General features: G+C 70.2%; 110 protein-coding genes and 2 tRNA genes (2 of these 112 only partly in view). 54 read left to right on the top strand and 58 right to left on the bottom strand.

Going from position 1 to position 112,633, the window contains the following annotated elements:
* The 6 genes in view from MIAR_RS11700 to MIAR_RS11725 are tightly spaced (at most 59 nt apart) and all read right to left on the bottom strand, a layout consistent with a single transcriptional unit that may run on beyond the window.
* A protein-coding gene (locus MIAR_RS11700; protein WP_285635948.1) for a TadE family protein crosses the window boundary here: on the bottom strand, positions 1 to 166 show its beginning. The gene continues 347 nt to the left of window position 1, outside the view; only the first 166 of its 513 coding nucleotides appear in the window; its start codon is at positions 164 to 166; the stop codon falls past the left edge of the window.
* Positions 135 to 536 (bottom strand): TadE/TadG family type IV pilus assembly protein, encoded by a 402-nt coding sequence (locus MIAR_RS11705; RefSeq protein ID WP_285635955.1) that lies wholly within the window; start codon positions 534 to 536, stop codon positions 135 to 137. The genes MIAR_RS11700 and MIAR_RS11705 overlap by 32 nt, the downstream gene beginning before the upstream one ends.
* 3 nt (positions 537 to 539) lie before the next feature.
* Complete coding sequence (locus tag MIAR_RS11710) at positions 540 to 725, bottom strand: hypothetical protein (protein ID WP_285635958.1); 186 nt, start codon at positions 723 to 725, stop codon at positions 540 to 542.
* A 59-nt stretch (positions 726 to 784) separates the two neighbouring features.
* Positions 785 to 1,723 (bottom strand): type II secretion system F family protein, encoded by a 939-nt coding sequence (locus MIAR_RS11715; RefSeq protein WP_285635961.1) that lies wholly within the window; start codon positions 1,721 to 1,723, stop codon positions 785 to 787.
* Entirely contained in the window at positions 1,720 to 2,577 is an 858-nt protein-coding gene (locus MIAR_RS11720) for a type II secretion system F family protein (protein WP_285635964.1), read from the bottom strand. The genes MIAR_RS11715 and MIAR_RS11720 overlap by 4 nt, the downstream gene beginning before the upstream one ends.
* Complete coding sequence (locus MIAR_RS11725; RefSeq protein WP_285635967.1) at positions 2,574 to 3,716, bottom strand: TadA family conjugal transfer-associated ATPase; 1,143 nt, start codon at positions 3,714 to 3,716, stop codon at positions 2,574 to 2,576. The genes MIAR_RS11720 and MIAR_RS11725 overlap by 4 nt, the downstream gene beginning before the upstream one ends.
* A gap of 109 nt (positions 3,717 to 3,825) precedes the next feature.
* Here MIAR_RS11725 and MIAR_RS11730 point away from each other — a divergent pair.
* Both MIAR_RS11730 and MIAR_RS11735 read left to right on the top strand, forming a co-directional pair.
* Positions 3,826 to 3,907, top strand: a tRNA-Leu gene (locus tag MIAR_RS11730).
* Positions 3,908 to 3,968: 61 nt separating this feature from the next.
* Positions 3,969 to 4,751 (top strand): DedA family protein, encoded by a 783-nt coding sequence (locus MIAR_RS11735; RefSeq protein ID WP_285635970.1) that lies wholly within the window; start codon positions 3,969 to 3,971, stop codon positions 4,749 to 4,751.
* Between the two features lie 33 nt (positions 4,752 to 4,784).
* Here MIAR_RS11735 and ku read toward each other — a convergent pair whose 3' ends face one another.
* Entirely contained in the window at positions 4,785 to 5,657 is an 873-nt protein-coding gene (gene ku / locus MIAR_RS11740) for a non-homologous end joining protein Ku (protein ID WP_285635973.1), read from the bottom strand.
* 66 nt (positions 5,658 to 5,723) lie between these two features.
* Between ku and MIAR_RS11745 the strand changes: the two genes are divergently transcribed.
* Positions 5,724 to 8,198: an ATP-dependent DNA ligase gene (locus MIAR_RS11745; RefSeq protein WP_285635976.1), complete on the top strand. Its 2,475-nt coding sequence runs from the start codon at positions 5,724 to 5,726 to the stop codon at positions 8,196 to 8,198.
* Here MIAR_RS11745 and MIAR_RS11750 read toward each other — a convergent pair whose 3' ends face one another.
* The 6 genes from MIAR_RS11750 to MIAR_RS11775 form a co-directional block, all read right to left on the bottom strand.
* A complete protein-coding gene (locus tag MIAR_RS11750; protein WP_285635979.1) occupies positions 8,199 to 9,119 on the bottom strand; it encodes a cation diffusion facilitator family transporter in 921 nt (306 codons plus the stop codon).
* Positions 9,120 to 9,197: 78 nt separating this feature from the next.
* Positions 9,198 to 9,791, bottom strand: coding sequence for an RdgB/HAM1 family non-canonical purine NTP pyrophosphatase (gene rdgB, locus MIAR_RS11755; protein WP_285635982.1), 594 nt, complete (start codon positions 9,789 to 9,791; stop codon positions 9,198 to 9,200).
* Entirely contained in the window at positions 9,788 to 10,528 is a 741-nt protein-coding gene (gene rph / locus MIAR_RS11760; RefSeq protein WP_285635985.1) for a ribonuclease PH, read from the bottom strand. Before rph ends, rdgB begins: the two co-directional genes overlap by 4 nt.
* A 28-nt stretch (positions 10,529 to 10,556) precedes the next feature.
* Complete coding sequence (gene murI / locus MIAR_RS11765; RefSeq protein ID WP_285635987.1) at positions 10,557 to 11,411, bottom strand: glutamate racemase; 855 nt, start codon at positions 11,409 to 11,411, stop codon at positions 10,557 to 10,559.
* Between the two features lie 11 nt (positions 11,412 to 11,422).
* On the bottom strand, positions 11,423 to 12,346 hold the full coding sequence (gene murQ / locus MIAR_RS11770; RefSeq protein WP_285635990.1) for an N-acetylmuramic acid 6-phosphate etherase: 924 nt from the start codon (positions 12,344 to 12,346) through the stop codon (positions 11,423 to 11,425).
* 44 nt (positions 12,347 to 12,390) lie between these two features.
* Positions 12,391 to 13,869, bottom strand: a complete 1,479-nt coding sequence (locus MIAR_RS11775) for a glycoside hydrolase family 3 protein (protein WP_285635993.1) — start codon at positions 13,867 to 13,869, stop codon at positions 12,391 to 12,393.
* A 66-nt stretch (positions 13,870 to 13,935) separates the two neighbouring features.
* Between MIAR_RS11775 and MIAR_RS11780 the strand changes: the two genes are divergently transcribed.
* Positions 13,936 to 15,300 carry a nicotinate phosphoribosyltransferase gene (locus tag MIAR_RS11780; protein WP_285635996.1) on the top strand — a complete coding sequence of 455 codons (1,365 nt, stop codon included), beginning with the start codon at positions 13,936 to 13,938 and terminating at the stop codon, positions 15,298 to 15,300.
* Positions 15,301 to 15,397: 97 nt separating this feature from the next.
* On the opposite strand, the gene MIAR_RS11785 is transcribed toward MIAR_RS11780, so the two are convergent.
* The 4 genes from MIAR_RS11785 to MIAR_RS11800 are packed head-to-tail and all read right to left on the bottom strand — an operon-like array spanning position 15,398 to position 20,103.
* Positions 15,398 to 15,958 (bottom strand): GNAT family N-acetyltransferase, encoded by a 561-nt coding sequence (locus MIAR_RS11785; protein WP_285635998.1) that lies wholly within the window; start codon positions 15,956 to 15,958, stop codon positions 15,398 to 15,400.
* Positions 15,955 to 16,221, bottom strand: coding sequence for a DUF3039 domain-containing protein (locus tag MIAR_RS11790; protein ID WP_285636001.1), 267 nt, complete (start codon positions 16,219 to 16,221; stop codon positions 15,955 to 15,957). Before MIAR_RS11790 ends, MIAR_RS11785 begins: the two co-directional genes overlap by 4 nt.
* A gap of 49 nt (positions 16,222 to 16,270) precedes the next feature.
* Positions 16,271 to 17,839, bottom strand: coding sequence for a hypothetical protein (locus tag MIAR_RS11795; protein ID WP_285636002.1), 1,569 nt, complete (start codon positions 17,837 to 17,839; stop codon positions 16,271 to 16,273).
* Complete coding sequence (locus MIAR_RS11800; RefSeq protein WP_285636004.1) at positions 17,815 to 20,103, bottom strand: ABC transporter ATP-binding protein; 2,289 nt, start codon at positions 20,101 to 20,103, stop codon at positions 17,815 to 17,817. The genes MIAR_RS11795 and MIAR_RS11800 overlap by 25 nt, the downstream gene beginning before the upstream one ends.
* A 234-nt stretch (positions 20,104 to 20,337) precedes the next feature.
* On the opposite strand from MIAR_RS11800, the gene MIAR_RS11805 reads away from it, so the two are divergent.
* The 9 genes from MIAR_RS11805 to MIAR_RS11845 all read left to right on the top strand — a co-directional run bounded on the left by MIAR_RS11805 (position 20,338) and on the right by MIAR_RS11845 (position 29,122).
* A complete protein-coding gene (locus MIAR_RS11805) occupies positions 20,338 to 21,030 on the top strand; it encodes a phosphocholine cytidylyltransferase family protein (protein WP_285636007.1) in 693 nt (230 codons plus the stop codon).
* Between the two features lie 99 nt (positions 21,031 to 21,129).
* Positions 21,130 to 22,122 carry a hypothetical protein gene (locus tag MIAR_RS11810; protein ID WP_285636010.1) on the top strand — a complete coding sequence of 331 codons (993 nt, stop codon included), beginning with the start codon at positions 21,130 to 21,132 and terminating at the stop codon, positions 22,120 to 22,122.
* Positions 22,123 to 22,200: 78 nt separating this feature from the next.
* Positions 22,201 to 22,506, top strand: a complete 306-nt coding sequence (locus MIAR_RS11815) for a hypothetical protein (RefSeq protein ID WP_285636013.1) — start codon at positions 22,201 to 22,203, stop codon at positions 22,504 to 22,506.
* Between the two features lie 183 nt (positions 22,507 to 22,689).
* A complete protein-coding gene (locus tag MIAR_RS11820; protein ID WP_285636016.1) occupies positions 22,690 to 24,210 on the top strand; it encodes an HNH endonuclease in 1,521 nt (506 codons plus the stop codon).
* Positions 24,211 to 24,290: 80 nt separating this feature from the next.
* Positions 24,291 to 24,845, top strand: coding sequence for a hypothetical protein (locus MIAR_RS11825; protein ID WP_285636019.1), 555 nt, complete (start codon positions 24,291 to 24,293; stop codon positions 24,843 to 24,845).
* A 296-nt stretch (positions 24,846 to 25,141) separates the two neighbouring features.
* Complete coding sequence (locus MIAR_RS11830) at positions 25,142 to 25,705, top strand: hypothetical protein (protein ID WP_285636022.1); 564 nt, start codon at positions 25,142 to 25,144, stop codon at positions 25,703 to 25,705.
* Between the two features lie 110 nt (positions 25,706 to 25,815).
* A complete protein-coding gene (locus MIAR_RS11835) occupies positions 25,816 to 27,201 on the top strand; it encodes a sugar porter family MFS transporter (RefSeq protein ID WP_285636024.1) in 1,386 nt (461 codons plus the stop codon).
* 99 nt (positions 27,202 to 27,300) lie between these two features.
* The gene (locus tag MIAR_RS11840; RefSeq protein ID WP_425561597.1) at positions 27,301 to 28,890 is read left to right on the top strand and encodes an acyl-CoA carboxylase subunit beta; all 1,590 of its coding nucleotides are present in this window, start codon (positions 27,301 to 27,303) and stop codon (positions 28,888 to 28,890) included.
* 13 nt (positions 28,891 to 28,903) lie between these two features.
* The gene (locus MIAR_RS11845) at positions 28,904 to 29,122 is read left to right on the top strand and encodes an acyl-CoA carboxylase subunit epsilon (protein WP_285636028.1); all 219 of its coding nucleotides are present in this window, start codon (positions 28,904 to 28,906) and stop codon (positions 29,120 to 29,122) included.
* A gap of 305 nt (positions 29,123 to 29,427) precedes the next feature.
* Here MIAR_RS11845 and MIAR_RS11850 read toward each other — a convergent pair whose 3' ends face one another.
* From MIAR_RS11850 to MIAR_RS11865, 4 genes are read right to left on the bottom strand one after another with little or no spacing between them, the layout of a single operon-like run.
* A complete protein-coding gene (locus tag MIAR_RS11850) occupies positions 29,428 to 30,429 on the bottom strand; it encodes a hypothetical protein (RefSeq protein ID WP_285636030.1) in 1,002 nt (333 codons plus the stop codon).
* Between the two features lie 30 nt (positions 30,430 to 30,459).
* A complete protein-coding gene (locus tag MIAR_RS11855) occupies positions 30,460 to 31,695 on the bottom strand; it encodes a sensor histidine kinase (RefSeq protein WP_285636032.1) in 1,236 nt (411 codons plus the stop codon).
* Positions 31,685 to 32,347, bottom strand: a complete 663-nt coding sequence (locus MIAR_RS11860) for a response regulator transcription factor (protein ID WP_285636035.1) — start codon at positions 32,345 to 32,347, stop codon at positions 31,685 to 31,687. The genes MIAR_RS11855 and MIAR_RS11860 overlap by 11 nt, the downstream gene beginning before the upstream one ends.
* A 30-nt stretch (positions 32,348 to 32,377) precedes the next feature.
* Positions 32,378 to 33,574 (bottom strand): class I SAM-dependent RNA methyltransferase, encoded by a 1,197-nt coding sequence (locus MIAR_RS11865; RefSeq protein ID WP_285636038.1) that lies wholly within the window; start codon positions 33,572 to 33,574, stop codon positions 32,378 to 32,380.
* 41 nt (positions 33,575 to 33,615) lie between these two features.
* On the opposite strand from MIAR_RS11865, the gene MIAR_RS11870 reads away from it, so the two are divergent.
* Both MIAR_RS11870 and MIAR_RS11875 read left to right on the top strand, forming a co-directional pair.
* On the top strand, positions 33,616 to 34,272 hold the full coding sequence (locus MIAR_RS11870) for a Maf family protein (RefSeq protein ID WP_285636041.1): 657 nt from the start codon (positions 33,616 to 33,618) through the stop codon (positions 34,270 to 34,272).
* A 70-nt stretch (positions 34,273 to 34,342) separates the two neighbouring features.
* On the top strand, positions 34,343 to 36,112 hold the full coding sequence (locus MIAR_RS11875) for an acetyl/propionyl/methylcrotonyl-CoA carboxylase subunit alpha (RefSeq protein ID WP_285636044.1): 1,770 nt from the start codon (positions 34,343 to 34,345) through the stop codon (positions 36,110 to 36,112).
* 8 nt (positions 36,113 to 36,120) lie between these two features.
* On the opposite strand, the gene MIAR_RS11880 is transcribed toward MIAR_RS11875, so the two are convergent.
* Positions 36,121 to 36,951 (bottom strand): SDR family NAD(P)-dependent oxidoreductase, encoded by an 831-nt coding sequence (locus MIAR_RS11880; RefSeq protein WP_285636047.1) that lies wholly within the window; start codon positions 36,949 to 36,951, stop codon positions 36,121 to 36,123.
* A gap of 69 nt (positions 36,952 to 37,020) precedes the next feature.
* Between MIAR_RS11880 and MIAR_RS11885 the strand changes: the two genes are divergently transcribed.
* A complete protein-coding gene (locus MIAR_RS11885) occupies positions 37,021 to 37,503 on the top strand; it encodes a MarR family winged helix-turn-helix transcriptional regulator (RefSeq protein ID WP_285636050.1) in 483 nt (160 codons plus the stop codon).
* Here the strand turns inward: MIAR_RS11885 and MIAR_RS11890 are convergent.
* Positions 37,500 to 38,939 (bottom strand): NAD(P)H-quinone dehydrogenase, encoded by a 1,440-nt coding sequence (locus MIAR_RS11890; RefSeq protein WP_285636053.1) that lies wholly within the window; start codon positions 38,937 to 38,939, stop codon positions 37,500 to 37,502. The genes MIAR_RS11885 and MIAR_RS11890 overlap by 4 nt on opposite strands.
* Positions 38,940 to 39,151: 212 nt before the next feature.
* On the opposite strand from MIAR_RS11890, the gene MIAR_RS11895 reads away from it, so the two are divergent.
* From MIAR_RS11895 to MIAR_RS11905, 3 genes are read left to right on the top strand one after another with little or no spacing between them, the layout of a single operon-like run.
* On the top strand, positions 39,152 to 39,985 hold the full coding sequence (locus MIAR_RS11895; RefSeq protein ID WP_285636057.1) for a purine-nucleoside phosphorylase: 834 nt from the start codon (positions 39,152 to 39,154) through the stop codon (positions 39,983 to 39,985).
* Complete coding sequence (locus MIAR_RS11900; protein ID WP_285636060.1) at positions 39,982 to 41,661, top strand: phospho-sugar mutase; 1,680 nt, start codon at positions 39,982 to 39,984, stop codon at positions 41,659 to 41,661. Before MIAR_RS11895 ends, MIAR_RS11900 begins: the two co-directional genes overlap by 4 nt.
* Positions 41,658 to 41,924 (top strand): HPr family phosphocarrier protein, encoded by a 267-nt coding sequence (locus MIAR_RS11905; protein WP_285636062.1) that lies wholly within the window; start codon positions 41,658 to 41,660, stop codon positions 41,922 to 41,924. The genes MIAR_RS11900 and MIAR_RS11905 overlap by 4 nt, the downstream gene beginning before the upstream one ends.
* Here the strand turns inward: MIAR_RS11905 and MIAR_RS11910 are convergent.
* Positions 41,911 to 43,821 carry a BglG family transcription antiterminator gene (locus MIAR_RS11910; RefSeq protein WP_285636064.1) on the bottom strand — a complete coding sequence of 637 codons (1,911 nt, stop codon included), beginning with the start codon at positions 43,819 to 43,821 and terminating at the stop codon, positions 41,911 to 41,913. The genes MIAR_RS11905 and MIAR_RS11910 overlap by 14 nt on opposite strands.
* A gap of 161 nt (positions 43,822 to 43,982) precedes the next feature.
* Between MIAR_RS11910 and MIAR_RS11915 the strand changes: the two genes are divergently transcribed.
* From MIAR_RS11915 to MIAR_RS11955, 9 genes are all read left to right on the top strand, one after another.
* Complete coding sequence (locus MIAR_RS11915) at positions 43,983 to 44,300, top strand: PTS sugar transporter subunit IIB (RefSeq protein ID WP_285636066.1); 318 nt, start codon at positions 43,983 to 43,985, stop codon at positions 44,298 to 44,300.
* Between the two features lie 2 nt (positions 44,301 to 44,302).
* Positions 44,303 to 44,581, top strand: a complete 279-nt coding sequence (locus MIAR_RS11920) for an HPr family phosphocarrier protein (protein WP_285636068.1) — start codon at positions 44,303 to 44,305, stop codon at positions 44,579 to 44,581.
* Positions 44,578 to 46,233, top strand: a complete 1,656-nt coding sequence (gene ptsP, locus MIAR_RS11925; protein WP_285636071.1) for a phosphoenolpyruvate--protein phosphotransferase — start codon at positions 44,578 to 44,580, stop codon at positions 46,231 to 46,233. Before MIAR_RS11920 ends, ptsP begins: the two co-directional genes overlap by 4 nt.
* Positions 46,234 to 46,268: 35 nt before the next feature.
* Positions 46,269 to 48,278, top strand: a complete 2,010-nt coding sequence (locus MIAR_RS11930; protein ID WP_285636074.1) for a PTS sugar transporter subunit IIA — start codon at positions 46,269 to 46,271, stop codon at positions 48,276 to 48,278.
* Positions 48,275 to 49,435: a mannitol-1-phosphate 5-dehydrogenase gene (locus tag MIAR_RS11935; RefSeq protein ID WP_285636077.1), complete on the top strand. Its 1,161-nt coding sequence runs from the start codon at positions 48,275 to 48,277 to the stop codon at positions 49,433 to 49,435. Before MIAR_RS11930 ends, MIAR_RS11935 begins: the two co-directional genes overlap by 4 nt.
* Before the next feature lie 41 nt (positions 49,436 to 49,476).
* Positions 49,477 to 50,196 carry a sulfite exporter TauE/SafE family protein gene (locus MIAR_RS11940; RefSeq protein ID WP_285636080.1) on the top strand — a complete coding sequence of 240 codons (720 nt, stop codon included), beginning with the start codon at positions 49,477 to 49,479 and terminating at the stop codon, positions 50,194 to 50,196.
* Between the two features lie 87 nt (positions 50,197 to 50,283).
* Complete coding sequence (locus MIAR_RS11945; RefSeq protein WP_285636083.1) at positions 50,284 to 51,555, top strand: flavin-containing monooxygenase; 1,272 nt, start codon at positions 50,284 to 50,286, stop codon at positions 51,553 to 51,555.
* Positions 51,555 to 52,523 (top strand): bile acid:sodium symporter family protein, encoded by a 969-nt coding sequence (locus MIAR_RS11950; RefSeq protein ID WP_285638496.1) that lies wholly within the window; start codon positions 51,555 to 51,557, stop codon positions 52,521 to 52,523. Before MIAR_RS11945 ends, MIAR_RS11950 begins: the two co-directional genes overlap by 1 nt.
* A complete protein-coding gene (locus tag MIAR_RS11955; protein ID WP_285636086.1) occupies positions 52,520 to 53,464 on the top strand; it encodes an SDR family oxidoreductase in 945 nt (314 codons plus the stop codon). Before MIAR_RS11950 ends, MIAR_RS11955 begins: the two co-directional genes overlap by 4 nt.
* Before the next feature lie 16 nt (positions 53,465 to 53,480).
* On the opposite strand, the gene MIAR_RS11960 is transcribed toward MIAR_RS11955, so the two are convergent.
* The 9 genes from MIAR_RS11960 to MIAR_RS12000 form a co-directional block, all read right to left on the bottom strand.
* On the bottom strand, positions 53,481 to 54,335 hold the full coding sequence (locus MIAR_RS11960; RefSeq protein WP_285636089.1) for a carbohydrate kinase family protein: 855 nt from the start codon (positions 54,333 to 54,335) through the stop codon (positions 53,481 to 53,483).
* Positions 54,336 to 54,342: 7 nt separating this feature from the next.
* Positions 54,343 to 55,458 (bottom strand): adenosine deaminase, encoded by a 1,116-nt coding sequence (locus MIAR_RS11965; protein ID WP_285636092.1) that lies wholly within the window; start codon positions 55,456 to 55,458, stop codon positions 54,343 to 54,345.
* A 19-nt stretch (positions 55,459 to 55,477) separates the two neighbouring features.
* Positions 55,478 to 56,770 carry a thymidine phosphorylase gene (locus MIAR_RS11970; RefSeq protein ID WP_285636095.1) on the bottom strand — a complete coding sequence of 431 codons (1,293 nt, stop codon included), beginning with the start codon at positions 56,768 to 56,770 and terminating at the stop codon, positions 55,478 to 55,480.
* Positions 56,767 to 57,186, bottom strand: coding sequence for a cytidine deaminase (locus MIAR_RS11975; RefSeq protein ID WP_285638499.1), 420 nt, complete (start codon positions 57,184 to 57,186; stop codon positions 56,767 to 56,769). Before MIAR_RS11975 ends, MIAR_RS11970 begins: the two co-directional genes overlap by 4 nt.
* A 57-nt stretch (positions 57,187 to 57,243) precedes the next feature.
* Positions 57,244 to 58,521, bottom strand: a complete 1,278-nt coding sequence (locus tag MIAR_RS11980; RefSeq protein WP_285636098.1) for an ABC transporter permease — start codon at positions 58,519 to 58,521, stop codon at positions 57,244 to 57,246.
* Positions 58,518 to 59,909: an ABC transporter permease gene (locus tag MIAR_RS11985; protein ID WP_285636101.1), complete on the bottom strand. Its 1,392-nt coding sequence runs from the start codon at positions 59,907 to 59,909 to the stop codon at positions 58,518 to 58,520. Before MIAR_RS11985 ends, MIAR_RS11980 begins: the two co-directional genes overlap by 4 nt.
* Complete coding sequence (locus MIAR_RS11990; RefSeq protein WP_285636104.1) at positions 59,906 to 61,432, bottom strand: ABC transporter ATP-binding protein; 1,527 nt, start codon at positions 61,430 to 61,432, stop codon at positions 59,906 to 59,908. The genes MIAR_RS11985 and MIAR_RS11990 overlap by 4 nt, the downstream gene beginning before the upstream one ends.
* An 82-nt stretch (positions 61,433 to 61,514) precedes the next feature.
* Complete coding sequence (locus MIAR_RS11995) at positions 61,515 to 62,630, bottom strand: BMP family lipoprotein (RefSeq protein WP_285636107.1); 1,116 nt, start codon at positions 62,628 to 62,630, stop codon at positions 61,515 to 61,517.
* 159 nt (positions 62,631 to 62,789) lie between these two features.
* On the bottom strand, positions 62,790 to 63,902 hold the full coding sequence (locus MIAR_RS12000; RefSeq protein WP_285636110.1) for a mannose-1-phosphate guanylyltransferase: 1,113 nt from the start codon (positions 63,900 to 63,902) through the stop codon (positions 62,790 to 62,792).
* Between the two features lie 155 nt (positions 63,903 to 64,057).
* Here MIAR_RS12000 and sdhC point away from each other — a divergent pair, with 155 nt between their 5' ends.
* The 8 genes from sdhC to MIAR_RS12040 are packed head-to-tail and all read left to right on the top strand — an operon-like array spanning position 64,058 to position 71,191.
* Positions 64,058 to 64,483: a succinate dehydrogenase, cytochrome b556 subunit gene (gene sdhC, locus MIAR_RS12005; protein WP_285636113.1), complete on the top strand. Its 426-nt coding sequence runs from the start codon at positions 64,058 to 64,060 to the stop codon at positions 64,481 to 64,483.
* Positions 64,483 to 64,935: a succinate dehydrogenase hydrophobic membrane anchor subunit gene (locus MIAR_RS12010; protein WP_285636116.1), complete on the top strand. Its 453-nt coding sequence runs from the start codon at positions 64,483 to 64,485 to the stop codon at positions 64,933 to 64,935. Before sdhC ends, MIAR_RS12010 begins: the two co-directional genes overlap by 1 nt.
* A 21-nt stretch (positions 64,936 to 64,956) precedes the next feature.
* The gene (gene sdhA, locus MIAR_RS12015) at positions 64,957 to 66,783 is read left to right on the top strand and encodes a succinate dehydrogenase flavoprotein subunit (protein WP_285636119.1); all 1,827 of its coding nucleotides are present in this window, start codon (positions 64,957 to 64,959) and stop codon (positions 66,781 to 66,783) included.
* 2 nt (positions 66,784 to 66,785) lie between these two features.
* Positions 66,786 to 67,544: a succinate dehydrogenase iron-sulfur subunit gene (locus tag MIAR_RS12020; protein WP_285636122.1), complete on the top strand. Its 759-nt coding sequence runs from the start codon at positions 66,786 to 66,788 to the stop codon at positions 67,542 to 67,544.
* Between the two features lie 17 nt (positions 67,545 to 67,561).
* Positions 67,562 to 68,722: a YihY/virulence factor BrkB family protein gene (locus MIAR_RS12025; RefSeq protein WP_285636126.1), complete on the top strand. Its 1,161-nt coding sequence runs from the start codon at positions 67,562 to 67,564 to the stop codon at positions 68,720 to 68,722.
* A 9-nt stretch (positions 68,723 to 68,731) separates the two neighbouring features.
* A complete protein-coding gene (locus MIAR_RS12030; protein ID WP_285636129.1) occupies positions 68,732 to 69,625 on the top strand; it encodes an exodeoxyribonuclease III in 894 nt (297 codons plus the stop codon).
* 16 nt (positions 69,626 to 69,641) lie between these two features.
* Positions 69,642 to 70,652, top strand: coding sequence for a tryptophan--tRNA ligase (trpS, locus tag MIAR_RS12035; RefSeq protein ID WP_285636132.1), 1,011 nt, complete (start codon positions 69,642 to 69,644; stop codon positions 70,650 to 70,652).
* Positions 70,649 to 71,191, top strand: coding sequence for a hypothetical protein (locus MIAR_RS12040; protein WP_285636135.1), 543 nt, complete (start codon positions 70,649 to 70,651; stop codon positions 71,189 to 71,191). The genes trpS and MIAR_RS12040 overlap by 4 nt, the downstream gene beginning before the upstream one ends.
* 22 nt (positions 71,192 to 71,213) lie before the next feature.
* Here MIAR_RS12040 and pth read toward each other — a convergent pair whose 3' ends face one another.
* Positions 71,214 to 71,795, bottom strand: a complete 582-nt coding sequence (pth, locus tag MIAR_RS12045) for an aminoacyl-tRNA hydrolase (RefSeq protein WP_285636138.1) — start codon at positions 71,793 to 71,795, stop codon at positions 71,214 to 71,216.
* Between the two features lie 69 nt (positions 71,796 to 71,864).
* Positions 71,865 to 72,479, bottom strand: coding sequence for a 50S ribosomal protein L25/general stress protein Ctc (locus tag MIAR_RS12050; RefSeq protein WP_285636141.1), 615 nt, complete (start codon positions 72,477 to 72,479; stop codon positions 71,865 to 71,867).
* 189 nt (positions 72,480 to 72,668) lie between these two features.
* Here MIAR_RS12050 and MIAR_RS12055 point away from each other — a divergent pair, with 189 nt between their 5' ends.
* Complete coding sequence (locus MIAR_RS12055) at positions 72,669 to 72,794, top strand: hypothetical protein (protein WP_285636144.1); 126 nt, start codon at positions 72,669 to 72,671, stop codon at positions 72,792 to 72,794.
* On the opposite strand, the gene MIAR_RS12060 is transcribed toward MIAR_RS12055, so the two are convergent.
* From MIAR_RS12060 to MIAR_RS12090, 7 genes are all read right to left on the bottom strand, one after another.
* On the bottom strand, positions 72,779 to 73,276 hold the full coding sequence (locus MIAR_RS12060; RefSeq protein WP_285636148.1) for a gluconokinase: 498 nt from the start codon (positions 73,274 to 73,276) through the stop codon (positions 72,779 to 72,781). The two genes, MIAR_RS12055 and MIAR_RS12060, sit on opposite strands and share 16 nt — an antisense overlap.
* Positions 73,276 to 74,304 (bottom strand): alcohol dehydrogenase catalytic domain-containing protein, encoded by a 1,029-nt coding sequence (locus MIAR_RS12065; RefSeq protein ID WP_285636150.1) that lies wholly within the window; start codon positions 74,302 to 74,304, stop codon positions 73,276 to 73,278. Before MIAR_RS12065 ends, MIAR_RS12060 begins: the two co-directional genes overlap by 1 nt.
* A gap of 30 nt (positions 74,305 to 74,334) precedes the next feature.
* Positions 74,335 to 75,066, bottom strand: coding sequence for a fumarylacetoacetate hydrolase family protein (locus MIAR_RS12070; RefSeq protein ID WP_285638501.1), 732 nt, complete (start codon positions 75,064 to 75,066; stop codon positions 74,335 to 74,337).
* The gene (locus MIAR_RS12075) at positions 75,066 to 75,845 is read right to left on the bottom strand and encodes an SDR family oxidoreductase (protein ID WP_285636152.1); all 780 of its coding nucleotides are present in this window, start codon (positions 75,843 to 75,845) and stop codon (positions 75,066 to 75,068) included. The genes MIAR_RS12070 and MIAR_RS12075 overlap by 1 nt, the downstream gene beginning before the upstream one ends.
* A complete protein-coding gene (locus tag MIAR_RS12080) occupies positions 75,842 to 77,260 on the bottom strand; it encodes an MFS transporter (protein WP_285636155.1) in 1,419 nt (472 codons plus the stop codon). The genes MIAR_RS12075 and MIAR_RS12080 overlap by 4 nt, the downstream gene beginning before the upstream one ends.
* Positions 77,261 to 77,390: 130 nt before the next feature.
* Positions 77,391 to 78,182 carry an IclR family transcriptional regulator gene (locus MIAR_RS12085; protein WP_285636158.1) on the bottom strand — a complete coding sequence of 264 codons (792 nt, stop codon included), beginning with the start codon at positions 78,180 to 78,182 and terminating at the stop codon, positions 77,391 to 77,393.
* Between the two features lie 37 nt (positions 78,183 to 78,219).
* Positions 78,220 to 79,278, bottom strand: coding sequence for a D-2-hydroxyacid dehydrogenase (locus MIAR_RS12090; RefSeq protein WP_285636161.1), 1,059 nt, complete (start codon positions 79,276 to 79,278; stop codon positions 78,220 to 78,222).
* Between the two features lie 98 nt (positions 79,279 to 79,376).
* On the opposite strand from MIAR_RS12090, the gene MIAR_RS12095 reads away from it, so the two are divergent.
* The 4 genes from MIAR_RS12095 to MIAR_RS12110 all read left to right on the top strand — a co-directional run bounded on the left by MIAR_RS12095 (position 79,377) and on the right by MIAR_RS12110 (position 84,186).
* Positions 79,377 to 80,285: an NAD(P)-dependent oxidoreductase gene (locus tag MIAR_RS12095; RefSeq protein ID WP_285636164.1), complete on the top strand. Its 909-nt coding sequence runs from the start codon at positions 79,377 to 79,379 to the stop codon at positions 80,283 to 80,285.
* 55 nt (positions 80,286 to 80,340) lie between these two features.
* Entirely contained in the window at positions 80,341 to 81,789 is a 1,449-nt protein-coding gene (gndA, locus tag MIAR_RS12100; RefSeq protein WP_285636167.1) for an NADP-dependent phosphogluconate dehydrogenase, read from the top strand.
* A gap of 116 nt (positions 81,790 to 81,905) precedes the next feature.
* A complete protein-coding gene (locus MIAR_RS12105; RefSeq protein WP_285636170.1) occupies positions 81,906 to 82,634 on the top strand; it encodes a response regulator transcription factor in 729 nt (242 codons plus the stop codon).
* 7 nt (positions 82,635 to 82,641) lie between these two features.
* Positions 82,642 to 84,186 (top strand): sensor histidine kinase, encoded by a 1,545-nt coding sequence (locus tag MIAR_RS12110; protein ID WP_285636173.1) that lies wholly within the window; start codon positions 82,642 to 82,644, stop codon positions 84,184 to 84,186.
* Here the strand turns inward: MIAR_RS12110 and MIAR_RS12115 are convergent.
* The 4 genes from MIAR_RS12115 to MIAR_RS12130 form a co-directional block, all read right to left on the bottom strand.
* Positions 84,180 to 85,730 carry an FAD-dependent oxidoreductase gene (locus MIAR_RS12115; RefSeq protein ID WP_285636176.1) on the bottom strand — a complete coding sequence of 517 codons (1,551 nt, stop codon included), beginning with the start codon at positions 85,728 to 85,730 and terminating at the stop codon, positions 84,180 to 84,182. The two genes, MIAR_RS12110 and MIAR_RS12115, sit on opposite strands and share 7 nt — an antisense overlap.
* A gap of 16 nt (positions 85,731 to 85,746) precedes the next feature.
* Positions 85,747 to 86,781, bottom strand: coding sequence for a ribose-phosphate diphosphokinase (locus MIAR_RS12120; RefSeq protein WP_285636179.1), 1,035 nt, complete (start codon positions 86,779 to 86,781; stop codon positions 85,747 to 85,749).
* Positions 86,782 to 86,790: 9 nt separating this feature from the next.
* Positions 86,791 to 88,221: a bifunctional UDP-N-acetylglucosamine diphosphorylase/glucosamine-1-phosphate N-acetyltransferase GlmU gene (glmU, locus tag MIAR_RS12125; protein WP_285636182.1), complete on the bottom strand. Its 1,431-nt coding sequence runs from the start codon at positions 88,219 to 88,221 to the stop codon at positions 86,791 to 86,793.
* 1 nt (position 88,222) lies between these two features.
* Positions 88,223 to 88,294, bottom strand: a tRNA-Gln gene (locus tag MIAR_RS12130).
* A 122-nt stretch (positions 88,295 to 88,416) separates the two neighbouring features.
* Between MIAR_RS12130 and MIAR_RS12135 the strand changes: the two genes are divergently transcribed.
* From MIAR_RS12135 to MIAR_RS12145, 3 genes are read left to right on the top strand one after another with little or no spacing between them, the layout of a single operon-like run.
* A complete protein-coding gene (locus tag MIAR_RS12135; protein WP_285636185.1) occupies positions 88,417 to 88,917 on the top strand; it encodes a GNAT family N-acetyltransferase in 501 nt (166 codons plus the stop codon).
* Between the two features lie 7 nt (positions 88,918 to 88,924).
* Positions 88,925 to 89,419 (top strand): MarR family winged helix-turn-helix transcriptional regulator, encoded by a 495-nt coding sequence (locus MIAR_RS12140; protein WP_285636188.1) that lies wholly within the window; start codon positions 88,925 to 88,927, stop codon positions 89,417 to 89,419.
* A gap of 16 nt (positions 89,420 to 89,435) precedes the next feature.
* Entirely contained in the window at positions 89,436 to 90,416 is a 981-nt protein-coding gene (locus MIAR_RS12145) for a pseudouridine synthase (RefSeq protein WP_285638503.1), read from the top strand.
* On the opposite strand, the gene MIAR_RS12150 is transcribed toward MIAR_RS12145, so the two are convergent.
* The 6 genes from MIAR_RS12150 to MIAR_RS12175 form a co-directional block, all read right to left on the bottom strand.
* Positions 90,367 to 91,137, bottom strand: coding sequence for a class I SAM-dependent methyltransferase (locus MIAR_RS12150; protein WP_285636191.1), 771 nt, complete (start codon positions 91,135 to 91,137; stop codon positions 90,367 to 90,369). The two genes, MIAR_RS12145 and MIAR_RS12150, sit on opposite strands and share 50 nt — an antisense overlap.
* 68 nt (positions 91,138 to 91,205) lie before the next feature.
* Complete coding sequence (locus MIAR_RS12155) at positions 91,206 to 91,865, bottom strand: methionine ABC transporter permease (RefSeq protein WP_285636195.1); 660 nt, start codon at positions 91,863 to 91,865, stop codon at positions 91,206 to 91,208.
* A complete protein-coding gene (locus MIAR_RS12160; RefSeq protein ID WP_285636198.1) occupies positions 91,865 to 92,908 on the bottom strand; it encodes a methionine ABC transporter ATP-binding protein in 1,044 nt (347 codons plus the stop codon). Before MIAR_RS12160 ends, MIAR_RS12155 begins: the two co-directional genes overlap by 1 nt.
* 97 nt (positions 92,909 to 93,005) lie before the next feature.
* On the bottom strand, positions 93,006 to 93,911 hold the full coding sequence (locus tag MIAR_RS12165) for a MetQ/NlpA family ABC transporter substrate-binding protein (RefSeq protein WP_285636201.1): 906 nt from the start codon (positions 93,909 to 93,911) through the stop codon (positions 93,006 to 93,008).
* A 271-nt stretch (positions 93,912 to 94,182) separates the two neighbouring features.
* The gene (locus tag MIAR_RS12170) at positions 94,183 to 94,824 is read right to left on the bottom strand and encodes a TetR/AcrR family transcriptional regulator (RefSeq protein WP_285636203.1); all 642 of its coding nucleotides are present in this window, start codon (positions 94,822 to 94,824) and stop codon (positions 94,183 to 94,185) included.
* A 37-nt stretch (positions 94,825 to 94,861) separates the two neighbouring features.
* Positions 94,862 to 96,685 (bottom strand): ABC-F family ATP-binding cassette domain-containing protein, encoded by a 1,824-nt coding sequence (locus MIAR_RS12175; protein ID WP_285636206.1) that lies wholly within the window; start codon positions 96,683 to 96,685, stop codon positions 94,862 to 94,864.
* A gap of 109 nt (positions 96,686 to 96,794) precedes the next feature.
* Between MIAR_RS12175 and MIAR_RS12180 the strand changes: the two genes are divergently transcribed.
* The 5 genes from MIAR_RS12180 (at position 96,795) to mmsB (ending at position 102,414) form a co-directional block, all read left to right on the top strand.
* Positions 96,795 to 97,799: a LacI family DNA-binding transcriptional regulator gene (locus tag MIAR_RS12180; RefSeq protein ID WP_285636210.1), complete on the top strand. Its 1,005-nt coding sequence runs from the start codon at positions 96,795 to 96,797 to the stop codon at positions 97,797 to 97,799.
* A gap of 165 nt (positions 97,800 to 97,964) precedes the next feature.
* Positions 97,965 to 98,477: a class II aldolase/adducin family protein gene (locus MIAR_RS12185; protein ID WP_285636214.1), complete on the top strand. Its 513-nt coding sequence runs from the start codon at positions 97,965 to 97,967 to the stop codon at positions 98,475 to 98,477.
* A 2-nt stretch (positions 98,478 to 98,479) separates the two neighbouring features.
* Entirely contained in the window at positions 98,480 to 99,595 is a 1,116-nt protein-coding gene (gene chvE, locus MIAR_RS12190; protein WP_285638505.1) for a multiple monosaccharide ABC transporter substrate-binding protein, read from the top strand.
* A 73-nt stretch (positions 99,596 to 99,668) separates the two neighbouring features.
* A complete protein-coding gene (gene mmsA, locus MIAR_RS12195) occupies positions 99,669 to 101,213 on the top strand; it encodes a multiple monosaccharide ABC transporter ATP-binding protein (RefSeq protein WP_285636217.1) in 1,545 nt (514 codons plus the stop codon).
* The gene (gene mmsB / locus MIAR_RS12200) at positions 101,200 to 102,414 is read left to right on the top strand and encodes a multiple monosaccharide ABC transporter permease (RefSeq protein ID WP_285636220.1); all 1,215 of its coding nucleotides are present in this window, start codon (positions 101,200 to 101,202) and stop codon (positions 102,412 to 102,414) included. Before mmsA ends, mmsB begins: the two co-directional genes overlap by 14 nt.
* Before the next feature lie 72 nt (positions 102,415 to 102,486).
* Here the strand turns inward: mmsB and MIAR_RS12205 are convergent, their stop codons facing one another.
* On the bottom strand, positions 102,487 to 103,482 hold the full coding sequence (locus tag MIAR_RS12205; protein ID WP_285636223.1) for a LacI family DNA-binding transcriptional regulator: 996 nt from the start codon (positions 103,480 to 103,482) through the stop codon (positions 102,487 to 102,489).
* A gap of 69 nt (positions 103,483 to 103,551) precedes the next feature.
* On the opposite strand from MIAR_RS12205, the gene MIAR_RS12210 reads away from it, so the two are divergent.
* The 4 genes from MIAR_RS12210 to MIAR_RS12225 all read left to right on the top strand — a co-directional run bounded on the left by MIAR_RS12210 (position 103,552) and on the right by MIAR_RS12225 (position 107,587).
* Entirely contained in the window at positions 103,552 to 104,589 is a 1,038-nt protein-coding gene (locus MIAR_RS12210; RefSeq protein WP_285636226.1) for an alpha/beta hydrolase, read from the top strand.
* Between the two features lie 4 nt (positions 104,590 to 104,593).
* Complete coding sequence (locus MIAR_RS12215) at positions 104,594 to 105,565, top strand: alpha/beta hydrolase fold domain-containing protein (RefSeq protein WP_285636229.1); 972 nt, start codon at positions 104,594 to 104,596, stop codon at positions 105,563 to 105,565.
* A gap of 10 nt (positions 105,566 to 105,575) precedes the next feature.
* Entirely contained in the window at positions 105,576 to 106,853 is a 1,278-nt protein-coding gene (locus MIAR_RS12220) for an MFS transporter (protein ID WP_285636233.1), read from the top strand.
* Between the two features lie 266 nt (positions 106,854 to 107,119).
* Positions 107,120 to 107,587, top strand: a complete 468-nt coding sequence (locus MIAR_RS12225) for an Lrp/AsnC family transcriptional regulator (protein WP_285638508.1) — start codon at positions 107,120 to 107,122, stop codon at positions 107,585 to 107,587.
* A 23-nt stretch (positions 107,588 to 107,610) separates the two neighbouring features.
* On the opposite strand, the gene MIAR_RS12230 is transcribed toward MIAR_RS12225, so the two are convergent.
* The 3 genes from MIAR_RS12230 to rsmA are packed head-to-tail and all read right to left on the bottom strand — an operon-like array spanning position 107,611 to position 110,473.
* Positions 107,611 to 108,543 (bottom strand): 4-(cytidine 5'-diphospho)-2-C-methyl-D-erythritol kinase, encoded by a 933-nt coding sequence (locus MIAR_RS12230; protein ID WP_285636236.1) that lies wholly within the window; start codon positions 108,541 to 108,543, stop codon positions 107,611 to 107,613.
* A 7-nt stretch (positions 108,544 to 108,550) separates the two neighbouring features.
* Complete coding sequence (gene mgrA / locus MIAR_RS12235) at positions 108,551 to 109,615, bottom strand: L-glyceraldehyde 3-phosphate reductase (RefSeq protein WP_285636239.1); 1,065 nt, start codon at positions 109,613 to 109,615, stop codon at positions 108,551 to 108,553.
* A 9-nt stretch (positions 109,616 to 109,624) separates the two neighbouring features.
* Complete coding sequence (gene rsmA / locus MIAR_RS12240; protein ID WP_285636242.1) at positions 109,625 to 110,473, bottom strand: 16S rRNA (adenine(1518)-N(6)/adenine(1519)-N(6))-dimethyltransferase RsmA; 849 nt, start codon at positions 110,471 to 110,473, stop codon at positions 109,625 to 109,627.
* Positions 110,474 to 110,519: 46 nt separating this feature from the next.
* Here rsmA and MIAR_RS12245 point away from each other — a divergent pair, with 46 nt between their 5' ends.
* On the top strand, positions 110,520 to 111,830 hold the full coding sequence (locus MIAR_RS12245; RefSeq protein ID WP_285636244.1) for an MFS transporter: 1,311 nt from the start codon (positions 110,520 to 110,522) through the stop codon (positions 111,828 to 111,830).
* Here the strand turns inward: MIAR_RS12245 and MIAR_RS12250 are convergent.
* Entirely contained in the window at positions 111,824 to 112,408 is a 585-nt protein-coding gene (locus MIAR_RS12250) for a GNAT family N-acetyltransferase (protein WP_285638509.1), read from the bottom strand. The two genes, MIAR_RS12245 and MIAR_RS12250, sit on opposite strands and share 7 nt — an antisense overlap.
* Positions 112,409 to 112,422: 14 nt before the next feature.
* Positions 112,423 to 112,633: the 3' portion of a TatD family hydrolase gene (locus MIAR_RS12255; protein WP_285636246.1), read on the bottom strand. Its footprint extends 665 nt past the window's final position; only the last 211 of its 876 coding nucleotides appear in the window; its start codon lies off the right edge, out of view; it ends in the stop codon at positions 112,423 to 112,425.

The raw sequence follows: 112,633 nt of genomic DNA on the forward strand, positions 1-112,633 counted from the left end.
GCATGAGGACCAGGTAGACCAGCGGCACCAGCAGCAGCACGCCCACCGTGATGAACTCCAGCGCCGCAGAGCCCGTCTCATCCGACAGGATCCCCGGCGCGGCGGAGCCGCGCCGTTCGCCGGCGCTGCTCTGCTCAGTCGTCGCCGAACGACTCCACGGGTGCACGCCCTTCCACCTCCATCCCGTAGGGCACGCCGATCAGGCAGAGCACCGGCAGGGATGCGCGCACGCGGATCACGACGCTCTCATGGCCCAGGCTGCTGTCCTGGCCGACCGACACGTCCCCGGCGTAGTCGGCGCCGACGGCACGGGTGATGACGGTGCGCGTGCGCTCGGCCCCCTCGCCCAGGGTGATGTCCGCGAGTGCGGCGTAGTGCGCACCCTCCACGGCCGCGTCGTGCACGACGTTGCGGACGTAGACGGCGAACGCGACCTGCAGCACCGAGAAGACAAGCGCGGTCAGCAGCGCGCCGACGAGCACGAATTCGACGGGGCTGGAGCCGCGCTCATCGGCGAGCGCTGCAGTGGGGCGCATGGGTCAGATGCCGGAGACGCGGGCGATCGCCTGCTGGAAGAGGTCGACCAGCGCCGGTCCCGCGACCGCCCAGATCACCACGACCAGGGCGGCGGTCATGAGGGTCACCAGCACCCAGCCGGGCACATCCCCGGTCTCGTCCGCGGCGAGCGTCCTGCCTGCGGTGAACCATCTCCTGAGTGTCGTCATGTCTGCTCCTCGTTCGTGTCCGTCTCGTGTGGGTCGTTGCTTGTGTGTGGTGACGTGGCTCAGCCGAGGCCGAGCCGGAGGATGAAGAGGCCGGGGTAGATCGCGAAGAGAACGCTGAGCGGCAGGATCAGGAAGACCAGCGGCAGGAGCATCAGGATCTCCTTGTGCCCGGCCTGCTCGATGAGCACGCGCTTGGCCTCGTCTCTCGCGTCCGCAGCCTGGGAGTGCAGCACGGCGGCCAACGGCGCCCCGTGCTCGAGCGCCGCGATGATCTGGTCCACGGCGCGCGTGAGTCCGGGCAGCTGCAGCCGGGTGGCGGTCTCGCCGAGCGCGTCGGCCAGTGGTGAACCGGTGTGCACAGCCAGAACGGCGTGCCGCAGCTCCTCGGTGAGCTCGCCGGTGCCGATCCCGGACACACGCCGCAGCGCATCCAGCAGCGACTCCCCCGCGGAGAGGCACAGCGCGAGGAACTCCAGGGTGGTGGGCAGTTCGTCCGCCAGCCGTGCCCGACGCGATTTCGCTCGTGCGGTGAGCTGCATGTCGTACGCGACCGCGACGCCGGCCGCGGAGAGCAGCGGCAGCAGCACGGCGGGTGGCGTCATCCGGCCGGCGACGGCGATCAGCACCACCAGCAGGGCGCCGGCGACGAGCCCGGCCACTCCCCACGCCAGCTGACGTCCGCGGAAGACCGCAGGGCTGAGTGAGGAACCGGCCTGCGCGAGGCGGAGCGCCAGCGCGTCCCCGCCGCCCAGCATCCGCTCGAATGCCGACTTCACACGCTCCCACACCGTGCGGCCGTGCACTGGCAGCATCCCGACGCGCGGCAGGATGCCCGACGGCATCGCCTCGTCGGGAACCACGTCGCGCAGGTACGGCGCGATGCGGCGGTCGAGAGGCAGGGCGCCCCAGCGTGGCAGCGCCGACAGCACGCCGAGCACACCCAGCGCGAAGGCGCCGCCCAGCAGCACGGCGAGCGCGAGGTCGGTCACGGCACTCACCCGAACCACCTCTCAGGCTCCGCGAGGCGGCCGATGCGCAGCATGATCCGGTAGGCGACGAGCGACACCGCGGCGCCCACGACGATGACGATCACGCCCTCCGCGCTGGCGTATGCCTCCCGCCCCTCGGGGCGGGACACCAGCAGCCCGAGGATCACCCAGGGCGCGACCGCGCCGAGCACCGCGGCTCCGCGGATCCAGGACTGCCGCGCCTCCACCTCACCTCGCAGCGCGGCATCCGCCCGCACCGACGAGGAGAGGGCCCGCAGCACCCCGGTCAGCTCGGTGCCACCCACCTGCCTGGCCATCCGCAGCGTCTCGATGATGCGGTCGGCGATGGGATCGGCGAGCGTCGCCTTCAGCCGATCCAGGCTGGTCTCGAAGCGCCCGGTCGCGCGCAGATCGCGGGCGAAGACCGCGAACGCGGGACGAACGGCCGAGGGCGCGGAGTCGGCGAGGCTCGCCACGGCGTCGGGCAGCGAGAGTCCGACGCGGATCGCAGCCACCAGCAGATCGCAGACGTCCGGCCACAGCTGGCGGCGCGCCTTGCGCAGACGAAGACGGCGGCCGCGCAGATAAAGGACAGGAGCGGAAGCGGCCGCGAGCCCGGCCAGGAGCGCGAGCACCGGCAGAGCAGTGAACAGCCATGCCAGGGGCGCCGCCACCAGCCCGACCCCGACCATCGTCACGACGAGCGTGCGCGTCGAGGTGCGTGCGAGTCCCGCCTCCTCCAGCAGCCGTCGCAGTCGACCGCGCTGCACCGCGCGCGGCGCCCGCTCGCGCGGCGGCCACAGCCACGGCGATGCGCAGAGCAGCAGCCCCGCGCCGAGCAACGCCCCGATCAGCAGCGTCATACCGCTCGCTCCGCACGATGGACCGGGGTGGTCAGGATGCGGCCTCCCACGACCTCGCCGGTGGGCGCGACGACCTCGACGACGCGCCGCGAGCCGTCGGGCTCCCGCCGGCAGTGCACGACGTAGGAGATCGAGGTCGCCAGTGCCGGTGCGATGAACGCCCTGTCGATGTTGCGTCCCGCGAGCAGAGGCAGGAGCGCGAGCTTCTCGAGTGCCTCGTCCGCGGAGTTGGCGTGGATGGTCCCCGCCGACGGGACGCCCGTGTTCAGCGCCAGAACCAGGTCGAGTGCCTCCGCGTCGCGCACCTCGCCCACCACGATCCGGTCGGGGCGCATGCGCAGCGCCTCCTTGACGAGCCGCCGCAGCGTGATCTCGCCGGTGCCCTCCAGGCTCGCCTGCCGGCCCTGCAGCGCCACCACGTCCGGCCCCTCGACCGCCAGCTCGAAGGTCTCCTCCACCGTGATGATCCGCTGGCTGTCGGCGACGGATGCGAGCAGTGCGCCGAGCAGAGTGGTCTTCCCCGCGTGCGTGGCGCCCGAGACGATGATGCTGCGGCCCTCGCGCAGCGCTCCCTGGAGCAGTTCGGCGACGTGCGCGGGCACCGACCCCTGCGCGACCAACGATTGCAGGGTGCGGTGCTGCGGCAGGAACTTCCTGATGTTCACCGCCCAGGAGCCGCGCACCACGTCTGCGATCGCCACGTGCAGGCGCGAGCCGTCCGGCAGGGAGGCGTCGACGAAGGGCTGGCTGATGTCCACGCGACGGCCGGTGGACTGCAGCATCCGCTCCACGAGATCGCGGACGATGGCGTCCGTCAGCCGCAGATCCAGCCGCTCGGTCGCGCCGTCCCGCGCGACGAAGATGCGGTCGGGACCGTTCAGCCAGATCTCCTCGATCTCAGGATCGTCCAGCAGGGGCTGCAGGACGCCGAACCCCGAGACGGACGCCAGCACGTCCCGGATCAGCGCCGCCTCGTCGTCGATGATCGCCTCGCCGCGCTGCAAGGCCAGGTCGTTGTGGCGCCGCACCTCGGTCTGCGCGATGTGCCTGGCCTCATCCGGATGCGACGAGGGATCGGTGTGCTCGAGGCGCAGGCGCCGCCGGACTCGCTCGGCGACGACCAGGGACGGATGACTCACGCGGGCATCATGACAGAATCCGGGAAACCCGCGTCAAAGTTATCCACAGCCCCACGGCTCGGCAGATGTACGGGAACCCGTAACCCTCCATCAGTAGACTTGCTGACGCGCGGGAGTGGTGGAATCGGTAGACACGCAGGATTTAGGTTCCTGTGCCCCTGGGCGTGTGGGTTCAAGTCCCATCTCCCGCACGCACCGACCTGTTCCATCCCCCAGTTCCATCCGCCGCTGCACGACCGACGGGAACCTCTCTTGCTTCACTCGCTCATCCAGGCGCCGACAGCGCTGATCCCCTGGCTCGACCCGGCGACCATCATCGGCACCGCCGGACCGTGGGCGCTTCTCGTGGTGTGCTTCATCGTGTTCGCCGAGACCGGCCTTCTGATCGGATTCCTGCTGCCGGGCGACACCCTGCTCGTGATCTCGGGTCTGCTCTCGCACACCTCGGCGGCCCTGCCGCATGGCGTGTTCGGGATCAACGTGTGGGTGGTGGCGCTGCTGATCGGCCTGTCAGCGTTCATCGGCGGTGAAGTGGGCTACTTCATCGGGCACAAGGGCGGCCCGGCGATCTTCGAGCGCAAGGAATCCGGCCTCTTCAGCCGCAAGAACGTCGAGCGCACGAATGCGTTCTTCGAGCGCTTCGGCGGAATCACGGTCATCCTGGCGCGCTTCGTCCCGATCGTTCGCACGTTCGCTCCGGTGGCCGCCGGCGTCGGGCACATGCCCTGGAAGCGCTACTCGCTGTACAACTTCATCGGCGCCGTGCTGTGGGGCTTCGGCCTGACGATGTTCGGCTACGTGATCGGCTTCATCCCGCCCATCGCGACGTTCGTCGAGAACTACATCGACCTGATCCTGCTCGCGGCAGTCGGCGGCACCGCCATCGTGACGCTGTGGCACTACCTCAGCGAGCGTCGCAAGGTGAAGAAGGAGGCGCGGGAGGCCGAGGCATCCGCTCCCGCGACCACCGCCCTGCAGCTGGACCCCGAGGTCTTCGACCGCGCACCCGACCTGGACGGCGACGGCAAGCACTGATCCCGGAGCCGGCCGGCATCACCCGCGACGACGTCAGCTCGCCTTCTTGCGCCCGCCGGACTTCGCGGTCTTCTTCTCGGCGTCCTTCTTCTCGGCATCCTTCTTCCCACCGGCGCGTTCCGCCTTGGAGCGCTCGACGCTGGCGCGCAGCGCCTCCATCAGGTCGATGACCTCGCCGCCGTCGCCCTCGCCCTCCTCGGCGAAGGTCTCGGCTGCGTCGAACGTCTCGCCGGCCTTGATCTTCGCGTCGATGAGCGTACGCAGCTCCTTCTGATACTCGTCCACGAACGACTCCGGCTCGAAGTCGCTGGAGTAGCTGTCGACCAGGGATGCCGAGAGCTCGAGCTCCTTGTCGCTGATCTTCACGTCCTCGTCCAGCGACGGGAACGCCGCCTCGCGCACCTCGTCCGCCCAGAGCAGCGTCTGCAGCACGAGCACGTCTCCCCGCACCCGCAGGGCGGCCAGACGGGTCTTCTGCCGCAGTGTGAATCGCACGATCGCCGTGCGGTCGGTCTGCTCGAGGGTCCGGCGCAGCAGCACATAGGCCTTGGGTGACTTGGAGTCCGGTTCGAGGTAGTAGGCGCGATCGAGGGTCAGCAGGTCGATCTGCTCGGTGGGAACGAACTCCACCACGTCGATCTCGCGGCTCTTCTCCGCCGGCAGTGCGTCGAGGTCCTTCTTGGTGAGCACCACCGTCTGACCGTCGTCGTCGACGTAGGCCCGGTCGATGTCCGAGTAGGGCACGGTCTCGCCGTCGATCTCGCACACGCGCTGGTAGCGGATGCGACCGCCGTCCTCCGCGTGCACCTGGTGCAGCGAGATGTCATGGTCCTCGGTCGCCGAATAGACCTTCACCGGCACGTTCACCAGGCCGAAGGTCACCGCGCCCTTCCAGATGCTCCTCATCACACAAGTATCACCAGTCACAGTGGTTCCGGCCAGGGGCTTGCGCCGCCCGGCTAATCTGTCCCCATGGCAGCGAGCGGGCAGGTCGTGCAGATCGACGGCCGGCGCCTGCGCGTCACCAACCTCGACAAGGTCGTCTATCCGGAGACCGGCACCACCAAGGGCGAGATCCTCGCCTACGTCTCACGGGTCGCGCCGGTCATGCTGCCGCACGTGCGCGGGCGGCCGGTCACGCGGAAGCGCTGGGTCGACGGCGTCGGCACGGCTGATGCCCCGGCCGAGAGCTTCTTCACGAAGCAGCTCGAGCAGGGGGCGCCCGACTGGGTCAGGCGGATGCCGATCGAGCACTCCGACGGACCCAAGGAGTACCCGCTCGCCGACGATGCCGCGACGCTGGTGTGGTTCGCTCAGATCGCCGCGCTCGAGCTGCACGTGCCGCAGTGGCGGTTCACGCATTCCGGCGGCCGCGGCCGGCCCGACCGGCTCGTGCTGGACCTCGATCCCGGCCCCGGAGTGGGGCTCGCGGAGTGCGCGGAGGTGGCGCGGATCGCCCGCGGCTTCCTCTCCGGTATGGGACTGGAGCCGATGCCGGTGACCAGCGGCAGCAAGGGCATCCACCTTTACGCCCGCCTGCCGACCGCCGATGACGGCACCGGCCTGCAGAGCAGCGACGAGGTGTCCGCCGTCGCGAAGGAGCTCGCCCGGCTCATCGAGGCGGATCATCCCGACCTCGCCACGCGAACCATGGCGAAGTCCGCGCGCGGGGGGAAGGTCTTCATCGACTGGAGCCAGAACAGCGCCTCCAAGACGACCATCGCGCCGTACTCGCTGCGCGGGCGCGCGCGCCCGTGGGTCGCTGCCCCGCGCACCTGGGCGGAACTGGACGATCCCGCGCTGCGCCAGCTGGAGTTCGACGAGGTCCTGGAGCGGGTGGATGCCGGGATCGACCCGCTCGCGGCCCTCGCGCCGCCCAGCACGGCGCTCACCTCCTACCTCGCCAAGCGGGATGCCGCGAAGACGCCCGAGCCTATGCCGACAACGGCCATCGCCGGTGCCCCTGGCGCACCGCGTTTCGTGATCCAGGAGCATCACGCGAGCCGCCTGCACTACGACCTGCGCATCGAGCGCGACGGCGTGCTGATCAGCTGGGCGGTGCCCAAGGGTGTCCCGGAGACGCCGGATCGCAACCACCTGGCGGTGATGACGGAGCCGCATCCGCTGGAGTACCTGACCTTCGAGGGCGAGATCCCGCGCGGGGAGTACGGCGCCGGTTCCATGACCGTGTGGGACACCGGGACCGTGGCGCTGGAGAAGTGGCGCGACGACGAGGTGATCGGCACGTTCACCGGGCAGGCGGGCGGGCGTCTGGGATCGGCGCGGCTCGCTCTCATCCGCACCGAGGGCGAGGGCGAGAAGTCGCAGTGGCTGCTGCACCGGATGATCCCCACGCCCCACTCCAACCGCCGCTCCGCGTCGGCCGGAGCCTCCGGGGCGCGTGGGCCCGCGCTCTCTGTTCATCCGCGCGAGAGTGACCCTGCACCAGACCCTGACCAACACAGTCCCGGCGCACCCGCGTCGCCCCCCACGGCATACTCCCCCATGCTGTCGGAGACGGGCTCGCCCGGCCTCGCCCGCGGCTACGACTGGGCGGAGATCAAATGGGACGGCGTCCGCGCGATCGGGACCTGGGCCGATGGCAGGCTCACGCTCCGAGCCCGCAGCGGCACCGACATCACCGCGCGCTATCCGGAGCTCACCGCCGACGGCGCGCCGCACCTGCCGGCATCCGATGCGGTGATCGACGGCGAGATCGTCGCGTTCGACGCCCAGGGCAGGCCGAGCTTCACCCGCCTGCAGAACAGGATGCACCTGACGCGCGGCCGCGAGATCGAGCGGGAGGTGGTGCGCACGCCGGTGGTGTACCTGCTGTTCGACCTGATGCGGCTGGACGGCCACGACCTCACCCGCATGCCGCTGCGACAGCGACGCGAACTGCTGGAGCAGCTGGCATCCGATCTCGACGCGCCGGTGCAGGTGCCGCCCGTGTTCGACGACCTCGATGCGGCGATGGAGATGAGCGGGCGATACGGGCTGGAGGGCGTCGTCGCCAAGGATCCGGGATCCCCCTACCGTCCCGGGGCGCGGTCGTCGTCCTGGTTGAAGCTCAAGCACACCCGCACGCAGGAGGTGGTGGTCGTCGGCATCCGCCCCGGTCAGGGCAACCGGCGCGAGGGCATCGGCTCGCTGCTGCTCGCCGTGCCCGACGACGACGGCGCTCTGCGGTACGTCGGCCGGGTCGGCACCGGCTTCACCGATCGGATGCTGAGCGATCTGCGCGCGCGCCTGGAGCCGCTGCGCACGGGGAGCCCGGGCCTGGACGGCGTGCCCGCGCCGGACGCGTCGGACGCCGAGTGGGTGCGGCCCGAACTCGTCGGCGAGGTCGAGTTCGCGAACTGGTCGCCCAGCGGCATCCTGCGGCACTCGCGCTGGCGCGGCCTGCGCCCGGACAAGTCCCCCGAAGAGGTGCGCCGGGAGTCCTGATCAGGCGTGCGTGGCCTCGCAGTCGTCGTGCCCGGCGGGCTCGAGCTGGAACGTGGAGTGCTCCACATCGAAATGGTCGGCCAGGCACGACTGCAGCCGGGTGAGCAGCTCTGCGGAACGGCCCTGCGCGTAGACGGACTGGGCCACGCTCACGTGCGCGGTGAACACCGGGGCGCCCCGGGTCAGCTGCCAGACGTGCACGTCGTGCACGTCGACGACTCCCTCGTATCCCTTCAGATGCGTGCGGATGTCGTCGACCGACATGCCCTTGGGTGCGGATTCGGCGAGCACCGAGAAGACCTCGCGCAGCAGCGAGATCGCGCGGGGCACGATCATCGCGGCGATCACGAGGGAGGCGATGGCGTCGGCGGGCATCCATCCGGTGGTGACGATCACGATGGCCGCGATGATGACCATCACCGAGCCGATCAGGTCGCCCATGACCTCCAGATACGCCCCGCGGACGTTGATGCTCTTCTCCTGCGCGCGGCTCAGCAGCCACATCGAGGCGCCGTTGGCCAGCATGCCGACGACGGCGACGGTGAGCATGACGGGACCCGCCACCTCCACCTCGCCGGGGTTGAGCAGGCGGTTCACTCCGCCGATCGCGACGCTCACGGTCAGCACGATGAGGATGATGGCGTTGATGAGCGCGGCGAACACCTCGGCGCGCTGGTAGCCGAAGGTGCGCCGGTCATCCGCGGGTCGCGCGGCGACCGCCGTCGCGATGAGTGCGATCACGAGCGCCGAGGAGTCCGTGAACATGTGCGCGGCGTCGGCCAGGAGCGCGAGTGACCCCGACAGGATCGCCCCGACGACCTGCACCACCATGATGGTGGCGGTCAGGCCGAGCGAGACGGCGAGCAGACGCCGGTGACCGGCGTCGCGGATGCCGCCCGGGGCGGGTGCGTGATCGTGCATGCCTCCAGGCTAGGCCGGGAAGACGCCGGTCAGCGCCGATTCCGCCTAGTCGGGAATGGGGATGATTCTCAATAGCCCCTAGAGCTCGGCGAGCAGCGGGATCAGCGCCTGGAACGCGCGGGCACGGTGCGACTGAGACTGCTTCTCCGCATCCGTGAACTCGCCGACGGTGCGCTCGGATGCCGCATCCTGGCCGTCCGGGATGAAGATCGGGTCGTAGCCGAAGCCGCCGGGACCGGCGGGACGGTGCGCCAGGCGGCCGGGCCAGATGCCCTGCACCGTGCGCTCGGTGCCATCGGCGGTCACCAGCGCGATCGTCGAGTGGAACTGCGCTGCGCGATGCGGGTCGGCGATGTCGTGCAGCTGGTCCAGCAGCAGCTCGAGGTTGGCCGTGGCATCCTTCTTCTGCCCTGCCCAATACGCCGAGAACACGCCCGGCGAACCGCCGAGAACATCGACGCAGATGCCGGAGTCGTCGGCGAGCGCCGGCAGTCCGGTGTGCGCGGCGGCCGCGCGCGCCTTGATCAGGGCGTTCTCCGCGAACGTCACGCCGTCCTCGACCGGCTCGGGGCCGTCGTAGCCGACGACCTCGAGATCGGGGCGGGTGGCGGCGACGATCTGCTGGAACTCGGCGACCTTGTGGGGGTTGTGCGTGGCGAGGACGACCTTCATCGCTCCGCCGCCAGGGATGCCAGCTGGTGCTCCCTGAGCGACGCGCAGCCGTTCACGCCGAGCTCCAGCAGGGCGTCCAGCTCGCGCTTGTCGAAGGGCGCGCCCTCGGCGGTGCCCTGCACCTCGACGAACAGTCCGCGACCGGTGACGACCACGTTCATGTCGGTCTCCGCGCGCACGTCCTCGACGTATGCCAGATCGAGCATGGGCTCGCCGTCGATGATCCCGACCGAGACCGCAGCGACCGAGTCCAGCAGCGGCGTGGCGTTCTTGCCGATGAACTTCTTCTCGCGACCCCACTCGATCGCGTCGGCCAGGGCGACGTAGGCGCCGGTGATCGCAGCGGTGCGGGTTCCGCCGTCGGCCTGGAGGACGTCGCAGTCGATCACGATCGTGTTCTCGCCGAGCGCCTTGGTGTCGACGACGGCACGCAGCGCGCGGCCGATCAGTCGGGAGATCTCGTGCGTGCGACCGCCGATGCGGCCCTTCACGCTCTCGCGGTCGTTGCGGGAGTTGGTGGCTCGCGGCAGCATCGCGTACTCGGCGGTGACCCAGCCCTTGCCCTTGCCCGTCAGCCAGCGCGGCACGCCGTTCGTGAACGATGCCGTGCACAGCACCTTGGTGCCGCCGAAGCTGACGAGCGCCGAACCCTCGGCGTGCGCGGACCAGCCGCGCTCGATCGTCACCTCTCGGAGCTGGTCGGTGCTGCGGCCGTCGGCGCGGACGATGTCTGACATGGTGTCCTCTCGGAAGGGGTTCGGGAGTTCAGGGCCGCAGCGCGTCGGCGCCGTCGACACCGGACATGTCCGGCAGGGTGATGACGCCGGTCTGCACGAGCTGCACGTCGCGCACCTCGCGGCCCATGAGCCGGTTGGCGAGCGCCGTGAAGTCCTCGGTCGAGGCGCCTGTCGCCTCGTACGTGTAGGTGGGGACGGCGTCCGCGGGGGCGAGCTGGTCGTGTCGCACCAGCTGCCGGTAGACATCGGCCGCGGTCTCGTCGTCGCTGGAGACCAGCGAGACCCCGTCCCCCATCACGTAGCTGATCGCTCCGCGCAGGAACGGGTAGTGCGTGCAGCCCAGCACGAGCGTGTCGACCTCGGCATCCCGCAGCGGCGCGAGGTAGTCCTCCGCGACCGCGAGCACCTCCGGGGTGCCGGTGATGCCGGCCTCCACGAACTCGACGAAGCGCGGGCAGGCGGCCGTGAACACCTGGAGCCGCTCGTTGACCTCGAGCATGTCCTGGTAGGCGCGGGAGCCGATCGTCCCGACTGTGCCGATCACGCCGATACGGCCGTTGCGGGTGGTCGAGACCGCGCGTCGCACGGCCGGGCCGATCACCTCGACGACGGGCACGTCGTACCGCTCCCGCGCGTCGCGGAGCATGGCCGCGGATGCCGTGTTGCAGGCGATCACGAGCATCTTCACGCCCTGGTCCACGAGCGTGTCGAGCACCTCGAGGCTGTAGCGCCGGACATCCGCGATCGGCTTCGGCCCGTACGGCGAGTGCGCCGTGTCACCGATGTAGACGAGCGATTCCTGCGGCAGCTGGGCGCGGATGGCCCTGGCGACCGTCAGCCCGCCGACTCCGGAGTCGAAGATGCCGATGGGCGCGTCGTTCATGATCCCCAAGCCTACTCGGCGGATGCTGCGGCGAGCGCGGCGCGCAGGTTCCCGCCGGCGGCGTCCAGCGCACGGCGCATGCTCTCGGCATCCGCCCCGGTCTCGACGATCCCGATCGCCAGCTTGACGGAACCGCCCGCGGAGGCCAGTGCCGCAGCGGCGGCCTCCGGGGTGACGCCGGTGGCGTGCATGACCGTGCGCTCGGCGCGGGCACGCAGCTTCTCGTTGGTGGACTGGACGTCGACCATGAGGTTGCCGTAGACCTTGCCGGACTGCACCATCGCGAGCGTCGACAGCGTGTTGATGACGAGCTTCTGCGCGGTGCCCGCCTTCAGGCGTGTGGAACCCGCGACGACCTCGGGACCCACGACGACCTCGATGGGGGCGTCGGCGTGCTTCGAGATCTCGGAGTCGCGGTTGCAGGCCAGGCTCACCGTGAAGGCGCCCCGCTCGCGTGCGGCGCGCAGCGCGCCGACCACGTAGGGGGTGCGGCCGGATGCCGAGATCCCGACGATCGCGTCGTCGGGGCCGAGCTCCCGACCCGCCTGCTCCCCCGCGTCGATGTCGTCCTCGGCGTTCTCCACGGCGTTGCGCAGCGCGTGCTCTCCGCCCGCGATCAGGCCCGTCACCAGCGAGGGGTCGGTTCCGAACGTGGGCGGGATCTCGCTGGCATCCAGCACGCCCATGCGCCCCGCGGTGCCGGCGCCGACGTACACCAGGCGGCCGCCGCGGTGCAGGCGCTCGACGATGCCGTCCACGGCGCGCGCGATGCTCTCCCGCTCGGACGCGACCGCCTGCGCGGCGACGACGCCCTGCTCCGCCATGAGGGCGACCTGATCCGAGGTGCCGAGCAGGTCGAGCTGGGCGAACGCGGGATCGACGCGCTCCGTCGAGAGCGTCTCGAGGGTGGATCGCAGCTGATCGCGGTCGGACATGTCGTCCTTCTTCCTGTTCGGATCTGTGAGGGGGCAGCTCGGGCTCAGCGGGAGACGAGCAGCGCTCGTCGCGCGGCTCGCGCGGCCAGCAGGCTGGCTGCGGATGCCGTGATGACGGTTCCCGCGTCCGCAACGGGGAGCCCGACGTTGACGGTCACGACGCCCGGGGTCGCGTCGCGGATGCGATCGAGCGCGATCCGCTGCGGAGACCCGACGTCGATGCGGTCGACGAGCACGACGCTCTGTCCGGCGCCTCCCGAGCGCAGAGCCGCGTCGATGTCGGCATCCGTGGCGTGCTCGGCGTCGATCCGTATGGTCTCGCCGCCGGCGGCGAGCGCCTGGGCGACGTGCGAGGCGGCGCTGTCGACCGCGAGGCTGGACGCCCGGCGCAGGTCGATCACCGTCGTGGGCGCGTCCTCGAACGCGGGGAACGATCCTTCGACGTGCACCGCGCGGTCGGCGATCGCGTCACCGTCGAAGGGCCTTTCGGCGGCCGGCCCACGATCACGCACAGCTGCGGCCATCACGGCCACTCGTCGTGCAGCCTCCTCGACGCGCTCGCGAGACAGCTCGCCGGATCGCAGGGCGGCCACCACGGCATCCCGCGCCTCGCGGTAGTCGCGTTCGTCCTGGTCGGCGAGCATCGCATCGCCAGGGTTCGTGGGGTTTCCGATGCAGAGCAGGTCGGCGCCGGCGGCGAGCGCCCGCACGGCCCCGCCGCCGATCCCGACGCTCTCCCGGATCGCGGCCATGTCGAGCGCATCCGTCACGATCACGCCGTCGAAACCCGCGGCGCGCAGTCGTCCGAGCACCAGGGGGTTGAGGGTGGCAGGCGCGTCGCCCCACTGCGGGGCCGCGATGTGGGCGGTCATGATCGACAGGACTCCGGCCTCCACCGCGGCGGTGAAGGGCGGCAGGTGCACGCGTTCGATCTCGGCCTGGTCGAGAGTGATCCGGGGCAGGTCGTGGTGCGAGTCGGTGTGGGTGTCGCCGTGTCCCGGGTAGTGCTTGGCGCAGGCGGCGACCCCTGCATCCTGGATGCCGGTGACGGCCGCGGCCACGTGCCGCGAGACCAGCGAGGTGTCCGATCCGAAGGCGCGCACGCCGATCACCGGGTTGCGCGGGTCGGTGTTGACGTCGGCGACGGGCGCGATCACGACATCGGCGCCGATCGCGGCCACTCGGCGCCCGATCTCGTACCCCGTGGCGCGCGTCGCCTCCACATCGTCCAGCGCGCCCAGTTCGGCGGCGCCGGGGATCGTGGATCCGGTGGTCGTCTCCAGCCGTGTGACACTGCCGCCCTCCTCGTCGATGCCGATCAGCGCGTGCGGGGCGATGCGGTGGATCTCGGCGCTGAGGGCCGTGGTGTCACCGCCGAGGTTCTGCGCGAAGTAGACGACTCCGGCGAGGCCGTCCCGCAGGGCGTCCGCGAGCCAGTCCGGCACCTCGTTTCCGAGGAATCCCGGCCAGAGCACGGCATTGGCGAGGCGTTCGATCTCACGCCGTTCGAAGTCATCGGGCACGGACATCAGTATCCCCGATTCCGGAGCGGGGCACAGCGCGCGGCATCCGTCACCGGGCAGGAAGCGATGCACCGCGCGGCATACACTGAGCGGATGAGCTCCGCGTTCCTCACCGACCGCTACGAACTGACGATGCTCGCCGCCTCGCTCCGCGACGGCACGGCGAGCCGGCCCTCCGTCTTCGAGCTGTTCTCCCGCCGGCTCTCCGGCGGCCGCCGTTTCGGGGTCGTCGCGGGCACGGGACGGCTGCTCTCGCTGCTGCGCGAGTTCCGCTTCGAAGAGGACGAGCTGCGATATCTGCGCGACAACGACGTGGTGGACGCCGCTGCGGTGAAGTACCTGGAGGACTACCGGTTCACCGGCACGATCCTCGGCTACCGCGAGGGCGAGCTGTACTTCCCCGGCTCCCCCATCCTCACCGTGGAGGGCACCTTCGCGGACGCCGTCGTGCTGGAGACCCTGGCGCTGAGCGTGCTCAACCACGACTCCGCCGTCGCGACGGCGGCCTCCCGGATGAGCATCGCCGCGGGCGAGCGCCCGCTTGCCGAGATGGGCTCGCGTCGTGCCGCCGAGCACTCGGCTGTCGCGGCCGCGCGCGCCGCCTACATCGCCGGCTTCGGCGCGACGAGCAACCTCGAGGCGGGACGCCGGTGGGGCATCCCGACGATGGGCACGGCCGCGCACTCCTGGACGCTGCTGCACGACAGCGAGGAGGACGCGTTCCGCGCGCAGGTGGAGAGCCTGGGCGTGAGCACCACCCTGCTGGTGGACACCTACGACATCCGCGCCGGCGTCGAGACCGCGATCCGTGTGGCCGGCACCGGCCTCGGCGGGGTGCGCCTGGATTCCGGCGACCTGCCGATCGTCGCCGGCGAGGTGCGCGCCCAGCTGGACGAGCTCGGCGCCACCGAGACGAAGATCACGGTCACCAGCGACCTGGACGAGTACGCGATCGCCGCTCTGGCCGCCTCCCCCGTGGATGCCTACGGCGTCGGCACCTCGGTGGTCACGGGCTCCGGCTATCCGACCGCGGGAATGGTCTACAAGCTCGTCGCGCGTCAGGACGCCGGCGGCGGCTGGGTGGCCGTCGCCAAGGCATCCGCCGACAAGGGTTCGAAGGGCGGGCGCAAGGCCGCGTTCCGTACGCTCGAGGACGGCGTCGCGGTCTCCGAGACGATCTCGGTGGCCGACGGGTTCGAACGCGTCGACACGGCAGCATCCCACCCGGATGCCCGCGCCCTGCAGGTCGTGCTCGTCGAGAACGGCGAGATCGACACCGCCTACGAGGGGCACGACGGCACGGCCGCCGCCCGCGCGCACCACCTGCGCGTGCGCGAGGAGCTGCCGGTGCGCGCGCTCGCGCTCAGCAAGTCGGACCCTGCGATCCCGACCCACTTTGTTGATGCCCCGGAGGGGCCGACCGGTTCCTGAGCGAGGAGCGAAGCGACGAGTCGAAGGGCGTCGACGCGCCGGAGGGGCCGACCGGTTCCTGATCCCGGCTCGCCGGCGGCACGAGCCGGCGCTCAGCTCACGAGGCGGATGCGGAGTTGACCATGACGTGTCCCACGGCCCAGAAGTCCTCCGCACCTGCCAGCCGCCCCGTGGACGTCGATTCGACGACGAAGCCGAGCTGCTCGTAGAAGCCCCGAGCGGCGTTGCCTTCGAGCACCTCCAGCTCGACACGTCGCCCGTCGCCGCGACGGAGGTGATCCGTCACCAGCGCACGCGCGATACCGCGCCGCCACACGGCCGGGTCGACGTACAGCCAGGTGATCTCGTCGTCCGAAGCCGCGATGAAGCCGGCGACGGCGCCGTCGTACTCCGCGACCCGCACGTCATCGGCGAACAGATCCTCCGCCTCGAACGTGCTCACGAGAGGGAGGAACGCGTCGGGACCGACCAGCGTGCGCCCTTCGCTCAGGTCGCCCTCGCGGGGGCCCGTCCATTCCTCACGCAGTTCGGCGGGCGACGGACGGAAGATCGCAGCGTCGCGCAGTTCATCCAGTCGGGCCGCATCATGGATGCGGCAGATCGTCGCCCAGTCCCGTTCCTCGTAGTCCCGCACCCGGATCCGAGAGGAGCCGGTCACGCAATCATGCTCTCGTAGATCTCCTTGCAGGTCGGGCAGATCGGGAACTTCTCCGGGTCGCGTCCCGGCGTCCACTTCTTGCCGCAGAGCGCCCGCACCGGCTTGCCGGTGATGGCCGACTCGAGGATCTTGTCCTTCTTCACGTAGTGCGAGAAGCGCTCATGGTCGCCGGGCTCGAGGTTCTCCTCGCGGAGGAGCTCTTCGAGTTCGCGATCAAGTGTTGCCACGCCACCCTGATCGGGGCTGTCCAGCGGAGTACTCATGGGCCGATTCTAGCCGTCATGAGCGCTCCGGGGCCCGGTTCCTGCGGTCTCAGGTGGTCTCGGCGAACTCCATCAGGCGGGCTCCGCTGCGCTCGAAGATCGCACCGCCGATCGCCGCGCCGCCGAGCAGCACGAGCACTCCGGTGATGACTCCCGTCCAGAACGTCGCCGGGGCGTGCCTGTCGCCGTCCACGACGGTGAGAACGAACAGCCACAGCGTGGGGATGCTGAAGACGAGCGCCCCGACGAACGTGCCGGCGGCACCCCAGGACCCGTGCGAGGACGAGCGCTGCGGCTGCTGGAACGGGCTGTCCCCCGGACGCGACACCGCGTACGGCGCGATGACCGAGGCGATGCTCGACATGCCGAGCCCGGTGAGCAGAAGGGCGGCGGCCACGCCGATGAGCGGCAGGAGCAGTTCCCACTTCCCGACGAACGCCAGGGTCACGGACACGGCGATCGCCAGTACGGGGATCGACACGAGCAGCACGGGCACGAGCCGGCCGAGCCTGTCGGGCAGCCCGCGGACGCCGCTCGCGATGTGGATCCACAGCGCGGTGGAGTCGTAGGCGACGTCGTTGTGCGGCAGCCAGCCGAAGAACAGCGCCATGAGCGGCACCGGCACGAGCGCAGCGGCCCACGGCGGGACCCCGGCCACCATGAGCGGGAACACCGTGAGCACTCCCGCGATCGGCACGATGAGGATGTTCACGATGTAGCGGCGATCGCGCATCCAGTAGACCAGGCTGCGGGCCGCGACGGCGCCGAAGGCGTTGGCCGGCAGCACGGAGAACCATCCGAGGCCGGAGCGCTCGCGCGTCGCGTACGGACGCTCGGTGGTCGTCAGCATCCGCCGGACGAGATACGCCCAGAGTGCCAGGATGCCGGCCAGCGTCGCGACGGCGATGAGGCCGCTGCCCCACGCCGCGCCGACCTCGCCGGCTGCCACGTGGAACAGGAACGCCTGCGGGGCGGCCAGCGGCGTGAAGCCCACCGCCGCGGTCACGGCGGCGACCCCGGCGGGCACATGGCCGTTCCACTCCATCGACGAGACGTACGCGGCGACCGGGAACGCGACGACGATGATGGGGATCCAGAAGAGCACCGTGAGCTCGCGGGAGCGGCGCTCGGGCAGCGCGATGGCGCTGATCGCCATACCGATGCGGGCGATCAGCGCCGTGGAGATCACGCTGACCAGTCCGGCCAGCACGGCCACGGGCCACGCGATGCGTCCGACCGTGATCGAGACGGCGACGAAGAACGCGTGGACGACGAGGAGCGCTGCGCTCGGGACGCTGACCAGGGAGGCGAGCGCCAGGATCCACGGCATCCGCTTCTCGTCCACGCCGAAGGGCGCGAAGCGTCGCGGATCCAGCTGGTCCTGCGTGCCGGTGAGCATCGGGCCCAGAAAGAACGCGAGGAACGCGGCGGCGGCGCTGAACACGATGATCGCGCGCGCGGTGGGCAGCGGTGCGTTGCCCAGGCCGAGCACGGCCAGGCACACGGCGACGGTGATCGCAGCCGTGACCAGCACTGCGAGCACGCTGCGCACGAGTCGTTCGCCGCGCAGAGCGCCCGCGACCAGCGCGAGCCTCAGTCGGAGAACGTGTGCAACCACTCCAGTCCCTCCACTTCGCCACCCGTGCCGGAGAGCTCGACGAAGCGCGCCGCGAGCGTCTGGCCCGCGCGCACCTCGTCCACGGTCCCCTCGGCGAGCACCTCACCGCCGACGATCACCGCGACGCGCGTGCACACCTGCTCCACCAGGTCCATGCCGTGACTGGAGAGGATGACGGTGCCGCCGTGGGCGACGTAGGAGCGCAGGATGTCGAGGATCACGCTCGACGAGACCGGGTCGACGGCCTCGAACGGCTCGTCGAGCACGAGCACGCGCGGCGAGTGGATCAGGGCTCCCGCGAGCATGAGCTTCTTGGTCATGCCGGCCGAGTAGTCGGAGACCACGCGACTCAGCGCCTCGCTCAGGTCGAACGCGCGGGCCAGATCGGCGACGCGCTTCTCGATGACCGCGCGCTGCAGGCCCCGCAGCTGACCGTAGTAGTGCAGCAGCTGACGGCCGGTGAGGCGGTCGAAGGTGCGCAGCCGGTCCGGCAGCACGCCCATCACGCGTTTCGCGCCGAGCGGGTTCGTCTTCTGATCGATGCCGCTGATGTGCACTGTGCCGGCGTCGGGACGCAGCAGCCCCGCGATGATCGACAGCGTCGTGGTCTTGCCCGCGCCGTTCGGCCCCACCAGTCCGTAGAACGATCCGGCGGGCACGGTCAGGTCGATGCCGTCGACCGCGTTCGAATCGCCGAAGCGCTTGACCAGGCCGCGGATGAGGATGGCCTCCGCACCGGTGGCCGGCGCGGGCGCAGGGCGCGGAGCGCGGGCGGGATCCGCCGACGCTTCGGGCTGAGCGGGCTGCTCGGCAGCGAGCGCGGGGGCCGGCTCTACGGGCTCTGCAGCGGGCGCGGGGGCCGGTTCGACGGGCTGGGCGTCCGGCTCGGTGTCCGCCGGCGCGGCTGCCGGCTCGGCCTGGATCTCCTCGGTGGACGCCGCATCGACCGACGGCGACTCGACGGAAGAGGGCGACGGCTTCGTGATGGCCTCGGGCGTCGCCGCGGAGGCGGCCGCCTCAGCGGCGGCGACGTCGACCGCGGCCGGCTCGGACGCCGCGGGAGAGGACTCCGCAGCTGCGGCAGCGTCGGACGCCGGAGCGGAATCGGATGCCGCAGAGGGCGCCTCCGCCGCGGGAGCTTCCGCCGAGGGCGCGGAGGCTGGAGTGCGGGGCGCCCGGGCCTCTGTGGCGGCCGATCCGCTGTTCGAGGCGGCGGTCTGGCGACGAGCGGACGCCTCCGCGGCATCCGCTGCCTGTCCGCCGGCGGAGGGAAGAGCCGGGATGTAGGCGATCGGGGCTTCGGTGGTCGGTTCGACCTGCGATGCCGACGGAGACGTCACGACGTCGTCGGCAGGTGCGGGCGCGGCCGCCGCCTTCGAGGTCGTGCGCGATGCCGTGGTGGAGCGCGCCGAGGTCTTGGAGCGGGCCGTCGTCCCGGTCGCGGCGGCGGTCGTCTCGGGAGCCGACGCAGCCGTCTTCTTCGCGGCCGTCGTCTTCGCCGCAGTCGTCTTGGCCGCGGTCGTCTTCGCCGCGGTCGTCTTCGCAGCGGGGGTCTTCGCCGCGGTCGTCTTGGCAGCGGGGGTCTTGGCGGCGGCCGCCTTCTTCGGGGTTGTCGCCTTCGCCGTCGTGCCGCTCTTCGTCGTCGCGGATGCCCGCGTCGTCGTGGTCTTCTTCGCGGCGGCTGCTGTCTTCTCAGCGGCCTCCTTCGACGCGGCGGCCTTCGTGGTCGCCCGGGCGGATGCAGCGGCAGCCGTCGCCTTCTTCACCGCGGCCGTCTTCGCCGCCGCCGTCGCGGCGGTGCGCTTCGTGGCCGCGGTCTTCGCGGCGGCCGTGCTGGCGGCCGCCTTCTTCGCAGCAGCGGTCTTCGCCGCCGTCGCTGCTGCGGCGGGCTTCGCGGCAGTGGTTTTGGACGCGGTGGACTTGGCGGCACCGGTCTTCGCAGCGGTGGACCCGGTCGGCGTCTTGGCGGCTGCGCCGGCGGGCGCCGTGCCCTCGGCATCCGTCGCGCTCTTCGCGGCGGCAGTCCCGGCCGCAGTGGTTCGGGCCGTGGTCGTCCGGGTGCGCGGGCGCTGCGCGGCAGCATCCGCAGTGCCGTCGACGGATTCGGCATCTGCCTTCTTCGCGGTGGTCTTCCGGGGCGTCGCGGCACGCTTCGCCGGCGTGCGCGCTGGCTTCTTCGCGGCTGCGGGGGCAGCCGCGGCGTCCGCGCTTCCCGGCTGGGAGGTGTCGTCGCGGTCGGCCCCGGAGTCGAGAGAAGCTGTCACGCGTACTACGGTATCAAGCGGCAGGCAATGTTCCCGGAGCGGGGGTCATGGTCGGAGACCGCAGAATTCGGCCACGCGGAACCCTGAGTGTTACGTGTGCGAACCATCACGAAACAGCAACGGCGACCACAGTGACCCGGGTCTTCCCAGGTGCGATCAGTAGCATGTTCCTGGCACGAAGAGGTGTCCCGTCGATGAATCGACAGTGAACACAAGTTCTTTTTAGGAGAAACCGTGACTCTTCAGACCGTCATCCTTGCAGCAGGCATGGGCTCGCGCCTCGGTCGCGCACTGCCCAAGCCGCTCACCGAGCTCAGCGACGGCCGCACGATCATGCAGCAGCAGCACGACAACATCCGCGCTGCGTTCGGACGCGACGCCCGCATCACCGCCGTCGTCGGCTACCGTGCCGAGACGATCATCGAGGCGTTCCCGTCCGCGAACTACGTGCACAACGAGCGCTACGACGTGACCAACACCTCCAAGAGCCTGCTGCGCGCGCTGAGCGCGACCGGCAAGGGCGGCGTGCTCTGGATGAACGGCGATGTGGTCTTCGACCCGCGCATCCTGGGCCGTGCGATCGAGTACATCGAGCGCGACCAGTCGTTCGTCACCGTCAACACCTCCAAGGTGAGCGACGAGGAGGTCAAGTACACCGTGACCGCCGAGGGCTTCATCAAGGAGCTGTCGAAGACGGTCAAGGGCGGTCTCGGCGAGGCTGTGGGCATCAACTACATCTCGTCCGCCGACAAGAAGGCGTTCATGCGCCAGCTGCAGCGCGTCGAGGACCAGGACTACTTCGAGCGCGGCCTCGAGCTGTCGATCGCCGAGGACGGCCTGCTGCTCGAGCCGATGGACGTCTCCGACCTGTACGCGGTCGAGGTCGACTTCGCCGAGGACCTGGAGCGCGCGAACCTCTTCGTGTGACCCCCGGGCCGCCGAGCCCGTCACAGCATTGAAAGCCCCGCCCTGTCAAGGGGCGGGGCTTTTCGGCCTTCTCGCGGATGCCCCGCATAGGATCACCCCATGCCAGAGAAGGTCCACAAGCTCCACATCCTGGACGAGCCCACGCTCGCCCCGGTGCCGCCGAGCGTCGCCGACGAGCGCTCGTTCTCGGCGCGCGGCCTCGACCGCGTCCTCTCGGTGCAGCGTCCGCTCGTCGTCGCGCACATCCGCAGCATCCGTCTTCGGCATCCGGACGCGACGCCGCAGGAGATCGTGCGGATCCTCGAGACCCGCTATCTCGCCGCCGTGACAACCGGCGGCGCCGCAGTCGGCGCGACCGCGGTGATCCCCGGCATCGGCACGGGGATCACGCTGGCACTGTCCGGTGTCGAGACGGTCGGGTTCATGGAGTCGACGGCGCTGTTCGCTCAGTCGGTCGCCGAGGTCCATGGCATCGCGATCCAGGATCCCGAGCGCGCCCGCGCACTGGTCATGGCGCTGATGCTCGGCAAGGAGGGCGTCGACCTGATCGGGCAGCTGACCCGACAGGCGTCGGGCAAGGGCGACACTCGCGCGGCCTATTGGGGCGAGCTGGTCACGAAGTCGCTGCCCCGCGCCGCGGTCGGTCCGATCGTGGACAGGCTGAAGTCGGCGTTCATCCGGCAGTTCGCCTCGCGTGGCGGTGCGTCGTTCGTCGGCAAGGCGCTGCCGTTCGGCGTGGGCGCCGTGGTGGGAGGTACGGGGAACCACCTGCTCGGCAGGCGGGTGCTGAGCACGTCGCGGCGCGCCTTCGGCGCCGCTCCCCCGTGGCTGCCGCCGGAGCTGGAGCCGGCATCCGGGAGCGAACGGCTGGAACGGCGGATGCTGCACGGCGCGCGTCTGGTCGGTGCGGGCGTCGCGACAGGCGCCGCCGGGCTCGCCTCGAAGACGGCGGAGCTCGCGTCCAGGACAGCGGAGGCGGCTTCCAAGTCGGCGGGGATCGCGAAGAAGATCACCCGCAGGCGCAAGAAGACAGATGCAGCGCCGTCGGGCGATCCCTCGACGGAGGAATCGCCCTCCACAGACCCCGTCTGAGCGCGGCTTCTGCACAGTCAGGGCAGGCGTCGCACCAGCCTGGCCGGTGGCGTCTGTCGCCATTCCTACCGTGGCGGGATGCTGCATTCCATCGACATCTCCCAGCCCGCTCCACCGACCGCCTACTGCGTGCCCTGGGTGGTGACGCGCGGCGATCGGACGCATCCGGTCGTGATGAACGCCGGCAAGGAGGCGGTGGACTTCGTGAAGGTTCTGCGCAGCGACGCGCAGGACGCTCGGCTGGTCGATCTGTGGGGCCAGGTGCTGCCCACCGAGACCATCGAGCTGTGCCTGTGCGAGTCGAACGTCGACGACGTCGTGATCACGATCACCTGGTTCCGCCAGCGCGATGGCCTGGAGTACGTGTGGCGGTTCGTGGTGTGAGGGCGCGCAGGCCCTCGCTCGTTGAGCGAATAGAACAAACGAAACGAAACGATAGGGGCCGGCAGACCCTCGCACCTGGTCGTTGGGCGAGCGGAGCGAGACCGCCAAGAACACCCGATCATCGGATCAAAAGAGTTGTCAACACCTCTTCCCTCGTTCGTACTTTTGTTCTAAACTGGATGGATGACAGGCGCTTCCACTCACCGTGCGGATCAGCAGGCCGCACTGCTGGCCGAGTGGGTGGAGGTGCGCCGTCAGATCAACGCACTCGAAGCACGTGCGGCGGCCCTCCTGGGTGACCGGCTCGCGCTGATGGAAGCAGATATCGCCGAGTCGCCGTTGCACCGGAACGCGATCGAACGGTCCATGATCGCCGAGTACACGGCAGCGGGGCGGCTGGCGAAGGGCAGTGTGGAGCACGCGTTCGCGGATGCCCGCGTTCTGGTGGAGTCCTTCCCCGTGGTGCGGGAGTCGTTCCAGGCCGGGACGATCACCGCATCCCATGTGCGGGAGATCCTCTCCGCGGCTTCCCCGGTGCGGCAGGCGATCAGCGACGGGCAGGTCTCCGACGAGCGGCTGGGCCTGTATGAAGCGGCCGCGCTGGAGTTCGCGGTGGCGGAGGCTCCGGCACGCACCCGCGCACACGTGAGGGAGCTCGCCGCAGTCCTGGCCCCACGCACGGTGGTCGAGCGGCATGCGGATGCGCTTGCCGAGCAGTGCGTGACGGTCCGTCCCGTCACGGACGAGCTGTCCCTGCTGAGCGCGTTGATGCCCACTCACAGGGCCCAGGCCATCATGGACCGTCTCACCGCGATGGCCCGGGCTCAGAAGCAGCAGGATCGGGAGCCGACCCTCCCGATGGATGAGCAGTTCGAAGCCGAAGCCGACAGGTCCGTGGAAGTCATCACCTCAGGCGGCACGTTCACCGTCGACCCGTTCGCCTGGAACGGCCCCCTCGAGGACGACCCCACCGACACCCCGGAAACCGTGCACACGTACCTGCAGATGATGGACCGCGCCATCGCACAAGGTCCCGTCCCGATCATCATCCCCACCGATACCCGCGGTATCGCCCAGATCCGCACCGAGATCCTCACCGACCTGCTCCTGACCTCCAACCCCGGCGAGGTGCTCGGCGACGGGATGGAGAACATCACCGCCCACATCCAGGTCACCGTCGCCGCGACCACCCTCACCGGCGCGGACGACTATCCCGCGCAGCTCGACGGGACCGGCACCCTCCACCCCGACACCGCCCGCACCCTCGCCGGGACAGCGACCTCCTGGACCCGCCTGTTCCTCGACACCGACGGCATGGTCACGGCAACAGACCCCTACCAGCCCACCGCCGGCATGAAACGGTTCCTGCAGGCCCGAGACCAGCACTGCCGGTTCCCCGGCTGCCGTATGCCCGTCCACCGCACCCAACTCGACCACACCTACGACTGGGCACAAGGCGGCAGAACCGAACTGAACAACCTCGCCCATCTCTGTCTCACCCACCACGCCCTCAAACACCCCAGCATCCCCGACGAACATCGGTGGACCGCTCGACAACTCCCCGACTGGACCCTCCAATGGACCAGCCCCAACGGCACCCTCCACCACGACCGACCACCACGCCGCGTCATGTTCATCCCATCGGACCCGGCACCGGCCCCGTTCGACTGGAATGCTCCGATCCACGGCGACCCCGCCTTCTGACGCTCTAAGCATGAGCGCGTCCAGCACCTGCCTGTGGATAACTCCTGCGGCGACGTGCCGGTTCGGGTTACCGTGGCCGGGTGACTCTCGCCACCTCCACCGTCCGCGCGCTCGGCGCATTGTCCGCCGGGTTGCTCACCCTCGGGATGCTGTCGGCATGCACCCCCACGCCGGAGCCCGACCCGAAGCCCACGAAGACGGCACTGTTCGCATCGGACAAGGAGGCATTCAAGGCGGCGGAGGAGACGTACCGGGCCTATACGGACGCACTGAACAATGTCGATACGAGCGATCCGGGCACATTTGAACCGATGTTCGCATACGCAACAGGCGACTTCCTTGCCGCTGACAAGAAGACCTTCTCGGAGCTCCACGCCGAGAAACTCACGATGATCGGCGCGATGAAACTTGCGCAGTTCAAAGGGATCGAAAGCGTGCCGCCGTATGACGAGGTATCGGCAATTGTATGCGTGGATGTTAGCGGAACCGATGTCGTTGACGCCGCCGGGGTCTCACAAGTCGCTCCAGACAGACCCGATATGAACGCGTTGACCGTGACTTTCACTGCCTCGCCAGACCGGCTACTCATTGCACACGCAACTCGTGCAGAGGACAGCGCATGCACATCCCAGTAGTTGTCGCACTTTTGGGGACGCTGATGCTCGCGCCCGGGCTCAGTCATGTTCCAAGCCAAGCGCCCCCGGCTCCTGATCCAGCAGAGCGAGGAATTGGCGGAGGGAACGTGCTGCTCGGCAACAATGGTCAGAGCGTCACGGCGGAAGGCAGCAAGTCGACAAGCGGTTCCTCTCCGAGCAGCGGAGGTAATGCACACCCGGGCACTCTCAACGCAGGCAACGCAGATAAGCCCATTGCCGCGCTACCACCACGGAAGCCGAGCCCGTTTGAGCAGTGCAACACAAACTGGAACCTCATGGTCCGTTGCATCGACGCCGTCAAGAAGGGCGAGCCGCTACCGGAGCCGACTCCAGGAGAACCCGGCACGCCCGGCATCACGATCACCGACCTCGCGTCCTTCTCCCCCGCACCCGGCACCCTCGCCGGCGAACCCGACAACCTCGGCGTCGCGGGACTGCCCACCAACTTCACCACCAACGCGGCCGCGCACACCCGCTCGGGCACGCTTTTCGGCTATCCGGTCACGGCCCGGTTCACCCCGGCAACCTTCGTCTTCCGCTACGGCGACGGACAGACCCGCACCACCACGACCGCGGGAAAGACCTGGGAGGCGCTGCGCGTGCCCCAGTTCACGCCCACCGACACCAGCCACACCTACGCGGAGCGCGGCGCCTACCAGGCATCCGTCGACACCGTCTACACCGCGGAGATCGACCTCGGCACCGGTTACTTCCCCATCAGCGGAACCCTCACCATCCCTGGTCCGCCGCAGAGCATCCAGATCTACGAGGCCCGCACCGCCCTCGTCGCACACACCTGCGACGAGGATCCGGCCACGGAGGGCTGCCCGGCCTCCTGACACGCCCGACCCGTTTGTGAGGGCGACTGCGCATTGACAACCCTCCAGCCCGAGGGACAGTCTCGCCTCACAGCGAATCTTCAGTTACATCGCTGTCGAAGGGAACGAGCATGAGCGCACTCACCGAGACACCACGCATCTCACGATTGGCGCTCCTGGTCGGCATCGCCGCAGCCACCGTCGGCATCATCTACGGCTACGACTCCTCCAACATCGGCGGAGCACTGCTCTATCTGCGCAAGGACTTCGGCCTCGACGCTGCCGCCGAGGGCTGGGTCACCAGCACCGTCGTGTTCGGCGAGATCGCCGGCGCCCTGTTCGGCGGAGCACTCGCCAACCGCATCGGCCGCAAACCGACCATGGTGCTCGTCGCCGCCACCTTCACGCTCTTCTCACTGCTCAGCGGCATCGCCCCGACGCTCATCGTCCTGGTCATCGTCCGCATCCTGCTCGGCGTCACCATCGGCATCTCGGTCGTCGTCGTCCCTGTGTTCGTCGCGGAGTCCGCCCCGACACGCAACCGCGGCGCCTTCCTCGTGCTCTACCAGGTCGCCACCGTCGCCGGAATCATCCTCGGCTACCTGATCGCGATGTCCCTCGCCCCCACCCACAGCTGGCGCTGGATGCTGGGACTCGCCGCGATCCCCGGCCTCGTGATCACGATCCTCCTGCTCCGTCTCCCCGACACCGCCCGCTGGTACGTCATGATGGGCCGGCATGCCGAGGTCAGGAAGGCCCTCGTCGCGATCGAGGGCCCCACCGTCGACGTCGACAAGGAGATCGAGGTCATCACCGCCGGCTTCGCCACCAGCACCACCTCCTCGTGGCGCGATCTGCTTCGCGGCCCGTTCCTGCGCGCCACGATCTTCGTCGTCGGCCTCGGCTTCTTCGTGCAGATCACTGGAATCAACGCGATCGTCTACTACAGCCCCGCCATCTTCGAGTCGATGGGCTACACAGACGACGTCACCAAGCTGGGCCTCTCCGCCCTCGTGCAGGTCGCGGGCCTGATCGCCGTGTTCATCTCTCTCATGGTGATCGACCGCATGGGCCGCCGCCCCGTGCTGCTCATCGGCATCGCGACCATGATTCTCGCCAACATCCTGCTCATCGGCGTCTTCGCCGTCGGCGGCGGCCGATTCGACGGCGCCCTGACCACACTCGGCTTCATCGGACTGGTGCTGTTCACCGCCGGCTTCACGTTCGGCTTCGGATCGCTCGTCTGGGTCTACGCCGGCGAGGCGATGCCCGCCCACCTGCGCTCCCTCGGCGCCAGCGTCATGCTCACCGCCGACCTCGTCGCGAACGTGATCGTCGGCCTCGCCTTCCGCCCGATCCTCGAGCAGAGCGGCATGGTCGCCTTCCTCATCCTCGGCATCATGGCCGTGGCCGCCTTCGTGTTCGTGATGAAGCTCGCCCCCGAGACCAAGGGACGCCCGCTCGAGGACATCGCCCAGTTCTGGGAGAACGGCGGCAGCTGGACGGCGAGGAGGTGATCCGGATGCCGGAGACCGGAGCGCATCGCCAAAGGATCGCCGAACCCGTTGTGGCCGGCATCCAACGTGACGACGAGACCCACCGATAGGGTGGAATCCGTGACGGAAAAGCCTGACCTCTCGACCACTGCCGCGAAGATCGCCAACCTCCGCGCGCGCTTCAACGACGCAGTCGTCGAGCCGGAGAAGATCGCCCAGCAGAAGCAGCACGCCAAGGGCAAGATGACCGCCCGCGAGCGCATCGAGATGCTCGTCGACAACGGCAGCTTCGTCGAGTTCGACGAGTACGTGCGACACCGCACCACCGCCTTCGGCATGGACAGGAACCGCCCCTACGGCGACTCCGTGGTCACCGGCATCGGCACCATCCACGGCCGGACCGTCGCGGTCTACTCGCAGGACTTCACCACCTTCGGCGGCTCGCTGGGCGAGGTCTCCGGCGACAAGATCATCAAGATCATGGAGTTCGCCCTCACCAGCGGGATGCCCGTGGTCGGCATCCTCGACTCCGGTGGAGCCCGCATCCAGGAGGGCGTGCTGGCCCTCAGCAAGTACGGCGAGATCTTCAAGATGAACACCCGCTCCTCGGGCGTGATCCCCCAGATCTCGATCATCATGGGACCGGCCGCCGGCGGCGCCGTGTACGGCCCCGCCCTCACCGACTTCGTCATCATGGTCGACAAGACCAGCCAGATGTTCGTCACCGGCCCCGACGTCATCAAGACCGTCACCGGCGAGGACGTCGGCATGGAGGAGCTCGGCGGCGCCTACACGCACAACACCCGCTCCGGCGTCGCGCACTACCTCGCCTCCGACGAGGACGATGCGATCGACTACGCGCGCACCCTGCTCAGCTTCCTCCCCGACAACAACATGGCCGAGCTCCCGGCGTACGCTTCGGAGTTCGAGTGGGAGACCACGGATGCCGATCAGCGCCTGAACACGATCATCCCGGACTCCCCCAACCAGCCCTACGACATCCACACGGTCATCGATCACGTCGTCGACAACAGCGAGTTCCTCGAGGTGCAGCCCCTGTTCGCGCCGAACATCGTGATCGGCTTCGGCCGCGTCGAGGGCCGCTCGGTGGGCATCATCGCCAACCAGCCGTCGCAGATGGCCGGCACCCTGAACATCGAGGCGGGCGAGAAGGCCAGCCGCTTCGTGCGCTTCTGCGACGCCTTCTCCATCCCGATCGTCACCCTCGTCGACGTGCCCGGCTACCTCCCCGGCACCGACCAGGAGTGGACCGGTGTGATCCGCCGTGGCGCCAAGCTCATCTACGCCTACGCCGAGGCCACCGTGCCCCTGGTCACCGTCATCCTGCGCAAGGCCTACGGCGGCGCGTACATCGTGATGGGCTCCAAGCAGCTCGGCGCCGACGTGAACCTCGCCTGGCCCACCGCCGAGATCGCCGTCATGGGCGGCCAGGGCGCCGTCAACATCCTCTACCGCGGTGAGATCAAGAAGGCGGAGGAGGCAGGCGAAGACGTCGCCGCCGTGCGCAGCCGCCTCGCCGCCGAGTACACCTACGGCGTCACCAGCCCGTTCCTCGCAGCCGAGCGCGGCGAGATCGACGGCATCATCGAGCCGGCGAACACCCGCGTCTCGATCGCGAAGGCCCTGCGCGCGCTCAAGGGCAAGCGCGCCGAGCTGCCCGCCAAGAAGCACGGCAACATCCCGCTGTGACCGGCGAGCCATCATGACCGAGCACGAAGACGCCCCCCGCATCGAGATCATCCGCGGGAATCCCACCGAGGAGGAGCTGGCAGCTCTCCTCGCCGTGGTCAGCGACGCCTACACCCGCGAGACCGACGAGGCTGTCGCCGACGAACCGCACGTGTCCGTGTGGGAGCGCACGCAGCGCGGACTCCGCAAACCCCTACGTCGGGATATCCCCTGGGGCCGATTCTCTGGCTGAACGGCTAAACGGGATATGGACTTTCGTCGAAAAGCCGCCGATTTTGTCCCCCGAAATACCTACAGACAGAGTTATTGACACCCGACAGACTTATATCAACGCTTCGCGTTAGGCGGCTGCTCCGCCCCAGGGTAGGCAGACGCAGTACCGCCCCTAGCGGACAGTTTTCGGGTAGCTGTTCCGCACTGGCGAGGGGCGGGCGGCTTCGCCGCCCCTCGCCCACTCTCTTCGAAAGTCGTGTCCCGCCGGAGTCCAGCCGGCGGGATTTCGCTTTTTCAGCGTCCGCGTATCGGAGCGCGGGCGTCTCAGTCCGCGGTGCGGCGGATCTCATGCCACAGATCGACGGCATCGTCGTCGTGCGCACCGCCGGCTGCACGGCCCACGACCGTCACGGCGATCTCGTCGTCGCGCCCCGCGCGGATGATCACGCGGTTCGAATGCACGCTCGCCAGCACCGTCGCGAGCTCATCGCGGATCTCGTTGCGGCGATCCTCATCCACACCGTCGAGCCCGCCCTCGTCGAACACGGTCACGACGCTCCCGTTCCTGCGGGCATCCGAGATGGCCTGGCGCACTGCGTCGTTGAGCAGCACCGCCCCGCGCAGCTCGTCCCGCATCGTGCCCTCCGCCAGCCGGGCTTCCAGCTTCTCCTCCGGGGTCAGCTCGCCATGCGCGGCCACGGTCCGCGAGAGCACGGGCCCTGCGATCGCGAGCGCCCGCTGCGCACGCACACGACGCTCCCGCTGCCGGACGAGCTGCGTCGCATGCCAGGCGGACACCGCGCGCTGCACGTCCGCCAGGCGCTCTGTGTCCCGGACGGCGCGATCCCAGAAGAGCACCAGCAGCTGCGCCACCACCACCCACGTGATCGACCCCACGAGCCCGAGCTCGAAGGCGTTGCCGATGCCCAGGTAGGCGGATGCCGCGGTGATCAGGATGCCCAGCGACACCCAGCCCACGATCGGATTCCGCCGCACCACGCAGACGACGGCCAGCAGTCCGATCGCGCCGATGTACCAGGTCGCGAACGGGGCGCTCCGCATCTCGCGCTCCAGCGCGATGCTCGCGAAGGCGGGCACCACGGCGCTCGCGATCAGCGCGAACACGGCGGCCCCCACCGGCATCCGCACGGATCCCGCCGACGACGCGAGCACGGCGGTCAGGACCGCCGCGAGGTACAGTCCGATCGCCGCGACCATCAGCAGCGGCGCGGTGGGCTGCTCGATCCACCAGATCGCACGCGCGGCGAAGTACAGCGCGAACCCCAGGGCGAGCGCGGTGGTCATGCTGCGTACGGTGCGTCTCATGACGGCTCCCTACTCATGACAGTTCCCAGCTCATGACGGCTCCCAGGTCAGTTCGACGACGGTGCCGCGGTCATCTGACGTGATCCGTGAGGACCCGGCGACGGCCGCCATGCGCGCGATGATCGAGGCGCGGATGCCCAGACGGTCCTCGCCGATGGCATCCGGATCGAACCCCGGCCCGGTGTCCTGCACCGTGAGGGTCAGCCGATCGGCGTCCGCCGACTCCGCCACCACATGCAGTCCGCGCCCGCCCGCGTGGATCAGAGCGTTGCCGATCGCCTGCCGCGCCGCCAGCACCATCGCCCGCGCCGCCTTGCCGGGGATGTCCGCCGGCACGCCGCGCTCCTCGACCACGGCATCCGCTCCCTGCTCGGACAGGGTCCGACGCAGCTCCGCGACGACCTGGGCACGGTTCACCGGCTCATCACTGCCCTCCTGGGCGATCGACGCCTCGGTGTTGGCCAGCCGCGTCAGCGCCTCGCGCGCCATCGCGACCGCGAGCGTCCGCTCCCGGTCGCTCGAGGCCCGCTCGGCGGCGATCAGCGCAGCCAGCACGCTGTCGTGCATCAGCGCCGCCATCGCGACCCGCTCCTCCTCGGACGCGGATGCCGCGGCCGCGCCCGCGTACGTCTCCACGGCCATGTCGCGTGCGTCGTCGACGCCGGTCGCCACCTGCCGGAACATCCACGCCAGGGACACGATCACCATGCCGAGGATGATCGTGAACGACACGTCGAATCCCGTGGTGATCCAGAAGCCCTGCGTGAAGTCGCCCTGCGCGAGCCGCACGTAGCCGTACACCAGCGGCACACCGAGTGCCCAGGCGAACTGCAGCCGCACGGGGAAAGCCAGCATCGCCGCGACCACGCAGATGTTCACCAGGAAGAAGATCCACGGCTGCGCGGCCGGTTCCTGGATCGAGCGATCCACCACCGCGGGCCACAGCATCAGAGCCAGCGCGTAGGCCACGGCGAACGCTCCGCACGCCTGCTTGACCCATCGTCCGGTCACGCACGCGATGATCATCCACAGCAGCGGCAGGAACACCAGCAGCATGATCGCCAGGTGCGGGCCGTCCAGCCGGATCAGGCGGGTCACGGCACCGAGCAGCGCCTGGATGCCGAGCGCCGTCGAGCCGATCGCCCCGACGATGGCGAGGATGCGCTCCATGCGCTGGCCGGTGAACCGCTCCAGCCCGATGCCCACCTCGCCGGGGGTCGGGAGGCTGCTCCAGGCGTCTCGGATGCTGCGGGCTTCAGCCGGCACTCGTCAGGCCCTCCGGCGCGACGATGCCGTCCTCCATCGCCCGGCGCAGCAGATCGACCTTGGTGGGCGCAGGTCGCCCGACCTCGACGTACTTCACCCGGATGCGGGTGATGTTCTCCTTCGCGGTCGAGTACGCCACGCCCAACCGCTCCGCGACCGCCTTGAGCGGCAGCCCCGTCGCGTACAGGCGCAGCACCTCGCGCTCGCGAGTGGACAGCTGGGCATCGGCGAACTCGCGGTCGCCGTCGACGGCGCTGGCCCACTCGACGTTGTTCAGCGCCTCGCCGCGAGCGACGGTGCGGATCGCGTCGAGCACGTCGTCCAGCGCGGATGACTTGCTGACCACGCCCGCCGCTCCCGCGACGAGCGCCTCCCGCACGGATGCCGGGCGATCGGCGACGCTGTGGATGACCACGCTCGCGCCGTCGGCGACCAGCGTCGCGACGTTCTCGGTGACGGTCGTGCCGTCGCCGAGCGTGAGATCCAGCACCACCACGTCGGCAGGCCGGGCGCCCGACGCCGCACGCCAGGCGAGGTACTCCCGGACGGTGGCCCCGGAGAAGACGACGTCCTGCTCGCCGTCACGCAGACAGGCGGCCTCGAGTCCCAGACGAACCGACTCGTGGTCGTCGATGAGGGCGACGGTGCTCATGCCGCCAGCCTACCCAGTGCCCGCCTGGACTCAGCGCGAGAGCAGGGCGACGGCCTCGAAGTGGTGCGAGTGCGGGAACAGGTCGAACGCCTGCAGCGAGGTGACGCCCCAGCCCAGCCCGCGGAACGTGCCGAGGTCCCTCGCCAGAGCGACCGGATCGCACGCCACGTAGACGATCGCTTCCGGATCGAGGGCGTGGATGGACTCGACGACCCCGCGTCCGGCGCCGGCGCGAGGCGGATCGAGCACCACGGCGCCCGCCCTGGTGCCTTCGGGCAGACCTGCCAGGAAGCGGTCCACCCGAGCGGTCACGGCCTGCGCGTCGAACGCCGCGAGGTTCTGCTGGGCGTGCTCGGTGGCGCGACGGTCGGACTCGACGGTGACGATGTCGCTCGCGCCCTGCTCCCCCAGCGTCGCCGCGAACAGCCCGACGCCGCCGTACAGGTCGAAGTGCGTGGCATCCGCGTCGACGCGGCCGGCGAGCGCGTCGCCGACGGCCTGGTGCAGCGTGTCGGCGGCGTGCGGGTGCACCTGCCAGAACCCGCCGGCGTCCAGCGCGAACCGGCGTCCGCCCGCCGTCTCGTAGACGCTCTCCTGCTTGCCCCGGCGACCGCCCTCGGGCCGGGGCAGTACACGCACACGCCCGTCGCCCGGCTCGACGAGATCCACGCGTCCGGGCTTCTGCGCCCGGAGCGCGAACGCGGCGTCGGCCACCGCAGGACGGGCCAGCGGCAGCGTCGCCACGTCGATCACGCGGTGACTGCGCGCCGCGTAGGGTCCGACGCGACCGTCGGCGTCGACGTGCAGGGAGACGCGCGTGCGCCAGCCGGTGCCGTCACCCGCGTCCACGGCCTGCACCTCGGGGGCGTCGATCCCGGCGCCGGCGAACTTGTCCAGCGCCTCCTGCAGCACCTGCCGCTTGAGCACGCGCTGATGGTCGAGGGCGATGTGCCCCAGGTCCCCGCCGCCGACCCGGTCCTCGGGCGCGCGCGACACGTCGGCCTCCGCCCACACATGCGCACGTCGGTGCGGCGAAGCATCGAGCACCTCCAGCGTCTCGGCGCGCCAGAAGGAGTCCTTGCTCGCATCCGTGATCTGAGCCCGCACCCGCTCGCCGGGGACGGCGTCGGGGACGAACACGACCCGTCCCTCGTGCCGGGCGATGAAGGTGCCGCCGTGCGCGATTCCGATGATGTCGAGGTCGAGCGTGGGCTGCGAGGAGGTCATCGTTCCAGGATCCCACACCGCGAGCGCCCTATCGTGGGAGCATGCGCGTCTGCCTGGCATCCACGTCCCCCGCCCGACTCATGCTGCTGCGGCAGGCCGGCATCGAGCCGCTCATCTTCTCGCCCGAGGTCGACGAGGACGCCGTGGGCGCGGCGGCCGAGGCCGAGCGCGGCGCGCCGCTGGCGCCCGCGGAGCTCGTGCTGCTGCTGGCCAGAGCGAAGGCCGCGGACGTCGCGCGCAGGCTGCCGCTGGAGCATCCGGACTTCGACGGGATCGTGATCGGCGGCGACTCGATGTTCGCGCTCGGCGGCGAGGTCTACGGCAAGCCATACACGCCGGAGGCCGCCCGGGAGCGCTGGCGGCTGATGCGCGGCGCCACCGGGGTGCTGCACTCCGGCCATTCCGTCTTCCGGGTCTCCCCCGGCGACGCCCCCGTCGAGGCGACCGCCGTCGCCGAGGCGGGCGTCACCTTCGCCGACGACCTGACGGATGCCGAGATCGACGCCTACATCGCCACCGGCGAACCGCTGCTGGTGGCGGGTGCGTTCACGGTCGACAGCCTGGGCGGCGCCTTCATCACCCGAGTGGACGGCGACCCGTCCACGGTGGTCGGCATGTCGCTGTCCACCCTGCGCCGCCTCGCCGCCGAGCTCGGCGTCACCTGGACGGACCTCTGGAGCGCCTCCGTAGGTTCCTGATGACAGTTCCCTCGATATCTTGTCGAGAGTCGTCAAAAGAACCGGCGGAACCCCCGCTAGGCTGAAACCCATGCCTGCTATCGCCAAGGTCCTCATCGCAAACCGCGGCGAGATCGCCGTACGCATCGTCCGCGCCGCCCGCGACTCCGGGATCTCCTCCGTCGCCGTGTACGCCGACCAGGATCGCGACGCCATGCACGCGCGTCTCGCCGACGAGGCCTATGCGCTCGACGGCTCGACGAGCGCCGAGACCTACCTGCAGATCGACAAGATCCTGTCGGTCGCGCGCCGCTCGGGCGCGGATGCCGTGCACCCCGGCTACGGCTTCCTGGCCGAGAACGCCGAGTTCGCGCGCGCCGTGATCGCCGCCGGCATGATCTGGATCGGCCCGTCGCCCGAGGCGATCGAGGCCCTCGGCGACAAGGTGACCGCGCGTCACGTCGCTGAGAAGGTCGGTGCACCCCTCGCTCCTGGCACCCCCGGGCCGGTGGAGACCGCGGAGGAGGTCGTGGCCTTCGCCGAGAAGGTGGGCCTGCCCATCGCGATCAAGGCCGCCTACGGCGGCGGCGGACGCGGCCTCAAGGTCGCCCGCGAGCTCGGCGAGGTCGCCGAGCTGTTCGAGTCGGCCACCCGCGAGGCCGTCGCGGCGTTCGGCCGCGGCGAGTGCTTCGTGGAGAAGTACCTCGACAAGCCGCGCCACGTCGAGACGCAGTGCCTGGCGGATGCCGCCGGCAACGTCGTCGTGATCTCCACGCGCGACTGCTCGCTGCAGCGCCGGCACCAGAAGCTCGTCGAGGAGGCGCCCGCGCCGTTCCTGACCAATGAGCAGAACGAGCAGCTGTACGCCGCGTCGAAGGCCATCCTCAAGGAGGTCGGCTACGTGGGCGCCGGCACCTGCGAGTTCCTGATCGGCGCCGACGGCACCGTGTCCTTCCTCGAGGTGAACACCCGCCTGCAGGTCGAGCACCCCGTCTCCGAAGAGGTCACCGGCATCGACCTCGTGCGCGAGCAGTTCCGGATCGCGGCCGGCGGCACCATCGACTACGACGACCCCACCCCGCAGGGCCACTCCTTCGAGTTCCGCATCAACGGCGAGGACCCGGGCCGGGGCTTCCTGCCCCAGCCGGGCCCCATCAAGGTGTTCAAGACCTTCGGCGGCCCCGGCGTGCGCCTGGACTCCGGCGTCACCGCGGGCGACACGGTCTCCGGCGCGTTCGACTCCCTGCTGGCCAAGCTGATCGTCACCGGCCGCGACCGCGCCGAGGCGCTGGAGCGCGCCCGCCGCACGCTCGACGAGTTCGAGGTCGCCGGCATGCCGACCGCGCTGCCGTTCCACCGCAAGGTGGTGCGCGACCCCGCATTCACCGCCGAGAACGGCGAGTTCGGCGTGTACACCCGCTGGATCGAGACCGAGTTCGTCAACGACATCCCCGCCTGGGACGGCGAGCTGGAGGACCCGGCCGCCGCGCCCGGTCGTCACACCGTCGTCGTCGAGGTCGGCGGACGCCGCCTCGAGGTGAGCCTGCCCGACCGCGTGACCGCACCGGTCTCCGGCACCGCCGGCCGCCCCGCCGCCGTTCCGCCGTCCCGACGGACGCACGCCAGCACCGCCAGCGCAGGCGCCTCGGGCGATGCCGTGAAGTCGCCCATGCAGGCCACGATCGTGAAGGTCGCGGTCGAGGAGGGCCAGCAGGTCGTCAAGGGCGACCTGGTCGTGGTGCTCGAGGCCATGAAGATGGAGCAGCCGCTGCAGGCGCACAAGGACGGCGTGATCGGCAACATCGACGCCGCCCCCGGGACCACGGTCTCCGCCGGGCATCAGCTGCTCACGATCAGCTGATCGCATGCTCAGAGCATTCCGGTGAGCACCCCTCCGTCCGCGCGGACGGCGGCACCGTTGGTCGCCGATGCCAAGGGACTGACCAGGTAGGCGACCAGAGCGGCGATCTCGGCGGGCTCGATGAACCGCTCGAGCAACGTCGTCCGATTGCCCTCGATGATCGCCTGCTTGACCGCCGTGGCCGGAAGCCCCCGGGTCTCGGCCACCGTGGAGACGGCCGCCGCGACCCCCTCCGAATACGTGGGTCCGCCCAGCACCGTGTTCACGGTGACCTCCGTGCCACGGGTGAGTTTGGCCAGCCCGCTGCCCAGTGCCACCATGCTCGCCTTGGTGACGCCGTAGTGGATCATGTCGGCCGGTACGTTCACGCCTGACTCGCTGCTGATGAAGACGACCCGCCCCCAGCCGCGCTGCAGCATCCCCGGGAGCAGACGGCGCGTGAGCCGAACGCCACCCATCAGGTTGACCTCCAGATAGCGCAGCCACTCATCGTCGTCGATGGCGAAGAAGTCCGCCTGGCCGAAGCGCCCGGCATTGTTCACGAGGATGTCGGCCTCGCCGAGCCTGTCAAGCAGCGCGTCGACCGCGCCTGGGTCGGCGACGTCACCGACGAGTCCGGAGACCGGAGATCCCGGGTGCTCCGTCCGCAGTCTGTGGACAGCGGCGGACACCCGAACAGGATCACGTCCGTTCAGGGTCACCGCCGCCCCCTCGGCCGCGAGGGCCGATGCGATCGAGTACCCGATCCCCTGCGTGGAACCGCTGATGAATGCCGTCCTGCCGTGCAACCCCAGGTCCATGTGCTTCTTCTCCTTCTCATGCTCGACACGCGAATTCACTTGCTCAGTCAAGTGATGGTACGCAGAGGTGACTTGCCTGAGCAAGTCGACTCTGCGTAGGCTGGCGACATGCCCGAAGCAGTTGCGTCCCCGTTGAGCGCCCAGGAACTCGAGATCTGGGCGGCCGTCGCCACCCTGCTGGAGAGGCTGCCCACGGCGCTGGACGCACAGCTGCAGCGCGACAGCGGGCTGACGCATTTCGAGCAGGGAATCCTGTACGCCCTGGATCACTCCCCCGAGCGTCGTCTGCGACTGAGCGTGCTCGCCTCCTACGCGAGCTGCACCCTGTCGCGGATGTCCCGCGCGATCTCGCGCTTGGAGAAGCAGGGCTGGGTCCGGCGGGAGATCGACCCGACCGACGGTCGTTTCACCCTCGGGCTGCTCACCGACGCCGGGCACGCCAAGGTCACCGAATCCACGCCGGCACACCATGCGCTGGTGCGCGCCCTGGTCTTCGACCCGCTCACCGCCTCGCAGGCACGACAGCTCGGAGCCCTCAGCGCACGGATCTCGGCGACGATCGACTCCGAGAGCAGCTGGACGCCGAGCTAGCCCATGTTCACCATGTGCATCGCGCGGGTGGCATCCGTGATGCTGGAGGACAGCGACGGGTACGCCGCGAACACGCGCGACACCTGGTCGACGTTCAGCCGGCGCTCCACGGCGACGGCCAGCGGGAAGATCAGCTCGGATGCCTTGGGCGCGACGACGACGGCGCCGATGACGGTGCCCGAGCCCTTGCGGGCGATCACCTTCACGAACCCGTCCTTGATGCCCATCATCTTCGCGCGGGGGTTGGCGGCCAGCGGGAGCTTGTAGGCGATGCCGTCGGCGGCGCCGTTCTCGATGTCCTGCTCCGAGAACCCGACCGTGGCGATCTCGGGCGCGGTGAAGATGTTCGCAGTGATCTTGCGCTGCTCGAGCGGGATGACGATGTCGCCGAGGGCGTGGAAGACCGCCGTGCGTCCCTGCATCGACGCGACGGATGCCAGCGGGAAGAAGTTCGTGCAGTCGCCGGCCGCGTAGATGTTCGACACCGAGGTGCGCGCCACCCGGTTGACCCGGATGTGCCCCGACTCGGTCAGCTCGACTCCGGCCTCCTCCAGCCCGATGCCCCGGGTGTTGGGGATCGACCCGACGGCCATCAGGCAGTGGCTGCCCTCGACCGTGCGCCCGTCGGAGAGGGTGACGAGCACGCCGTCCTCGGTGCGCTCCACCCTGTCGGCGCGCGACTTCGACAGCACCTGCATGCCGCCGCGCTTGAAGACCTTCTCCAGCACCTTCGCGGCGTCGCCGTCCTCGCCGGGGAGCACCTGGTCACGGCTCGAGATGAGCGTCACCTCGGCGCCCAGGTTCATGTACGCCGAGGCGAACTCGGCGCCCGTGACGCCGGAGCCCACCACGATCAAGTGCTCGGGCAGAGCCTTCATGTCGTAGAGCTGGGTCCAGGTGAGGATGCGCTCCCCGTCGGGCTTCGCGGAATCGAGCTCGCGCGGCGAGGCGCCGACCGAGACGACGATCGTGTCGGCCTCGATGCGATCGAAGTCCGTGCCGCCGGGGCCGGTGGCCACGACGATCGCGTTAGGGCCCTCCAGGCGGCCATGGCCGGAGAGGATGCGCACGCCGGCCTCGAGCAGCGTGGAGCGCATGTCCTCGGACTGCTGACCCGCCAGCGCCACCAGGCGCTTGTTGACGGCGGCGAGGTTGATGGCGATCTCGGGCTTGAGCGGCTTGCCGTGAGCACCCTTCGCGTAGAACTGCACGCCCAGGTCGCTGGCCTCCGAGATCGCGACGGCGGCATCCGCGGTGGCGATCAGGCTCTTCGACGGGACGACATCCGTCAGCACGGCGGAACCGCCCACCCCGACCCGCTCCACGAGGGTCACATCGGCGCCCAGCTGGGCGGCGGCGAGTGCTGCCTCATATCCGCCGGGGCCGCCGCCGAGGACGGCCACGCTCTGCTGATTCGCGAAGGAAGTCTGAGACATGGTCTCTATTCTTCCGTACCGGCGGCCAACCCCGTGACTGCTGTCCCCGGACTCGTGCAAGTCCTCCGTACCGGCGGCCAACCCCGTGACTGCTGCCCCCGGACTCGTGCAAGTCCTCCGTACCGGCGGCCGGATCCGTGACGGCTGTGCCCCGCGACCCGTGCTGGTCCTCCGTACTGGCAGTGCGCCCCGCACATTCCTAGAGTGGACTCATGCAAGACACTCTCACGCACCCCCTCGACGCGCCCGACGCGAAGCCGTTCGAGGTCGCCGCCCAGGCCGCGGAAGACATCGCGCGGCTGACCGGGGTCGATCACCACGACATCGCGCTCACCCTCGGCTCCGGATGGGGCAAGGCCGCGGAGCTCATCGGCGAGACCGTCGCGACGATCCCCGCGACCGAGGTCACCGGGTTCTCCAAGCCGGCTCTCGAGGGCCATGTGGGCACGCTGCGCAGCATCCGCACCGCCTCCGGGAAGAACGTGCTGGTCATCGGCGCACGCACCCACTACTACGAGGGACACGGCGTGCGCCGCGTGGTGCACTCCGTGCGCACCGCCGCCGCCACGGGCGCGAAGATCATGGTGCTGACGAACGGCGCCGGCGGCGTGCGCGAGACCTGGAAGCCGGGACAGCCCGTGCTGATCAGCGACCACATCAACCTCACCGCCGACTCCCCCCTGGAGGGCGCGACCTTCATCGACCTGACCGATCTGTATGCGAAGCGCCTCCGCGACATCGCACGCAGCATCGACCCGACCCTCGACGAGGGCGTCTACACCCAGTTCCGCGGTCCGCACTACGAGACCCCGGCCGAGGTGCAGATGGCCAAGACCATCGGCGGCCACATCGTCGGCATGTCCACCGCGCTCGAGGCGATCGCCGCCCGCGAGGCGGGGATGGAGATCCTGGGCTTCTCCCTGATCACCAACCTGGCCGCCGGCATCCAGAAGACGCCCCTCAGCCACGCGGAGGTCATCGAGGCGGGACAGCAGGCCGAGCCTGTCATCTCCGCGCTGCTCGCCCGCGTGATCGAGGCGCTGTGAGCGCCGCGGAGCGCCTCGGCCAGGCGCGCGCCTGGCTGCGCCAGGATCCGGATGCCGAGACCCGCGATGAGCTGGCCGGCATCATCACCCGCGCCGCGGCCGGCGACACGCTCGCGGCGGCCGACCTCGAGGACCGCTTCTCGACCCGCCTGGCATTCGGCACGGCCGGTCTGCGGGGCGCCCTCGGCGCCGGCAGCAATCGCATGAACCGCGTGCTGATCGCCCAGGCCGCGGCCGGGTTCGCCGGCTACCTGCTGCAGCGGTCCGGCTCGGACGACGCGCGCCCCACAGTCGTGATCGGCTACGACGGCCGCCGCAACTCGCGCCGCTTCGCCGTGGACTCCGCGGAACTGTTCGCGGGTGCGGGTCTGCGCGCGATCCTGCTCCCCCGGCTGCTGCCGACGCCCGTGCTCGCCTTCGCCGTGCGCCACCTCGGCGCGGACGCCGGCGTGATGGTGACCGCCAGCCACAACCCGCCGAACGACAACGGCTACAAGGTGTACCTGGGCGGCTCGGATGCCGGCTCGCAGATCGTCTCCCCCGCGGACGCCGAGATCGCCGCGCACATCCAGCGCGTGGCGGATGCCGGCGACGTGGGCCTGCTGCCGCGCTCGGACGCGTACGAGGTGGCGGGCGAGGACGTCGTGGACGCCTACGTCGCCGCGACCGCGGCCGTCGCGCACGCGCCGTTCGGCGTGCAGGAGATGCGCTGGGTGTACACCGCGATGCACGGCGTGGGCTGGGAGACGTTCTCGCGCGTCGTCAAGGCCGCCGGCTACCCGGCGCCGCGTGTCGTCGACGAGCAGCGCGACCCCGACCCGACGTTCCGCACGGTGTCGTTCCCGAACCCCGAGGAGCCGGGCGCGATGGACCTCTCCTTCGCACGGGCCCGTGCGGTGGACGCCGAGTTCATCATCGCCAACGATCCGGACGCCGACCGCCTCGCGGTGGCGATCCCCGACGAGGGCGCCGAGGGCGGCTGGCGCCGCCTGACGGGCAACGAGGTCGGCCTGCTGCTGGGCTGGCGCGCGGCGAAGGCCGCGCAGAGCGCGCCCGGCGCCTCCCTGGCCTGCTCCCTGGTGTCCTCCCCCGGCCTCGGCGCGATCGCCGATGCCTACGGCCTGGACTTCCACGAGACGCTCACCGGTTTCAAGTGGATCTCCCGAGCACCCGGCATGGTTTTCGGCTTCGAGGAGGCCCTCGGCTACCTCGTGAACCCGGGCACCGTGCGCGACAAGGACGGCATCTCGGCCGCCGTCGCGCTGCTGGGCCTCGCCGCCGACGCCCGCGTCCGCGGCGTCACGATCGCCGGGCTCCTCGAGGAGCTGGGGTCCGAGATCGGTCACTTCGCCAGTGGTCAGGTGTCGGTGCGCGTGGACGACCTGTCGATCATCGCGAACACCATGACGTCCCTGCGGGCCCAGCCGCCGGCATCCTTCGGCACCAGGGCCGTCGCCACCGCCGAGGACCTCGCGCGCGGCGGAGCCGGCGTGCCCGCCGGTGACGTGCTGCGCTACCGCCTCGCCGACGGCTCGCGCGTGGTCGTCCGTCCCAGCGGCACCGAGCCCAAGCTGAAGATCTACATCGACGCCAAGGCCGGTTCCGCCTCCGATGCGGCCGCCGCCGTGGCCGAGCTGGAGGCCGCGGTGCGGGAGCTGCTCGCGGAGCGGGGATGACCGTCCTGCGCCGGCGGGTCGTGGTCGGCGTCGACGACGGCGCCCACGCACGCCCCGTCGCCGAGCTCGCCCGCCTGGCGCAGTCGCACCTGTCCCCGGTCCGGGTCACCACCCGCTCCGGGGGGACCGCCGACCTGACCAGCGTGCTGGCCGTGATGGATCTGGCGATCGCCTCCGGGGACGAGATCACCTTCGAGGTGGCCGACTCCCCGGAGGCGCCGGCACTGCTCGACGCGCTGGAGGCCGTGCTCAGCCATCGATGACGGCGACCAGCTCGTCAAGGAACGCGTCGAATCCCGTCGCGCGCCGGACGATGCGCTGCACGCTCTCGCGCTCGCTGAACACCTCGACGAGCTGCTCGAAGACGGTCTGGAACGCGTCCCTGTCGTCCTCGCTGAACGCGGCGAGCGCGACGACCTGCACCCGCCCCGCGCCCCACGCGACCGAGCCGTCGGCGATTCCGATCGCGATGGCCGTGCGACGCGCGGTCATCTGCAGCGCGTGCGGGACGGCCAGCGCGTCCGTGAACGCCGTCGACGACATCCGCTCCCGCTCGATAGTGCCCGAGATGTAGTCATCGCCGATCAGGCCCCCGGCTGTGAGCATCCCTCCCAGCATCCGGATGATCGTCTCCTCGCCGGCATCCGGCACCGGCGAGAGGAATGCGTCCGCGGAGAAGTACCGCTGCAGCTCCTCCCGCAGGCGGCTGAGCCGGCGCGCGCGGCGGATGCGGGCGGCGGCCTGCTGCACGCGCTCGATGTCCGTCTCGGCGAGGAAAGGCGTGATGCGCACCACCCGCTCATCCGTCCCCGCCGCGGGGATCGTGCTGAGCACCAGGTCGGTGTCGATGGCCGACCAGTCGGGGTCCATGCTGGTGTCCACCCGGACGACCTCGATCAGCCTCCCCAGTGAGCGATCCACGCTGGAGTGCAGCAGCTCCTGCAGCTCGCGGTAGCCGGGGCAGACGATCGTGGCGGTGAGGATGGTGTCCGCGGCCCGGCTGCGCTCCAGCCGTCCGCCGACGTGCATCGCGATGTACGCGATCTCGTCCTCCTGCAGGGGCACGCCCAGCCTGTCGTGCAGTCCGCTGGCGATGGAGACCGCGACGTCGAAGATCATCGGGTAGGACGACTTCAGCGACTGCGTGAGCGGGTTGCGGGTCCACGCGCTCTCCTGCGCCCGGTGCAGCAGATTCTGCACGTGCAGGGCCAGGCGCACGATGAACGCCTCATCGACCAGGTCCACCTGGTAGTCGCGCGCGGCCTGCTCGATCTCCGCTCGGACGGCCTGGACGACCTCGGCGTCGACGATCCGCGCCGCGTCGGCGGGTGGCTGCTCGCCCGGTGCCACGACGCGGGTGAGGACCAGGTTGGCGAGGTGCTCGCGATCCCCGTCACCCAGCGCGACGCCGAAGTGCTGGTCCGCGAGCCGCGCGATCGCGGACCCGACCACCCGCACCGCCGCCGAGGCGGAGTCGGTGCGCTCGGCGAGAGCGCGCCCCGCAGCGACGCGTTCGGCGGCGATCGTGATGTGCAGCAGCACGTCGCTGATCGCCAGCTCGTTCACGTAGTACCCCAGGTCGCCGAGCTCGCGCACGAGCGCCGACTTGAAGGGCCCGATCGCGGCGGCCGGCACGGCCTCTGGAGCGAGTGCCCGCTGCAGCGCCTCCGGGCGAAGCGGGCCGGCATCCATCTCGTCCTGGGCCAGCCTGCTGAGCAGGCGCCTGAGGGCCTGCTCGTCGCCGCGCAGCCGCACCCGATCCCGGTCGCGCTCCAGAGCGACGCGTCCTCCGTCCAGCAGCGCACGGACCCGTCCCAGGTCGTTCTCCAGCGTCGTCTCGCTCACGTGCAGCGCCAGGGCGGTGTCGTAGACGTCGATGCCGTCGGCCTCATCGACGAGCGTGCGGATCAGCCGGTGCAGGCGGGCGCGCGGCGTGCCCTGCGCGTCGGGTGTCCCCGCCGCCGCGGCGGCCCCCGCACCGGCCCGATAGCCGGCGGGCCCGGAGTCCACGGCGCCCGCGGTGCGCGCGTTCAGGGCGGCGACGTAGGAGCGGATGCTGCGCGGTGTGACGCCCAGCTGGTCGGCCAGGCTCGCCGCCGTCGCCCAGGAGTCCTCCCGCCGGAGCACGGCGAGCAGCTGATCCTGACGCTGCCGCGACATCCGCCCGCCTTCCTCGCCGAGATGATCCCTGCGCCTCCATGATGCCAGCCGGCGCGCGGTCGGGGGCGGAAACCGGTGTTCCGCGGGGGCGGAAGCAACGTTGCTGGAAGAGCGCTGAGAGCGAGGGCGAGACTGGGGCGAGCGGATGGAGAGGGAGATCGATGCGGATTCTCGTGGTGTGCGGCGCCGGAGCGTCGAGCACGTTCGTGGCCCAGCGCCTCGCGCGCGCGGCATCCGCTTCGGGCCTGGACTGGAGCACCGAGGCCGGCACGGAGCGCACCGCGCTCACGGCCGTCGGGGTCGACCTCGTGCTGGTCGGCCCGCATCTGGCTGCGCAGGCCGACGGCATCCGCTCCGCCCTCCCCGCCGCCTCCCGCGTCGTCGTCCTCCCGGCCGACGCGTTCACCGACATCGACGGCAGCCGCACGCTGCGCCTCGTTCGCGACGCGATGGACGCGCCGCACGACCGGAAGGAATGACCATGACCGCCATCTCCCGCACCGTCCGGGTCGGCTCCTCGCACGGGCTGCACGCCCGCCCCGCCAAGCTGTTCGCTCAGGCGGCGAAGGAGTCCGGCATCCCCGTGACGATCGCGAAGGACTCCGGCAAGCCCGTCAACGCCGCCAGCATCCTGGCCGTGGTCGCGCTGGGCATCGACTTCGGCGACCACGTGGTGCTCAGCGCCGACGGAGACAACGCCGAGGCCGTGCTGGACTCGCTCGTCGAGGTGCTCACCACCGACCACGACGAGGCCGCATGAGCATCCTGCGCGGAGTCGGCATCGGTCAGGGCATCGCGACGGGTCCCGTCGTGCGCATGGCGCCGGCCCTGCCCGAGCCCGCTCACGAGACCAGCGCCCGCGGGGCCGACGCCGAGCGCGTGCGCGCCCGCGAGGCCATGACCGCCGTCGCCGCGGACCTGCAGCAGCGGGCGGATGCCGCCGGAGGCGCCGCCCAGGACGTGCTCGAGGCCCAGGCGATGATCGCCGAGGACCCGACGCTGACGGACGAGGTCGATGCGCGCATCGACGAGGGAGCCACCGCGGAGTGGGCCGTGCACGACGCGTTCGCGGGGTTCCGCGCGACGCTCGAGGCCGTGGGCGGGTACCTCGGCGAGCGCGCCGCTGACCTGGACGACATCGCGCAGCGCGTGCTGGCCCGCCTGCAGGGCGTCGCAGCTCCCGGTGTGCCCGACCCCGGACACCCGTTCGTCCTGGTCGCACGCGATCTCGCCCCCGCCGACACGGCGCTGCTGAAGCTGGACCAGGTGCTGGCACTGGTCACCTCCGACGGCGGCCCGACATCGCACACCGCCATCCTGGCCAGGGAGAAGGGCATCGTCGCGGTCGTCGGCGCTGCGGATGCGGCTGCTCTCACCGAAGGCACGACGGTCATCGTGGATGCGGCGGCCGGCACCGTGAACGACTCCCCGACCTCGGAGGAGCTCGCCGCGGCAGCCGAACGGATCGCCTCGCGCGCCGCCGAGGACGCCACGCCCGCCGGCCCGGGTGCTCTCGCCGACGGCACGCCGATCAGCCTGCTGGCCAATCTCGGCAAGCCCGCCGACGCCGCCGACGCCGTGGCGCGCGGCGCGGAGGGCGTCGGGCTGTTCCGCACCGAGTTCCTCTTCCTCGGGGCCTCGCAGGCCCCGACCATCGAGCAGCAGCGCGCCGCGTACGTCGAGCTGCTGAGCGCTTTCGAGGGCCGGAAGGTCGTGGTGCGGCTGCTGGATGCCGGCGCCGACAAGCCGCTGGCGTTCCTCAACGACGCGCACGAGGAGAACCCGGCCCTGGGCCTGCGGGGACTCCGGGCGCTGCGCGCCAGCGAGGACATCCTGCGCGAGCAGCTGACCGCGCTGGCCGAGGCGGATGCCGCGACCGCGGCCGACCTCTGGGTGATGGCGCCCATGGTGACCACTGTCGAGGAGACCGCGTACTTCACGGCGCTGGCCAAGGAGTACGGCCTGAGGACCGCGGGTGTGATGGTGGAGGTGCCGGCGAGCGCGCTCCTGGCCGACCGGGTCCTCGCGCACGCGGACTTCGCCTCCATCGGCACCAACGACCTCACCCAGTACACGATGGCCGCCGATCGGCTGCTCGGTTCCGTGGCGGGGTTCCAGGACCCCTGGCACCCCGCGGTGCTGCGCCTGGTCCGTGAGGTCGGCGACGCCGGCGCCCGCCTGGACAAGCCCGTCGGCATCTGCGGCGAGGCCGCCGCGGATCCGCTGCTGGCCGTGGTGCTCGTCGGCCTGGGTGCCACGAGCCTGTCGATGGCGCCGTCCGCGCTCTCCGACGTGCGCCGCTCGATCTCGCAGCACACCCTCGAGGACGCGCGCCGCATCGCGGCCTCCGCACTTCTGGCGGACGACGCCGCCGGCGCCCGCGCCGCAGCGCTCGACGCCGCACAGCACTGACCCCTTCCCCCACCCCGCATCAGAAAGAGAAGACCATGACGACGACGTCACCCGCCACCCGTGGCGGCATCCGCGTGGGCGTGCAGCGATTCGGCACGTTCCTGTCCGGCATGATCATGCCGAACATCCCCGCCCTGATCGCGTGGGGCATCATCACCGCCTTCTTCATCCCCGCCGGATGGACTCCGAACGCGCAGCTGGCCGAGCTGGTCGGCCCGATGATCCACTACCTGCTGCCCATCGTCATCGCCTACACGGGCGGCACGCTGGTCTACAAGGTCCGCGGCGGAGTGGTCGCGGCGATCGCCGTGATGGGCGCCATCGCCGGATCCGACTACCTGATCGCTCAGGTGAACGCCGCCGATCTGCACGCCTGGGTGGACGCGGGCAACACCGCCGACACGTTCCGGGCGCTGGGGCAGGTGCACATGTTCATCGGCGCGATGATCATGGGCCCGCTGGCCGCCTACACCATGAAGTGGCTCGACGGCCTGTGGGAGGGCCGGATCAAGGCCGGCTTCGAGATGCTCGTGAACATGTTCTCGGCCGGCATCTGGGGCTTCGTGATGGCCGTCGTCGGCTTCTATCCGGTGGCCTGGCTGGTCAACGGCATCATGAACGTGCTCTCCGCGGCCGTGAACTGGCTCGTCGCCACCAACCTGCTCCCCCTGACGAGCATCATCATCGAGCCCGCCAAGGTGTTCTTCCTGAACAACGCGATCAACCACGGCGTGCTCACGCCGCTGGGCACGCAGCAGGCGACCGACAGCGGCAAGTCGATCCTGTTCCTGCTCGAGGCCAACCCCGGCCCCGGCATCGGCCTGCTCCTCGCGTTCGCGCTGTTCGGGCTGGGGGCGGCGAAGGCCTCGGCTCCCGGCGCCGCTGTCATCCAGTTCTTCGGCGGCATCCACGAGGTGTACTTCCCGTTCGCCCTGATGAAGCCCGTGCTGATCCTGGCCCTGATCGCCGGCGGAATGACCGGCGTCACCACGAACATGCTGTTCCACACCGGACTCATCGCCCCCGCGGCGCCGGGAAGCATCATCGCGGTGCTCGGCCAGACCTATCGCACCGACTACGTCGGCGTGATCCTGTCCGTCGTCCTCTCGGCCGCCGTGACCTTCCTGATCGCCGGCCTCATCCTGCGGGCCAGCCGCCGGAAGGACCTCGCCAAGGAGGACGCCTTCGCGGCCGCCGTCGCGCAGACCGAGGCCAACAAGGGCAAGAAGTCGAGCGTCCTGGGCTCGCTCGCCGGTGCGGGCACCGCGGTGACGACCCGCCCCATCGCGAGCATCGTGTTCGCCTGCGACGCGGGCATGGGGTCGTCGGCGATGGGCGCGAGCGTGCTGCGCAACAAGATCAAGAAGGCGGGCATCCCCGGGGTCACGGTCACCAACGCGGCGATCGCGAACCTCGACGGCACGGCCGACCTGGTCATCACGCAGCAGCAGCTCACGGATCGCGCGAAGGCGCAGTCGCCGGCATCCGAGCACCTGTCCGTGGACAACTTCATGAACTCCCCGGTGTACGACGACGTCGTGACCCTGCTGCAGAACCAGGGCGCCGCACCCGCGGCATCCGAGGAGCAGGCCGCAGCCGAGGCGCCGTCATCCGCCGTCCTCACCCCCGACCGCGTGCGCATCCACCCCGGATCAGCCACCCGCGACGAGGCGCTGAAGGAGGCCGCGGACGTGCTGGTGGCCGCGGGTGCCGTCACGCCCGACTACCTGCAGGCCATGCACGACCGCGAGAAGTCGGTGTCGACCTTCATGGGCAACGGACTGGCGATCCCGCACGGCACCAACGAGGCGAAGGACGCCGTGCTCGGCTCGGCGCTCAGCGTGGTCCGCTATGACGGCGGCGTGGACTGGGACGGCGACCGCGCCACCTTCGTGATCGGCATCGCGGGCAAGGACGGTGCGCACCTGCAGATCCTCTCCAGCATCGCCGAGCTGTTCTCCGACGATGACGACGTGGCCGCGCTCAACGCCGCGGCGACGCCCGAGGAGCTCTTCGCGCTGCTGTCGGCGGTGAACGAGGCATGAAGGCCGTCCATTTCGGCGCCGGCAACATCGGCCGGGGCTTCGTAGGCCTGCTGCTGCACCAGGGCGGGTACGAACTGGTGTTCTCCGATGTCGCCGCCGCCCTCGTCGACGCGATCAACGCGGCCGACGAGTACACGGTGCACGAGGTGGGCGACGGCGGCGCCGACACGGTGGTCACCGGCTTCCGTGCGATCAACAGCGCTGAGGACCCGGAGGGTCTGATCGCCGAGATCGCGGATGCCGATGTCGTGACCACCGCGGTCGGGCCCACCGTGCTGCGGTTCGTCGCCGCGCCCATCCTCGACGCTCTGCGGCGCCGGGACGCGCAGGCGGCCCCCTTGCAGGTGATGGCGTGCGAGAACGCGATCGGCGCCACCGACCTGCTGAGGCAGGAGATCATCGCGCGGGCCGGCGAGGACTGGGGGGCCCTCGCCGGCCGGGCGGTGTTCGCGAACACCGCCGTCGACCGCATCGTGCCCGGGCAGCCGGAGGGCGCCGGGATCGACGTGACCGTGGAGCCCTTCTTCGAGTGGGCGATCGAGCGCGGCCCGTTCGGCGAGAATCCGCCCCGCATCCCCGGAGCGCATTTCGTCGACGATCTCGCGCCCTACATCGAGCGCAAGCTGTTCACCGTGAACACCGGGCACGCCGCGACCGCGTACCTCGGCGCGCAGGCGGGCTACGAGCGCATCGCCGACGCCCTGGCGGACGACGCGATCAGCGCGGCGGTGGCCGCCGCGCTCGAGGAGACCTCGGCGCTGCTGGCTGTCAAGCACGGCCTGGATCCCGCCGAGCTCGCCGAGTACCGCGCGACGATCCTGCGCCGCTTCGCCAACCCGGCGCTGCCCGACACCGTCTGGCGGGTGGGCCGGCAGCCGCTGCGGAAGCTCTCCCGCCACGAGCGGTTCATCGGCCCGGCGGCGGAGGCCGTCGAGGCGGGGCTGAGAGCGCAGGCGCTGCTGGTCGCGATCTCCGCGGCCCTCGCCTTCGACGATCCCGCCGACGAGCAGTCGGTCGAGCTTCAGCGACGTCTGCGCGCAGAGGACCCCGGGCTGCTCGCCCTCGAGGTGACTGGGCTGGAGGAGCAGCATCCGCTCCTCCCGGCAGTGCGGGACGCCTTCGCCGCCCGCGCGGCGGCCGTCGCGGGAACCGTCTAGGCTCGCTGAGGGCGCGCCGCCCCGCGCCCTCAGGGAGTCCCATGCTCGTGCTCACCGCGCTCGTGACGATCGTCGCGGCCGTCATCCAGCGCGTCACGGGACTGGCTTTCGTCCTGGTCCTGATCGGGCCGATCGTGCTCGTCTACGGGCCCGTCGAGGGCGTGACCATCGCGGTGCTGCTGGCCGTGATCGCCTCGCTGTTCGCCGTGCCGAGCGCGTGGCGGGACGTGGACTGGCCGCGAACGCTGTGGCTGCTCGGCGCGGGGCTGGTCGCCGCTCCCCTCGGCGCGCTGACGGCGGCAGCGCTCCCGCAGACGGCGCTGCTCCTCCTCATCGGCGCGATGGGCGTGCTGGCGCTCAGCGTCCAGTGGCTCGGTCCTGTCGCGCGTCACGTGCGCGGACGCCCCGGGGCGATCGGCGCAGGTGCGCTGGCGGGCTTCATGCACGCCTCCAGCGGGCTCTCCGGACCCGCGCTCGCATCCTTCGCGCTGGGCGACGACTGGCCGCAGCGGCGCTTCGCGGCGAGCGCGCAGATCGTCTTCCTCGGCTACGGCGCGATCTCGGTGGCCCTGCGCGGACTGCCCGCTACGCCGCTTCCCGATCTGGCGGTCCTCGCCGCCTGCACGGCAGGAGGGATGATCCTGGGGGCATTCGCCGCACGGCGGGTGCCGCTGGCACTGGCGCGACGGGTGATGCTGCTGTGCGCATGGGCGGGGACGCTCGTCGTGCTGGGACGTGCGACCGCGTCTCTGTTCACCTGATCCCCGGTTCCAGGAAGCGCTCTCCCACCGCTACGATCAAGGAACCGGGGGGAACATCGATCGAGCACGACGCCGTGCGGGAGTGAAATGAAGCGATACGCCGTCATCGGCGCCGGTCCCTCCGGGCTGTCCGCCGCCCGGGCCCTGCAGCTGCGCGGCATCGACGTCGAGGGCTACGAGGCGTCCTCCGGTGTCGGCGGGCTCTGGGACATCGACAACCCGCGCAGCACGATGTACGAGTCCGCGCATCTCATCTCCTCGCGCACGACCACCGAGTTCGCCGAGTTCCCGATGGACTCGGACGTCGACTACCCCGGCCATCGCGCGCTGAAGGCGTACTTCGACTCCTTCGCGGACGCGTTCGGGCTGCGCGACCTGTTCCGCTTCGACACCAGGGTCACCCGGGTCGAGCACGGCGCCGACGGCGGGTGGATGCTGCACGCCGAGGGGCTCGAGCCGCGCCGCTACGACGGCGTCATCCTCGCGAACGGCACGCTCGCCGAGCCGCACATCCCCACGTTCCCCGGGGAGTTCACCGGCGACATCATGCACACCAGCGCCTACAAGCGCGCCGGGCAGCTGACCGGGAAGCGCGTGCTGATCATCGGCGCGGGCAACTCCGGCTGCGACATCGCCGTGGATGCCGTGCACCACGCGGCATCCGTCGACATGAGCGTTCGCCGCGGCTACTACTTCGTGCCGCGGTACCTCTTCGGCAGGCCCAGTGACACGCTCAACCAGGGCCGCCCGCTTCCGGCACGGCTCAAGCAGTTCATCGACACGCGGGTGCTGAAGGCCTTCACCGGGGATCCCGTTCGGTTCGGATTCCCGAAACCCGACTACCGCATCTACGAGTCGCACCCGATCGTGAACACCCTGGTGCTGAACCACCTCGGGCAGGGGGACCTGCGCGTCCGTGCCGACGTCGACCGGTTCGACGGGCGCACGGTGCACTTCCGCGACGGCTCGTCCGGCGAGTACGACCTGATCCTGCTGGCGACCGGGTACACGCTGGATTACCCGTTCGTCGACCGTGAGCACCTGCACTGGGAGCAGGCCTCGCCGAAGCTGTTCCTGAACGTCTTCCCCGCCTCCTTCAACGGACTGTACGTCATCGGCATGATCGAGGCATCCGGCATCGGCTGGCAGGGCAGGTTCGAGCAGGCACGGATGCTCGCCGCCTACCTCGCGGCGGACGAGGAGCGCGCGGCCGCCTTCCGCGCCCGCGTCGGTGGGCAGCCCTGGCCGGACACCACCGGCGGCTACCGCTACCTGGGTCTGGCACGCATGTCGTACTACGTCAACAAGGACGCCTACCGCTCCGCGGTGCGCGCCGCGACCCGCAGCCTGGAGGCGTGATGGGCTTCGACCAGCTCACCCTCAACTTCACGCCGGGCACGCTGCTCATCCTGAACATCGTCCTCGGGCTCATCATGTTCGGCATCGCCCTGGACACCAAGCCGTCCGATTTCCGGGTGGTGCTGCGGCATCCGCGGCCGTTCGTGATCGCGATCCTCGCGCAGCTGCTGGTGCTGCCGGCCGTGACGTTCGGGCTGACGCTGATCCTGCCGGTGAGCGCGTCGATGGCGCTCGGCATGATCCTGGTGGCCTGCTGCCCGCCCGGGAACATCTCACAGGTGCTCACGCACCGATCCGGCGGCAACGTGGCGCTGTCGGTGTCGCTGACCGCCGTGGGGAACCTCGTCTACATCGTGGCGATGCCGCTCAGCATCGCCTTCTGGGGCTCGTTGCATCCGACCGCCCGTACCCTGCTGCACGCCGTGGCCCTCGACCCATGGAAGATGCTGCTGGAGATCGTGCTGATCATCGGGCTGCCGTTCGCAGTGGGACTGCTGCTGCGTGCGCGCCTGCCGCGGTTCGCGCAGCGCGTGCAGCCGTTCGTGCGCTGGTTCAGCCTGATCGCGTTGGTCGGCTTCATCGTCGGGGCGCTCGCGGGCAACTGGGCGGTGTTCCTCAGCGTGATCGGCACCGTGCTGATCGTCGTGGCGATCCACGACGCGGTGGCGCTGGCGATCGGCTACTCCACCGCCGCGGTCGGGGGCCTCGGCACGCCCGAGCGCAAGGCCATGACCTTCGAGGTCGGCATCCGCAACTCCGGACTCGGTCTGGGCCTGATCTTCGCGTTCTTCGACGGGCTCGGGGGCATGGCGGTGGTCGCGGGCTGGTGGGGCGTGTGGGACATCATCGCCGGGCTGATGCTGGCCGGGCTCTGGGCCCTGCACACCAGGCGCCGCACCGGGTCGGCGCGCGGCGACGCCTCCCGGCACGCCGCCGGATCGGATGCCGCAGAGGCGGCCGCCGCGTGAGCCGGGTGCTGGTCACCGGCGGCTCCGGATTCCTCGGCTCGCACGTCACGGCTCTGCTCGCGCAGCATCCGTCGGTGGAGGTCGTCGTCAGCGGCGACCTGCGCGACTCGGCCGTCCCCGGCGTGATCTCCGAGCGCGTCGACGTGACGGATGCCGCGGGCATCGTGCCCGTGCTGCGGCGGCACCGCATCGACACGGTCGTGCATCTCGCCGCCATCGTGAACCCGGGGCGCGACGTCGCCCTGGAGTACCGCGTCGACGTCGAGGGCAGTCGCAACGTGCTGGATGCGTGCATCGACGCCGGCGTGCGCCGCCTCGTGGTCTCCAGCTCGGGCGCGGCATACGGATATCACGCGGACAGCCCGGAGTGGCTCGACGAGCGCGACCCCATACGGGGCAACGACGAGTTCCCCTACTCCCGGCACAAGCGGATCGTGGAGGAGATGCTCGCGGAGGCGCGGGACGAGCATCCCGAGCTCGAGCAGGTGATCTTCCGCATCGGGACGATCCTGGGTCCCACCGTGCACAACCAGATCACCGCGCTGTGGGACGGCACGCGGCTGCTGCGCGTGTCCGGCTCCGACTCGCCCTTCGTGTTCGTGTGGGTCGACGACGTCGCAGCCGCCATGGTGCGCGCAGCGACCGACGGCCCGGCCGGCGTCTTCAACGTCGCCGGCGACGGCCGCATGACGGTGCCGGAGATCGCCGCGCGACTCGGCAAGCGGATGCTGAGCGTCCCCGCCTGGGCGCTGGGGGCCGCGCTCGCGGTCGGGCACACCCTCCGGCTCACCGAGCACGGTCCGGAGAAGGTGCGCTTCCTGCGTCACCGGCCGGTGCTGGCCAATCGGCGCCTGAAGGAGGAGTTCGGCTACACGCCTGAGCGCACCTCGCGGGAGGCGTTCGAGGAGTACCTGCGCACGCACCCCGGCGTCGCGCGCTGACGCCGGGACTCGGGGCTCAGGCCAGGATCGAGTCCAGCAGCGGATGCAGGTGGCGGGAGCGCAGCACCGCGGATGCCGAGCGGGCGCCCGCCGCAAGGGCATCGGGCACCGCCGTGCCGTGCAGCATGGCATCCAGCACACCGGCGAGGAACGCGTCACCGGCGCCGTTGGTGTCGATGACCTCGACCGGCACTGCTGCGACCCGATGGATCTCGCCCTCGGCGTCGACCGCGACGGCGCCCTCCGCACCGAGCGTGCAGACCGCGAGCGTCGCTCCTGCGTCGATGCGCGACCGCAGGAAGGCGACGGGATCGTCCAGGCGGTCGGCGTTGCAGAACACCGCGTCGGCCGCGGCGAGGAACGGTCGGTGGAACTCCGCCTCGCCGTCGTAGTCGTGCACGTCCACCCAGATCGGGCGGCCGGTGCGCCGCGCGAGAGGAAGGAGCCGCAGCGGCTCCGCGGCGAGGTCCAGGACGATCGCCTCGGCGGCGGCCATCTCGGCCTCGATCCCGGCGTCGCCCTCGCCGTCGGTCGCGGCCGCGCCGGACAGGTAGAGCGAGACCCGCTGCCCCGTCCTGGTCATCAGGTTCAGATGACGCTCGGTGGTCGGCGAGTCCGCCCAGCGCGTCGCGACACCCGCGCGCTCCAGCGCCTCCCGCACGCGACGCCCCGGCTCGTCCTCCGCCGTGACGGCGTACAGCAGGATCTCGCGTCCGAGCGCCGTGAGGCTGAGCGCCTTGCCCGCACTCGTGCCGCCGAGGGTCTCCCAGGAGTCCTCGGCGAACTGCATGTGCGGCACGGGCTCGGGCAGCCGATCCAGCACGACCAGCTGATTCCAGGAGGCGGGTCCCGCGATGAAGACGGAGCTCATGCCGCGCTCAGCGCTCGAAGCCCTCGCCGATCATCTCCACCAGCTCCTCGCGCTCCTCCACCGGGAGGAAGGCGGCGGAAGCGGCGTTGAACTGGAACTCCTCCAGATCGTCCAGGTCGTAGTCGAACGCGTCGACGAGGAGCGCCAGCTCGCGCGTGAGCGAGGTGCCGCTCATCGTGCGGTTGTCGGTGTTGACCGTCACGGAGAAGCCCAGCTGGTACAGCAGGTCGAAGGGGTGGTCGGCGAACTCGTCGCCCCACGGTGCGATCGCGCCGGTCTGCAGGTTCGACGAGGGCGAGAGCTCCAGCGGGATCTCGCGGTCGCGCACCCAGCGCGCCAGATCGCCGAACTGCACCTGCACGTCGTCGCCCTCACGCTCGATGATCTGCAGATCCTCCGCGATGCGCACTCCGTGGCCCAGCCGCAGCGCGCGCCCGTCGATGAGCGCGGAGCGGATGGAACCGGGCCCCGCCGCCTCACCGGCGTGCACCGTGATCGGCATGAACTCGGATGCCAGGTAGTCGAACGCCTCGCGGTGACGCGACGCGGGGAACCCGTCCTCCGGACCGGCGATGTCGAAGGCGACGACGCCGCGCTCGCGGAAGCGCACCGCCAGCTCCGCGATCTCACGGGTCCGACCCTCCTGCCGCATGGCGGACAGGATCTGGCCGACGCGGATGCTGCGGCCTGCGGCATCCGCATCGTCCTCGCCCTGCTCGATGCCGGCCTGCACCGCCTGCACGGCGGCGTCCAGGCTCAGTCCCCCTGCCAGGTGCTGCTCAGGGGCCCAGCGCACCTCGCCGTACACGACGCCGTCCGCTGCGAGATCGGCGACGAACTCCCGTGCGACCCGCGTCAGGGCGCGCTCGGTCTGCAGCACCGAGGTGACCAGATCGAAGGTCTTCAGGTACTGCGGAAGCGAGCCCGTGCCGCACTGCTGGTCGAACCAGCGCCGCAGCCCCTTGGCGTCGGGAGCGGGAGCCGCGACGCCCGCCTCGTCCGCGAGTTCGAGGATGGTGCCGATGCGCACGCCCCCGTCGAGGTGGTCGTGCAGCGACACCTTAGGCAGTCCGCGCAGGGACCGGCCCTGAACCGTCAGATCGCCGTTCTGGTCGATGGTCATCGAGATCTCTCCGTGAGGGTCAGGCAGTGATGCGCTCGCGCACGATGGGCTGCGGGGCGGGAGCCGACTGGCCGACCTCGTAGGCGCCGTCGAGCGCCTGCAGCGCGCGGGCGAAACGGGCGTCATCGTCGGCCGAGAGCGTGAACAGGGTCTGCCCCGCGGTCACCCGGTCTCCGGGCTTGACGGCCAGATCGATGCCGGCGGCGTGGATCACCGGGTCCTCCGCGCGGGCGCGGCCCGCGCCCAGACGCCAGGCCGCGATGCCGAAGGGCAGCGCGTCCATCCGGGTCACGACGCCCTCGACGGCGGCGCGGACCACATGGGTCTCACGCGCGGTGGGCAGCGCTGCGTCGGGATCCCCGTCCTGCGCGCGGATCATCGCGTTCCACGAGTCCATGGCGCGTCCGTCGTCGAGGGCCTTCTCCACGTCGGCATCCGGCTGTCCCGCCAGGGCGAGCATCTCCCTGGCCAGGGCGAGCGTCAGCTCGCGCACGTCGGCGGGGCCGCCGCCGGCGAGCACCTCCACCGATTCGCGCACCTCGTTCGCGTTGCCGATCGCGAGGCCCAGCGGGGTGTTCATGTCGGTCAGCAGAGCCGTGGTGGCCACGCCCGAATCCGTGCCGAGGGCGACCATCGTGCGGGCGAGCTCGCGGGCGCGGTCGATGTCCTGCATGAACGCGCCGTTGCCGAACTTCACGTCCAGCACCAGGGCATCCGTGCCCTCGGCGATCTTCTTCGACATGATGCTCGAGGCGATCAGCGGGATCGCCTCGACGGTGCCGGTGACGTCGCGCAGCGCGTACAGCTTCTTGTCCGCGGGAGCGAGACCGGAGCCCGCCGCGCAGATGACCGCCCCGACGTCGCCCTTCATCTGGGCGAACATCTCCTCGTTGCTCAGCGCAGCACGCCAGCCGGGGATCGACTCGAGCTTGTCGAGCGTGCCGCCGGTGTGCCCCAGGCCGCGTCCACTCAGTTGCGGCACGGCCACCCCGAAGGATGCCACCAGGGGCGCCAGCGGAAGCGTGATCTTGTCGCCCACGCCACCGGTCGAGTGCTTGTCGACAGTGCGCTTGCCGAGGTCGGCGAAGCTCATCCGCTCCCCCGTCGCGATCATCGCGTCGGTCATCACGCGGATCTCGTCGCGCTCCATGCCGCGCTGCAGCACGGCCATCGCGAACGAGGCCATCTGGGCGTCCGACACGTAGCCGCGGGTGTACGCGTCGATCATCCAGCGCAGCGGCGCCTCGGCCACCGCGCCGCCATCGCGCTTGGTGCGGATGACGTCGACGGCATCGAACGGCTCGACGCTCATCGGACGATCTCCAGATCGGCGGGACCGAACCGGTCGGGCAGCACCTCGTCGATCGTGCGGATGCCGGAGACCGTCTCCAGCAGCATCTCCGGGCTCGCGTGCTCGGACAGCAGCTGCCGGCAGCGACCGCACGGCATGATGGTCTGCCCGTCGTTGTTCACGCAGACGAAGGCCACGAGCTTGCCGCCGCCGGACATGTGCAGATCGCCGACCAGCGCGCACTCCGCGCACAGGGTGACGCCGTAGGAGGCGTTCTCGACGTTGCATCCGGCGACCACGCGCCCGTCGTCGACGAGCGCCGCAGCGCCCACCCGGTACCGCGAGTACGGCGCGTACGCCTTCTGCATCGCTTCGGTCGCGACCTGACGCAGGTCGTCCCAGTCGATGTCCGTCATGACTTCTTCACAGCTCCTCAGTGCTCGATGTACGGCGTGTGCTCGATGTACGGCGTGTGCTCGATGTACGGCGTGCCGTCAGGATTTGATGTACGGCTTGCCGTCGGCCGCGGGGGCCTTGATCTGGCCAACGAAGCCGACCACGGCGATCAGCGTGACGACGTACGGCAGCATCAGCAGGAACTCGCCGGGGACCGGCGTGCCGATGGCGCCGAACGTGTTCTGCAGGTTGGTCGCGAAGCCGAACAGGAGCGCGGCGAGCGTGGCGCGCACCGGGTCCCAGCGGCCGAAGATGACGGCGGCCAGCGCGATGAAGCCCGCGCCGTTGGTCATGTCGCGGTTGAAGTGCGGCACCGACACCAGGGTGAAGTACGCACCGCCGATGCCGGCGAGAGCGCCGGCGAGCATCAGGTTCCAGAACCGGGTGGGATTCACCTTGATACCGACCGTGTCGGCTGCGCGCGGGTACTCGCCGACCGCGCGCAGCCGCAGTCCCCAGCGGGTGCGGTACAGGCCGAAGGCCACGACCGGCACCGCGATGTAGAGCAGGTACACGATCAGGTTCTGGTTGAAGAGCACCGGGCCGAGCACGGGGATCTCGCTGAGCAGCGGGATCTTGATCTTGCCGAACTGCGGCGTCGTGTTCAGGGTGTCGGAGTTGGGGACCAGCAGGATCGTGAACAGGAACGTGGTCAGACCGCTGACCAGCACGTTCAGCACCACGCCGACGATCACCTGCTCCACCAGGTACTTGATCGCGAACGCCGCGAGCACGAACGCCACCAGCATGCCGCCGATGATCGCGCCCACCAGACCGAACAGCGGGTTGTGCGCGAGCGTGCCGAACACGGCGCCGAGGAAGGCGCCGAGCAGCAGCTGTCCCTCGATCGCCACGTTGACGACACCGGCGCGCTCGCCCACGACACCGCCGAGGGCGCCGAACGCGAGCGGCACCGCGAGCGAGATCGCACCGTAGAGCATGTTCACCACGGGCACCCGGCCGTTCGCATCCGCCGCCGCCCAGGTGACGAAGGCGAACACGCCGAGGATCGCGAACACGATCGGCACCCATGCGCCGGCGCGGATGCGGCGGACGGCCGCGATCCACGACCAGGCGCTCAGGAGCACCAGCAGGATCGAGATCAGGACGACCACCAGGTCGGCGGAGACGCTCTGGTCGGGGATCTTCAGCGCGGTCGTGCCGTCGTCGAGACGGAACACGGCCGTGCCGTGACGCGGGGCGAGCAGGAACAGCGCGAGCAGCAGCACGGTGGCCACGCTCAGGCTGATCGGCAGTCGCTTGGCGACGGGCGTGACCACGGTGCGGGCCACGGGCGCCTCGGCGATCGCGGTCATGCCGCCACCTCCTTCGCGGCCGCGCGGGCGGCCTTCTTGTCTGCCTTCGCCTTCGCCTTCGCGGCGCGCTCGGCCTCGCTCTTGGGCAGGAAGAACATCGAGCGCACCAGCGGCGGCGCGGCGATGAACAGCACGATGATCGACTGCACGACGACCACGATCTCCTTCGGGATGCCCTGGCCGGACATCGCGAACGAACCGGCCTTCAGCGCTCCGAAGAGCAGACCCGCGGCGAAGATGCCGCCGGCGCGGCTGCGTCCAAGCAGGGCGACCGTGATCGCGTCGAAGCCGATCCCGGAGTCGAAGGTGCTGTCGAAGCCGTCCACGGTCGCGGTGCTGATCTGGTTGATGCCGGCGGCTCCGGCGAGCGCACCCGCGAAGATCATCGCGTAGGTGTACATCCGCTCGACGCTGATGCCGGCGGAGCGTGCGGCACTGGGGTTCTCGCCGACCGCGCGCATCCGGAATCCGAGACCGGACCGCTCCATCAGCCACCAGACGGCGATGGCGAGCAGTATGGCCACCAGGAAGCCGACGGTGAGGCCCGGGAACTGCGGGCCGAGCAGCGGCGGGAACTGCGCCGACTCCGGCGTCGGGACCGACTGCGACTGGTTGGAGCCGGGCTTCTGCAGCCCGGGTGTGCGCACCAGGTACCCGATCAGGTACAGCGCGATCCAGTTCAGCATGATCGTCAGGATGACCTCGTGCGCGCCGGTGCGCGCCTTGAGCAGTCCGGCGATGCCCGCCCAGATCGCGCCTCCGATCATGCCGATGACGATCGAGTAAGGGATGTGCAGCCACATGGGCATGTCGAAGGGCAGCTGGTAGGACAGGAAGCCCGCGAACGCGCCCGCGATGAGGATCTGACCCTGACCGCCGATGTTGAACAGGCCCACGCGGAATGCGAGACCGACGCCGAGACCCGCCATGATCAGCGGCGCGGCGAACTTCAGCGTGTTCGTCAGCGGCATGATGAAGCCGGCGAAGTCGGTGGCGTTGAAGTTGACGATCGAGCCCTGGAACAGGGCCCCGTAGCCTCCGGAGAGCGCCTGCCAGATCGCGGCGAACGTGTCGGACGGCCGCTGGAAGAAGTAGCCCGCGGCGGCCTGCACGTCGGTGTTGGTGACGACGATCAGGATGCCGCCGATCACGAAGCCGGCGACGATCGCGAGGATCGTCGTCACGACGCTGCCGCGCATCAGCTCTCGCATGAAGACCGCCGAGCGCGGCTCGGGCTGCTTGGGGTGCTCGCCGGGTCCGGGCTGCGCGATCTGCGCGGCCGCCGCATCCGCGGCACCCGAACTGATGCCCTTCTCCGCCGCGACGGCCTCGGGTGCCGCCGTCGGCCCCGAGGGCACGCGGTCGGGACGGGGGGTCTGGTCGCTCATGCTGCGTCCTTCTCTCCGGCCATCAGCAGGCCGAGCACGTCGCGGGGGGTCGTGGCCGGGACGATGTCCATGATCCGGCCGCGGTACATCACCGCGATCTTGTCCGCCAGAGCGGCGACCTCGTCGAGCTCGGTCGAGACGACGACCACGGGGATGCCGGAGTCGCGGGTCTCGACGATCCGCTTGTGGATGAATTCGATGGAGCCGACATCGACTCCTCGAGTCGGCTGGGATGCGATCAGCAGCGTCAGCTCGCGGCTCAGCTCGCGCGCGATGACCACCTTCTGCTGGTTGCCGCCGGAGAGTGCGCCGGCCGGGGTCTGCGGACCCTGGGTGCGGATGTCGTACTCGGTGATGCGGTCGCGGGCGAACTCGTCCAGCCGGCTGCGACTGATCGTGCCGCCGGTCACGAACGCGCCGTCCGAGGAGCGGTCGAGCATGAGGTTCTCGGCGACCGAGAAGGATCCGACAAGGCCGTCGACGGTGCGGTCCTCGGGGACGAACCCGACCCCCTCGTCGAGCACCTTGCGCACCGAGCTGCCGAGCAGCTCGCTGCCGTTCAGCGTGGCCGACCCGCTGACGCCCTTCGTCTGCAGGCCCACGAGCGCCTCGACGAGCTCGGTCTGACCGTTGCCCTGCACGCCGGCGATGGCGAGCACCTCGCCGGGGCGCACGTCGAAGCTCACGCCGTCCACGGCCAGCTGGCCGGAGGGCAGCGCGACGGTGAGATCACGCACCTCGAGCCCGCCGGACTCCTTCACCTGCGGCGGGTTCTTGTGCACGGTCAGCTCCACGGCGCGTCCGACCATCATCGAGGCGAGCTCGGTGTTGGACGCCGTCGGCAGCGCGTCGCCGACGATCTTGCCCAGACGCACGATCGTGATCCGGTCGGCCACCTCGCGCACCTCGCGCAGCTTGTGGGTGATGAAGACGATCGCCGTGCCCTCATCGCGAAGCTGACGCATGATGCCCATCAGCTCATCCGTCTCCTGCGGGGTCAGCACCGCGGTGGGCTCGTCGAAGACGAGGACCTTGGCGTTGCGGGAGAGCGCCTTGATGATCTCGACCCGCTGCTGCACGCCCACGGGGAGGTCTTCGACCACGGCATCCGGATCGATGTCGAAACCGAAGCGCGCCGCGACGTCGCGGACGTGCTGCCTGGCCTCGGCGATGTCGAGGATGCCGGTGTCGAGGCCGCCGGCGCGCCTGGCGCGCTCATGACCGAGCATCACGTTCTCGGCGACCGTGAACACGGGGATCAGCATGAAGTGCTGGTGCACCATGCCGATGCCGGCCGCCATGGCGTCTCCAGGGCCGGCGAAGTGCTGGACGGCGTCGTCCAGCAGGATCTCGCCCTCATCGGGCTGGTACAGCCCGTACAGGACGTTCATGAGCGTGGACTTGCCTGCGCCGTTCTCGCCGAGGAGAGCGTGGATCTCCCCCGGCTGGACCACCAGATCGATGTGGTCGTTGGCGACGAGACTGCCGAATCGCTTGGTGATTCCGCGGAGCTCGAGCTTCATATCTGCACCCTACTCAGGACTTGCGTGGCATGACAGATGCGGCCGGACGGTCCAGCCGTCCGGCCGCATCTGGGTGGTTTCGTCAGGCCTTCGGCGACGAGACCGAGGTGACCTTGATGTCGCCGGAGATGATCTTCTCCTGCAGCGCCTTCAGCTCATCGGTGAGGCCTGCCGGCAGCTTCGACTCGAAGTCGTGGAAGGACGACAGGCCGACGCCTCCGTTCTCCAGCGTGCCGATGTAGGGCGTGGTGTCGACCTTGCCGGAGGAGGCGTCCTTGACGGCCGAGTACACGGCCTCGCCGATCTTCTTCTGGATAGAGACCAGCGTGATGTCCGCGACCGAGGAGTCGGAGACGGCCAGGTCGGAGTCGACGCCCATGAGCAGCGTGCCCTTGTTCTGCGCGGTGATGGCAGCGGCAGCCGACTGGTAGATCGGGCCGCCGACCGGCAGCAGCACGTCGACGCCCTGGTCGAGGATCGACTGAGCGGTCTGCTTGGCGGTGTCGTTGGCCGCGAAGCCGCCCGTCATCTGACCCTTCTGGGTGTCGGCGTCCCAGCCGACCGACTTGACGTCGGTGCCCTTGTCCTCGTTGTACTTGGCGACGCCCTGGACGAAGCCGTCCATGAAGATCGTCACCGGCGGGATCTGCAGACCGCCGAAGGTGCCGACCTTGTCGACGCCGGCCTCGTGCGACCAGGATGCCGCGGCGTATCCGCCGAGGTACGCGGCCTGCACCGTGTCGAACAGCAGGGGCTTGATGTTCGGAGCGTCCGGCTTGCCGTCGCTGTCGCCGTCGGCGAGGTCGTCGATGATCGCGTAGTTGACCTTCGGGTTGGCCTTGGCCGACTTGATGGTGTCGGCGGACAGCTTGAAGCCGACCGTGACGATGTAGTTGCAGCCCTGGCTGATCGCCTGCTCGAGGTTCGGACCGTACTGGTCGGCCGAGTCGGACTGCAGCTCGACGGACTTGACGCCGAGCTCCTTGACGATCTTGTCCAGACCCTCCTTGGCCGACTGGTTGAACGAGCGGTCGTTCCAGCCGCCGTCATCCGAGATGATGCAGGGCTTGAAGTTGCTGGCGGCGGGCTTGTCGCCGGGCTTCGTGTCGGTCGGCGCCTGGCCGCAGCCGGCGAGAGCGAGGATGACGCCGGTGGCGAGGGCCGCCCCGAGCATCTTCTTGGTCGTAGAGATGGGCACTCTTTGCCTCCCCTGAGATCTGTCCCGCGGACATCGCGGATCGATCTAAATTACCCACGGTTACGCTTCTGCGCACCACTCGCCAGGGATGTGCTGGCGAAAGGTTACAAATCCGCAATGCGAACTCCGCGATCCGCTTGGCGGACAGCCACGGAGGGGTCAGAGCACGTCGCCGCGACCGGTGAGCTTGAGCGACTCCACGACGCCCTTCACGCGCTGCGCGTGCTCGACGGTCGTGACCAGCAGGGCATCCGGAGTGTCCACCACCACGATGTCCTTGACCCCGACCAGGCTGATCACCCGTGAGGTCTGGCTGACCAGGATGCCGCTGGCCGCGTCCGACAGCACCCGCGCCTTCGGGCCCAGCACGGCCAGGTCGTTCTTGCGTCCGTGCGTGATCAGCTTGGTCAGCGAGGCGAAGTCGCCCACGTCGTCCCAGTCGAAATGGCCCGGGATCACGGCGAGCCGGCCGCGCGCGGCGGCGGGCTCGGCGACCGCGTAGTCGATCGCGATCTTCTTCAGCCGCGGCCAGATGCGGTCCACGGCGGGTCCGCGGCGGTCGCGGTCGTCCCACGCCTCGGCGAGCTCGAGCAGTCCGGCGTGCAGCTCGGGCTCGTTCACGGCGAGCTCGTCCAGCAGCACGCTCGCCTTGGAGATGAACATGCCGGCGTTCCACAGGTAGTCGCGATCCGCGACGTACTCCTTCGCGGTCGCGAGGTCGGGCTTCTCGACGAACCGCTCGACGAGGGTGGCCTCGGGGGCGCCGTCGACGACGATCTCCTCGGCGCGCTTGATGTACCCGAAGCCGACCGAGGGCTCGGTGGGCGGGATGCCGATCGTGACGATGTAGTCCTGCCGCGCCACCTGCACGGCCTGCTGCACCGCCCACTCGAACACCTGGGTGCCGCGGATGACGTGGTCGGCGCTGAACGAGCCGATGATGACATCCGGGTTCCGGCGGTGCAGCACCGCCGCGGCCAGGCCGATCGCGGCCGCGGACTCGCGTGGCTCGGACTCGAGCAGCACGTTGGCGTCCGGGATGCCCGGGAGCTGGTCCTCCACCGCCGCGCGATGCGCACGACCCGTGACCACGGCGATCCGGTCGGGACCCGCGAGAGGCTCCAGCCGATCCCAGGTGTCGCGCAGCAGCGAGTGCCCGGATCCGGTCAGGTCGTGCAGGAACTTCGGGGCGTCGGCCCTGGACAGCGGCCACAGCCTGCTGCCGATGCCGCCTGCCGGGATCACTGCGTGGAAGTCGTCGATTCGCCCCATGCGCACCAACCTATCGGGGCCCGCTGTGATCCCCGTCGGAGGACGCGCTAAGGGTCCCCTTCGTCGCACCCAGCGTTCTGACAGGAATAGGATGGTCGAGGTCGGGCGTGCCCGGATGCACGGACCCGACGTCTCGATCGAGCAGGGAGGACGACGTGTCCACGAGCACACGCTTGACACCGTCGATATCGGAAACCACCTCGAAGTCTCCTCGCGGAACCCTGTACCGGGGTCGCGAGGGAATGTGGTCCTGGGTGCTGCACCGCATCACCGGAGTCGCCATCTTCTTCTTCCTGCTGGTGCACGTGCTGGACACGGCGCTGATCCGCGTCTCGCCCGAGGCGTACAACGCGGTCATCGGCACCTACAAGATCCCGATCATGACCTTCGGCGAGATCGTGCTGGTCGCGGGCATCGTGTTCCACGCGATGAACGGCCTCCGCATCATCCTGGTGGACTTCTGGTCCAAGGGCGCGAAGTACCAGCGCCAGATGTTCTGGATCGTCATCGGCGTGTGGGCCGTGCTCATGGCCGGCTTCGCCTCTCGTCACCTGATGCTCGCGTTCGGAGGGGCTCACTGATGGCCACGCAGACTGTCGCTTCCGCCCCCGTCGCCGCGCGCCGCCAGCGCAAGATGAACCTGGAGAAGGTCGGCTGGCTGTTCATGCGCGGGTCCGGCGTGCTCCTGATCGTGCTGATCTTCGGTCACCTCTTCGTGAACCTCATGGTCGGCGGCGGTATCCACGCCATCGACTTCGCCTTCGTCGCCGGCAAGTACGCCACTCCCTTCTGGCAGTGGTGGGACGTGCTGATGCTCTGGCTCGCGCTGATCCACGGCTCCAACGGCATGCGCACGATCGTGAACGACTACGTCACCCACGCGGGCGCACGCAAGGCGCTGGTGTGGGCCCTCGGCCTGGCCGCGGCGCTCCTGATCATCCTGGGCACCCTCGTGGTGTTCACGTTCGACCCCTGCAACGGCGTGCTCGAGAACGGCGCCATGTGGGAGACCTGCCAGGCCCTGGGCAAGTAAGACGAGAAGGCAGAACACACAGTGACTACTCAGACGTCCGAGTCCGTCGTCCGCGATGGCATCCACTACCACGAGTTCGACATCGTCATCGTCGGCGCCGGCGGCGCGGGCATGCGAGCGGCGATCGAGGCGGGGCCCGGCGCCCGCACCGCGGTGATCTCCAAGCTGTACCCCACGCGCTCGCACACGGGTGCTGCGCAGGGCGGCATGGCTGCGGCGCTCGCCAACGTCGAGGAGGACAACTGGGAGTGGCACACCTACGACACGGTCAAGGGCGGCGACTACCTCGTCGACCAGGACGCCGCTGAGATCCTCGCCAAGGAGGCCATCGACGCGGTCATCGACCTGGAGAACATGGGTCTGCCGTTCAACCGCACGCCGGAGGGCAAGATCGACCAGCGCCGCTTCGGCGGTCACACCTCCGAGCACGGCAAGGCGGCCGTGCGCCGCGCCTGCTACGCGGCCGACCGCACCGGTCACATGATCCTGCAGACGCTGTTCCAGAACTGCGTCAAGCTCGGCATCAACTTCTTCAACGAGTTCTACGTGCTCGACCTGATCACGGTCAAGGACGACGCGGGCGCCACCCAGGTCGCCGGCGTGGTGGCATACGACCTGGCCACCGGCGAGCTGCACGTCTTCCACTCGAAGGCGATCATCTTCGCGACCGGTGGCTTCGGCAAGATCTTCAAGACCACCTCCAACGCGCACACCCTCACCGGTGACGGCGTCGGCATCGTGTGGCGCAAGGGCCTGCCGCTGGAGGACCTGGAGTTCTTCCAGTTCCACCCGACCGGTCTCGCCGGTCTCGGCATCCTGCTGACCGAGGGCGCCCGCGGCGAGGGCGCGATCCTACGCAACGCCTCGGGCGAGCGCTTCATGGAGCGCTACGCCCCCACCATCAAGGACCTCGCCCCCCGCGACATCGTCGCGCGCAGCATGGTCCAGGAGGTGCTCGAGGGCCGCGGTGCCGGACCCCACAAGGACTACGTGCTGCTGGACTGCACCCACCTGGGCGCCGAGGTGCTGGAGACCAAGCTCCCGGACATCACCGAGTTCGCGCGCACCTACCTCGGCGTCGACCCGGTCGTCGAGCCGGTGCCCGTCATGCCGACCGCGCACTACGCGATGGGCGGCATCCCCACCAACAACAACGCCGAGGTCCTCGCGGACAACACCACCACGGTCCCCGGCCTGTACGCCGCCGGCGAGTGCGCGTGCGTCTCGGTGCACGGCTCCAACCGCCTCGGCACCAACTCGCTGCTGGACATCAACGTGTTCGGCAAGCGCGCAGGACGCAACGCCGTCGAGTACGTGAAGACGGCCGAGTTCGTGCCGCTGCCGGAGAACCCTGCCGGCTTCGTCAAGGACATGGTCGACGGCCTGCGCAACAACCAGGGCACCGAGCGCATCGCCGTGCTGCGCAAGAAGCTGCAGGACGAGATGGACAAGGGCGCGCAGGTGTTCCGCACGCACGAGTCGCTCGAGCACGTCCTGGGCGTGATCAAGGAGCTGCGCGAGCGCTACAAGAACGTGCACGTCGACGACAAGGGCCGCCGGTTCAACACCGACCTGCTCGAGGCGGTCGAGCTCGGCTTCCTGCTCGACATCGCCGAGGTCGTCGTCTACGCCGCGCAGAACCGCGAGGAGAGCCGCGGCGGTCACATGCGCGACGACTTCCCGAAGCGCGACGACGAGAACTACATGAAGCACACCATGGCGTACCTGACCGGCGACCCCCACTCGTCGACGCCGGCCGACCACATCCGTCTGGACTGGAAGCCCGTGGTCTTCACCAAGAACGAGAAGGGCGAGTTGAACTACCCGCCGATGGAGAGGAAGTACTGAGCATGTCGAACGCCGTCGCAGAGGCTCCTGCAAACGATTCGGGTGTGCAGTCCTTCCTCGTCACGTTCATCGTGCGCCGCTTCGACCCCGAGAAGGACGCCGAGCCGCACTGGGTGGACTACGACGTCGAGCTGTACTCGACCGACCGCGTGCTGGACGCCCTGCACAAGATCAAGTGGGAGGTGGACGGCTCCCTGGCCTTCCGCCGCTCGTGCGCGCACGGCGTGTGCGGATCGGATGCCATGCGCATCAACGGCCGCAACCGCCTGGCCTGCAAGACGCTGATCAAGGACCTCGACATCTCGAAGCCGATCTACGTCGAGGCCATCAAGGGTCTGCCGCTGGAGAAGGACCTCATCGTCGACATGGAGCCGTTCTTCGCCTCCTACCGCGAGGTGCAGCCGTTCCTGATCGCCAACTCCGCTCCCCCGAAGGACAAGGAGCGCATCCAGACGATCGCCGACCGCGAGATCTTCGACGACACCACCAAGTGCATCCTGTGCGCGGCGTGCACGTCGTCGTGCCCGGTGTTCTGGACCGACGGGCAGTACTTCGGTCCGGCCGCGATCGTGAACGCGCACCGCTTCATCTTCGACTCGCGCGATGACGCGGCCGACGTGCGCCTGGACATCCTCAACGACAAGGAGGGCGTGTGGCGCTGCCGCACGACCTTCAACTGCACCGAGGCGTGCCCCCGCGGCATCGAGGTCACCAAGGCGATCGCCGAGGTCAAGCAGGCCGTCCTGCGCGGCGGCCGCTGATAGACCAGAGCACAGCCATGCGCGCCCGACTGAGTCACTCAGCCGGGCGCGCTGCTGTTCTCGCCCGCAGAGCCGCCGCACTGTTCCCGGTGCGCGTCTGGCGGCGCTTCCTGCGACGGAACGGCTTCCTACTCTCGGCGGGCATGGCGTACCAGGGCCTGTTCGCGCTGTTCGCACTCCTCTTCGTGGGCTTCGCCTCGGTGGGCGTCTGGCTGGGAGGCAGCGATTCGGCCGTGGACGCTCTGATCACGGTCGCGAACAGCTATCTGCCCGGCATCATCGGCGAGCACGGCATCGCCGCGCCCGACCAGGTGCGCGAGATCGTCCAGGATGCGGGCACGGCGTTCGCGGCCACGGGTCTGATCGCGATCGGCGTGGCGATCTGGACCGCTGTCGGCGCCGTCACGTTCACCCGCCGGGCCGTTCGCGACGTGTTCGGGTTGCCCTTCGACACCCGCAGCTTCGTGGTGCTCAAGCTGCGCGATGCGCTCGGCGCGTTCTTCTTCGGTGCGGCCCTGATCGTGGGCGCCGTGCTCAGCGTCTTCGGCGTGTGGGCTCTCACCCAGCTGCTCGAGCTGCTCGGCTGGGACCTTCCCAACGGGGCGATCCGGGGCACGGTGTCGGCGGGATCCGTGCTCGTCATCATCGCGATCGACGCGGCGGCCATCGCCCTGCTCGTCCGCTTCCTGACCGGCACCACCATCCACTGGCGCACCATCTGGCCAGGGGCGACCGCGGGAGGGATGACGGTCGCGGTGCTGCAGCTCGGCATCGGCCTGCTCTTCGCCCACTCCCCCGGCAACCCGCTGCTGGCCACGTTCGCGGTGATGGTCGCGCTGCTGCTGTGGTGCCGGCTGGTCGCGGCGGTGATCCTGATCTCCGCGACGTGGATCGCGGTGAGCGCTTCCGATCGCGGCGAACCCCTCGAGCAGCCGGATGCCGCCGCGGCCGCGCACCTGCTCGTCGTGGCCCGCGAGCAGGAGGCGCGACGCGCGCTCCGCGAGGCGCAGGAGGCCTGGGCGCGGTCGCGCTGGTGGCGCCGGCGCGACGCGCGAGCCGACCTCGTGGCGGCGCAGGAGGCGTGGGAGGACGCCGCGGCCGAGCTCACCGCGTCCTCGCGACAGGAGGCGCCGCACCGCACGCGCGCAGCGGGACGGAGTGTCCCCGCCCGTCATTAGGCTGGATGCATGCCCCATCTGCGAATCGCCTCTGTCAACGTCAACGGGATCCGCGCGGCGGTCCGCAACGGCATGCGCGGCTGGCTCGACGCCGCCGATGTCGACGTGCTGACGCTGCAGGAGGTGCGCGGTCAGGACGAGCACCTGCAGGAGGCCTTCCCCGACTGGTCGATGCTGCACGACGTCGCCACGGCGAAGGGTCGGGCCGGCGTCGCGGTGCTCAGCCGGGTGCCCGCGCTCGCATCCCGCACGGCGCTGGGCGCCGAGGACTTCGACTCCGCAGGTCGCTGGCTGGAGGTCGACTTCGATCTCGGCGGCACGCCCCTGACGGTCGTGAGCGCCTACGTGCACTCGGGCGAGGCCGACACCCCGAAGCAGATCGAGAAGTGGAAGTTCCTCGACGCGATGGGCGAGCGCATGGAGCAGCTCGGCGCGAACGGCGCGCACGCGCTCGTCACGGGCGACCTCAACGTGGGCCATCGGCCGCTCGACATCCTGAACTGGAAGGGCAACGTCAAGAAGTCCGGCTTCCTGGCCCGCGAGCGCGCCTACTTCGACCGCTTCCTCGGAGCGGCGGGTGAGCCCGTCACTGGGCAGGAGGGCATCGGCCGCGGAATGGTCGGGCAGCTCAGCGACACCCGCCCCTTCGCGTCCGAGGCCGGAGGCACGGGGCTCGGGTGGGTCGACGTCGGGCGCGCCGCTCACGGCGAGGTCGCCGGCCCGTACACGTGGTGGTCGATGCGAGGCCAGGCGTTCGACAACGACAGCGGATGGCGCATCGACTACCACCTCGCCACTCCCCCGCTGGCGGCCCGCGCCACCGGATACACCGTGGCGCGCGCCACCACCTACGCCGAGCGGTGGAGCGACCACGCACCGGTGATCGTGGACTACACGTACTGAACCCTAGGATTGAACGGTGACTCAGAAACCACGCCTCTACTCCGGAATGCAGCCCTCCGCCGACTCCCTCCAGGCCGGCAACTACATCGGGGCGCTCCTGCAGTGGCGTGAGATGCAGTCCTCGTTCGACGCCTTCTTCTCGGTCGTCGACCTGCACGCGATCACGGTTCCGCAGGACCCTGCCGAGCTCCGCGAGAAGACCCGTCGCACCGCGGCGCAGTACATCGCCGCGGGCATCGAGCCGTCGAAGTCCACTCTGTACGTGCAGTCGCACGTCCGCGCGCACGCCGAGCTGGCCTGGATCCTCAGCACCATCACGGGCTTCGGCGAGGCCGGGCGCATGACGCAGTTCAAGGACAAGTCGGCGCGCTACGGCACCGACTCCACGTCGGTGGGCCTGTTCACCTACCCGGTGCTGATGGCCGCCGACATCCTGCTGTACCAGACCGAGCTGGTCCCGGTGGGCGACGACCAGAAGCAGCACGTCGAGCTGACCCGCGATCTCGCGGAGCGCTTCAACAAGCGCTTCGGCGAGACGTTCACGATCCCGAAGGCCGTGATCCAGAAGGACACCGCCCGCATCTACGACCTGCAGAACCCGACGTCGAAGATGTCGAAGTCGGCGGAGAGCGACGCCGGGGTGCTGTGGCTGCTCGACGACCCGGCGAAGTCGGCGAAGAAGATCATGCGCGCGGTGACCGATGCCGAGGGCTCGGTGCACTACGACCGCGAGGACAAGCCCGGCGTCTCCAACCTGCTCACCATCTACGCGGCCCTCACCGGACGCCAGGTCGGCTCCATCGAGGACGAGTACGCGGGCCGCGGCTACGGAGACTTCAAGAAGGGCCTCGCCGAGGTCGTGGTCGACGAGTTCGGCCCCGTCCGCGAGCGCGCGAACGCGCTGCTCGACGACCCCGCTGAGCTCGACCGGCTGCTGGCCGTGAACGCCGCGAAGGCCGACGAGGTCGCGAACGCCACCCTCGCCGACGTCTACGACAAGGTCGGGCTGCTGCGGAGGGTGCTGTGACCGACGGAGCAGGGCCGGTCCCGTCCGGTCAGGTTCCCCCACCGCCGGTGCCCGTTCCGCCGCCCGCCGCGCCCCCTGGTGCGTACGGCGTGCCGGTGGGCGGCTATCAGATGCCCGTCGGCGGCTACGACGTGCCGTCCGACACTCCCCCGGCGAGCCGGCGCACGGGCCTGCTCGCGCTCGTCGCGGCGCTGATCGCCGTGGTCGTCGCGCCGATCGTCGCGGGCATCCTCGCCGTGCGGATCGGCATGCAGGTGCCGCTGGAATCCCTGATCACCGTCACGGGGGACGTCGTGTGGGCCGCGCTGACGCCGGTGCGCACCCTGGTGCTGTGGGTCGAGATCCTGTTCTGGGCGGCGACGGCCATCGGCATCCTCGCGCTCGCCCTCGGGATCGTCGCGACGGTGCGCCGTCGCGGGCGCGGCGCCGGGATCACGGCCATGATCCTGGCCGTGCTGGGTCCCGTCGTCTTCTTCCTGCTGGCGTCGGTGCTGCTGGGCGTCGGAAACGGGATGGCAACGGTTCCGCCGGCGGGCTGACCTCCACCTGCCCGGGCCGCGCTCAGCCGCGAGCGTGGTGCTTCTGCTGCGCTGCGAGCAGGCCCTCCTCGAGGAGCAGTTCGGTGGCGTCCGCGACATCCGAGAGGAAGATCGGGAGCGTCTTCTGCTCGACCGATCCGAAGTTCCCGAGCACCCAGTCCGCGGGGTCCTGGCGACCGGGCGGACGCCCGATACCGGCCCGGACGCGCGGGAACTCGGGCGTGCCGAGAGCACGGGCGATGTCCCGGACGCCGTTGTGGCCGCCGTGCCCGCCGCCGGTCTTCAGGCGGATGCTGTCGAAGGGGATGTCGAGTTCATCGTGGATCACGACGACGTGATCCGGCTCGACCGAGTAGAAGCGGGCGAGCGCCGCGACCGGCGCGCCCGAGACGTTCATGAACGAGTTGAGCTTGGCGAGCACGAGCTTGTCGCCACCGGGACGCAGCCAGGTCTCCACGACACGAGCGCCCGCCTTGTGCTCGCGGAACCGCTCGCCCCGGCGCTCGGCGAGCTCGTCCACGACCATCTGACCGATGTTGTGGCGGGTCGCCGCATACCGCGGACCCGGGTTGCCGAGACCGACGATGAGCCACGTGGATGCCATGCCAGATTCCTCTCGAGGGATGAAGAAGGGGGCGCGATCGCTCGCGCCCCCTTCGAATACATCAGCGGATCACTCCGCGGCGGCCTCCTCGGCCGGAGCCTCCTCAGCGGCGGCCTCCTCAGCCGGAGCCTCCTCCTCGGCGGGCGCAGCCGGCACCGAGATCGCGACGACCAGGGTCTCCGGGTCGGCGACCAGCGAGACGCCCTTGGGGAGCTTCACGTCGGCGGCGGTGATGTGCGCGCCCTCCTCGAGGCCCTCGACCGAGACCTCGACGTGCTCGGGGATGTGCGTGGCCTCGGCCTCGACCGCGAGGGTCGTGGCGTCGAGGTTGGCGATGGTGCCCGCGAACGACTCGCCCACCAGGACGACGGGGAGGTCGATCGAGACCTTCTCGCCCTTCTTGACGACCAGCAGGTCGATGTGCTCGATGATCTGGCGCACCGGGTCCTTCTGCACGTCCTTGACCAGCGCGAGCTGCGACTTGCCCTCGATGTCGAGGTCGAGCAGCGCGTTGGCGCGACGGATGATCAGCGAGACCTGGTGGCCGGGCAGCGCGACGTGAACGGGCTCGGTGCCGTGGCCGTAGATGACCGCGGGGATCTTGCCCTCGGCGCGCAGGCGACGAGCGAAGCCCTTGCCGAAGCTGGTGCGGAGGTCTGCGTGGACCTTGTTGTCGTCGGACATGATGTTCTCCTTCAAGCACACGGGGCTGGCCGTGCGGTGGTCGTGGGTTTCGGCGCCTCGAGCGCGGACACGAAGAAGGGAGACATCAGTGCTCACATCACCGCGTCGATAACGGATGCGCGCGCGGAGACGGCATCCCTCGCCGAGGAACTTCTCCATGGTACCCGAATCCTCGATAGGCTGTGTGCCATGCCCGTTGCTGCAGTCATCACCCACGTCCTGTTCTGGCTCATCGGCGCGATGGCCGTCGTCGGCGGCATCGGCGCGTTCGCCGCTATGTTCACCATGGGCCGCTCGGGCTACCGCAAGGACTGAGCGCTCGTCAGTTCGCCCGCGATCGACGCCGCCACGGCGTCGGCCGGGGCCAGTCCGCCGATCCGGACCCCTGGCTCGTCCGGCTGAAGCGACTCGAGGGTCGCCAGCTGGGAGTCCAGCAGTGACGCCGGCATGAAGTGGGGGCCTCGCTCCCCCATGCGTCGCAGGAGTTCGTCGCGCGACGCCGTCAGCTCGGCGAAGAGCACCCGTGGTTCGCTCTCCCGGATCGCGTCGCGGTAGACCCGGCGCAGCGCCGAGCAGGCGATGACGATCCGGGCGTCGGAGCCGAGCTCGGCTCCGACCGTCGCCAGCCATGGCATCCGGTCCTCGTCCGTCAGCGGCACGCCGGCCGCCATCTTCTCCACGTTCGCGGACGGATGCAGATCATCGCCGTCCACGAAGCGGGCGCCGAGCGCGTCGGCGAGGGCCCTGCCCACCGTGGACTTGCCGCATCCGCTCGGCCCCATCACGACGACCCGCATCACCGGAAGTCCAGCAGCACCTTGCAGGAGCGCGACGCGTCCGCGGCGAGTGCGAACGCAGGGAGCGCATGCGCGGCGGGCATCACGTCGCTGACGATGCCCGTCACGTCGATGCGGCCTGTGGCCAGGGCCTCGATGACGTCGTCGAACTCCGCGCCGAACCGGAACGACCCTCGCAGCGTGAGCTCGCGGGTGATCGCGGTGGCGATCGGCGCCGGCACCTCGCCCGCGCGCTGCAGGCCCAGCATCACGACGATGCCGCCCCGCACGGCCGCGGACACCCCGGCGCCGAGGCCCGGCACCGTGCCGCTGGACTCGATCACGACGTCGGCGTGCAGCGCGGCGATCGCGTCGGCGTCACGTGCGTCGAGCGTCGCGATTCCTCGGGCGGCGGCGATCTCGCGCGGACGCTCGTGCAGGTCGGTCACCGTGATCCGGGAGGCGCCCAGTCCCTGGGCCACCGACGCCACGAGCTGACCGATGGGTCCCGCACCGATCACCGCGACGGTGCGACCGGCGACATCGCCGGCCTGGTGCACCCCGTGCCAGGCGACGGCGGCGGGCTCCGCGAGTGCGGCGGTGCGCAGGTCCATGCCTGCGGGCACCTCGTGCAGCATGCGGGCCGGCAGTGCGACGCGGCGCGCGAAGGCTCCCTGGGTGTGCGGCAGCAGCATGGCCGAGCCGAGGTAGGTGGATGCGGGCGCGAGGTTCGGATGCTCGTGCGGCCACGGTGTGCGTCCGTCGTCGTGCGGGGTGAGCGGATGCACGGCGACGCGGGCGCCCACGGCGGGTCCCGTCCCGTCGGACGCGGCGGCGGAGACGACGCCGGACACCTCGTGTCCGAGGATCATCGGCTCCCGCAGCACGGACGCCCCCGCCGCCCCGTGCATCCAGTAGTGCAGGTCGGAGCCGCAGATGCCGCCGTAGGCGATCTCCACGATCGCCTCGTCGGGGGCAGGGCGCGGCTCCTCGATCTCCTCGACGCGCAGATCGTCTGCGGCGTGCGCGACGACGGCGATGTTCGACATCGCATGCTCCTTTCGCGGTTGCGGCGGCTGTCAGCCGAACGGGGTGCGGAGCTCCACCGCACCGACAGTGATGGTCACGGTCTCCCCGGGCCGGATCGGCGCCTGGGAGTGCGGCGCACCGGTCATGACGACGTCGCCTGGCCCGAGCGGTGACCAGGAGGCGACGTAGGCGAGGCACTCGCGGACGGTGACCGGCAGCTCCACCGCACCGGTGGAGGCGACGACGACGCCGTCGACCGCGACGGTGAGCGGGATGTCGTCGATGTCGGCATCCGTGTCGATCCACGGGCCGAGGGGCGTGTAGCCCTCCCCCGACTTCGACTCGAAGTTGCGCGGGTCGAACTCGCCGCGGTCCGGGCTGGAGAGGTCGTTCACGGCGGTGACGCCCAGCACGTACTCGTGCGCGTTCTCGGCGGTGAGGCCGGTGGTGTCGCGGCCGATGACGACGGCGATCTCCCCCTCGGCGACGGCCTGCCCGGCGTCCCTGCGAAGCCGCACGGGCCGGCCGGATGCGATGACGGTGCGCGGGCTCTTCAGCCAGGCCTGCACCGGGGCGGCGTGCCCCGGTCCGTTCTGCGCGATGCCGACCACGACGACCGGCTCGCACGGCGGAAGCACCTCGCCGTGCACCTCCTGCTCCGTGTCGGCGGGAGCGCGTCCCGCGGCGAGCGCAACGAACGGATCCTCCGTGCCCTGCATCCGCACGCCGTCCGGACGCACCCAGCGGATGCCGTCGTCGGTGCGCACCCGTCCGATGAGCATCACACCACCGCCGTCATGCCGCCGTCGACGAACAGCGTCTGCCCGTTGACGAAGTCGCTGGCGGGGCTCGCCAGGAACACGAGGGCACCGACGAGGTCGCGCACGTCACCCCAGCGGCCGGCCGGGGTGCGGCCCTTGACCCATGCGGAGAACTGCTCGTCATCCACGAGCGCCTGCGTCAGCGCGGTCTCGAAATAGCCGGGCGCGATCGCGTTCGCCTGGATGCCGTGCGGCGCGAGATCCGCACACAGTCCCTTCGTGAACATCACGATCGCGCCCTTCGTCGCGGAGTACGCGGCGATCGACGGACGCGCCAGCTGCGACTGCACGCTGCCGATCTGGATGATCTTGCCGGACCCGCGCTCGATCATCCCTCGGGAGGTGCGGCGGGCGAGATGGAAGACGCCGGAGAGGTTGGTGCCGACGAGGGCGTCCCAGTCCTCCTCGGCGAACTCGGCGATCGGTGCACGCCGCTGGATGCCGGCGTTGTTGACGAGGATGTCGGGGGTGCCGATCAGGGATTCGACCTCGGTCATCCCGGCGTCCACGGCGGCGGCGTCGGTGATGTCGAACGCCACGCTGTGCGCCTCCACCCCGGTGGCCGCCGAGATCTCCGCAGCGGCCACCGCGGCCTTCGCGGCATCGCGGCCGTGCACGACCACCCGGGCGCCGGCCTCGGCGAGCCCCTCGGCCAGCGCCCGGCCGATGCCCTGGCTGGAGCCGGAGACCAGCGTGGTCCGTCCGGTCAGGTCGAAGGCCGCGACGCCGCGGGCGGTCACCGTCCGACCGCCGTGATCGAGACGGTCGTGGCGAACACGTCGTCGCCGGCCTCGGCACGCGACACCTTGATCGCGTCGTCCACGCGGGTCAGGTCGCGGCGCAGCGTCTCGGGGGCGAGGAACGTCGACGCGGTGGTGATCAGCGCGAGCACGCCCATGTAGGTGCCCAGCAGGATCCAGTTGCCGCCGCTGACCGCGATGAGGTAGGCGCCGAGCACACCCGCGAGGCCACCGGCCAGCACGGCCGAGATCTCGCGCGCCATCGCCACGCCCAGGTAGCGGTGACGGTTGCCGAACAGCTCGGGCAGCATCGCGCACTGCGGGCCGAGCATGGTGTTCACCGCCACACCGATGCCGACCGCGATCACGCCGATCGCGAGGACGTGGTTGCCCAGCGACAGCATCCACCAGGCGGGGAAGCAGTAGATCAGCATGAACACGGCGCCGAAGCGATAGATCGTGCGGCGTCCGAAGCGATCGGAGAGGTGACCGGCGAACGGAACGGAGAACATGCCGATCAGCGAACCGATCGTCACGCCCCAGGTCAGCAGGCTCTTGTCGGCGGCGTCGCCGACGACGGACACGAAGAAGGCGAGCCCGAGTGTCTGGAACATGTAGGAGCCGCCGTTCTCGGCCATGCGCAGGCCGATGCCGACGATCACGCCGGGCAGGCCGTGAGTGAAGATGTCGCGGATGGGGCGGTCGGCGATCTGCTCGTGCTTCTCCAGCTCGATGAACGTCGGCGTCTCGCGGAGGCGCATCCGGATGAACAGCGCGAGCAGGATCAGGACGAACGATGCCAGGAACGGGACGCGCCAGCCCCAGCTGAGCAGCGCGTCCTTCGGCAGCAGGCTGATGAAGCTGAAGACGAGGGCGGCGAGCAGGGTGCCGGCCTGGATGCCGATGAAGGGCAGCGCCGAGAAGAAGCCGCGGCGGCGCACCGGTGCGTACTCGGCCATCAGCACGGTCGCACCGGCCTGCTCGGCTCCGGCGCCGAAGCCCTGCAGCAGGCGCATGAGCACGAGCAGGATCGGCGCCCAGAGGCCGACCGCGTCGTACGTGGGCAGCAGGCCGATCGCGGTGGAGGCGCCGCCCATCAGCAGGATGGTGACGACCAGGACCCACTTGCGGCCGATCTTGTCACCGAGCACGCCGAAGAACAGCCCGCCGAACGGACGCGCGAGGAAGCCGACGCCGAAGGTGGCGAACGCTGCGACCGTCGCCATGGCCGGGTCGCCCTGCGGGAAGAACAGCACGTTGAAGATCAGTGCTGTGGAGAGCCCGTAGAGCGCGAAGTCGAAGTACTCCAGTGCGCTGCCGATGCTGGACGCGAGGGTCGCGCGGCGCAGGTTGGCCGCGTACTCGGGGTCATCGGGTGGGGTCTGCTGCGTGGTGAGTGAATCGGTCACTGCCATCTCCTTCGATCGGCTTCGCCATCGGCGTGGCACTGACGTTACCAGCCTGTTGGACGATGTTCAATACTTTGGACTCACAACGGACGCACGAACTCCGACGTCGCCGACGCGACGCCCGGATGGTCTGAGCTCAGCGGCGCGCAGCCGCGCTGAACGGGTTCGTCAGCGCCTGCGCCGCTTCGCGCAGAGCCTCGCCGACGCGCTCGATGCGCTCGAAGTCCGCCTCGGCGGCCCGGATGGCGACGCCCAGCGCCAGCGGAGGGTCGGACGGCGCCCAGGGCTCCAGTGGAACGGCCACTCCGACGATGCCGCGGAAGGACTCCTCCGCATCCAGCGCCCAGCCGCGCCGGCGAGCTGCGGCGAGCGCATCCAGCAGACCCGCCATCGTCGTGGCGCTGCGCTCGGTGAGGGCGGGGAACACGGCATCCGCCCCGAGCAGTTCGACGACCTCGTCGTCCGTCATCGACATCAGCAGGGCGCGGCCCGTCCCCGAGAGCCCGGCCGGGAGGCGGGAACCCAGCGGGGTGCCGAGACGCAGCGAGCGCGACCCCTCGTGCCGCGCCAGGTAGAGGGCATCCGTGCCGTCCAGCAGCGCCACCTGAACGAGCTCCGAGGACAGCACGGGCGAGGACTCGCAGACGCTGTAGAACTCGCGCACCTGGTTGAACTGGGCGGCGAACGCCCCACCCAGCTCGGCGGTGCGCAGCCCCAGCCGGTAGCCGGCGGAGGTGCGCTGGATCATCCCGCCCGCCTCCAGCGCCAGGCACAGATTGGCCGTCGACGACTTGGCCAGGCCCAGCTCGCCCGCGAGCTCCGTGAGCGTGCGCGGCTGCGCCTGCGCCAGCAGTCCCAGCAGCCGGATGCTGCGGGTCACCGCCGGTGCGGGATCCCGGCCTTCACGCGAATCCTCGTCGCCTGCCACGCTTCCCCCTCCCGACGCCCGCACAGGCGCCGTGAACTCAGTAGAACTCGACTGTATCGACCGTGGCGCGCAGAGGCTCGCCGTCCAGGAGACGGCCGGCGCTCTCCGCGAAGCGGCGGGCGATGCGCTCCGCCTCCTTCGAGCTGCGCGCGGCCGTGTGCGGGCTCACGAGCACGTTCGGGTGCGACCACAGCGGCGACTCCTGCGCGAGCGGCTCCTTCTCGAAGACGTCCATCGCTGCGAAGCCGACCCGGCCGTCGTCGAGCGCCGCCAGGAGTGCACGCTCGTCGATCACGGTGCCCCGGCCGACGCTGGCGAGGATCGCCCCCGGCCTGATGGCCGCGAGCACCCCGTCGCCGATCAGATGATGGGTCTGCTCGGTGCCGGGGAGGGTCACGACGATCGCGTCCACCTCGCCGGCGACCAGCGCGATCTCGTCGGGCGCGATGAGCCTGCTCACCCCGTCGACAGGGCGTCCGGAGCGCGTCGTGCCCCACACCGTCGCCCCCAGGGCGTGGAAGCGGCGTGCGCATTCCGCCCCGATGCCGCCGAGACCCACGACCAGCACGGTCATCTCGTCGATCTGGCGCATCTCCCAGCGCTGCGGCCACACACGGGCGTCCTGGTCGGCGCGCAGACGGGGCAGACCCTTCGCACCGGCGAGCACCCCGAACACCGCGAACTCCGCGAGCGGCCCGGCGTGCACGCCGGCACTGGTCGTGAAGACGATGCGATCCAGGGCGTCCTGATCGAGTCCCGCCGCCTTGACCTGACCGCCACCTCCCGCCGCCGTCGTCATCACCCAGCGCAGGCGCGGATTGGCGGCGACGGTGCGGGCGAGCTGCGCCGGCGACACGTCGGGGATGCCGAACAGGGCATCCGCCGAGTCGACCATCGCCTCGTAGTCGGCCTGCTGCTGCGGCGTGCGCGAGAAGGCAGGGTCGCCCTCCCAGTCGGCGGGCCAGCGCATCGGCGGGACCAGTGCGGAATCGCTGATCATCTCCACCCGGGGTTCGATACGCTCGATGAGCCGGCAGAGCTCCTCGTCCAGCGGCACGGCCGCGACCACTCGGAGCCTGTCCTCGGTCTGCGTCATCGTGATCCCCTTCCTCGGGTGACATCAGCCACCACCGTACCGCAAATCCACTCCGTTGAACACTGTTCCATTGAGTGGATCTTCGCTAGCATGACCGCATGGACACCTCTGCTGCCACCGTCGGGATGATCGGACTGGGTTCGATGGGCGCACCCGTCGCGAAGCGGATCCTCGCCGCGCGCGGCGAGCTCGTCATCCATGCCAGGCGCCCGCAGCCCGAACTCGTCGAGGCGGGGGCGACGTGGTCCGTCACTCCCCGCGACCTCGCGTCGCGGGTGGATGTGCTGCTGAGCCTGCTGCCGGACCTCCCCGAGCTCGAGGCGCTGCTGGAGGGCGAGGACGGACTTCTCGCGGGCGCCGGCGATCTGCTCATCCTGATCGGCTCGACCTCCTCCGCGCCGGCCGTGCGCGACCTCGCCGAGCGACTGCACGCACGGACCGACGGCCGGGTGCGGGTGGTCGACTGCCCGGTCTCCGGCGGCGAGGACGGCGCGAAGGCGGGAACGCTCTCGATCATGCTGGGCGGCGACGACCCGGACGACGTGGCGCTGGCCGCCGACGTGCTGGCGCCGTGCGGCACGCCGGTGCACCTCGGTCCGCTCGGTGCCGGCGAGGTCGCGAAGGCCTGCAACCAGCTCGTGGTCTCGGCCACCATCCTGGCCCTGGGCGAGGCGACCGTGCTCGCGGACCGCTCCGGCCTGGACCTCGATCGGATGTGGGGGCTGCTCGCCGGCGGCTACGCGGGCTCGCGCCTGCTCGAGACCCGGCGCGACAAGCTGGTCAGCGGCGACGACTCCCCGAGCGGCATGGCCAAGTACATGGTGAAGGACCTCGGCTTCGCATCCGACATCGCCGCTGCCACCGGAACCCAGGCGGCACTGCTGCCCGCGCTGCGCGCGGCGTTCGACGAGATCGTCGACGCCGGCCTCGGCGAGCGGGACATCTCCGTCACCCGGCGTCTGACCGCGCAGCGCGGTGCGCCCGCGAGCGAAACGCGCGAGTCCTGACCCTCCCCCAGCGGATACCCTGAAACCACCTGCACCCACGATCGAGGAGCTCTCAGTGCCCGAAGCATCAGCCAACATCGGAGTCGTCGGACTCGCCGTCATGGGGTCGAACCTGGCCCGCAACCTCGCGAGCCGCGAAGGCAACACGGTGGCGGTGCTGAACCGTTCCCGCACCAAGACCGACGAGCTGGTCGCCGCGCACCCCGAGGCGGGTTTCATCCCGGCGTTCTCGTACGAGGAGTTCGCGGCGTCGCTGCAGAAGCCGCGCACCGCGATCATCATGGTCAAGGCGGGCGGCCCGACGGATGCCGTGATCGACGAGCTCGTGAGGGTGTTCGAGCCCGGCGACATCATCGTCGACGGCGGCAACGCGTACTTCCCCGACACCATCCGCCGCGAGAAGGCGGTGCGCGGCACCGGCATCAACTACGTGGGCGCGGGGATCTCCGGCGGCGAGGAGGGCGCGCTCAACGGCCCGTCCATCATGCCCGGCGGCTCGGACGAGTCCTGGGTCACGCTCGGCCCCATCCTGAAGTCCATCGCCGCAGTCGCCGAGGGCGAGCCGTGCGTGACGCACATCGGCCACGACGGCGCCGGCCACTTCGTCAAGATGGTGCACAACGGCATCGAGTACGCCGACATGCAGCTCATCGCCGAGGCCTACGACCTGATCCGCCGCGGCACGGGCAAGAGCCCCGCCGAGATCGCCGAGATCTTCGCCGAGTGGAACAAGGGCGAGCTGGAGTCGTACCTCATCGAGATCACCGCCGAGGTGCTGCGCCAGGTGGACGCCGCCACCGGCCAGCCGCTCGTCGACGTCATCCTCGACCAGGCGGGTGCCAAGGGCACCGGGGCCTGGACCGTGCAGACCGCGCTGTCGCTGGGCACCCCGGTCTCCGGCATCGCCGAGGCGACCTTCGCCCGATCGCTGTCCTCCCACCCCGAGCAGCGCGCGGTCGCCGGAGCCCTCCCGGGACCGGACGAGACGTTCACCGTCGCAGACGCCGACGCCTTCATCGAGGACGTGCGCCTCGCGCTGTACGCGTCGAAGATCGTCGCCTACTCGCAGGGCTTCGACGAGATCCGAGCGGGCGCGGCCGAGTACGACTGGACCATCGACCTGGGCGCCGTGTCGAAGATCTGGCGTGCGGGCTGCATCATCCGCGCCCAGTTCCTGAACCGCATCGCCGACGCCTACGCCGAGACCCCCGACCTGCCCGTGCTGATGACCGCGCCGTACTTCGCCGAGGCCATCACGCGCGCGCAGGCCGCCTGGCGCCGCGTCGTCGTGGCCGCCGCGCAGGCCGGCATCCCGGCCCCCGCGTTCTCGTCGTCGCTGTCGTACTACGACGGCATCCGCGCCGACCGCCTCCCGGCCGCGCTCGTGCAGGGCCAGCGCGACTTCTTCGGCGCCCACACCTACAAGCGCATCGACAAGCCGGGCACCTTCCACACCCTGTGGTCCGGCGACCGCACCGAGATCGAGGCCGAGGACACGCACTGAGCCCCGCGCCCCGCTGGGCTGGATGAGGGCCGGATGCCGAACAGGCATCCGGCCCTCACAGCATCCGCATAGCCAACCCTATGGATTCTCGATGAGTGGGCGCGCACAATGAGTGCATGACTCACGAGCACCCCGACCTGCGCCGTCCGGACGGCTCCCCGCTGCGCATCCTCGCCGTCGACGACGAGCCCATGCTCACCGACCTGCTGGCGATGGCGCTGCGCATGGAGGGCTGGGAGGTGCGCACCGCCGGTTCGGGCCTGGAGGCTCTGCAGGTCGCCCGCGACTTCGAGCCGGATGCCCTGGTGCTGGACGTCATGATGCCCGACCTCGACGGCGTGGGGGTCCTGCGCCGGCTGCGCGAGGCCGGCAACCTCGTGCCCGTGGTGTTCCTCACCGCCAAGGACTCCGTCGGCGACCGCATCGCGGGCCTGACGGCCGGTGGCGACGACTACGTGACCAAGCCGTTCAGCCTCGAGGAGGTCATCGCGCGTCTGCGCGCCGTGATCCGCCGCTCCGGCCAGGGGCGCGCCGACGACGAGCAGTCGATCCTGCGCGTGGCCGACCTGTCCCTGAACGAGGACAGCCACGAGGTGATGCGCGGCGACGACGAGATCGAGCTGACCGCCACCGAGTTCGAGCTGCTGCGCTTCCTGATGCGCAACGAACGACGCGTGCTCTCCAAGGCGCAGATCCTGGACCGCGTGTGGAGCTACGACTTCGGAGGCAAGTCCTCGGTCGTGGAGCTGTACATCTCGTACCTGCGCAAGAAGATCGACGCCGGCCGCACTCCTCTGCTGCACACCGTGCGCGGCGTCGGCTACATGATCAAGTCCCCGCAGTAGCGTGCACATGTTCACCCGCCCGGTGAGCCTGCAGGCGCGGCTGATGGCCGCGGTGATCGGGTTCGTCTCTCTGATCCTGGTCATCGTCGCGATCATCACCAGCGCCACGCTCGGGAGGAATCTCGAGGACCGGCTCGGCGAGCAACTGGCAGGCTACTCGAACACCACCAAACAGTGGGTCGCCGCCTCCGAGCCGGTGGCCGCGCTCACCGGCACACCACTGAGTGCGGAGAGCGTCCTGATCGGCCAGCGCGTCCCCGTCGGCCTGCTGCTGGCGGTGCAGCAGCCCAACCGAGCCGCGACCGGCGTCATCGTGACGACTGACGGTGGGCGCGCACTGAACTCGGCGGAGCTGCGGGAGCTCAGTCGCGCTCTCCGGGATGCGGACAGCGCCACGGTCTCGCTCTCGAGCGGCTCCTACCTGGTGACCATCTCGCAGACCCACGATGGCACGACAGTGCTGACAGGCCTCTCTCGCGTAGACATCCAGCGCACGCTGGGCTCGCTGTTCACAGTGATCGCCCTGGCGACCCTCGGCGGCCTGCTGCTGCTGGCGCTCACCACGGCCCTCACCATCAGCATGGGGCTCCGGCCGCTCCGCGCCGTGGCGGCGACGGCCACGCGGGTGGCCGGGCAGCCCCTGGACCGCGGCGAGGTGAGCATCACCGAGCGGGTGCCCGAATACGAGGCCGACCCGCGCACCGAGGTGGGCCGCGTGGGTGCCGCACTGAACACCCTGCTCGATCACGTCGACTCCTCACTGGCGGCGCGCCAGCGCAACGAGGAGCGGATGAGACGCTTCGTCGCCGACGCGAGCCACGAACTGCGCACGCCCCTGGCATCCATCCGCGGCTACTCCGAGCTGTCGCTGAAGGCGATCAGGCAGGCGGAGCAGGCGGATGCCGATCAGGGCGCGCGGACGCTGGAGAACACCACCTCGGCGCTGGAGCGCATCCAGGCCCAGTCGCTGCGCATGACGCGCCTGGTCGAGGATCTGCTGCTGCTGGCCCGTCTGGACGAGGGCCGCGAGCTCGTGAGCAGGGAGCTCGATCTCGCCCAGCTCGCCGTGGAGGCGCTCACCGATGCGCAGCCGACGGCGGCCGACCACGCCTGGGAGCTGGACGTCCCCGAGGAGCCCGTCATGCTCCTGGGCGACGCGGGACGGCTGCACCAGGTGCTCGCGAACCTGCTCGCCAACGCCAGGACGCACACCCCGGCGGGCACCACGATCACGCTGTCCCTTGCGATCGAGTCCGGAACGGCCGTGCTGCGCGTGCACGACGACGGCCCCGGCATCGACCCGCAGGTGCGGGACGAGCTGTTCGCCCGATTCGCGCGCGGCGATGCGTCCCGCGCCCGTCAGACCGGCGGCACCGGGCTCGGGCTGGCGATCGCCAAGGCGATCGTGGAGGGCCACGGCGGGACGATCGACGTGACGAGCGCACCCGGCGACACGACCTTCACCGTGCGCCTGCCGCTGGAGACCGCTCCGCAGCAGACCGTCCCCGAGGAGTTCCCCCCTCCGCCGCCTCCCGCTCCCCCGGCTCAGTAGCCGGCGAAGGCGTCCGTGGTGAGACTGCGCGCCTTCTGCAGAGCGGGCGCGAGGTCGGCGATCAGGCGCGGCGGGCCCGAGATGAAAGCGTGCCGTGCGGCGATGTCGGGCACCACGCGCTCCAGGCCCGCGGCATCCAGCCGCACGCCCTGCGCCCAGGTCCAGTTCTCGGCCAGATCCGCCGGCTCGTCGCGCGTGAAGACCACGGCTCGCACCCCGGTGGCCTGGAGCTCGTCGCGGAACGCCAGCTCGGCCGCCTCGGAGGCCACGTAGACGAGCACGACGTCGCGCTGCACGCCCAGCGACTGCATCTGGCGCAGCTGCGACACGAACGGCGTGACGCCGATGCCCGCCGCCACCATGAGGGTCGGAGCCCCTCCGCGCGGCAGCAGGAAGTCGCCCCAGGTCCCGGTCACCGCCAGCACCGCACCGGGCTCCGCCGCGGCGAGAGCGCGCTTGTAGCTGGAGGGATGCTTCTGATCGCCGTTCTTGTACGCGATGCGCAGCGTGGGCAGATCGGCGGGGGCGGAGACGATGCTGAACTCGCGCCGGGTGCCGCGGGCATCCGGCCGGTGGTGCGGCACATCCAGCTCGAGGTACTGCCCGGGCAGGAAGCTCAGCCGCCCCTTGGTGCGGAACGTCAGCTCCTGGGCCGTGGGCGTCACCATCCGCCTCTTCTCCAGGACCAGCCGCACCGAACCGCGCAGCGCGAAGGCGAACGCCAGCAGGTTGCCGATCAGCAGGGCGCGCTCCTGCCCCAGGGTGAACAGGTCACCGATCGAGATCGGCCAGCCGGCGAGCACGCCCACGAGAGCCGCGACGCTGAACTGCTGCCAGCGCCGCGGAGGCTGGGTGAGCGGCTCGGAGAGCATGAAGGCACCGAGGAACAGATACGGCGTGTGCACGAGGGCGAACGCCACGGCATCCGCGATGACCACCTCGGTCCCCGCTGACTGCGCGAGCACCGCCTGACGCACCACCGAGACGCCGACGACGACCAGCAGGAACACCAGCACGATGCGCACCTTCTCGATGCGCCACAGCACGAGCAGGCCCAGCACGGCCACCGCGACGGCGAGCACGGGTGTTCCCACCCACCACGACGAGCGGGAGCCGAGACCGAGCACCGTCACGACAGCCGCGCCGAAGGCCGCAGGATTCAGCACGTGCCGGCCGCGCCACGCGATCAGGTACTTCGACAGGCTCGCGAGAGCGCCGGCCAGCGCATTCCCCAGCAGGCCTCCGGCCGTCAGCGAGGGCTGCATCACGAACAGCAGGATGAGCGCGGTGACCAGCGACGACTCGACGCGCCAGGGCAGCCGGAGGATGCGCTGCGCCGCGGCGTCGACCGCCGAGATCACGATCGCGAGCACCGCGAAGGATGCCAGGATCTCCGCCGCGCTCGGAACGACGAGCCCGGTGAAGGAGAAGCAGAGGGCCACCACGGCGAGCGCGACCAAGGCGAAGAACACCAGGCGGTACATCGAGATGCCGCCGAGCACCGCCAGCACGCGCTGCCGCAGTGCGGTGAAGGAGGTTATCACTGCGTGACGGCGCGCCTCAGGCGGCGCCGTTGAACATACTCGTGACCGAACCGTCCTCGAAGACCTGGCGGATGGCCGTGGCCAGCAGCGGTGCGATCGGGAGGATGACGAGCTCGTCCCAGCGGCGCGACTCCGACAGCGGGATCGTGTCGGTCACGACGACCTGGTCGATCGCCTCGTCCTGCAGGCGCACGGATGCCGGGTCGCTGAAGATCGCGTGCGTGGCGGCGACGATCACCTTGCGGGCACCGTTCGCCTTCAGCGCCTGCGCGGCCTTCACGATCGTGCCGCCGGTGTCGATCATGTCGTCGACGAGCAGGCAGGTGCGGTCGTTCACGGTGCCGACGATCTCGTGCACCGAGACCTGGTTCGCGACCTTCGGGTCGCGGCGCTTGTGGATGATCGCCAGCGGCGCGTTCAGGCTGTCGGACCAGGTGTCGGCGACGCGCACACGGCCCATGTCGGGCGAGACGATGGTGAGCGTCTCGCGGTCCTCGGCGGTGAGGGTCTCCTCGAAGTGCTTCAGCAGCACGGGCTTGGCGAAGAGGTGGTCGACGGGCCCGTCGAAGAAGCCCTGGATCTGCGCGGCGTGCAGGTCGACGCTCATGACGCGGTCGGCGCCGGCGACCTTGAGCATGTCGGCGACCAGGCGGGCGCTGATCGGCTCGCGACCGCGGCCCTTCTTGTCCTGGCGGGAGTACGGGTAGTACGGCGCAACGACGGTGATGCGCTTGGCGGATGCCCGCTTGGCGGCGTCCAGCATGATCAGCGTCTCCATGAGCCACTCGTTGACCGGCTCGCCGAAGGACTGCACGATGAAGAGGTCGCAGCCGCGGATCGACACCTCGAAGCGGGCGTAGATCTCACCCGAGGCGAACGTGCGGTGCTCGACGGGCGCCATCTCCTGACCCAGCGCAGCGGCGACCGCCGCCGTCAGCTCGGGATGGGAGCGACCTCCGGCGACGACCAGTCGCTTCTTGGTCTTGGCGATCAGCCCGGGTGCGACCCCGTTCTCCCGATCCAGTGCCACCGTCTTCTTCTTGTGCCCCATCCGAGCCGCCTATTCCGCCGATCGTTCCCGCGCGGCGGCATCCGCCGCGCCGGTTCCTGCTCTGTTCTTCTCGACCCACCCCTCGATGTTGCGCTGAGGGGCGACGCTCATGGCCAGCGAGCCTGCGGGGACGTCCTTGCGGACGACAGCACCTGCACCGGTCTTCGCACCTGCACCAAGCCTAACGGGCGCGACGAGCACCGTGTGAGAGCCGGTGTGCACCTCGTCCCCGATCTCGGTGCGGTGCTTGTTCACATCGTCGTAGTTCGCGGTGATGGTGCTCGCGCCGAGGTTGACGTGGCGGCCGATCACGGCATCCCCCACGTAGGACAGATGCGGGACCTTGCTGCCCTCGCCGATCTGCGCGTTCTTGGTCTCGACGTAGGCGCCGATCTTCCCGCCCTCGCCGAGCACGGTCCCGGGTCGCAGGAACGAGAACGGGCCCACCGTGGCGCGAGCGCCGATCACGGCCAGGTTCGCATCGGTGCGCTTGACGACGGCGTCCTCGCCGACCTCGGTGTCGACCAGTGTGGTGTCGGGGCCGATGGTGGCGCCGGTCGCGACCACGCACGCGCGCAGGAGCTGCGTGTTCGGCAGGATCGTCACGTCGGGTGCGAGCACGACGTCGTCGTCGATCCAGGTGGTGGCCGGGTCGATGATCGTCACGCCCTCGCGCTGCCAGCGGCGCACGATGCGCTGGTTGAGCACCCGCCCCGCCTCCGCGAGCTGAGCGCGATCGTTCACGCCGAAGGTGGATGCCGCATCCGGCGCCAGTTCGGCGGCGACGTGCTCGGCCGCACCCCGCAGCAGGCCGATCACGTCGGTGAGGTACAGCTCGCCCTGAGCGTTGTTCTGGTCGATGCGCGTCAGGAAGGCGCGCAGCGCCGCGACCCGGAAGACGTAGACGCCCGCATTGATCTCGGTGACGGCGGCCTCGGCCTCCGTCGCGTCCTTCTGCTCGACGATGCGCTCGACGGCGCCGTCGGCGCCGCGGATCACGCGGCCGTAGCCGGTCGGGTCGTCCAGATGGGCGCTCAGCAGGGTCGCCGCGGCGGATGCCGCCCGGTGGCCGTCGAGCAGGTGCTGCAGGGTGTCGGCCTCGAGCAGCGGCACGTCTCCGGAGAGCACGAGCACGTCGCCGTCGAAGTCGTCCGGGAGTGCGTCGAGTGCGACCTGCACGGCGCGGCCGGTGCCCGGGATCTCGTCCTGATCGACGATGCGCGCGTCCGGGTACTGCTCGGCGAGCGTCGCGACGACCTGCTCCCGCTCGTGCCGCACGACGACCTCGATGTGCTGCGCCCCCAGCGCGTGCGCGGTGGTCAGCACGTGTCCGACCAGCGGCCTGCCGCCGATCTCGTGCAGCACCTTGGGCAGGCGCGACTTCATGCGGGTGCCCTGCCCTGCGGCGAGGACGATGATGGCGAGTGCGTTCTCCGACATGCTCCGCCGCCAGGACTCGAACCTGGACTTCACAGCTCCAAAGGCTGTCGTGCTGCCATTACACCACGGCGGACCGCGGCCCCCGTGGGACACCGCCCGTCAAGTCTGCCACGTTCACCCGTGCGCTCTGAGCGCGGCCGCGGCCGTAGGCCCGCTCGTCATCTGCCGGAAACACTCTCCTGCGATCATGAGGGCATGAGCATCGTCATCGAGCGCGTCGATACGGCCACCCCCGCGCTGCAGGCGTTCGTTGCGGCGCACCATGCCGAGATGGAGGGCACCGCCCCGCCGGAGAGCCAGCACGCGCTGTCCTTCGACCGGCTGCTCGAGCCGGGCGTTCGGCTCTTCGCCGGCTACCACGAGGGCCGTCCCGTCGCCACCGGTGCGCTGGCGGCGGTCGACGACGGCCACGAGGAGCTGAAGTCGATGCGCATCGCCCCGACCTCCCGACGGCAGGGCTTCGGCCGCGCCATGCTCGCCTTCCTGATCGGGGACGCCGGGAGCCGGGGCGTCCGGCGGCTGTCGCTCGAGACCGGACGCGATCCGTTCTTCGCTCCCGCCCGCGCCCTGTACGCCGATGCCGGCTTCGTGGAGTGCGAGGCGTTCGGGCGGTACCTGCCCGATCCGCACAGCGCGTTCCTGACTCTCGCCCCGGTGCCGGTGGCGGGGATGGAGGCGGCGCCGCACGCGGGATAATGGTGCGATGAGCGAGGTGGATGAGGTCGATCGGATCGTCAGCGCGTGGAACGCGCAGCGTCCCGACCTGGACTTCTCCCCCCTCGAGGTGCTCTCCCGCATGGACCGGCTCTCCCGCCACCTGGACAGGGCCAGGCGCGAGGTGTTCCACCGCAGCGACATCGAGCCCTGGGAATGGGACGTGCTCTCGGCGCTGCGGCGCGCGGGCTCGCCCTTCCAGCTCTCGCCCAAGCAGCTGCTGCAGCAGACGCTGGTGACCAGCGGCACCATGACCAACCGCATCGACCGTCTCGTCGGCCGACGGTTCGTGCGCCGCGAGGCGGATCCCGGCGACGGCCGCAGCATCCTGGTCATCCTCACCGACGACGGGAAGGTGCGGGTGGATGCCGCCATCACCCGCCTCGTGGATGCCGAGGCCGAGCTGCTGCAGGCGCTGCCCCGCGCGGACCGCGACCGGCTGGCGGGTCTCCTGCGCAAGCTCAGCCTGAGCTTCGACGTATGAGTGCGCGCTGATGGCGATGACCTCACCGCTGCCGGTGCGCGACGGCGTCGGTGCGACCCGGCTGCACCTGCCGCTGAGCGGTCCGTGGCCCACCATCGGCGCGTACATGGCCGAGCGCTTCTTCCACCTCGACCCGGAACGACTGCTGACGCGCTTCGACCGCGGTGAGATCGTGGCGCGCGACGGCTCGCCCCTCACCAGGGACACCCCGCTGGGCGCACAAGAGTTCGTCTGGTACTACCGGGAGCCGCCGGTGGAGCGCGAGATCCCGTTCGAGATCGAGGTGCTGCACCAGGACCGCGACCTCGTGGTGGCCGACAAGCCGCACTTCCTGCCGACCACCCCGGGCGGCAAGTACCTGCAGAACTCCGCGCTGGTGCGGCTGCGGAACCTGCTCGGCATCCCCGAGCTGACCCCGATCCATCGTCTGGACCGGGCGACGGCGGGCCTGCTGATGTTCTCGGTGCGCCCGGAGACCCGCGGTGCCTACCAGCTGCTGTTCGAGAACCGCCGGGTGGAGAAGGTGTACGAGGCGGTGTCGGCCCTGCCCGAGGGGTGGGATGCGGCATCCCCCGCGCTCGACGGCCGTCCGTTCCCGATCGTCCACCGCAATCACATCGAGAAGCTCCGCGCGAACGTGTGCGTGCGGGTCGATGCCGACCGCGAGCCCAACTCCGAGACGCTGATCGAGCTGATCGACGCAGACGAGCGCGTGCTGCACACGCGACTCCGGCCGCACTCCGGGAAGATGCACCAGCTGCGGGTGCACCTGGCGGCGCTGGGCGCAGGCATCCTCAACGACGGCTTCTACCCCGTGCTGCTGCCCGAAGCGCCCGACGACTTCACGAAGCCCCTGCAGCTGCTGGCCCGCGAACTGCGGTTCACGGATCCGCTCACCGGCGACGCACGGGAGTTCGTGACGCGCAGGACCCTGCAGGAGGCGCCTGTCAGGCCGGAACCGCTGCCCGTGCGGCCCACGCCACCGCATCGAGGGTGAATGGTCCGTCCGGATCGTCGAGGTCCTCGCGAACGGCGATGCGCACGGCATCCAGCTGATCGGCAGTCAGGGTCTGCACGAACTGTCCGATAGGGCCGATCCTGGCGGTGTAGCCGGACCAGAGGTCATCGATGTCCCGGTAGTCGGCCGTCGCCACGATCTCAGTGGCGCGAACATCGACGAGCCCGGCCCCCTCGAGCAGCGACGCCAGTTCGCCCTCGCGGAGCCCCAGCAGCCGGTCGTCCGCGGGAGAGATCCCGAGCACGCGACCCGCGGCCCGCCAGAAGCGCGCGATGCCCTGCATCCGCGCATGGTCCCAGAAGCACAGCGCCACCACGCCACCGGCGCGGGTCACCCGCGCCATCTCGCGCACGCCCCGCTGCGCGTCCGACATGAAGCCGACCACGAGCGAGGACAGCGCCGAGTCGAACGCGCCGTCGGCGAAGGGCAGAGCCTCCGCGACGCCCTCGATGACCTCAGCACCCGGCACTCGCTCGCGGCAGGCCGCGACGAACGGCGACGAGGGATCGATCGCCGAGACGCTCCCCGCGCCGAGGCGGCGGGCCAGCTCGACCGTGAGGCCGCCCGGTCCGCATCCGACGTCGAGCGCGCTGCCCTTCTCCACACCGGCGAAGTCGGCGAACGCCGGCGCCAGTGAAGGCAGGAATCGACCTATCAGACGGTCGTAGCCGTCTGCCGCCTGGAACATCCCCGTGCCCATGACGCGCCTTTCACCCCAGAGGACTCCCCTGGTGCGAGGATGGCACGTCTCGGGTCGCGGCGGAAGGGCTATCGCCGCATGATCACGCGCGCGAGCTTCGTCCCCAGCAGCTGCACGAGGTGCACGAACACGACGATCAGCACGATGGCTGCCCACATCACGACCGGCTCGAACTGACGGAAGCCGTAGATCTGCGCGAAGGCGCCCAGACCACCGCCGCCCACGAGGCCGGCCATGGCGGTCATGTCGATGAGCGCGACCACGATGAACGTGTAGCCGAGGATGAGCGGCCCGAGCGACTCGGGGATCGCGACGGTGAAGAGGATGCGCCACGGGCCGGCGCCCATCGCGCGCGCGGCCTCGAGCACGCCCGGCGCGACCGACACGAGATGCTGCTCGACGATGCGCGCGATCGCGAAGGAGGCTGCGAGACCGATCGCGAAGGCGCCGGCCGTGGTGCCGATGCCGACGCCGATCACGGCCCGCGTCAACGGCATCGCCACGGCGATGAAGATCACGAACGGGATCGGGCGGAAGAAGTTCACCAGCAGCTCGAGCAGCCCGTTGACGAAGCGGTTCGGCAGCAGCCCGCCGCGGCGGGTGAGGTACAGGCCCACGCCGATGAGGGTGCCGAGAACGCCCGCCATGACCAGCGCGAACACCGTCATGTACAGCGTCTCGACGGCGGCCTTCCAGAATTCGCCGCCCAGTTCGATGAGACGGTCCATCAGCGCGTCCCCTCCTGCTCGAGCTCGGTCACTTCGGCGTGCTGCCGGATGCCGCGAAGCGCCTCGTCGATCGCGGCATCCGCACCCCGGATCGCCAGGGTGAGATGGCCGAAGGCGCGACCGCGGATGTCGTTGATGCCGCCGTACACGAGCTCGAACTCGAGGCCCGCCTGTGCGAGGTCCAGCAGCACCTGCGACTGCGAGGAGTCCCCGTCGCGGAACGAGAACGTGACCAGGCGTCCGGCGTGCCGCTCGCGGAGAGCCGCGGCCTCGGCCGGCGACGGAAGTCCCTTGATGACCGTGCCGACGAAGCGCTGGGAGGCGGGGTTCTGCGGTCGGGAGAAGACGTCGAAGACCTCGCCCTTCTCGATCACCCGGCCCTTCTCCATCACGGCGACCTTCGTCGCGATCGTCTGGATGACGTCCATCTCGTGCGTGATGACGACGATCGTCACGCCCTGCTCGCGGTTGACGCGTCCCAGCAGATCGAGCACCTCGTGCGTGGTCTGCGGGTCCAGCGCGCTGGTCGCCTCGTCGGCGAGCAGGATGCTGGGCCGGGTCGCCAGCGCACGGGCGATGCCCACGCGCTGCTTCTGACCGCCGGAGAGCTGCTCGGGGTAGGCGCGCGCCTTGTCGGCGAGGCCCACGAATCTCAGCAGCTCGGCCACGCGCTCGTCGATCTCGCGCGGGGACCAGCCGGCGAGCTTCAGCGGATAGGCGATGTTGGCCTTGACGGTCTTCGCCGAGAACAGATTGAACTGCTGGAAGATCATGCCGACCCCGCCGCGGATCCGGCGCAGCTCCCGCTCGCTCAGCGCGGTGATGTCGACGCCGTCGACGTGGATCGTCCCGCTCGTGGCGGGTTCGAGGGCGTTGATCAGCCGCACCAGAGTGGACTTGCCCGCTCCGGAGTAGCCGATGATGCCGAACACGTCGCCCTGCTCGATGTCGAGGGTGACGTCGTCGACCGCGGTCACAGGTGCGCTGTCGCGCCCCGCTGCCGGGTAGCTCTTGGTGACGCCGGCGAGGCTCACGATGGGCATGTGTTCTCCCGAGGGTGGGGATGCGGTGTGCACGGGAATCGGGCGGCGCGAGTTCGCGCCGCCCGATTCTCTCGCATTCAGGTGTGAACGCGGGATGTCACTTCTTGATGACGGTGTCCTCGAGAACCGTCTTCAGCGACTTCTGCAGGTCGGCGGCCGCGGTCTTCAGCGGCACCGCCGTGTCGCCCGAGGACTCCTGCAGGCCCTTCTGCACCGCCGCGTCGGTCTGGAAGATCTCGACGAGCTTCTTGTAGGTCGGATTGTCGACGTCATCGGCGCGGGCCGCGAAGATGTTCACGTACGGCAGCGCGTTCGGGTCGGTCGGGTCGTCCTGTGCGATGGCGTCCTTGAAGCTGAGGCCCGCATCCTTGACGAAGTCGTTGTTGATGATCGCCGCGGCGACGTCGGGCAGAGCGGTCGGGATGACGGCCGCCTCGAGCGCGGACACCTTGACCTTGGACTTGTCGGTGTCGACGTCGGCGAGGTCACTGACGATGGTGCCGCCGCTCTTCAGCTTGATGAGGCCGGCCGACTGGAGCACCAGCAGCGCGCGGGCCTGGTTGGAGGCGTCGTCCGGCACGGCGACGGTCTCGCCCTTCGGGATGTCCTTCACCGAGTCGTACTTCTTCGAGTACAGGCCCAGCGGGTAGATCGCGGTCGCGCCGATCGGCTGCAGGTCCTTGCCCGAGGCCTTGTCGTACTGCGCGAGGTAGACGATGTGCTGGAACTGGTTCAGGTCGAGCTCGCCCTCGGCGAGCGCGGGGTTGGGCTGCTCGTAGGAGCCGAAGTCGACCAGTTCGACCGAGATGCCCTCCTTCTTGGCCGCGGCGACGAACGCGGGCCACTGGGCATCGCTCTTGCCGACGACGCCGATCTTGACCGTGTCGTCCTTCTTGGCGGAGTCGGTGGAGGATGCCGGATTGGAGGCGCACCCGACGAGGGAGGCGATCAGGACAGCGGCCGTTGCGGCGGCGGCTGCGAGGGTGGTGATGCGACGGGACATGGTCTGTGATTCCTCTCGTGGGGGACTCGAAAACGGTACGTGGCGCCTCCGGGAGCCCCGTAATCGGCCCGTCACATTACGTCACAGCGCCGCCAGCCTCACTACGCTTCGCGCGGCGACCGGACGGAGAGGGGCATCAGGCCCGTGGGAGTGGACACACCACCTCACCACGGGCCTGGTCGCGTCCCCCAGCCGCGAGAGCAGCGCCGCGGTCCTCCCGATCCCCCAACCGAGGTAGACGGGCGTCTATATGCTCGTAGACGAGCGTATATCACTCGGGTGATGACGTCCAGACCGCCCGGATGCCGTCGACGACGACGGATTCGGCATCCCGGACACCGAGTCCGGTCAGAGCCGTGGCGAAGCTGTCGACGGCGTTCTGCGCCGAGTAGTCCGTGAGGAACCGCGCGATCGCGAGCTCCCCGGACACGAGCAGCTGCAGGAACAGCGTGGCCTGCGCCGGCGGCATCCGCAGTTCACCGCCCTCGCGGGAGAGGTGATCGGCGAGGAAGCCCGCGACGACGTCGCGCGAGGTGACGTAGCCGCGCCGCGCGATCTCGACGGGCACGGAGCGGTCCTGATAGAGCGCAAGCCACGCGGCGGCGATCGGGTCGGCCGCTCCCGCCCGCGCGAGCCCGGCGAAGTACGCGATGCAGCCCCGCATCGCACTGTCGGGGAAGAGCCGGCGGGCATCCTCCGCGACCTGGACGGCGATCTCGTCCGCACGGTCGAACACCGCGATCGCGATGTCCTGCTTCGTCGGGAAATGGTGCCCGAGCGCGCCCTTCGTGAGCCCGAGCCTGGCGGCGATCCGCGACAACGATGCGGCGGCGTAGCCGCATTCGATCATCTCCTCGCTGGCGGCGGTCAGCAGGCGCAGTCGAGTACGGTGTGCGGGGGAATCGGGGAGCACCCATCCACCATAGGGCGCGAGAGCGCCGCGGTGCAGGTCAGTCCAGCTGCTCGGTGAGCTCGAACCAGCGCAGCTCGAGCTCGTCCACCTCGTCCTGCTGCGCCTGGATGGTCTTCATCCGCTCGGCGAGCCCGGCATAGTCGGACTGATCGTGGTCGGCGAGCGCATGCTTGGCGCGATCGATCTGCTCGTTGAGCTTCTGCATCCTGCGCTCGAGGGCTGCGAGCTCCTTCTCGGCGGCGCGACGGGCCGCGCCGTCGAGCGCCGGGATCTTCAAGGACGCCGCCGGGGTCGCAGCACCCTCGGACGCGCCGCCGGACCTCTGCTCGAGAGCCCGCAGGCGGAGGTACTCGTCGATGCCGCCCGGCAGGTGCCGCAGGTGGCCGCCCATCACGGCGTACTGCTGGTCGGTGACGCGCTCCAGGAAGTACCGGTCGTGGCTCACGACGAGCAGGGTCCCCGGCCACGAGTCGAGCAGATCCTCGATCGCGGCGAGCATGTCGGTGTCCATGTCGTTCGTGGGCTCGTCGAGGATCAGCACGTTCGGCTGGTCCAGCAGCACGAGCAGCAGCTGCAGCCGCCGCTGCTGCCCGCCCGAGAGCTCCTTCACGCGCGTGGACAGCTGCGCGGAGCTGAAGCCGAGCCGCTCCAGGAGCTGACCTGGCGTGAGGTCCTGCGCCTTCGACCCGGCCCCGAACGTGTACGAGGTGCGCAGCCCGCTGATCACCGTGCGCACCGGCTCATCCCAGTGCTGCTCGAGCTCGTCGATCCGCTGCGTGAGCGTGCGCACCTGCACGGTCTTGCCGCGCTTGACCCGCCCGCTCGTGGCCTCCACGGTCCCGGCGATCAGCCCGAGCAGCGTGGACTTGCCCGCGCCGTTGACGCCCAGGATGCCGGTGCGCTCCCCCGGAGCGATGCGCCACTCCACGTCGCGCAGCACCACTTTCTCCTCGGTCCCCGAGCCCCTCGAAGGGTAGGAGACGCCGGCGTCCAGCAGGTCGACGACGTCCTTGCCGAGGCGGGAGACCGCCAGCGACTGCAGCGAGACGGAGTCGCGGATCGGCGGCACGTCGGCGATCAGCTCGTTGGCGGCGTCGATGCGGAACTTCGGCTTGCTGGTGCGCGCCGGCGCACCGCGGCGCAGCCACGCCAGCTCCTTGCGCGCCAGGTTCTGCCGCTTCGCCTCGGATGCCGCGGCCATCCGGTCGCGCTCGACGCGCTGCAGGATGTAGGCCGCGTACCCGCCCTCGAACGGCTCGACGATCCGGTCGTGCACCTCCCAGGTGGCGGTGCAGATCTCGTCGAGGAACCAGCGGTCGTGCGTGACGACCAGCAGCGCCCCGGCGTTCCCCGCCCACCGGGTCTTCAGGTGCCCGGCGAGCCAGGTGATGGCCTCGACGTCGAGGTGGTTGGTGGGCTCGTCGAGAGCGATGACGTCCCAGTCGCCCGCGAGCAGTCGGGCCAGCGCGACCCGGCGGCGCTGCCCTCCGGAGAGGGATGCCACCGAGGCGTCCCAGTCGAGGTCGGCGACGAGGCCGGCGATGACGTCGCGCACCTTCGCGTCGCCCGCCCACTCGTGCTCCGGCGTGTCCCCCACGACCGCTCCCCCGACGGTGAGGGCGTCGTCGAGGGTGTCCGCCTGATCGAGCACGCCGATCGTCGTGCCACCGCGCACGGTCACGCGGCCGGCATCCGGCTCCTTCCGTCCGGCCAGCATCCCGAGCAGGCTCGACTTGCCGTCGCCGTTGCGCCCGACGATGCCGATGCGGTCCCCCTCCTCGATGCCGAGGGTGACCGAGTCGAAGACGACGCGCGTGGGGTACTCGAGGTGGAGCGCTTCGGCGCCGAGAAGATGTGCCATGTCGTCTTCCAGGGTAGTCGTGCGGGCCTGTCGCGCTTTGCGGCCTTCCAGGCCGCCTCCATAATGGAGTGCACCATGTGAACGTACACATCGAGGGGGTCGAGGCACCGTGGACCGCGTCCGGGCACCGAACATCCGCGATGTCGCGCGCCTGGCCGGAGTCTCGTACCAGACGGTCTCCCGGGTGCTGAACGACTCCCCCAACATCCGCTCGGCGACCAGGGATCGCGTGCTGGCCGCGATCGACGAGCTCGGCTACCGCCCGAACCAGGCCGCGCGCACGCTCGTGACCAGCCGATCGCGCATCATCGGAGTGCTCACCTCGATGTCGGTGCACTACGGTCCGACGACCGCGATCAACGCGCTCGAGGTCTCGGCACGCGAAGCCGGGTACCGCATCAGCCTGACCACGCTGGCCACGGGAGACGACGCCTCGATCCGCGGCAGCCTGGACTTCCTGATGTCGCAGGGCATCGAGGCGCTCGTCGTGATCGCACCCCAGGAGCGCATCATCCAGGCCCTCGCGGACGCATCGATGAGCATCCCCACGATCACGCTCGACACCAGCGGGCGCGCGAACGCGCACAGCGTCGGCGTCGATCAGGTCACGGGCGCCCGCCTGGCCACGCAGCACCTGATCGACCTCGGCCACACCGACATCGTGCACATCGCCGGTCCTCGCGACTGGATCGAGGCGGATGCCAGGATGCAGGGCTACCTGCAGGCCCTCTCAGACGCCGATCTTCGCACCCGGGCGCCCATCCTCGGCGACTGGAGCGCGTCCTTCGGGTACTACGCGGGTCGCGAGCTGCTGCGCTACCGGGATTTCACGGCGGTCTTCGCGGGCAACGACCAGATGGCACTCGGGTTCCTGCACGCCTGCCGGGAGATGGGCATCGACGCTCCGGGCGAGATGAGCGTGGTCGGCTTCGACGACATCCCCGAGGCCGCGCACTTCGCCCCGCCGCTCACCACCGTGCGCCAGGACTTCGCCGAGATCGGCCGTCGCGCCATGTCGATGCTGCTCGCCCTGATCGACGGCGGGGATGCCGAGCAGGCACGGGTCCTCCCCGAACTCGTGCTGCGCGCGTCGACGGCGCCCGCGCCGCGCTGACCCCGGGCCGGACGGGCGTCGATCATCACGAATCGGTAACCGCTCCGTACCCGGCCGTTGACAGATGTGACCGTTTCGCATGTATCATCGAGCACACGTTGTGAACGGTCACAAATGAGAGCACGGCCTGAAAGAGGCCACCCGCAAGACGATGGAGTCCCGAAGATGCCGCATCCCTCAGCCCCGCAGGATCGGGCTGACGCCGCCGTGGCGCAGGTGCTCATCGCCCGCACCCGCGAACAGCTCTGCGAGGCGTGTGCCACGGCATCCGCCCTGCCCTCCCCCGCCGCGGTGTCCGCACGCGTCGACGGCACGGACCTGTTCGTGATCACGCCCGACGCCGCGGACCTGTCCTCCGTCGGCCCGTCGCAGACCTCCGTCTTCGGCATCGACGGCCGCATCGTGAGCGCGCCGTGGGACCGCCGCACGGCCCCCTCCTCCGCATCCTCCGAGCACGCCGGCATCCACCGGGCGGGCGCAGGACGCTCCGCGGCCTCCTGCGCCGGCCGCATCGTGCACGCACCGACTCCCGCGGCGGCCCTCCGGGCCATCGCGGAACCGGCGGGCTCCCCGCCCGCCGACCGGGCCCACCCGGGCTCCCGCACCTCCCTTCCCCCCGGGAAGGTCGGCGAAACGCACCACACAACCGATCCACACCACACAAGGAGCACACAGTGAAGATGAAGACGTCTCTCGCGCTCGTCGGCATCGCCGCCACGGCCGCACTCGTCCTGGCCGGCTGCAGCGGCACCCGCGGCGGCGACGCCCCCGCGGCGGGCGGCGACAAGGCGGCATCCGACTTCACCGTCGGCGTCGCGATGCCCACCCAGCAGTCCGAGCGCTGGATCGCCGACGGCAACAACGTCAAGAAGACCCTCGAGGACATGGGCTACAAGGTCGATCTGCAGTACGCGAACGACGACATCCCGACTCAGGTCTCCCAGATCGAGAACATGATCTCCACGGGCGCGGACGCCCTGATCGTGGCATCCATCGACGGCACCACGCTCACCGACGTGCTGCAGCAGGCAGCCGACGACAAGATCCCGGTGATCGCGTACGACCGCCTGATCAACGGCACGAAGAACGTGGACTACTACACGACCTTCGACAACTACCAGGTGGGCGTGCAGCAGGCGACCAGCCTGCTCACCGGCCTGGGCGTGCTCGACGAGAACGGCAAGGACACCGGCGTGACCGGCCCCCTGAACGTCGAGCTGTTCGCCGGCAGCCCCGACGACAACAACGCGACGTTCTTCTGGAACGGCGCCATGGACACCCTCAAGCCGTACCTGGACAAGGGCGTGCTGAAGGTGCCGTCGGGTCAGACCAGCTTCGAGCAGGCCGCGATCCTGCGCTGGCTGCCCGAGACCGCCCAGAAGCGCATGGAGAACATCCTCACCGTCATCGGCGGCACCAAGCTCGACGGCGTGCTCTCGCCCTATGACGGCCTCTCGATCGGCATCATCTCGGCGCTCACCTCCGGCGGATACTCCGCCTCCGCTCTGCCGGTGATCACGGGCCAGGACGCCGAGGCCGGCAGCGTCAAGTCGATCGTCGCCGGTGAGCAGTACTCGACGATCTTCAAGGACACCCGCGAGCTGGGCAAGCGCGCCGCGCAGATGGTGGATGACATCCTCAAGGGCAAGAAGCCCGAGGTGAACGACACCAAGACCTACGACAACACGGTCAAGGTCGTGCCGTCGTACCTGCTGAAGTCCGTCATCGTCACCAAGGACAACTACAAGAAGGTCCTGATCGACAGCGGCTACTACACCGAGGGCGACCTCAAGTGACCGCCAGGGGTGGGGCCCGCCCTCGCGGCGGGCCCCACCCCGGCATTCCTCAGGCAGAAGGGAGGAGAAACGCATGAGCACGATCCTCGAGATGCGCGACATCACGAAGGAGTTCCCCGGCGTCAAGGCGCTGCAGGACGTGACGATCGAAGTCGAGCGGGGCCAGGTGCACGCCATCTGCGGCGAGAACGGCGCCGGCAAGTCCACGCTCATGAAGGTGCTCTCGGGCGTGTACCCGCACGGCACGTACACCGGTGACATCGTCTTCGAGGACGAGGTGGCGCAGTTCCGCGACATCCGCGACTCCGAGGACCGCGGCATCGTCATCATCCATCAGGAGCTCGCGCTGAGCCCGTACCTCTCGATCGCCGAGAACATCTTCCTCGGCAACGAACGGGCGCGGCACGGATTGATCGACTGGCGAGCCACCAATCTGGAGGCGCAGAAGCTGCTCGCACGAGTCGGACTGGGCGATGACCCGTCCACGCCCGTGAACGAGATCGGCGTCGGCAAGCAGCAGCTCGTCGAGATCGCCAAGGCGCTCTCGAAGGAGGTCAAGCTCCTCATCCTCGACGAGCCGACCGCGGCGCTCAACGACGACGACTCCGCGCACCTGCTCGACCTGATCCGGCACCTGAAGGGCCAGGGGATCACGTCGATCATCATCAGCCACAAGCTCAACGAGATCAAGGACATCGCGGACAAGGTCACCATCATCCGCGACGGCCGCACGATCGAGACGCTCGACCTCCTCAGCGAGGACGTCAGCGAGGATCGCATCATCAAGGGCATGGTGGGGCGCGACCTCGCGCACCGCTACCCGGACCGCTCGGTCGACCTCGGCGAGGAGGTCTTCCGGATCGAGGACTGGTGGGTGCATCATCCGTCCGACCCGAACCGCACCGTCATCCACGGCGCGAACCTGAACGTGCGCGCCGGCGAGGTCGTCGGCATCGCAGGGCTCATGGGCGCCGGGCGGACCGAACTCGGCATGAGCGTCTTCGGCCGCAGCTACGGGACGAACATCACCGGCCGCGTCTTCGTGCGCGGGCAGGAGGTGAACACGCGGACCGTGTCGGCCGCCATCGCCGCCGGCATCGCCTACGCCACCGAGGACCGCAAGCAGTACGGGCTCAACCTGATCGAGGACATCAAGCGGAACATCTCCGTCGCCGCCCTCGGCAAGCTCGCCAGGGGCGGCTGGGTGAACGGCCGCGAAGAGGTGGTCGTCGCCGAGGGATACCGCAAGAGCATGAACATCAAGGCGCCATCGGTGTCGTCAGTGGTGGGCAAGCTCTCCGGCGGCAACCAGCAGAAGGTCGTGCTGTCGAAGTGGCTCTTCGCCGACCCCGAGGTGCTCATCCTCGACGAGCCGACCCGAGGCATCGACGTCGGCGCGAAGTACGAGATCTACTCGCTGATCAACCGGCTGGCGGCGCAGGGCAAGGGCGTGATCGTGATCTCGTCCGAGCTTCCCGAGCTGCTGGGCATCTGCGATCGCATCTACGCGCTCTCCGAGGGGCGCATCACCGGGGAGGTCGACATCGCGGATGCCACTCCCGAGACCCTCATGCAGTACATGACCAAGGAGAAGGAAGCCGACCATGTCCACCCGTAGCGAGACCGCACCCCGGACGAACGAGGTGCTCTCCCAGCTGACCTCGCGGATGCGTCAGATCGGCATCTTCCTGGCGCTGATCGCCATCGTCGTGTTCTTCCAGGTCGTCACCGGCGGCAAGCTGCTCACCGCGGGCAACGTCGCCAACATCATCGTCCAGAACAGCTACATCCTGATCCTCGCGATCGGCATGGTGATGATCATCATCGCCGGGCACATCGATCTGTCGGTCGGCTCGGTCGCCGCGTTCGTCGGCGCCATGTCGGGTGTGATGGTCGTGCACTGGGGCTGGCCCTGGTGGCTCGGCATCATCGCCTCGCTGCTGGTGGGCGCCCTGGTGGGCGCCTGGCAGGGCTTCTGGGTCGCCGTCGTCGGCATCCCCGCGTTCATCGTCACCCTGGCGGGAATGCTGCTGTTCCGGGGCCTGACGCAGATGGTGCTCGGCAACACCCAGATCACACCGTTCCCGAGCGAGTACCGTCTGCTCGGCGGCGGGTACCTGTTCCCGCAGCTGTTCCCCGCCTCCACCTCGCCGGTGGAGTGGATCACCTTCGGGCTGGGGGTCGTGACCCTGGTGCTGTTCGTCGGCTACGAGCTCGGCGAGCGGTCGAAGCAGGCGAAGATGGGGCTGGAGACCGAGGCGCGCACCTGGTTCCTGGTGCGCCTGATCGGCGGCGTCGCCCTGATCGCCTACCTCACCTACCTGCTCGGCATGGCCGACGGATCGCGCGGCACCCCTGTGGTGCTGATCGTGCTGGCGGTGCTGATCGTCGGCTACACCCTGGTGATGAGCCGCACCGTGTTCGGCCGTCACATCTACGCCATCGGCGGCAACCGTCACGCGGCCGACCTGTCCGGCATCAAGTCGCGCCGGATCGACTTCTGGCTGTTCGTGAACATGGGCGTGCTGTCGGCCCTGGCCGGCCTCGTCTTCACCGGTCGTCTGAACTCCGCCGGTCCCGGCGCGGGCAACCTGTTCGAGCTGGATGCGATCGCCGCGGCCTTCATCGGCGGCGCGGCCGTGCAGGGCGGCGTCGGCCGCATCGTCGGCGCGATCACCGGTGGCCTGATCATGGGCGTGCTCAACAACGGCATGTCGCTGATGGGCGTCGGCACCGACTCCCAGCAGTTCATCAAGGGCATGGTGCTGCTGCTGGCCGTGGCCTTCGACGTGTGGAACAAGCGCCGCCAGCGCGCCTGACGCGCGGGAGACGCTCAGGGGCCCGGTGGATCGTGACGCGATCCACCGGGCCCTCGGCGTCGAGTCGCCGTCTCAGGCGGGGCGAGCGGACGCCGGCCGCGAGGACGTCCGCACCACCAGCTGCGGCTCCAGCACGGTCCTCGACGCGGCGCGGCTCGGGTCGGCGATGCGCTCCAGCACGGATTCCAGAGCCACCCGGCCGGTCTCCTCGAACGGCTGCCGCACGGTGGTCAGCTGCAGCGCTTCGGCCAGCTCGCCGTCGTCGTAGCCGGTCACGGTCGTGCCGGCGAGCTCCGGGATGCTCGTGATCTCCTTCAGCACGGCGGCGGCCAGCCGGTCATGATTCGCCGCGAACGCGGTCACGCCCTTCGCCGCCGCAGAGCGCAGGGCCTCCGCCTCGACACGGTCGGGCCCGGCGGATGCCACCGGCAGGAGCTGCAGATGCTCGGCCATCCCGTCCGCGCGCAGCATCCCGGCCGAAACATACCCCTGCGAGCGCTGCACCTCGTGCACGAACGCCACCCGGCGATGTCCCAGCCCGTGCAGGTGGGCGCCGAGCATCCGCCCGCCGGCGAGGTCGTCGACGAGCACCGACGACGCGCCCGATCGCGCCGGTCTCACGATGTCGACGAAGGCCAGGGGCAGGCGCGCGGCACGACTGGCGCGCAGCGCCGCACCGCCGAGCGGCACGCCCATCATGATCAGACCCGCGACATCCGCCCGCGCAGGCAGCGATTCCAGCAGTGGGGCCGTGGCACTCGCGGCGGAGTCGAGGTCGTAGGGCACGAGGTCGACGGCCGCGGAGCGGGCGCGACGCAGCATGCCCGCCAGCCGGCGCAGATAGGTCGGGTAGCTGGTGTACGGCGCCGCGACCGCGATCCTGGATACGCCGGAGCGCCCGTCCGAGGTCATCCGGTATCCGAGCGCGGCCGCCGCGGCGACGATGCGCTCCCGCGTCTCGGCGCGCACCCGATGCGGCGTGTTCACCGCGAGCGAGACGGTCGAGATGCTGACCCCGGCGCGCTCGGCGACGTCGTAGATGGTGGCCTTGGCGGGTGTCTGGCTCATGCGCGGCTCCGGTTCATCGAAGTGCTTCGATCCCGGACAATCGTTGCACAGCACCAGAGAGGATGCCCGATGTCATTCACGAAGAAGGACTTCCACCGCCCGCAGCTGGACTCCGCGGTCGCCGCGTTCGAGGCGCGCATCGCTCCCCTGCTGGCCCGCGAGCCCCGCTCGGCGGCGGGGCGACGCAAGGTGGCGCAGGAGAACGATGACCGCATGTCGGCGGCGCTGGGCATCACGCCGCGCTCCACGGCGAGCGCGGATCACGTGGTCGAGGTCTCGGGTCATCCGGATGTGCGCGTGCGCGTGTACTGGCCGGATGAGTCCCCCGCGGAGGCGGGTGACGGCCTCCCCGCGATGCTGTACTTCTACGGCGGCGGCTTCACCATCGCCGGCGTCGACTGGGTCTCGTGGGATGCGCGGTTCCGCGATCGCGCGCACGACTCCGGGACGGTCATCGTCGCCGTCGACTACTCGCACGCCCCCGAAGTGCGGTTCCCGGCTCAGCCCGAGCAGGGCTGGGCCGCGCTGGAATGGCTGTTCGCGCACGCCGAGGGGCTCGGCATCGACGCGGAGCGCGTGGCGATCGGCGGGGCCTCGTCCGGCGGGAACATCGCCGCGGCTGTCACGATCATGAACCGCGAGCGCAACGGGCGCCCGCTCCGGCTCCAGCTGCTGGAGAACCCCGCCCTCGATCTGACGATGGGCCACGCCGACATGCGCGGGATCTCGCCAGGGATGCCCGGTGTGATCGTGCGCCGGGTGGGGCGGATGCTGGTGCGGCAGTACGTGGGGCGCGGCCGCCGGACCGCTCGAGACCCGCACGTCTCCCCGCTGCTGGCCGCCTCGCACGCCGGGCTTCCTCCCGCCTGGATCTGCACGTGCGAGCTCGATCCGCTGCGCGGCGACGGCGAGGCCTATGCCCGCGCACTGTCCGCGGCGGGCGTGCCGGTCACCGCCGTGCGCTTCATCGGCCAGACGCACACCTCGCTGGGTGCGACCGGCCACGTGCAGGCCGCCGACAGCGCGCATCGCGCGATCGTCGCCGAGCTGCGCGCGCTGCACGGCGCTGCGGTCATGAGCACGGCCGAGACCCCGGTCGGGAGCTGAGCAGGTGACGGAGCAGGATGCCCCTGGGGCGGCGCTCGCGCCCGAGATCCGCGCCTGGGCACAGCGCGTCGGGGAGATGGCGGCCGGACTGCCGGTCTCGGATGCCGAGGAGGGGTTCGCGCCCCGCCGCCTCGCCGCGCGGATGCTGAGCGACGTGCTCGCCGAGGAGTTCGCCCTGCCCGTCCCCGACGGCGTGAGGATCAGCGAACTCCCCCTGCGCGGCGGTGACGGCGTGCTGCGCGCCCGCCGCTTCCGAAGCGCGAGTGCGCGCGGTCCCCAGCCGACGATGCTCTGGTGCCACGGCGGCGGCTTCTTCGGCGGCACGATCGACGAGATCCTGAACGACCGGATCTCCGCCGCGCTCGCCCTGGCCTCCGGTGTGCAGATCTTCTCCCTGGAGTACCGTCTCGCCCCCGAGCATCCGTTCCCGGCACCCGTCGATGACGCGGTCGAGGCGCTGCGCGACCTTCGGGCGCGCTGGATCGAGCTCGAGGTGGCACCTGATCGCCTGGGCGTCGGCGGCAACTCGGCCGGTGCCACCATCGCCGCCACCGCCGCCCGCTGGCTGTGCGCGGAAGGTGAACAGGTGCACCATCAGGCGCTCGAGGTGCTCCCCGCCGCCCTGTATCCGTACGGCGACTCGGCGACCCGGTACGGGCGGGGCTTCGGCCTCGACGACGTGGCGGATCTCGCCGATGTCTACCGCGGCGGCGCACCGTTGACCGAGGCATCCCCCCTGGATGCACCCGATCTGCGCGGGCTGCCGCCCGCCCTGCTGCTCGTGGCCGAGTTCGACCCGCTGCGCGACGGCGCTCTCGCCTACGCGGAGCGGCTGCGCGCCGTGGACGTGCCGGTGACGGTGCACGTCGGCGCCGGCCACGTGCACGGCTCGCCCGGCCTCACCGCCGGCTGGCAGGGAGCTCGCGACTGGCAGGACGCCTTCGCCGCCGGGCTCGCTCTGGCCTACCACCCCTGAAAGGACGATGATGTCTTCCACCTCCACCGCCGCCTCAGCGGTCTCGCCGGACCGCGAGGTTCCCGGCTCCCCGCAGCCGAGGGCGTTCATCCCGTTGTTCGTGCTGAGCTGGTTCGGCACCAACCTGGCCCTCAGCACCATCGGCGGAGCCGCGATCCCGAAGGCGTTCGCCTTCCTGGACGATTCGACCAAGGAGATCAACCTGTCGATCGCGACGCTGATCGGCGGCGTCGTGGTCATGATCGTCACCCCGCTGTTCGGCCGGCTGAGCGACCGCACCCGCTCACGCCTCGGCATCCGGCGCCCCTGGATCCTCGGCGGAGCGATCGCCGGGCTCATCGGTGCGATCGTGCTCGGCTTCGCGCAGTCGCTCTGGCCGATCGCGCTCGGGTGGGCGATCGTGCAGATCGGCTTCGGGGCGACCAACGCCGCCGTGCACGCCCTGCTCGCGGATCAGATCCCGGCCCGCATCCGCGCCCGCGTCTCCGGGATCGCGAGCGCGTCCGCCAGCGTCGGCCTGATCCTCGGCACGCAGATCATCGCCGCACTGCCCAACGACGCGCAATGGCTGTGGTTCGTCGTGCCCGGCGTGATCGGAGCGGTGCTGTCGGCTCTCCTGTTCCTCGGACTGGACGACATCGTGCGCGTCGAGCCCCGGCCGGCGTGGAGCTGGCGGGACGTGCTGTCGACGTACTGGCTGAGCCCTCGCAGCCACCCGGACTTCTTCTGGGCCTGGACCTGCCGGCTGCTGGTGACGATGTCGGTGTTCTCGGTGGCGACCTACCTGCTGTTCTTCATCATCGACCGGCTCGGCATCCCCAAGGAGACTGCCTCCGGTGTGCAGGCGCTGGCGCTGCTCGTGTTCACCGTGGGCGGGCTGATCACGAACATCCTCTTCGGCTGGATCTCCGACCGCACCGGAAGGCGCAAGCCGGTGATCTGGATCTCGTGCGCCTTCTCGGCCGCCGGGCTGCTGCTCGCGATGTTCGCGCCGGGCATCCCGATGTTCCTCGCCGCGATCGCGCTGGTGGGCGCGGCCCAGGGCGCCTACGTCTCGGTCGACATCGCGCTGATGACCGAGGTGCTCCCCCATTTCCGGGATGCCGGGAAGGATCTCGGCATCGTCGCGCTGTCGTACCAGGTGCCGCAGTTCCTGGTGCCGATGCTCGCCATCCCGCTGCTGGCCATCGGCGGCGACGGCCCCAACTACACCGCGCTGTTCGCCGCGGCCATCGTCTTCGGGGTGCTCGGCGGGCTCGCCGTGCTGCCGATCCGCTCCGTGCGCTGAGACGCGCGCGCGACCCGCGGCCGAGACGGGACGAGCGCTGCCGCTGAGATTCACGCGGCAGCGCTCCCGGGATTCCGCCCGATCGTCGACCCCCTCCGCACGGCTCGTGACCGTCCTCTGAGCGCCTGCCGATCCGCACTCGTGATGCCGACCGGTCATCTGACTCATTGATCTCAGCACACAGCGGTCTGCAAGCACCATAGGATCGATTCCGATTGATCGATCCGACCGATCAGACCCGCCGACAGGAAGCAGTGGTGATCGATATGGCCGACCTCGACGACACCGACCGGCGCATCCTCGCAGTGCTCGACTCCGACCCGAGACGCCCGGTGGCCCTGATCGCACAGGATCTTCGTCTCGCCAGGGGCACCGTGCATGCGCGGCTGGCTCGGCTGGAGTCAAGTGGATGGCTGCGCCCGAACAGCTCGCGCGTGCTGCCGTCGGCGCTCGGCCGCGGCGTCTCGGCGTCGATCCAGGTGGAGCTCGACCAGCACCAGATCGGCGCGGCCATCGAAGCTCTCAGCCGCATTCCCGAGGTGCTGGAGTGCTTCGCCCCCGCGGGCGACACCGACCTGCTGCTGCGGGTGGTCGCCACCGACCCGGACGACCTCTACCGCGTCGCCGAGGTGGTGCGACTGTGCCCTGGCATCCTGCGCACCTCGACGAGTCTGTTCCTGCGCCAGGTCATCCCGTACCGCGTCAGCGAGCTGCTGAAGGCTCCCCTGCCCTGAGCCCGTCTCGGCCCGAGGCGGGCTCAGCCGATGATCTGAGCGCCCGGAACCGGGCCGTGCACGTGCAGCGCCTCGCGGCCCGTGGCCTTCAGCTCGTCCTGCACGGCGCGCGCCGCCTCGGGCCCGCCGCACAGGAACGCCGTGGTCGGACCCGAACCGGAGACGATGCCGGTGAGCGCGCCCATGCGCACACCGTCGGCGAGCGTCAGCTCCAGGTCGGGGCGACCCACGACGGCCGCGGCCTCGAGGTCGTTCATCATCACCGGCGCGAGCTCGGTCGCGTCTCCAGCCCGCAGGGCCTGCAGCACCGCCACGGGCACTTCGAGCAGCTCGGTGGGGTCGTCGGCGAGCGCCTCGCCGTGCATGCGCAGCTCGTCGAGCCTGCCGTACACCTCGGGGGTGGACAGACCCGTGTCGCTGAGCACGAGCACCCAGTCGAACCGGCCTCGCGCAAGGGCAGGCGTCAGCACGTCGCCCCGTCCGGTGCCGACCGCCGTGCCGCCGTGGAGCGCGAAGGGCACGTCGGCGCCGAGCCGCGCGGCCAGCTCGTGCAGCCCGCGGGGGCCGAGTTCGGTCCCCCACAGGGCGTCGCAGGCGACCAGCGCCGCCGCGGCATCCGCCGAGCCGCCTCCCATGCCACCCGCGACGGGCACGCCCTTGCGGATGTCCAGATGCACGCCCTGCGTCACGCCGGCCGTCTGCGCGAGCAGCTTGGCAGCGCGCAGTGCGAGATTGCGATCGTCCAGCGGCACCCCGGAGATGTCGACGTCGCCGACGACGTCGATCGAGAAGCCGTCGGATGCCGAGGCGTACACGTCCTCGTACAGCGACACCGCCTGGAAGACCGTCGCCAGAGCGTGGTACCCGTCGTCATGACGCGGGCCGACGCCCAGGTAGACGTTGATCTTCCCCGGCGCGCGCACATGCACGGCATCCGGATGTCGGGCGAAGCTCACGGTCGCGTCACAGATCCGACGAGATCGACCAGAGGTTGACGTCGATGCCGTGCGCGAGGGCGTCGATGGCGGTGAGCTCCTCATCCGTGAAGGCCGGGCCGTCCACGGCCGCGATGTTCTCGTCCAGCTGCTCCGGACGCGAGGCGCCGATCAGCGCCGACACGACCACAGGGTCGCGCAGAGTCCACTGCAGCGCCATCTGCGCGAGGCTCTGACCGCGCTCCGCGGCGATGTCGTTGAGACCGCGCAGCACCGCGATCCCCTCATCGGAGAGCGGCCGATCCGGCAGCGAGCCGCGCTTCTGCGCCCGCTCGGCCGTGCCGTCGGCGAGGTACTTGCCGGTCAGCAGTCCCTGGGCGAGCGGTGTGAACGCGATGGCGCCGACCCCCTCCGCGCGGAGCGTGTCGGTCAGCCCGTCCTCCACCCAGCGGTTGAGGATCGAGTACGACGGCTGGTGGATCACGAGCGGCGTGCCCAGGTCGCGTGCGACGGCGAGCGCCGCCTCCGTGCGCTCCGCGCTGTACGAGGAGATGCCGACGTAGAGCGCCTTGCCCTGGCGCACCAGGGTGTCCAGTGCGCCGATCGTCTCCTCGACGGGCGTGACCGCGTCGACGCGGTGCGAGTAGAAGATGTCGACGTAGTCGAGCCCCATGCGGGTGAGCGACTGCTCCGCACTGGCGAGGATGTACTTGCGGCTGCCCAGGTCGCCGTACGGGCCGGGCCACATGTCGTAGCCGGCCTTCGACGAGATGATCAGCTCATCGCGGTAGGGCTTGAGGTCCTCGGCGAAGATGCGGCCGAAGTTCTTCTCGGCCGATCCGTACGGCGGGCCGTAGTTGTTCGCCAGGTCGAAGTGCGTGATGCCGCTGTCGAACGCGTGCCGCAGCAGGGCGCGCTGGGCGTCCATCGGGATGTTGTCGCCGAAGTTCCACCACAGGCCGAGTGAGATCGGCGGCAGGTAGAGGCCGGAGGAGCCGACCTGGCGGTACTCGAATCGCTGATAGCGATCGGATGCCGCGGTGTACGGCCGGTGCAGCTCGGGAACGTCGGAACGGAAGCGGGGATCGGTCACCCAGCCAGGCTAGCCGTCCTGCTGGACGCGCGCGATCCGGTGGTAATCATCGACCGTGAGGTCCTCGCCGCGAGCAGTGGGGGCGACGCCGGCAGCCTCCAGGACCGCGGATGCCGCCGCCGAGCTGCCGAAGATCCCGGACAGGGCCTGGCGCAGCATCTTGCGACGCTGGTTGAACGCGGCGTCCACGATCTCGAAGGTGCGCCGGCGCTCGATCTCGTCGCCGCGCGGCTCCGGGTCGCGGTGGAAGCCCACCAGCAGGCTGTCGACGTTCGGCACCGGCCAGAACACCTGCCGCGACACGGTACCGGTCAGCCGCCACGGGCCGTACCAGGCCGCCTTCACGCTGGGCGCACCGTAGATCTTCGAGCCGGGCTTCGCCGCGAGCCGCTCGGCGACCTCCGCCTGCACCATGACCACGCCGCGCTGCAGGTGCGGGAAGGTCTCCAGGAAGTGCAGCAGCACCGGCACGGACACGTTGTACGGGAGATTGGCGACGAGCACGCTCGGGTCGCCGGGCAGCTCGGTGACGCGCATCGCGTCGGCGTCGACCACCGTCAGCGCACCGTCGGGCACACCGCGCTCGGCGGCCGTCTGCGGAAGGCGCTCGGCCAGCCTGTGATCGATCTCGACGGCGGTCACCGACGCCCCGGTCTCGAGGATCGCGAGGGTCAGCGACCCGAGCCCAGGTCCGATCTCCACGACCCGCTCCCCCGCCTGGACATCGGCGGCCTGCACGATCTTGCGCACGGTGTTGGCGTCGACCACGAAGTTCTGCCCGAGCTTCTTGGTGGGGGTCACATCGAGTTCGGCGGCGAGGCGGCGGATCTCGGTGGCGCCGAGCAGGGAGACGGTCATGGATCCATTCTCGCGTATGTCCGGACCCGCCCCTAGGATCGGGCGAGTGACCGCATTCGGAGAGCTCATCGCGCCGCGCCGGCTCGGCCGGGACTTCCGCTGGCTGATGTCGGCTGCGTGGACGAGCAACATCGGCGACGGCATCGCCCTCGCCGCCTCCCCGCTGCTGATCGCCTCGATGACCTCGTCGCCGGTGCTGGTCGCCTCCGGCGCCATGCTGCAGTTCCTGCCGTGGCTGCTGTTCGGTCTGCACGCCGGCGCGATCGCGGATCGCGTGGAGCGGCGGATGCTGGTCATGCTCGCCCATGGCGTCCGCGCCGTGATCGTGCTGGCGCTCGTGGCCTTCCTGGTGACGGGCACCGCGAACATCGCCATCGTGCTGGCGGTGTCGTTCCTGTACGGCACGGCGGAGGTCTTCGCCGACACCAGCACGAGCACGTTGCTGCCGATGATGGTGAAGCCGGCCGACCTGGGAATCGGCAACGCCCGTCTGCAGGCGGGCTTCCTGGTGGCGAACCAGCTGGCAGGGCCTCCGCTGGGCGCCTTCCTGTTCGCGGTCGGCCACTTCTGGCCGTTCCTGGTGCAGGTGCTTGCCGTGTCGCTGGCGCTGCTGCTGGTGGCGCGGATCGCCCGGCAGCCGGTGCCGCCGCGCTCGTCGGCCAGCACGGACCCGTCGTCCGGATCAGCGCCCCGGAAGTCGCACGTCGGGCACGACATCGCGGAGGGCGTGGGCTGGGCGTGGCGCAACAAGCCCGTGCGCACGCTGATCATCATCATCCTGGCGTTCAACGTCACCTGGGCGGCCCCTTGGGGCATCCTGGTCCTGTACGCGACCGAGCATCTGAAGATGGGGCCGGTCGGCTTCGGCGCGCTGACCACGGCATCCGCTCTGGGCGGCCTCGCCGCCACGCTCAGCTTCGGATGGCTGGAGCGGCACGTGTCCTTCGCCACCCTGATGAAGATCTGCCTGTCGCTCGAAGTGCTGATGCACCTGTCCTTCGCGCTGACCACGAACGGGGTCGTGGCGCTCGGGATCATGTTCGGGTTCGGCGCCTACGCGTTCGTGTGGGGCACGATCTCCACGACCGTGCGCCAGCGGCTCGTGCCGCACGAACTGCAGGGCCGGGTCGGCTCGGTCAACATGGTGGGCGTGTTCGGCGGCATGGTCATCGGGCAGGCCGTCGGCGGGCTGATCGCGCAGGCGTGGGGGCTGACCGCACCGTGGTGGTTCGCCTTCGGCGGCGCTGCGCTCACGCTCCTGCTGATGTGGCGGCAGATCTCGCACATCGCCGCGGCGAAGCCGGTGCTCGAGGACGCCCCGGCCGATGAGCCGCCGACAGGCGACGCCGCTCAGTAGCGCGCCAGGCGGGCATCCAGCCCGTTGCGGACCGCCGGCCACTCGTGCGGCAGGATCGAGTACGCCACCGTGTCGCGCAGCGAGCCGTCCGGAAGGATGCGGTGATTGCGCAGCACGCCGTCCAGCTTCGCGCCGAGGCGCTCGATGGCTGCCCGCGACTGCCGGTTGTGGAAGTGCGTCATCAGGGACACGGCGATGGCATCGCAGCGCTCGAAGGCGTGCGCGAGCATGAGCCGCTTCATCGCCGGGTTGACCTCGGTGCCGTGCGCCTGGGCGCCGATCCACGTGTAGCCGATCTCGACGCGACGGTTCGGCTGATCGATGCTGCAGAACGTGGTCATGCCGATCACCTCGCCGCTGCCGAGGCGCCGGACGGCGAACGGGTTCATGCTGCCCGCCGCGCGTGCGGCCAGGCGACGGTCGATCTCGGCCGGCACGCCCTCGGCGGTCGGGACCGACGTGTACCAGGCGTGCGCCAGGGTCGCCGCGGCGCGGCCGAGATCCTCGGTGTGCTCGTGACTGAGCGGCTCGAGCCGCACATGGTCGTCTTCGAGCGTGATCTCATCGAGGAAGAGCATCCGATCCCCACCCGTCATTCGAAGGAGCCGTACACGGCGAGCGTGTTCGCCGCGACCTGCGCGCAGAGCTCGTCGACATCCATCTCGAGCTCGGCCGCCATGAACCGCATGGTCAGCGGAACGAGATACGGCGCGTTGGGGCGACCGCGCAGCGGCACCGGCGTCAGGAAGGGGGCATCCGTCTCCACCAGGATCCGATCCAGCGGCGTCACGTGCAGCGCGTCG

The organism is Microbacterium arabinogalactanolyticum (genome assembly GCF_030268005.1).
GTDB lineage: Bacteria > Actinomycetota > Actinomycetes > Actinomycetales > Microbacteriaceae > Microbacterium > Microbacterium arabinogalactanolyticum.

Bases quoted from the DNA above. Each gene is read 5' to 3' on its own strand.
- rdgB (WP_285635982.1), bottom strand. From the start codon at position 9,791: ATGAAGGTCGTCCTCGCCACGCACAACCCCCACAAGGTCGCCGAGTTC.
- MIAR_RS12000 (WP_285636110.1), bottom strand. From the start codon at position 63,902: ATGGGGCGAATCGACGACTTCCACGCAGTGATCCCGGCAGGCGGCATC.
- MIAR_RS12175 (WP_285636206.1), bottom strand. From the start codon at position 96,685: ATGGCACATCTTCTCGGCGCCGAAGCGCTCCACCTCGAGTACCCCACG.
- MIAR_RS12065 (WP_285636150.1), bottom strand. From the start codon at position 74,304: ATGTCGAACATCGCCGTCGTCGCGCACGCCGCAGACGATCTGCGCGTC.
- MIAR_RS12210 (WP_285636226.1), top strand. From the start codon at position 103,552: ATGTCATTCACGAAGAAGGACTTCCACCGCCCGCAGCTGGACTCCGCG.
- murI (WP_285635987.1), bottom strand. From the start codon at position 11,411: ATGAACGACGCGCCCATCGGCATCTTCGACTCCGGAGTCGGCGGGCTG.
- MIAR_RS12225 (WP_285638508.1), top strand. From the start codon at position 107,120: ATGGCCGACCTCGACGACACCGACCGGCGCATCCTCGCAGTGCTCGAC.
- murQ (WP_285635990.1), bottom strand. From the start codon at position 12,346: ATGTCCGACCGCGATCAGCTGCGATCCACCCTCGAGACGCTCTCGACG.
- MIAR_RS12060 (WP_285636148.1), bottom strand. From the start codon at position 73,276: ATGCGGGTCGTCGTGATGGGGCCGAGCGGATGCGGCAAGTCCACGGTG.
- MIAR_RS11750 (WP_285635979.1), bottom strand. From the start codon at position 9,119: ATGCACGATCACGCACCCGCCCCGGGCGGCATCCGCGACGCCGGTCAC.
- MIAR_RS12020 (WP_285636122.1), top strand. From the start codon at position 66,786: ATGTCGAACGCCGTCGCAGAGGCTCCTGCAAACGATTCGGGTGTGCAG.
- MIAR_RS11845 (WP_285636028.1), top strand. From the start codon at position 28,904: ATGACCGAGCACGAAGACGCCCCCCGCATCGAGATCATCCGCGGGAAT.
- MIAR_RS11910 (WP_285636064.1), bottom strand. From the start codon at position 43,821: ATGTCGCGGCAGCGTCAGGATCAGCTGCTCGCCGTGCTCCGGCGGGAG.
- MIAR_RS11875 (WP_285636044.1), top strand. From the start codon at position 34,343: ATGCCTGCTATCGCCAAGGTCCTCATCGCAAACCGCGGCGAGATCGCC.
- MIAR_RS12090 (WP_285636161.1), bottom strand. From the start codon at position 79,278: ATGACGCAGACCGAGGACAGGCTCCGAGTGGTCGCGGCCGTGCCGCTG.
- MIAR_RS12135 (WP_285636185.1), top strand. From the start codon at position 88,417: ATGAGCATCGTCATCGAGCGCGTCGATACGGCCACCCCCGCGCTGCAG.
- ptsP (WP_285636071.1), top strand. From the start codon at position 44,578: ATGAGCATCCTGCGCGGAGTCGGCATCGGTCAGGGCATCGCGACGGGT.
- MIAR_RS12025 (WP_285636126.1), top strand. From the start codon at position 67,562: ATGCGCGCCCGACTGAGTCACTCAGCCGGGCGCGCTGCTGTTCTCGCC.
- MIAR_RS12155 (WP_285636195.1), bottom strand. From the start codon at position 91,865: ATGGACCGTCTCATCGAACTGGGCGGCGAATTCTGGAAGGCCGCCGTC.
- mmsB (WP_285636220.1), top strand. From the start codon at position 101,200: ATGTCCACCCGTAGCGAGACCGCACCCCGGACGAACGAGGTGCTCTCC.
- MIAR_RS11790 (WP_285636001.1), bottom strand. From the start codon at position 16,221: ATGAGTACTCCGCTGGACAGCCCCGATCAGGGTGGCGTGGCAACACTT.
- MIAR_RS11950 (WP_285638496.1), top strand. From the start codon at position 51,555: ATGGGCTTCGACCAGCTCACCCTCAACTTCACGCCGGGCACGCTGCTC.
- MIAR_RS11705 (WP_285635955.1), bottom strand. From the start codon at position 536: ATGCGCCCCACTGCAGCGCTCGCCGATGAGCGCGGCTCCAGCCCCGTC.
- MIAR_RS12220 (WP_285636233.1), top strand. From the start codon at position 105,576: ATGTCTTCCACCTCCACCGCCGCCTCAGCGGTCTCGCCGGACCGCGAG.
- MIAR_RS11720 (WP_285635964.1), bottom strand. From the start codon at position 2,577: ATGACGCTGCTGATCGGGGCGTTGCTCGGCGCGGGGCTGCTGCTCTGC.
- MIAR_RS12010 (WP_285636116.1), top strand. From the start codon at position 64,483: ATGGCCACGCAGACTGTCGCTTCCGCCCCCGTCGCCGCGCGCCGCCAG.
- MIAR_RS11945 (WP_285636083.1), top strand. From the start codon at position 50,284: ATGAAGCGATACGCCGTCATCGGCGCCGGTCCCTCCGGGCTGTCCGCC.
- rph (WP_285635985.1), bottom strand. From the start codon at position 10,528: ATGTCAGACATCGTCCGCGCCGACGGCCGCAGCACCGACCAGCTCCGA.
- MIAR_RS11710 (WP_285635958.1), bottom strand. From the start codon at position 725: ATGACGACACTCAGGAGATGGTTCACCGCAGGCAGGACGCTCGCCGCG.
- MIAR_RS12095 (WP_285636164.1), top strand. From the start codon at position 79,377: ATGGACACCTCTGCTGCCACCGTCGGGATGATCGGACTGGGTTCGATG.
- MIAR_RS11820 (WP_285636016.1), top strand. From the start codon at position 22,690: ATGACAGGCGCTTCCACTCACCGTGCGGATCAGCAGGCCGCACTGCTG.
- MIAR_RS12110 (WP_285636173.1), top strand. From the start codon at position 82,642: ATGTTCACCCGCCCGGTGAGCCTGCAGGCGCGGCTGATGGCCGCGGTG.
- MIAR_RS11850 (WP_285636030.1), bottom strand. From the start codon at position 30,429: ATGAGACGCACCGTACGCAGCATGACCACCGCGCTCGCCCTGGGGTTC.
- MIAR_RS11830 (WP_285636022.1), top strand. From the start codon at position 25,142: ATGGTCCGTTGCATCGACGCCGTCAAGAAGGGCGAGCCGCTACCGGAG.
- MIAR_RS12205 (WP_285636223.1), bottom strand. From the start codon at position 103,482: ATGAGCCAGACACCCGCCAAGGCCACCATCTACGACGTCGCCGAGCGC.
- MIAR_RS11835 (WP_285636024.1), top strand. From the start codon at position 25,816: ATGAGCGCACTCACCGAGACACCACGCATCTCACGATTGGCGCTCCTG.
- MIAR_RS11920 (WP_285636068.1), top strand. From the start codon at position 44,303: ATGACCGCCATCTCCCGCACCGTCCGGGTCGGCTCCTCGCACGGGCTG.
- MIAR_RS12150 (WP_285636191.1), bottom strand. From the start codon at position 91,137: ATGGGCACGGGGATGTTCCAGGCGGCAGACGGCTACGACCGTCTGATA.
- MIAR_RS12105 (WP_285636170.1), top strand. From the start codon at position 81,906: ATGACTCACGAGCACCCCGACCTGCGCCGTCCGGACGGCTCCCCGCTG.
- MIAR_RS11815 (WP_285636013.1), top strand. From the start codon at position 22,201: ATGCTGCATTCCATCGACATCTCCCAGCCCGCTCCACCGACCGCCTAC.
- MIAR_RS12055 (WP_285636144.1), top strand. From the start codon at position 72,669: ATGCCCGTTGCTGCAGTCATCACCCACGTCCTGTTCTGGCTCATCGGC.
- MIAR_RS11940 (WP_285636080.1), top strand. From the start codon at position 49,477: ATGCTCGTGCTCACCGCGCTCGTGACGATCGTCGCGGCCGTCATCCAG.
- glmU (WP_285636182.1), bottom strand. From the start codon at position 88,221: ATGTCGGAGAACGCACTCGCCATCATCGTCCTCGCCGCAGGGCAGGGC.
- MIAR_RS11935 (WP_285636077.1), top strand. From the start codon at position 48,275: ATGAAGGCCGTCCATTTCGGCGCCGGCAACATCGGCCGGGGCTTCGTA.
- MIAR_RS11905 (WP_285636062.1), top strand. From the start codon at position 41,658: ATGACCGTCCTGCGCCGGCGGGTCGTGGTCGGCGTCGACGACGGCGCC.
- ku (WP_285635973.1), bottom strand. From the start codon at position 5,657: ATGAGGAGCATCTGGAAGGGCGCGGTGACCTTCGGCCTGGTGAACGTG.
- MIAR_RS11965 (WP_285636092.1), bottom strand. From the start codon at position 55,458: ATGACCATCGACCAGAACGGCGATCTGACGGTTCAGGGCCGGTCCCTG.
- MIAR_RS11870 (WP_285636041.1), top strand. From the start codon at position 33,616: ATGCGCGTCTGCCTGGCATCCACGTCCCCCGCCCGACTCATGCTGCTG.
- MIAR_RS12030 (WP_285636129.1), top strand. From the start codon at position 68,732: ATGCCCCATCTGCGAATCGCCTCTGTCAACGTCAACGGGATCCGCGCG.
- rsmA (WP_285636242.1), bottom strand. From the start codon at position 110,473: ATGACCGTCTCCCTGCTCGGCGCCACCGAGATCCGCCGCCTCGCCGCC.
- MIAR_RS11865 (WP_285636038.1), bottom strand. From the start codon at position 33,574: ATGACCTCCTCGCAGCCCACGCTCGACCTCGACATCATCGGAATCGCG.
- MIAR_RS12080 (WP_285636155.1), bottom strand. From the start codon at position 77,260: ATGGCAGTGACCGATTCACTCACCACGCAGCAGACCCCACCCGATGAC.
- MIAR_RS11895 (WP_285636057.1), top strand. From the start codon at position 39,152: ATGCAAGACACTCTCACGCACCCCCTCGACGCGCCCGACGCGAAGCCG.
- MIAR_RS12050 (WP_285636141.1), bottom strand. From the start codon at position 72,479: ATGTCCGACGACAACAAGGTCCACGCAGACCTCCGCACCAGCTTCGGC.
- chvE (WP_285638505.1), top strand. From the start codon at position 98,480: ATGAAGACGTCTCTCGCGCTCGTCGGCATCGCCGCCACGGCCGCACTC.
- MIAR_RS12160 (WP_285636198.1), bottom strand. From the start codon at position 92,908: ATGCCCATCGTGAGCCTCGCCGGCGTCACCAAGAGCTACCCGGCAGCG.
- MIAR_RS11860 (WP_285636035.1), bottom strand. From the start codon at position 32,347: ATGAGCACCGTCGCCCTCATCGACGACCACGAGTCGGTTCGTCTGGGA.
- MIAR_RS11915 (WP_285636066.1), top strand. From the start codon at position 43,983: ATGCGGATTCTCGTGGTGTGCGGCGCCGGAGCGTCGAGCACGTTCGTG.
- MIAR_RS12165 (WP_285636201.1), bottom strand. From the start codon at position 93,911: ATGTCCCGTCGCATCACCACCCTCGCAGCCGCCGCCGCAACGGCCGCT.
- MIAR_RS11985 (WP_285636101.1), bottom strand. From the start codon at position 59,909: ATGAGCGACCAGACCCCCCGTCCCGACCGCGTGCCCTCGGGGCCGACG.
- MIAR_RS11990 (WP_285636104.1), bottom strand. From the start codon at position 61,432: ATGAAGCTCGAGCTCCGCGGAATCACCAAGCGATTCGGCAGTCTCGTC.
- MIAR_RS12145 (WP_285638503.1), top strand. From the start codon at position 89,436: ATGACCTCACCGCTGCCGGTGCGCGACGGCGTCGGTGCGACCCGGCTG.
- mmsA (WP_285636217.1), top strand. From the start codon at position 99,669: ATGAGCACGATCCTCGAGATGCGCGACATCACGAAGGAGTTCCCCGGC.
- MIAR_RS11970 (WP_285636095.1), bottom strand. From the start codon at position 56,770: ATGAGCGTCGAGCCGTTCGATGCCGTCGACGTCATCCGCACCAAGCGC.
- pth (WP_285636138.1), bottom strand. From the start codon at position 71,795: ATGGCATCCACGTGGCTCATCGTCGGTCTCGGCAACCCGGGTCCGCGG.
- MIAR_RS11930 (WP_285636074.1), top strand. From the start codon at position 46,269: ATGACGACGACGTCACCCGCCACCCGTGGCGGCATCCGCGTGGGCGTG.
- MIAR_RS11960 (WP_285636089.1), bottom strand. From the start codon at position 54,335: ATGAGCTCCGTCTTCATCGCGGGACCCGCCTCCTGGAATCAGCTGGTC.
- MIAR_RS11885 (WP_285636050.1), top strand. From the start codon at position 37,021: ATGCCCGAAGCAGTTGCGTCCCCGTTGAGCGCCCAGGAACTCGAGATC.
- MIAR_RS11780 (WP_285635996.1), top strand. From the start codon at position 13,936: ATGCACCGCGCGGCATACACTGAGCGGATGAGCTCCGCGTTCCTCACC.
- MIAR_RS12185 (WP_285636214.1), top strand. From the start codon at position 97,965: ATGCCGCATCCCTCAGCCCCGCAGGATCGGGCTGACGCCGCCGTGGCG.
- MIAR_RS12120 (WP_285636179.1), bottom strand. From the start codon at position 86,781: ATGGGGCACAAGAAGAAGACGGTGGCACTGGATCGGGAGAACGGGGTC.
- MIAR_RS12250 (WP_285638509.1), bottom strand. From the start codon at position 112,408: ATGCTCTTCCTCGATGAGATCACGCTCGAAGACGACCATGTGCGGCTC.
- MIAR_RS12140 (WP_285636188.1), top strand. From the start codon at position 88,925: ATGAGCGAGGTGGATGAGGTCGATCGGATCGTCAGCGCGTGGAACGCG.
- MIAR_RS11810 (WP_285636010.1), top strand. From the start codon at position 21,130: ATGCCAGAGAAGGTCCACAAGCTCCACATCCTGGACGAGCCCACGCTC.
- MIAR_RS12070 (WP_285638501.1), bottom strand. From the start codon at position 75,066: ATGCTCATCGGACGGGTGCGCACCGACGACGGCATCCGCTGGGTGCGT.
- MIAR_RS11745 (WP_285635976.1), top strand. From the start codon at position 5,724: ATGGCAGCGAGCGGGCAGGTCGTGCAGATCGACGGCCGGCGCCTGCGC.
- MIAR_RS11980 (WP_285636098.1), bottom strand. From the start codon at position 58,521: ATGACCGCGATCGCCGAGGCGCCCGTGGCCCGCACCGTGGTCACGCCC.
- MIAR_RS11890 (WP_285636053.1), bottom strand. From the start codon at position 38,939: ATGTCTCAGACTTCCTTCGCGAATCAGCAGAGCGTGGCCGTCCTCGGC.